The organism is Xylanibacter rarus (assembly GCF_001275135.1).
Taxonomy (GTDB): Bacteria; Bacteroidota; Bacteroidia; order Bacteroidales; family Bacteroidaceae; genus Prevotella; species Prevotella rara.
This window is the reverse complement of record NZ_LFQU01000013.1, coordinates 1-99,291: the sequence shown is the minus strand read 5'-3', so window position 1 is coordinate 99,291 and position 99,291 is coordinate 1. Positions and strand designations below refer to the sequence as shown.

General features: G+C 48.9%; 78 protein-coding genes and 2 pseudogenes. 35 read left to right on the top strand and 45 right to left on the bottom strand.

Features of this window, described 5'->3' with window-relative positions; all coding sequences use genetic code 11:
* Window positions 1–878 precede the first annotated feature (878 nt).
* Both ACU52_RS08140 and ACU52_RS15080 read right to left on the bottom strand, forming a co-directional pair.
* Window positions 879–2,051: a MalY/PatB family protein gene (locus tag ACU52_RS08140; protein WP_053398433.1), complete on the bottom strand. Its 1,173-nt coding sequence runs from the start codon at window positions 2,049–2,051 to the stop codon at window positions 879–881.
* A 44-nt stretch (window positions 2,052–2,095) separates the two neighbouring features.
* Window positions 2,096–2,338 carry a hypothetical protein gene (locus ACU52_RS15080; protein WP_147630817.1) on the bottom strand — a complete coding sequence of 81 codons (243 nt, stop codon included), beginning with the start codon at window positions 2,336–2,338 and terminating at the stop codon, window positions 2,096–2,098.
* Window positions 2,339–2,424: 86 nt separating this feature from the next.
* On the opposite strand from ACU52_RS15080, the gene ACU52_RS08135 reads away from it, so the two are divergent.
* The 3 genes from ACU52_RS08135 (at window position 2,425) to ACU52_RS08125 (ending at window position 5,952) form a co-directional block, all read left to right on the top strand.
* Window positions 2,425–3,726 carry an inositol-3-phosphate synthase gene (locus ACU52_RS08135; RefSeq protein WP_021854806.1) on the top strand — a complete coding sequence of 434 codons (1,302 nt, stop codon included), beginning with the start codon at window positions 2,425–2,427 and terminating at the stop codon, window positions 3,724–3,726.
* Window positions 3,727–3,832: 106 nt separating this feature from the next.
* On the top strand, window positions 3,833–4,756 hold the full coding sequence (locus ACU52_RS08130; RefSeq protein WP_147630816.1) for a hypothetical protein: 924 nt from the start codon (window positions 3,833–3,835) through the stop codon (window positions 4,754–4,756).
* On the top strand, window positions 4,753–5,952 hold the full coding sequence (locus ACU52_RS08125; protein WP_053398431.1) for a GH25 family lysozyme: 1,200 nt from the start codon (window positions 4,753–4,755) through the stop codon (window positions 5,950–5,952). The genes ACU52_RS08130 and ACU52_RS08125 overlap by 4 nt, the downstream gene beginning before the upstream one ends.
* A gap of 272 nt (window positions 5,953–6,224) precedes the next feature.
* Here the strand turns inward: ACU52_RS08125 and ACU52_RS08120 are convergent, their stop codons facing one another.
* The 11 genes from ACU52_RS08120 to rpmH all read right to left on the bottom strand — a co-directional run bounded on the left by ACU52_RS08120 (window position 6,225) and on the right by rpmH (window position 15,235).
* Complete coding sequence (locus ACU52_RS08120) at window positions 6,225–6,635, bottom strand: DUF5024 domain-containing protein (protein WP_082335216.1); 411 nt, start codon at window positions 6,633–6,635, stop codon at window positions 6,225–6,227.
* Between the two features lie 13 nt (window positions 6,636–6,648).
* Window positions 6,649–7,161 carry a hypothetical protein gene (locus ACU52_RS08115; protein ID WP_053398429.1) on the bottom strand — a complete coding sequence of 171 codons (513 nt, stop codon included), beginning with the start codon at window positions 7,159–7,161 and terminating at the stop codon, window positions 6,649–6,651.
* Window positions 7,162–7,184: 23 nt separating this feature from the next.
* Window positions 7,185–7,658: an RNA polymerase sigma factor gene (locus tag ACU52_RS08110; protein WP_021854811.1), complete on the bottom strand. Its 474-nt coding sequence runs from the start codon at window positions 7,656–7,658 to the stop codon at window positions 7,185–7,187.
* Window positions 7,659–7,720: 62 nt separating this feature from the next.
* Entirely contained in the window at window positions 7,721–8,683 is a 963-nt protein-coding gene (locus ACU52_RS08105; RefSeq protein ID WP_053398428.1) for a GIN domain-containing protein, read from the bottom strand.
* A gap of 160 nt (window positions 8,684–8,843) precedes the next feature.
* Window positions 8,844–9,809: a GIN domain-containing protein gene (locus ACU52_RS08100; RefSeq protein ID WP_053398427.1), complete on the bottom strand. Its 966-nt coding sequence runs from the start codon at window positions 9,807–9,809 to the stop codon at window positions 8,844–8,846.
* Between the two features lie 376 nt (window positions 9,810–10,185).
* Window positions 10,186–10,857, bottom strand: a complete 672-nt coding sequence (locus tag ACU52_RS08095; RefSeq protein WP_053398426.1) for a NigD1/NigD2 family lipoprotein — start codon at window positions 10,855–10,857, stop codon at window positions 10,186–10,188.
* Window positions 10,858–10,875: 18 nt separating this feature from the next.
* Window positions 10,876–12,030, bottom strand: coding sequence for a 1-acyl-sn-glycerol-3-phosphate acyltransferase (locus ACU52_RS08090; RefSeq protein WP_053398425.1), 1,155 nt, complete (start codon window positions 12,028–12,030; stop codon window positions 10,876–10,878).
* A gap of 93 nt (window positions 12,031–12,123) precedes the next feature.
* Complete coding sequence (locus tag ACU52_RS08085; RefSeq protein WP_021854816.1) at window positions 12,124–13,140, bottom strand: D-alanine--D-alanine ligase; 1,017 nt, start codon at window positions 13,138–13,140, stop codon at window positions 12,124–12,126.
* Between the two features lie 8 nt (window positions 13,141–13,148).
* Window positions 13,149–14,198 carry an RluA family pseudouridine synthase gene (locus ACU52_RS08080; protein ID WP_021854817.1) on the bottom strand — a complete coding sequence of 350 codons (1,050 nt, stop codon included), beginning with the start codon at window positions 14,196–14,198 and terminating at the stop codon, window positions 13,149–13,151.
* Window positions 14,199–14,261: 63 nt separating this feature from the next.
* Window positions 14,262–14,975 carry a PASTA domain-containing protein gene (locus ACU52_RS08075; RefSeq protein ID WP_053398424.1) on the bottom strand — a complete coding sequence of 238 codons (714 nt, stop codon included), beginning with the start codon at window positions 14,973–14,975 and terminating at the stop codon, window positions 14,262–14,264.
* A 104-nt stretch (window positions 14,976–15,079) separates the two neighbouring features.
* Window positions 15,080–15,235 carry a 50S ribosomal protein L34 gene (gene rpmH, locus ACU52_RS08070; RefSeq protein ID WP_021854819.1) on the bottom strand — a complete coding sequence of 52 codons (156 nt, stop codon included), beginning with the start codon at window positions 15,233–15,235 and terminating at the stop codon, window positions 15,080–15,082.
* Window positions 15,236–15,495: 260 nt separating this feature from the next.
* Between rpmH and efp the strand changes: the two genes are divergently transcribed.
* The 7 genes from efp (at window position 15,496) to ACU52_RS08030 (ending at window position 21,078) form a co-directional block, all read left to right on the top strand.
* A complete protein-coding gene (gene efp / locus ACU52_RS08065; RefSeq protein ID WP_053398423.1) occupies window positions 15,496–16,062 on the top strand; it encodes an elongation factor P in 567 nt (188 codons plus the stop codon).
* Between the two features lie 174 nt (window positions 16,063–16,236).
* Window positions 16,237–17,274 carry a glycosyltransferase gene (locus tag ACU52_RS08060; RefSeq protein WP_053398422.1) on the top strand — a complete coding sequence of 346 codons (1,038 nt, stop codon included), beginning with the start codon at window positions 16,237–16,239 and terminating at the stop codon, window positions 17,272–17,274.
* 205 nt (window positions 17,275–17,479) lie between these two features.
* Window positions 17,480–17,848 (top strand): four helix bundle protein, encoded by a 369-nt coding sequence (locus ACU52_RS08055; RefSeq protein ID WP_053398421.1) that lies wholly within the window; start codon window positions 17,480–17,482, stop codon window positions 17,846–17,848.
* Between the two features lie 163 nt (window positions 17,849–18,011).
* Window positions 18,012–18,704, top strand: coding sequence for a RadC family protein (radC, locus tag ACU52_RS08050; RefSeq protein WP_053398420.1), 693 nt, complete (start codon window positions 18,012–18,014; stop codon window positions 18,702–18,704).
* Window positions 18,705–19,106: 402 nt separating this feature from the next.
* Window positions 19,107–19,679 carry a hypothetical protein gene (locus tag ACU52_RS08040; RefSeq protein WP_021854824.1) on the top strand — a complete coding sequence of 191 codons (573 nt, stop codon included), beginning with the start codon at window positions 19,107–19,109 and terminating at the stop codon, window positions 19,677–19,679.
* Between the two features lie 278 nt (window positions 19,680–19,957).
* Entirely contained in the window at window positions 19,958–20,278 is a 321-nt protein-coding gene (locus tag ACU52_RS08035; protein ID WP_021854825.1) for a metal-sulfur cluster assembly factor, read from the top strand.
* A gap of 32 nt (window positions 20,279–20,310) precedes the next feature.
* Window positions 20,311–21,078 (top strand): UDP-2,3-diacylglucosamine diphosphatase, encoded by a 768-nt coding sequence (locus tag ACU52_RS08030; protein WP_021854826.1) that lies wholly within the window; start codon window positions 20,311–20,313, stop codon window positions 21,076–21,078.
* 182 nt (window positions 21,079–21,260) lie between these two features.
* On the opposite strand, the gene ACU52_RS08025 is transcribed toward ACU52_RS08030, so the two are convergent.
* From ACU52_RS08025 to ACU52_RS08005, 5 genes are all read right to left on the bottom strand, one after another.
* On the bottom strand, window positions 21,261–22,454 hold the full coding sequence (locus ACU52_RS08025) for an acetate/propionate family kinase (protein ID WP_053398417.1): 1,194 nt from the start codon (window positions 22,452–22,454) through the stop codon (window positions 21,261–21,263).
* A 65-nt stretch (window positions 22,455–22,519) separates the two neighbouring features.
* Window positions 22,520–22,897: a four helix bundle protein gene (locus ACU52_RS08020; protein WP_053398416.1), complete on the bottom strand. Its 378-nt coding sequence runs from the start codon at window positions 22,895–22,897 to the stop codon at window positions 22,520–22,522.
* 64 nt (window positions 22,898–22,961) lie between these two features.
* On the bottom strand, window positions 22,962–23,972 hold the full coding sequence (gene pta, locus ACU52_RS08015) for a phosphate acetyltransferase (RefSeq protein WP_053398439.1): 1,011 nt from the start codon (window positions 23,970–23,972) through the stop codon (window positions 22,962–22,964).
* Between the two features lie 667 nt (window positions 23,973–24,639).
* A complete protein-coding gene (locus ACU52_RS08010; RefSeq protein WP_053398415.1) occupies window positions 24,640–25,536 on the bottom strand; it encodes a ComEA family DNA-binding protein in 897 nt (298 codons plus the stop codon).
* Between the two features lie 44 nt (window positions 25,537–25,580).
* Window positions 25,581–26,939 (bottom strand): sodium-dependent transporter, encoded by a 1,359-nt coding sequence (locus ACU52_RS08005; protein WP_053398414.1) that lies wholly within the window; start codon window positions 26,937–26,939, stop codon window positions 25,581–25,583.
* 162 nt (window positions 26,940–27,101) lie between these two features.
* Between ACU52_RS08005 and ACU52_RS08000 the strand changes: the two genes are divergently transcribed.
* Window positions 27,102–27,494, top strand: coding sequence for a VanZ family protein (locus tag ACU52_RS08000; RefSeq protein ID WP_053398413.1), 393 nt, complete (start codon window positions 27,102–27,104; stop codon window positions 27,492–27,494).
* On the opposite strand, the gene ACU52_RS07995 is transcribed toward ACU52_RS08000, so the two are convergent.
* The 4 genes from ACU52_RS07995 to ACU52_RS07985 all read right to left on the bottom strand — a co-directional run bounded on the left by ACU52_RS07995 (window position 27,454) and on the right by ACU52_RS07985 (window position 31,264).
* Window positions 27,454–27,960, bottom strand: a complete 507-nt coding sequence (locus ACU52_RS07995; RefSeq protein WP_053398412.1) for a CYTH domain-containing protein — start codon at window positions 27,958–27,960, stop codon at window positions 27,454–27,456. The two genes, ACU52_RS08000 and ACU52_RS07995, sit on opposite strands and share 41 nt — an antisense overlap.
* A gap of 1 nt (window position 27,961) precedes the next feature.
* Window positions 27,962–28,105, bottom strand: a complete 144-nt coding sequence (locus ACU52_RS15375; RefSeq protein ID WP_021854834.1) for a hypothetical protein — start codon at window positions 28,103–28,105, stop codon at window positions 27,962–27,964.
* 172 nt (window positions 28,106–28,277) lie between these two features.
* Window positions 28,278–29,399 (bottom strand): peptide chain release factor 2, encoded by a 1,122-nt coding sequence (gene prfB, locus ACU52_RS07990; RefSeq protein WP_053398411.1) that lies wholly within the window; start codon window positions 29,397–29,399, stop codon window positions 28,278–28,280.
* Window positions 29,400–29,422: 23 nt separating this feature from the next.
* Window positions 29,423–31,264 carry an AMP-dependent synthetase/ligase gene (locus ACU52_RS07985; protein ID WP_053398410.1) on the bottom strand — a complete coding sequence of 614 codons (1,842 nt, stop codon included), beginning with the start codon at window positions 31,262–31,264 and terminating at the stop codon, window positions 29,423–29,425.
* Between the two features lie 309 nt (window positions 31,265–31,573).
* Here ACU52_RS07985 and ACU52_RS07980 point away from each other — a divergent pair, with 309 nt between their 5' ends.
* The 3 genes from ACU52_RS07980 to ACU52_RS07970 all read left to right on the top strand — a co-directional run bounded on the left by ACU52_RS07980 (window position 31,574) and on the right by ACU52_RS07970 (window position 35,908).
* Window positions 31,574–32,677: a M20 family metallo-hydrolase gene (locus tag ACU52_RS07980; protein ID WP_053398438.1), complete on the top strand. Its 1,104-nt coding sequence runs from the start codon at window positions 31,574–31,576 to the stop codon at window positions 32,675–32,677.
* A gap of 302 nt (window positions 32,678–32,979) precedes the next feature.
* On the top strand, window positions 32,980–35,058 hold the full coding sequence (locus ACU52_RS07975; protein ID WP_053398409.1) for a M6 family metalloprotease domain-containing protein: 2,079 nt from the start codon (window positions 32,980–32,982) through the stop codon (window positions 35,056–35,058).
* Between the two features lie 133 nt (window positions 35,059–35,191).
* Window positions 35,192–35,908, top strand: a complete 717-nt coding sequence (locus ACU52_RS07970) for an MBL fold metallo-hydrolase (RefSeq protein ID WP_053398408.1) — start codon at window positions 35,192–35,194, stop codon at window positions 35,906–35,908.
* Between the two features lie 92 nt (window positions 35,909–36,000).
* Here the strand turns inward: ACU52_RS07970 and ACU52_RS07965 are convergent, their stop codons facing one another.
* Window positions 36,001–38,382 (bottom strand): T9SS type A sorting domain-containing protein, encoded by a 2,382-nt coding sequence (locus tag ACU52_RS07965; RefSeq protein WP_053398407.1) that lies wholly within the window; start codon window positions 38,380–38,382, stop codon window positions 36,001–36,003.
* A 190-nt stretch (window positions 38,383–38,572) separates the two neighbouring features.
* Between ACU52_RS07965 and ACU52_RS15075 the strand changes: the two genes are divergently transcribed.
* On the top strand, window positions 38,573–38,716 hold the full coding sequence (locus tag ACU52_RS15075; protein WP_156316888.1) for a hypothetical protein: 144 nt from the start codon (window positions 38,573–38,575) through the stop codon (window positions 38,714–38,716).
* A gap of 267 nt (window positions 38,717–38,983) precedes the next feature.
* Here the strand turns inward: ACU52_RS15075 and gyrB are convergent, their stop codons facing one another.
* A complete protein-coding gene (gyrB, locus tag ACU52_RS07960) occupies window positions 38,984–40,957 on the bottom strand; it encodes a DNA topoisomerase (ATP-hydrolyzing) subunit B (protein WP_053398406.1) in 1,974 nt (657 codons plus the stop codon).
* Between the two features lie 302 nt (window positions 40,958–41,259).
* On the bottom strand, window positions 41,260–41,514 hold the full coding sequence (gene rpsT, locus ACU52_RS07950; RefSeq protein ID WP_021854845.1) for a 30S ribosomal protein S20: 255 nt from the start codon (window positions 41,512–41,514) through the stop codon (window positions 41,260–41,262).
* Between the two features lie 206 nt (window positions 41,515–41,720).
* Between rpsT and recO the strand changes: the two genes are divergently transcribed.
* Complete coding sequence (recO, locus tag ACU52_RS07945; RefSeq protein WP_053398405.1) at window positions 41,721–42,449, top strand: DNA repair protein RecO; 729 nt, start codon at window positions 41,721–41,723, stop codon at window positions 42,447–42,449.
* Window positions 42,450–42,646: 197 nt separating this feature from the next.
* Here the strand turns inward: recO and ACU52_RS07940 are convergent, their stop codons facing one another.
* Complete coding sequence (locus tag ACU52_RS07940; RefSeq protein ID WP_147630815.1) at window positions 42,647–44,761, bottom strand: outer membrane beta-barrel protein; 2,115 nt, start codon at window positions 44,759–44,761, stop codon at window positions 42,647–42,649.
* 1,056 nt (window positions 44,762–45,817) lie between these two features.
* On the opposite strand from ACU52_RS07940, the gene ACU52_RS07935 reads away from it, so the two are divergent.
* Complete coding sequence (locus ACU52_RS07935) at window positions 45,818–47,134, top strand: alpha-L-fucosidase (RefSeq protein WP_053398403.1); 1,317 nt, start codon at window positions 45,818–45,820, stop codon at window positions 47,132–47,134.
* Window positions 47,135–47,282: 148 nt separating this feature from the next.
* Here ACU52_RS07935 and ACU52_RS07930 read toward each other — a convergent pair whose 3' ends face one another.
* The 13 genes from ACU52_RS07930 to dut all read right to left on the bottom strand — a co-directional run bounded on the left by ACU52_RS07930 (window position 47,283) and on the right by dut (window position 61,563).
* Window positions 47,283–47,645 (bottom strand): hypothetical protein, encoded by a 363-nt coding sequence (locus ACU52_RS07930; protein ID WP_053398402.1) that lies wholly within the window; start codon window positions 47,643–47,645, stop codon window positions 47,283–47,285.
* Between the two features lie 408 nt (window positions 47,646–48,053).
* Window positions 48,054–48,299 (bottom strand): hypothetical protein, encoded by a 246-nt coding sequence (locus ACU52_RS15070; RefSeq protein ID WP_021854850.1) that lies wholly within the window; start codon window positions 48,297–48,299, stop codon window positions 48,054–48,056.
* 231 nt (window positions 48,300–48,530) lie between these two features.
* Window positions 48,531–48,899, bottom strand: a complete 369-nt coding sequence (locus ACU52_RS07925) for a hypothetical protein (protein ID WP_053398401.1) — start codon at window positions 48,897–48,899, stop codon at window positions 48,531–48,533.
* Between the two features lie 963 nt (window positions 48,900–49,862).
* A complete protein-coding gene (locus ACU52_RS07920) occupies window positions 49,863–50,309 on the bottom strand; it encodes a GatB/YqeY domain-containing protein (protein WP_021854856.1) in 447 nt (148 codons plus the stop codon).
* 40 nt (window positions 50,310–50,349) lie between these two features.
* On the bottom strand, window positions 50,350–51,666 hold the full coding sequence (ftsZ, locus tag ACU52_RS07915) for a cell division protein FtsZ (RefSeq protein ID WP_021854857.1): 1,317 nt from the start codon (window positions 51,664–51,666) through the stop codon (window positions 50,350–50,352).
* A 59-nt stretch (window positions 51,667–51,725) separates the two neighbouring features.
* Entirely contained in the window at window positions 51,726–53,165 is a 1,440-nt protein-coding gene (gene ftsA / locus ACU52_RS07910; RefSeq protein WP_021854858.1) for a cell division protein FtsA, read from the bottom strand.
* Between the two features lie 29 nt (window positions 53,166–53,194).
* Window positions 53,195–53,995: a cell division protein FtsQ/DivIB gene (locus ACU52_RS07905; protein WP_053398400.1), complete on the bottom strand. Its 801-nt coding sequence runs from the start codon at window positions 53,993–53,995 to the stop codon at window positions 53,195–53,197.
* On the bottom strand, window positions 53,996–55,378 hold the full coding sequence (gene murC, locus ACU52_RS07900; protein ID WP_021854860.1) for a UDP-N-acetylmuramate--L-alanine ligase: 1,383 nt from the start codon (window positions 55,376–55,378) through the stop codon (window positions 53,996–53,998).
* A 125-nt stretch (window positions 55,379–55,503) separates the two neighbouring features.
* Window positions 55,504–56,619, bottom strand: coding sequence for an undecaprenyldiphospho-muramoylpentapeptide beta-N-acetylglucosaminyltransferase (gene murG, locus ACU52_RS07895; protein WP_053398399.1), 1,116 nt, complete (start codon window positions 56,617–56,619; stop codon window positions 55,504–55,506).
* Between the two features lie 238 nt (window positions 56,620–56,857).
* The gene (locus tag ACU52_RS07890; RefSeq protein WP_053398398.1) at window positions 56,858–58,438 is read right to left on the bottom strand and encodes a murein hydrolase activator EnvC family protein; all 1,581 of its coding nucleotides are present in this window, start codon (window positions 58,436–58,438) and stop codon (window positions 56,858–56,860) included.
* Window positions 58,439–59,335, bottom strand: coding sequence for a lipoprotein insertase outer membrane protein LolB1 (locus ACU52_RS07885; protein WP_082335213.1), 897 nt, complete (start codon window positions 59,333–59,335; stop codon window positions 58,439–58,441).
* The gene (locus ACU52_RS07880) at window positions 59,322–61,097 is read right to left on the bottom strand and encodes a tetratricopeptide repeat protein (protein WP_082335212.1); all 1,776 of its coding nucleotides are present in this window, start codon (window positions 61,095–61,097) and stop codon (window positions 59,322–59,324) included. The genes ACU52_RS07885 and ACU52_RS07880 overlap by 14 nt, the downstream gene beginning before the upstream one ends.
* A gap of 28 nt (window positions 61,098–61,125) precedes the next feature.
* Window positions 61,126–61,563 (bottom strand): dUTP diphosphatase, encoded by a 438-nt coding sequence (dut, locus tag ACU52_RS07875; RefSeq protein WP_021854865.1) that lies wholly within the window; start codon window positions 61,561–61,563, stop codon window positions 61,126–61,128.
* Between the two features lie 243 nt (window positions 61,564–61,806).
* Between dut and dgt the strand changes: the two genes are divergently transcribed.
* Window positions 61,807–63,147, top strand: a complete 1,341-nt coding sequence (gene dgt / locus ACU52_RS07870; RefSeq protein WP_053398436.1) for a dGTP triphosphohydrolase — start codon at window positions 61,807–61,809, stop codon at window positions 63,145–63,147.
* Window positions 63,148–63,541: 394 nt separating this feature from the next.
* Here dgt and ACU52_RS07865 read toward each other — a convergent pair whose 3' ends face one another.
* Both ACU52_RS07865 and ACU52_RS07860 read right to left on the bottom strand, forming a co-directional pair.
* Complete coding sequence (locus ACU52_RS07865; protein ID WP_082335211.1) at window positions 63,542–66,055, bottom strand: carboxypeptidase-like regulatory domain-containing protein; 2,514 nt, start codon at window positions 66,053–66,055, stop codon at window positions 63,542–63,544.
* Between the two features lie 49 nt (window positions 66,056–66,104).
* A complete protein-coding gene (locus tag ACU52_RS07860; RefSeq protein WP_053398395.1) occupies window positions 66,105–66,947 on the bottom strand; it encodes a GLPGLI family protein in 843 nt (280 codons plus the stop codon).
* 224 nt (window positions 66,948–67,171) lie between these two features.
* Here ACU52_RS07860 and ACU52_RS15570 point away from each other — a divergent pair, with 224 nt between their 5' ends.
* A complete protein-coding gene (locus ACU52_RS15570; RefSeq protein ID WP_053398394.1) occupies window positions 67,172–68,266 on the top strand; it encodes a winged helix-turn-helix domain-containing protein in 1,095 nt (364 codons plus the stop codon).
* 212 nt (window positions 68,267–68,478) lie between these two features.
* On the opposite strand, the gene ACU52_RS07850 is transcribed toward ACU52_RS15570, so the two are convergent.
* The 3 genes from ACU52_RS07850 to ACU52_RS07840 form a co-directional block, all read right to left on the bottom strand.
* Entirely contained in the window at window positions 68,479–69,468 is a 990-nt protein-coding gene (locus ACU52_RS07850; RefSeq protein WP_021854873.1) for a glycine N(alpha)-acyltransferase GlsB, read from the bottom strand.
* 57 nt (window positions 69,469–69,525) lie between these two features.
* The gene (locus ACU52_RS07845; RefSeq protein WP_053398393.1) at window positions 69,526–70,353 is read right to left on the bottom strand and encodes a lyso-glycine lipid O-acyltransferase GlsA; all 828 of its coding nucleotides are present in this window, start codon (window positions 70,351–70,353) and stop codon (window positions 69,526–69,528) included.
* A gap of 1,112 nt (window positions 70,354–71,465) precedes the next feature.
* Entirely contained in the window at window positions 71,466–72,017 is a 552-nt protein-coding gene (locus ACU52_RS07840; protein ID WP_125105504.1) for a hypothetical protein, read from the bottom strand.
* A 626-nt stretch (window positions 72,018–72,643) separates the two neighbouring features.
* On the opposite strand from ACU52_RS07840, the gene ACU52_RS07835 reads away from it, so the two are divergent.
* The 15 genes and pseudogenes from ACU52_RS07835 to ACU52_RS07765 all read left to right on the top strand — a co-directional run bounded on the left by ACU52_RS07835 (window position 72,644) and on the right by ACU52_RS07765 (window position 95,719).
* Window positions 72,644–73,900, top strand: a complete 1,257-nt coding sequence (locus ACU52_RS07835) for a tetratricopeptide repeat protein (RefSeq protein ID WP_147630814.1) — start codon at window positions 72,644–72,646, stop codon at window positions 73,898–73,900.
* Between the two features lie 217 nt (window positions 73,901–74,117).
* On the top strand, window positions 74,118–74,585 hold the full coding sequence (gene mraZ / locus ACU52_RS07830) for a division/cell wall cluster transcriptional repressor MraZ (RefSeq protein ID WP_053398390.1): 468 nt from the start codon (window positions 74,118–74,120) through the stop codon (window positions 74,583–74,585).
* Between the two features lie 60 nt (window positions 74,586–74,645).
* Window positions 74,646–75,566 carry a 16S rRNA (cytosine(1402)-N(4))-methyltransferase RsmH gene (gene rsmH, locus ACU52_RS07825; protein ID WP_053398389.1) on the top strand — a complete coding sequence of 307 codons (921 nt, stop codon included), beginning with the start codon at window positions 74,646–74,648 and terminating at the stop codon, window positions 75,564–75,566.
* 22 nt (window positions 75,567–75,588) lie between these two features.
* Window positions 75,589–76,032 (top strand): FtsL-like putative cell division protein, encoded by a 444-nt coding sequence (locus ACU52_RS07820; RefSeq protein WP_394330580.1) that lies wholly within the window; start codon window positions 75,589–75,591, stop codon window positions 76,030–76,032.
* Window positions 76,022–78,178: a penicillin-binding protein gene (locus ACU52_RS07815; protein WP_053398388.1), complete on the top strand. Its 2,157-nt coding sequence runs from the start codon at window positions 76,022–76,024 to the stop codon at window positions 78,176–78,178. The genes ACU52_RS07820 and ACU52_RS07815 overlap by 11 nt, the downstream gene beginning before the upstream one ends.
* Before the next feature lie 13 nt (window positions 78,179–78,191).
* On the top strand, window positions 78,192–79,652 hold the full coding sequence (locus ACU52_RS07810) for a UDP-N-acetylmuramoyl-L-alanyl-D-glutamate--2,6-diaminopimelate ligase (protein WP_053398387.1): 1,461 nt from the start codon (window positions 78,192–78,194) through the stop codon (window positions 79,650–79,652).
* Window positions 79,653–79,670: 18 nt separating this feature from the next.
* Window positions 79,671–80,942, top strand: coding sequence for a phospho-N-acetylmuramoyl-pentapeptide-transferase (locus tag ACU52_RS07805; protein WP_021855909.1), 1,272 nt, complete (start codon window positions 79,671–79,673; stop codon window positions 80,940–80,942).
* 10 nt (window positions 80,943–80,952) lie between these two features.
* Entirely contained in the window at window positions 80,953–82,284 is a 1,332-nt protein-coding gene (gene murD / locus ACU52_RS07800; protein ID WP_053398386.1) for a UDP-N-acetylmuramoyl-L-alanine--D-glutamate ligase, read from the top strand.
* A 107-nt stretch (window positions 82,285–82,391) separates the two neighbouring features.
* A pseudogene (locus tag ACU52_RS15830) lies at window positions 82,392–83,733 on the top strand (FtsW/RodA/SpoVE family cell cycle protein).
* A 590-nt stretch (window positions 83,734–84,323) separates the two neighbouring features.
* A complete protein-coding gene (locus ACU52_RS07790) occupies window positions 84,324–84,608 on the top strand; it encodes a tetratricopeptide repeat protein (protein ID WP_147630813.1) in 285 nt (94 codons plus the stop codon).
* Entirely contained in the window at window positions 84,590–85,921 is a 1,332-nt protein-coding gene (locus tag ACU52_RS07785) for a tetratricopeptide repeat protein (protein WP_053398384.1), read from the top strand. The genes ACU52_RS07790 and ACU52_RS07785 overlap by 19 nt, the downstream gene beginning before the upstream one ends.
* A 776-nt stretch (window positions 85,922–86,697) precedes the next feature.
* Window positions 86,698–91,329 carry a DUF6383 domain-containing protein gene (locus tag ACU52_RS07780; RefSeq protein ID WP_162207759.1) on the top strand — a complete coding sequence of 1,544 codons (4,632 nt, stop codon included), beginning with the start codon at window positions 86,698–86,700 and terminating at the stop codon, window positions 91,327–91,329.
* Between the two features lie 78 nt (window positions 91,330–91,407).
* Window positions 91,408–92,883 carry a CARDB domain-containing protein gene (locus ACU52_RS07775; protein WP_162207758.1) on the top strand — a complete coding sequence of 492 codons (1,476 nt, stop codon included), beginning with the start codon at window positions 91,408–91,410 and terminating at the stop codon, window positions 92,881–92,883.
* 68 nt (window positions 92,884–92,951) lie between these two features.
* Window positions 92,952–93,239: a hypothetical protein gene (locus ACU52_RS07770; RefSeq protein WP_053398381.1), complete on the top strand. Its 288-nt coding sequence runs from the start codon at window positions 92,952–92,954 to the stop codon at window positions 93,237–93,239.
* 2 nt (window positions 93,240–93,241) lie between these two features.
* Window positions 93,242–95,719 carry a M6 family metalloprotease domain-containing protein gene (locus ACU52_RS07765; RefSeq protein WP_053398380.1) on the top strand — a complete coding sequence of 826 codons (2,478 nt, stop codon included), beginning with the start codon at window positions 93,242–93,244 and terminating at the stop codon, window positions 95,717–95,719.
* A gap of 234 nt (window positions 95,720–95,953) precedes the next feature.
* Here the strand turns inward: ACU52_RS07765 and ACU52_RS07760 are convergent.
* A pseudogene (locus ACU52_RS07760) lies at window positions 95,954–96,894 on the bottom strand (glycoside hydrolase family 43 protein).
* Window positions 96,895–97,421: 527 nt separating this feature from the next.
* On the opposite strand from ACU52_RS07760, the gene gpmI reads away from it, so the two are divergent.
* Window positions 97,422–98,945, top strand: a complete 1,524-nt coding sequence (gene gpmI, locus ACU52_RS07755; RefSeq protein ID WP_053398379.1) for a 2,3-bisphosphoglycerate-independent phosphoglycerate mutase — start codon at window positions 97,422–97,424, stop codon at window positions 98,943–98,945.
* The last annotated feature ends 346 nt before the right edge of the window (window positions 98,946–99,291 follow it).

Below are 99,291 nucleotides of genomic sequence, written 5' to 3'. Positions count from 1 at the left end.
GAAGCCCGAAGGCCGTGTCAGTTAGTCTGTCGCTCAGAACGCCATCCGGTAGTATTTGACCGCAGATACATATTATATATATCACGGCAGAAATTGAACGGTTTTCATTCTTTACCCTCCCTGCAGAACATGTCCGCAGGATGTTTCTTGTACTACTCTTGTCTCTGTATATTTCAGTATCTCAAAGATCTCTTTCTTCAGTGCTCAGGGAGCGTCAGCTCTCAAAAGCGGATGCAAAAGTACGGGGTTTTCACCAAACCGCCAAATGTTTTCTGAAAAAAGTTTTAATTTTAGATACATTTTAACAGTCGTTTACATATTGAGTGACAATCTTACACCATTCACATTATTATATTTTACAAAAGAAATAAGCAGACTTATGACACAGGAACGGGAAATAAAACCGGCAAAGATGGATGAGAATCATACGAGAATGGCAAAATTCAAAGACCGATGGCAGAATTTAAAGGTGTTTGAATTCCAAAGGAAGAAAACAGCCGGCCGGATGCCGGTTACGACAGCCAAAGCTATGGTCAAGCCTGTCATGAAGCAGATATATTCATAAACGGCAGGATTAATACAAGGCTGTGCGGCAAGCCATACGGGCAGTCAGCAACGCCATAAAACGCTGACAGAATGGACGTTATAGGCTTTTTAAGCCGGCTTTATGCCAAGTGCAAAACACACCAATCAGAGGGCTGTCTGCAAAAGGGCACCTTTTAGGGGACAAAAGCATACCTTTTACACGATAAAAGGATAACAAACGGAACGCAAAAGCATAACTTTTGAAAAAGGAAAGAAAAGCTACCCTTTCTGAAACTTACGCAAACAGGAAAATGAAACGCCAAAAGCCCATGAACATATACAAAAAGAGCGCATCATTTAACGATGCGCTCTACATAATGTAACAGGCGGTTAAGTCCGTCAACAAGCGTTGCTCTCGGGCAAGCTATGTTTATGCGGACAAACGGCCGGTCGGTTTCTCCATAAATATCTCCGCCGTTAAGCCACAGCTTTTCGCCGTCCTTCAGTTCGCTGATAATGTCTGAAGACGTGCGGCCAAGCGCCGTGCAGTCTACCCAAACGAGATAAGTGCCCTCAAGACGAAGCACCTTAAGCATAGGCATATGAGCAGCAAAGAAGTCGCAAAGGTAATCATAATTAGACTTGATATACGGCAAAAGCTCGTCGAGCCAGCCTTCGCTCTCATTATATGCAGCCTGAAGAGCCACCACGCCAAATGGACCGACATCGCACACCTCGTTGATATTTATCGCGCGGTCGATCTTCTTACGGACAGTGTCATCGGCGGCTATGATGTTGGCTATCTGCAGTCCGGCAATGTTAAACGTCTTAGTCGGGGCCGTACATGTGGCCGAATTTGCAAGAAACTCGTCAGACAGCGATGCAAAAGGCGTATACTTATAACCCGGCATCACTATGTCGCAATGTATCTCGTCGGCAATAACGAACACTCCGTGGCGCAGACATATTTCGCCCATGCGGCGCAGTTCGTCGGGCGTCCACACTCTTCCTGCCGGATTATGAGGGTTGCAAAGCAAGAAAGCCTTTACCGAAGGATCAGCCACGCGGCGCTCAAAGTCCTCAAAATCAACAGAATACGTTCCGTCGGAATAAACCAGCTTGTTCTCCTCTATTATGCATCCGTTGTTACGGATAGACGAGAAGAAGCAGTTGTAGACGGGCGTCTGAACCAGCACTTTGTCGCCCGGCACGGTAACGGCCTTGATGACAGCCGACACAGCCGGCACCACTCCCGTAGTGTAAATGATCCATTCGGGACGGAAAGTCCAGCCATGACGGCGGGCAAACCAGCCAACTACGGCCGCATAATAAGATTGGGGCACATGCTCATAACCGAACACACCATGAGCGGCACGGCGCTGCAGCGCCTCGATTATGGCAGGAGCCGTGCGGAAGTCCATATCCGCCACCCACATCGGCAGCATGCCGTCGACATCTGTCTCGTCCCATTTAACACAGTCGCTCCCTCTTCGGTCGACTATCTCGTCAAAATTAAATTTAGCCATAACATATAATATAATAAGGTGTAAACTATGCAGGGGCTTCATTGTCAGACGCCCGGAACGGGCCACTGACACCCCTTGCGGCATGGCACCGACTCCGCCTGCATGGCAGCACAAACAGCCGGTGCCCCAAGAAAGACATGCCATAAACGGCAAAGCCTTTTGTAAGCATTGTTCAATGCCGCCACAAAATTACAAAAGAAAAACCAAACCGCATATACCTTTTTTACGGCATAATAAGGCAAAATCAACGAAAAGTATACAAAAATATATAAAAACCAATAAATCATAAAAAGTTTTTATTACATTTGCACAATTCAAACGAAAGGAACTGATTATAAAAAACAATAATAAAAATTTTTAAAAAGAAACAGAAATGGCAAACGTAAAACCTGCAGAAGGTAAACTGGGTATTTTAGTGGTCGGTTGTGGAGCCGTTTCCACAACATTCATGACCGGTGTTTTGATGGCCCGCAAAGGACTTGCAAAGCCTGTAGGCTCAATGACACAGTATGACAAAATACGCGTCGGAAAAGGCGAAAACAAGAAATATCTCGCATACGGAGACATCGTTCCGCTTACTAACCTCAACGACATCGTATTCGGTACATGGGACGTTTATCCCCAAAACGCATATCAGGCAGCAATGTATGCCGAGGTGCTCAAGGAGAAAGACATCAACCCCGTGCGTGAAGAGCTTGAGCAGATAGTTCCGATGAAGGCTGCCTTCGACAAGAACTATGCCAAAAGACTCGACGGCGACAACGTGAAAGACGCTGCCACACGCTGGGAAATGGTTGAACAGCTGCGCGAGGACATACGCTCGTTCAAGGAGAAAAACGGCTGCGCAAGAATCGTTGTTATCTGGGCTGCATCTACCGAAATCTATGTACCTGTATATGAGCCGGTACACGGCACGCTCGCCGCTCTTGAAAAAGCAATGAAGGAAGACGACCGCGAGCACATCGCACCGTCTATGTGCTATGCCTACGCCGCACTCGCAGAGGGCGCTCCCTTCATAATGGGTGCTCCTAACACAACTGTGGACATACCTGCAATGTGGGAAATGGCCGAGAAGACCAAGATGCCTATCGCCGGCAAGGACTTCAAGACAGGACAGACACTGGTCAAGAGTGGATTTGCTCCTATCATCGGTACACGCTGCCTCGGAATGAGCGGTTGGTTCTCAACCAACATTCTCGGCAACCGCGACGGTCTTGTGCTCGACGAGCCCGAGAACTTCCGTACAAAGGAGGTGAGCAAGCTGTCTACACTCGAAACAATACTCAAAGCCGACAAACAGCCCGACCTGTATGGCGACATCTACCACAAGGTGCGCATCAACTACTATCCTCCACGCAACGACAACAAGGAAGGATGGGACAACATCGACATCTTCGGATGGATGGGCTACCCGATGCAGATAAAGATAAACTTCCTCTGCCGCGACTCTATCCTTGCAGCTCCGCTGCTGCTCGACCTCTGTCTGCTCAGCGACCTGGCAGCAAGAGCCGGACGCTACGGCATACAGCGCTTCCTCAGCTTCTACCTGAAGAGCCCTATGCACGACTATACAAAGGGCGAAGAGGCCGTAAACGACCTGTTCAAGCAGTACACAATGCTGAAGAATGCAATCCGCGAGATGGGAGGCTACGAGGCTGATGAAGAAATCGACTAACAGAAAGCGAACATCACGTATAATCTTACAATCGCTGCCGGCAGTGCCGGTGGCGATTGTAGTTGTTATATACGTCATGTCATTAATGCCGCGCTCAACAAAAAAGATGGAACGCGGGGCAGCGCTGATTGAGCACAAGTCTTACTACGAACTCACGGTTTCGGGCAAGCCCGTGGCATGGTTCGACGCGCTGACAGACAGCTGCATGTCTGACAACATCATGCTTTCGGCCGACTCGTCGGTAACCAAGCGGAGCATAATCAACGGCTGCTGGGTGAACAAGTATGCCTTCATGCCGTCGTGTCACGGCATGATTCTGACAACCGACCCAGACAGCATGGCCTACAAGACACTGGCAGCTGCAAACAAGAACATCGGAAACGTGATAAAGAACACGGCCGAAAGACTTGAAAGTGCTATAAAATCGCTAAGCAAAAAGGACGAGGAACTGAGATACTATCTGAGCGTCCACAACGTAAACGACGACGGATACAACACGATGGCCTATCTTGACGGACGGCTGAAACAGCAGAAAGAACAGGCCGAAAAAGCCCTGGAAATCATCAGGAAAGCCCAAACGGGCAAAAATGCAGCCATAAGACTGGTGAGCAAATACACCCTGCTGCATAAAGACACGGCAGGACACACCGTAAGAATAGCCTGCAACACGATAACTCCTGCAAGCGAAAAGCCATTCAGAATAATACAGACATCAGACAAGCAAACGCCCGACAATGTATCGCCGACGTATCTTCATCAGTGGTTTACGCCTGCGACAGATGCAGAAAGAGGCATCATCGTGGCATCATATCCGGGCTGCATGCTCAGCCGCTATGACGTCATTGGGGCAAAGGCGACCACATTCAGCGGCAAGGCAACGGGCAAAAGCCGACACGACATTCCGCCGATGCTGGCTCCAGACGGGGCTGCCATATATACGTCGGACGGCCGCATGATGGGCATAAGCTATAACGGAAGAATAACAGGCACGGGAAACTTCGGCCTCGCACTTAAAAACTTGCTGCCATGAAGAAACTTATTTATATAGCTGCAACCGCAGCAATGCTGCTCATGTCGGCATGCTCGGTAAAGACTCCCGATGGCACGGGCGTCGTGAAGAACGGCGACTACTGCTACCGCGGAGAACTTTCGGGCGGCAAATACAACGGCTATGGCGTGCTGACATTTAAGGACAGCATAGTCTACAGCGGACAATGGAAAGACGGAAAGCGCGACGGACTGGGCCTGACCACCGACTCGCTGGGACGCACAGTGACGAGTATGTGGAGAGCCGACTCGCTTGTCAGAGGCATCAGAAACGACTCGGCAGGCACATACATCGGCGAGTTTAACGGCAAACTGGTGGAAGAAGGCCACGGCATATACTTCGGCAAGGACGGCAGCTTCTACAACGGCAACTGGAAAGACGGACTCTACAGCGGCTTCGGATGCTCCATGAGCGCTGCCGGAAAAGCCCGTACAGGCGAATGGAAGGCAGGAAAATTCCGCGGCGAGCGCCTGACCTACACGGCCGAAAGGATTTACGGCATTGACATATCACGCTACCAGCACGGCAAGGGACGCAAGAAATATCCCATTCACTGGAACAAAGTGCGCATAACACACCTTGGGAAAATAAGCCGCAAGAAAGTGAGCGGAACCGTAGACTACCAAGTGTCGTTCGTATACATAAAGTCAACCGAAGGCACGAGCGTGCGCAATCCATACTATCTGTCCGACTATCAGCAGGCTCGGAAGTACGGCATACACTGCGGTGCCTACCACTTCTTCTCTCACACTTCGCAGGCATCGAAGCAGGCATACTTCTTCCTGAAGCACTCGCGCTTCAGCAAAGGCGACTTCCCGCCGGTGCTCGACGTAGAGCCAACGCCGTCGCAGGTAAAGGCGATGGGCGGTCCGACAGCCATGTTCAGCCGCATACGCACGTGGCTAAACATCGTAAGACAGCGCACGGGAGTGAAGCCCATACTGTATGTCAGCCAGCAGTTTGTGAACCAATATCTGCCCGAAGCGCCCGACCTTATGCGCGACTACATGGTGTGGATAGCGCGCTACGGCGAATATAAGCCCGAAGTGAGACTGGTGTTCTGGCAGCTGTGCCCCGACGGAAGGGTTAGCGGAATAACCGGCGAAGTGGACATCAACGTGTTCAACGGATACCGCGACCAGTTTAACCAGTTTCTTATTAACGAAAGAATAAAGTAAACTTGTGAAGCGGCGGCATGGAGATTCCTGCAGAAGACGCCGAAAGACAAACGCCAGACCGGCTCCGAGAGCATGATATGTCATGGCCATATGATGCCTCAACGACATAAACAGCTCCCGGAACCGGTCATAAAGAAATCAGAATCTCTGGTCGAGAGTAAGACTAATCAGACTGTAACAAAAGCATAATAAGCATGCCACGCCGGCATGCCTGCCGCAAGACAGCGGCCAAAGAAACATATTCGCCCGCAGCCATTGGCCACGGGCGTTTTTTATTTATACCTTATTATTATCGTAACCTTTGCGTGTCCGTAACTGCCGGCGTACGCACCGAAGCTGTAAGGCGAGTCGCATTTAAGCATATAGACACGGTTCTGACGCGGACGGCTTGTGGTAAGAATCATCGTGAGGCCCTTACTGTCGCGTTTTTCCGTGAAGTCGCCGTTGGACGATTCAGCCTTGAACGCATCAATGAGGGCCTTTACACCCTTGTCGTAAAGCTCGAGCACCTTAACCACCTTCTGCACCCTGCGTGTGCGCGGATCGCGCTCCACTGCCGACGTAAATCTGCTCTGCCCTATCGCCGAATAGCGTTCCACCTGCCTGTCGATGCTGTTCTGGGCCATGGCGGCAAGCAGCGTGCCTAAGGTAAAAAACAATATTAGAATCAGTCTGCGTATCATGGTTACATTATTTTTAATCGTTCAACATCTCGCTTATGCGCCTGCGCTCTGACGGATCGTCAATGCTGTTGAGCACCTCCTGCTCCGCATTATCCGCAACATTTGCCGAACTGATGCGGCGCTCTATGCGTCCGGCATCGTCGAGAGCCTTCTCTATGTCGTCCTTTATCTCGCTGAGATCGTCTATGCGGTGGCCGTTCTCTATGACATAACTGCCGCCGTAGAGCCTTGCCAGATGCCTGTCTTCACGATAGCCGGCATAAGCCACCACGGCAGACACCACTATAAGCGCCACGGCTGCCGCGGCTGCCACACGCATAAGCACGCGGCGCAACTTCAGACGGCGGGGCTCTCCGGCCTGCATAGAGGCAAAGCCGGCAAACACTTCGCGATAGCCTTGAAGACGGGCGGGCACGCTGCGGCGGGCAAAAAACTCGTACAGCCGCTGCTCCTCCCTGAGCGTCGTCTCTCCGTCGAAGAATTTTCCGATAAGCCTTTCTATCTCTTTTATCTTACGTTCGTTCATATCCGTAGTTATGTATAAAGTCGTTACATATTATGCAAATACTGCTCTTTCACGGCCATTCGGGCCCTGCTCAGTGCCTTGCGCACCGCAGCTTCGGTTCCGCCCGTAAGCCTTGCTATGTCGGCCATCGACATGCCGTCGATATGGCGCAGGCGCAATATAATCTGCTGCGCAGGCGGCAGCGTGCCCACTATGGCCATCATGCGCTCTATCCGTTCGATGTCGGCCGAGGCATTACTGAGGTCAGGCACATCGGTAGTGTCGATGCTCAGCGTGTAATGATGACGTCGCAGATAGTCGATGCAGAGGTTATGCACCAGCACACGAGCCAGCGGAGCCATAGGGCTGCGCAGCTCGGCACACATAGCCCAAAGCTTCAGCATGGCGTCCTGCACGAGGTCTTCGGCACAGTCGGTGCCACCGAGCCATCGCGCGGCCATTGCCGTAAGTGCTGGTCTGAGGCTTAGAGCCTCTTTTTCGAATTCGTCTGCTGTCATCTAAACACTATTTTTGCTCAAACATTGCATCTGCCGGCATTGCCGGACATGCAGTCGCCATGTCAGTCGAAGTTGTTAAGCCGGCTCGTGTCTATCCTAGAAATGCCGCTGCCGCCTATATCTATCTTGTCGGCCGTGCCCGAAAGCGCTATGTTTCCGTTGCCGTTTACGCTGGCGGTTACGCTAAGGCAGTCGACATCCATATTAATCTTTGCCGCGCCGTTGCATTTTATGTTCATGCCGTCACCCTTGAATTTTCCGTTAATTACTCCTGATCCGGAGATGTTGAAGTCAACATTCTTGGCCTTAATGGCAAGTTCACAATTGTCAGCGCCACGACAATTCCAGAATATTTTATTTGCCTCAATACTGCCGCAGAGATAAACCGAACCTTTGTTGCTTACGTTCATGTCGCCCAAAACCTTCAGGTCAGATCTGCAACTATATGCCGCATAATTCTGCACATCAAATTTGCCTACTTCAAATCTGCCGTTGTTAGTAATGAAGCCTTTATTAACAATGTTATATGAGTCTGCCTTCAAATTCTCAATATCCAAATTCAGCGCCCCCTTGTTGTTTACGGTCAGGCTGCCTGTCTTCATGCTTTTTGCATGAAAATAGAAGAAACCGGAGCAACTGAGTCTGTCGATATTAGGAGCAGTGACATACAACTTGTACAGACCGGATTTATTCCCGTCATCATGAGGTTTCTTTGAAGACTTCACGACAAGCGTCTGTTCCTGCACGTCGAAGCAAAGTGCCTTCCAGGCATTCTCACTTCCCTCAAACACCACTTTATATTCAGAGCCTTGCGTGTAATACACACCAACAGAGCTTTCAACGTTTATTCCGTGGAAGTCTTTCAGCGGCAAGGTCTTCTTTATAATTCCGGAATCAGAATCTTTAAAGTTGTCATGCAGCTTAATGCCGGTTTTTTCCACTGCCATATTCTTGTTTGAACAGCCGCAGGCGATGAGCGGAATTGAGGCGATAAATGCCAAGAACAAATATAACTTAAACTTCATAATAATCTTATTTTAATGTTTCTATTCTGACATATGTACGCAAAACTATGCCGTTTGTGACATGAAACAACAAACTTTTTCTATCTTTTCTGCCGCATGAGCAGGCTATACGCTGCGCATACCGGCATCTGCCTGAATGACAGACAAGCCAGTCGACACGTCATTCAAAGTTGTTCAGCCGGCTCGTGTCTATCCTCGAAATGCCGCTGCCGCCTATATCTATCTTGTCGGCCGTGCCCGAAAGTGCTATGTTTCCGGTGCCGTTTACGCTGGCGGTTACGCTAAGGCAGTCGACATCCATATTAACTTTTGCCGCGCCGTTGCATTTTATGCTCATCACGTCGCCCTTGAACTTTCCGTTAATTTTCCCTGAACCGTCAATATAGAAATCAACATTTTTGGCATTAATGCCTATTTCGCACTTGTCAGCGCCATAGCATCTCCAATACAGATTGCGCGCCTCGATGTCGCCGCTGATACTGTTAGAGCCGTTGTTGCTTACGCTCATATCGCCTGAAACCTTCATCTGCGCGCTGCTGTTGTAGGCTCCGCTGTTGCTCAAGTCGAACGAGCCGGCGTCTATAACTCCGTTGTTTGTCAGCGCGCCGCTGTTTGACATGCGGCACGAGCCGGTTTTAAGCTGGTTAACATACAGCCTGAGTGCGCCGCTGTTGCTTACGGTCAGACTGCCGGTCTTCAGAGTTTTTGCCCTGAATGAGAACGAGCCGCTGCATGCTATGCGGTCGATGCGCGGAGCCGTGATATAAAGTTTGCAGTTGAGCGAGCCGATGTCTTTCCAGTTGTTTTTCTTCGAGAAGCCAACAACAAGTATTCCGTCAGACACCTTGAAGCTCAGATTATTAAAGTCGCAGCTGCGCCCTTCGAACTCCACCTTATATTCAGAGCCTTGCGTATAGTACACCTGGGCAGCGCTCACAACGTTTATCCCGTGGAAGTTTTTCAGCGACAGGGTCTTTCTTACGGTCTTTGAATCATGGTTTGAGAACAGGCCTGACCACACGGTGCCGGCATCTTCGTATGACACATTCTTGTTGGAACATCCGCCGGAAATGAACGGCATTACGGCCAATATTGCCGAAAACAGATATAACTTAAACTTCATCATAATCTTATTTTTAATGTTTCTTCTGTTATCAGTACGCAGAACGTTGCCATTTGTGACATGAAAAACTAACTTTTTTTCATTCCGGCATGAATTAATTTGCATCCGTCTGTGATGCGCCTTGCAACGGGGTGTGCAACGATCTGACTGTCAACGCGTTGCAAAAGACCATCTTTCGCCCTGCAAAAGGGCACCTTTTAGATGGCAAAAGGCCACCTTTCGGAATCCAAAAGGTGGCCTTTCGTAAAACTTGATGCCATATGCCCGGCGTAAAAGCCGTGCCACAGGCAGCGGATACCGGCAAGCGGCAGCATGCCTGTGGGCGCTTTAGCGTGTTTATTGAGATGTTTCTTTATGCCGTAGCTATGCCTGTCACCGGTTAAAACCCAAAGGTCTTGACAACCTGACCGCCGTAAGTGGCAATGCTGACCTGCACCTCGTCGCCTGCCGACAGCTCTATGGGGATATACTCCACGGGGATGCTCATGTAGAGCTTGGCCGAATAGTATTCGGGCACTGATGCCTGGTCGTGATACAGCGTGAGGCGCACAAGGCGCGTGCCGTCGGTGCGCGTGTCAATGCCGTCACATGCCATGCCAACCGTCTGCTGGCCGTACTCGCCGTCAACGGTGCCGGTCTTCACGCTCAGGTCGAGGTTGATGTATTTGCCGTTGTGGCTTTTCCATGCACTCTCGAACACCACGGGGTCGGTCTTCATGCCTCCCTTTATGTCGGCGGTTGCCGTAACCGCAGGCGTAAGCACCTGCGTCGCGCCCACCGGCTCGGCCACATACTGCCCATTACCGTCCTTCACCTTATTATAATATATAAGCGAACGGTAAGCCGTGTCGGGCTTTTCTGCCCAGTCGAACTTCACGCTCCGCGTAAGCCAGAGCCTCTCGTCGCGGTCGGTTACGATGCTCACCACCTTTGCCGACGCGTCGGTCTCGGCCTCAACAAAGTCGGCCACCATATACGACAGGCTGCCGTCGCCCGTGTCATAGCTGTCGCTGCTGCACGCCATGAGCAGTGCAACGAGCGGCATCAGCATAAAAAAACCGTCTTATTCTCACTCTGAAGCCTTTATAAAGTTCCTGGCCGGATTGGCATACATCGTGAGCATCCGCTCGCGCAGATATGCCTCGTCCTTGTTCTCAATATTTATTTTGGCCATCTGTCCGTCAAGATATTTCTCAAAGGCAGCCCTGTCCTCGTCTGTATATTTGTCGGCATGAGCCGTGCCGCCGTCGAGCGTGTCGAGCGCCACATAGTTGAGCGGATAGAGCCTGTAGTTGCGGTGAATCTCGTGGTCGATGTGTGCCGCAATGACGTCAAACACCTCCGTCTTGGGCATTTCGGGGTCGAGCGTGTCGAGCCATTCGTCGATGCACGGCGCACAATGATAATGCACGCGGCCCTTGTTGCCTGTTATTCCGGTCTGCATGCTCACTACATCGTCCTGTGCCGACTTCTTCCAGCCTGCAATGTCGCGCTTAAGCTGAAACTCCTGAGCCTTCAGGAAGTCGCATGGGTCGAGCTCATACGATATTGCCATCGGCACAATGTGCAGCCTCTTCAGCTTTTCCACCACGCTGCCCTTGCCTCCGCCCATGGCCATCATCTTCAGTATGGCCGGCTGCGTGCGGTCGTCAGAGTCCTTGGCGCGGCCTTCGCGCTGTGCAATCCAGATGTTGTCGTGCTTCTGCTCCATCACGAAGTACATATAGTCAGACATCACCTTGCTTGCGGCAAGCGTCTCGCGGGGCGACAGTCCGCGCTTCACGATGAACGACTTTACCACCCTTACCAGGTCTTTCACCCACGGCAGCGACAGCAGGTTGTCGCCTATGGCTATCTCGCAGGTGGTCTTGAATCCGTTGTCGATAAGTCCCTTGCCGAGGAAGGCAGGGTCGATCACTATGTCGCGGTGGTTGCTCACAAAAGTATAACGCCTGTCGACGCTTATGCACGAAATGTCCATCGAAAAGCCCTTCGTGAACGAATCGACAAGTTTCTGCAAGAAAGCATAGCAAAAATTCAACTGGAACTCAAAATTAGTCTTGCACGAGTACATCTTCTTCTCGATCATCTCAAACGGCACTCCGGGCAAAACAAACTCAATAACCTTCCTGAACTGCGGATTGGCCAGCAGCCTTTCATAAGCCTGAGGAAGCTCTTCCGGCTCAAAAGGCCGTATCTCGTCAAACTCAACCGGAACTTTCATAGTACGAAAAAATTTTATTGTTATTCTGTAAAACGGTTAAAAGAGCCTTCAATCCCGGCTCTCTTAACCGTATATTTAAAAAGTTTCAGAATTTTATCTGAACTGGTTTTCCACGATGTCTGTCAGCACATCCGTCATGTTAAGGCCGGCAGCCTTAACCTGCTGCGGAATAAAGCTGGTGGCTGTCATGCCCGGAGTGGTGTTGATCTCTATCATGTTCACCTTGTCAACCTCCTGGCCGTCGCTGCCCTTTCCGCGGCTGATGATGTAGTCGATGCGGATTATTCCGTTGCAGTGGAGTATGTCATAAATCTGGCTTGTAATCTCGTTTACGCGCTTTGTGGTCTCCTCACTGAGGCGTGCCGGCGTAATCTCCTGCACCTGTCCGTTGTACTTGGCGTCGTAATCGAAAAACTCGCGCTGCGTAACCACCTCTGTTGCAGGCAGCACCACGGTCTTGTCGTGAGTCTTGTAGCAGCCTATCGATATCTCTGTTCCTTCCATGTAACGTTCCACCATCACATCCTCGCTCTCGAGCATGGCCTTGCGTATGGCCGGAGCAAGCTGGTCTTTGTTCTTCACCTTCGACACTCCGAAGCTGCTGCCGTCGGCCGCAGGCTTAACGAAGCAAGGCATGCCGATGCGCTCCTCTATCTCGTCGTCGCTTACAATCTCCTCATATCCCTTGCGTATCAGCAGGCTGTCGGCCACTCTTACGCCGTAGCCGCGCAGATACTGGTTAAGCACAAACTTGTTGAAAGTGAGCGCCTCAACAAGCACGCTGCTTGTTGAATAAGGCACATGCACAAGCTCAAAATATCCCTGCATGATGCCGTTCTCGCCCGGTGTGCCGTGTATGGTGATATAAGCATAGTCAAACTGCACCAGTTTACCATTCTCCATGAATGAGAAATCGTTGCGGTCAATGCGGGCTGTTGTGCCGTCAGGAAGGTTGACATGCCAGTCAAGGCTTCTCACAACAACAATATACACATTGTAACGCTCCTTGTCAAAAAAAGAGTAAAGGCCCTGTGCAGAGCGCAATGAAACCTCATACTCTGAGGAATCTCCACCGCACACGATGGCAATAGTTCTCTTTAAATTCTTCATACAATATTTTATTTAAATTCATTTCCGTTTATATAAGTCCTCCAACGCCCTATCAGCTGCTCCATGTCGGCAGGAAGCTGCGAGGTGAAGTCGAGCTGCTTGCCGGTCTTGGGATGCACGAAGCCGAGCGTGCGGGCATGAAGCGCCTGGCGCGGACATATCTTCAGGCAGTTCTCTATAAACTGCTTGTAGCTGCCGCTGCGGTTTCCGCGCAGTATGACGGTGCCTCCGTAGCGCTCGTCGCCGAAGAGCGGATGGCCGATATGCCGCATATGGGCACGTATCTGATGGGTGCGGCCGGTCTCAAGGATGCACTCAACCAGAGTGACATAGCCGAAGCGCTCTATCACGCGGTAGTGGGTTACGGCATGCTTGCCTATACCCGAGTCGGGCGAGAACACCGCCATGCGGAGCCTGTCCTTAGGATCGCGGCCGATGTTGCCCTCAATGCGCCCTTCATCTTCGGTGAAGTTGCCCCACACCATGGCGTTGTAGCTGCGGTGTGTAGTTTTGTTGAAGAACTGTGCGCCGAGCTTTGTCTTTGCGTCCGGCGTCTTGGCAATGACCAAAAGGCCGCTTGTGTCCTTGTCAATACGGTGAACAAGGCCCACTTCTGGGTCATTGGGGTTATACGAAGGCAGGTCGCGCAGATGCCATGCTATGGCATTGACCAATGTGCCGTGATAGTTGCCGCAGCCCGGATGGACAACAAGTCCGGCAGGCTTGTTTATCACTATCAGCTCCGAATCTTCATAGACCACATCCAGCGGAATGTCCTCGGGCTCTATTGTGTTGTCATACTGAGGGCGGTCGAGCATCAGGGTTATGACGTCGAGCGGGCGAACCTTATAGTTGCTCTTCACCGGAACGTCGTTGACATGCACGAATCCTGCGTCAGCCGCACGCTGAATGCGGTTGCGGCTTGTGTGCTGCAGCTTCTCGAACATGTACTTGTCGATGCGCAGGGGCATCTGTCCTTTGTCCACGACTATGCGCAGATGCTCATACAGCTGTTGCTGCTCGTCGTCCTCAAGTTCCTCTATATAATTGTCTGTCATATAAATATCTCGTTTTACAGAAAGCCTGCGGCATCATAACCCGCACGGCCATGGCAGCCATCATCATTCCGGACCGGTGACCACCTCAAACTCGTCGACATCGCCTCCCTGCGTCTGCACGCCCTGAACCGACGGGTCTGCCATGTCGTGATGCATGGTAGAGTCGGCACTGCCGTCATAATAGAAATCTGGATCAGCGTATATTATCGAGTCGTTCATGTCGCGCATACCGTCTCCCACCTGAAGCACGAGCACGTCGTTTACCGACACTTTCTGTCCGTTGCGCAGGCTCTTGCCCTTCGACTTCAGCCCGTACACCCAGTCTTTCTCGCCCGGGATAAACTCCGTCGGGCCGACCTTGAAGCCCATTGCCATCAGCTTGGCGCGCGCCTCGCGGTAAGAACAGTTGTCGATGATGTCGGGTATGGTCAGCATCGGCGAGCTCGAAGAGTTGATGACGACATAAACCACACGGCCAGACTTAACTTCCCTTCCTGCCTCGGGCGACTGTTCAAGGATACAGTCGGGCGGAAGCGTCTTGACGTATCCGGTGTCGCTGACAACAATCTGCAGGCCTCTGTCGTTGAGGATATGCTCGGCATCGGCAAAGAGCTTATGCCTCACGTCCGGTATCTTTATCTTCTCGCCATGATGGGTGTATATGTCGATGCCCATCTTCACGCCCCAGCACAGCAGGACAACGACCAGGAACATTGCAAGGAAGTTGGCCCAAAGCCTTAAACTAAAGATTTTTCCGAAGAAATCTTTTGTCTTCATCTATGTCGTAGGTTTTTCTGCAAAGGTATAAAAAAAAGAGAAAGAAGCAAAGATATTACTTTACTTCTTTCTCATTTCCCGTTTAATTTCTTTGGAACATTTGGTTATTTACCGTGGTTCTCGTCAGAAACTGTAAGCTTTTTACGCCCTTTTGCACGACGTGCTGCAAGCACGCGACGGCCGTTCTTTGTAGCCATTCTCTCACGGAAACCGTGCTTGTTCACTCTCTTTCTGTTGTGCGGCTGAAATGTTCTTTTCATCTTATTTAATTATTTATTGTTTATTTTATTCCTCGCTTTGGGCTGCAAAAGTACACATTTCTTTTTAAATAACCAAGAATTAAGCGTTTTTTAGGTCAAACTTTTATGTTTTTTTCTAAAAAAATCGTAACTTTGCGCCCTGAAAGCCAAACATTTACAACATAATGATGCTTTGGCACGGGGCAAAAGCCCGCAGCAAGAGACGAGGCGCCCGCCCGTCAGCAGTCAGGAATCAACAATAAATTCATATATTACGAACAATGATTAACTCACAGGAAATTAAAAAAGGAACATGCATCCGCATGGACAATCAGGTATGGATTTGCATCGACTTCCAGCACGTTAAGCCAGGTAAGGGTAACACCGTTATGCGTACAAAACTGAAGAACGTGACCGACGGCCGCGTTCTGGAGCGCACATTCCAGGTTGGCTTCAAGCTCGAAGACGTAAGAATAGAGCACCGTCCGTATCAGTATCTTTATGAGGATACAACAGGTCTTATCTTCATGAACCAGGAAACTTTCGAGCAGATTCCTATCGCCAAGGACGCTATCATCGGCGTTGACTTCATGAAGGAGAGCGACATCGTTGAGGTTGTAACCGACACTACAGACGGAACTATCCTCTATGCCGAAATGCCTGTAAAGACAAACTTGCGCGTAACACACAGCGAGCCGGGCATCAAGGGCGACACAGCTACCAATGCCACAAAGCCGGCTACACTCGAAACCGGTGTTGAGGTGAGAGTGCCGCTGTTCATCAACGAAGGCGACCTCATCCAGGTTGACACACGCGACGGAAGCTATCTGAACCGTGTAAAGGAATAAGCATGCTCAACCTGACGTTGAGAACATAAACAAACAAGGAGCCAGGGCTTCGGCACGGCGACCGCTGACACATCGCGATGCGGTTTCCTTACCGAAGGCTTGGCTCCTTCTCTTTTATAATCCTCCATGCAGAGGAGGTGCAAACATAAAGTAACCGTTAACCTTACAGGACAAATGAAATATTCTTTTATCATACCGGTGTTCAACCGCCCGGAGGAAGTTGACGAACTGCTGAAGAGCCTTACGGCACAGACCGTGAAGGACTTTGAGGTGATTATTGTTGAAGACGGCAGCACACGCACATGCAAGAGCGTATGCGAGGGATACAGCGGAGCGCTCGACATTCAGTATTTTATGAAGAAGAACAGCGGACCGGGACAGAGCCGCAACTATGGAGCGGAGCACTCTAAAGGAGAATATCTCATTGTGCTCGACTCTGACGTGGTGCTGCCCGAGGGCTATCTCGCGGCAGTAGACGCCGAACTGGCCAAGACCGGGGCCGACGCCTTCGGCGGTCCTGACCGCGCGCACGACTCGTTCACCGACACGCAGAAGGCCATAAGCTACTCCATGACAAGCTTTTTCACCACCGGAGGCATAAGGGGCGGAAAGAAGAAGCTCGACAAGTTTTATCCCCGTTCGTACAACATGGGCATACGCCGCAGCGTATATCTGAAGCTGGGAGGATTCTCAAAGATGCGCTTCGGCGAGGACATCGACTTCAGCATACGCATATTCAAGGCGGGCTGCAACTGCCGCCTGTTCCCCGACGCATGGGTTTGGCACAAGCGCCGCACCGACTTCCGCAAGTTCTACCGGCAGGTGTTCAACAGCGGAATAGCGCGAATAAACCTTTACAAGAAGTATCCCGAATCGCTCAAGATAGTGCACATGCTGCCGACGGTGTTCACCGTAGGCGTGACGGCCCTGGTGCTGACATCTGCCGTGGGGCGTGTGCTGATGGAATACGACAGCATCGACAAGTGGTACTGGCTGTGCGCCGGGCCCTGGCTTCCGATACTTCTCTACTGCCTGCTGATACTCATCGACTCGTCAATAAGCAACCGCAGCTTTAAGGTCGGGCTGCTCAGCATCCCGGCATCGTTCATCCAGCTGTTCGGCTACGGATGCGGATTCATCACTGCATGGTGGAAGCGCTGCGTGCTGAAGCACGACGAGTTTCATGCATTCGACAAAAACTTTTATAAGTGAGAATGGAGAATTGAGAATGGATAATTATGATTACCTTTGAAAGGTATAATTTTGATGTAATCTGATTATTCATTCTCAATTCTTCAATTAAAGCAATCTGCTGACAGCAATCTGCTGCATATTTAATTCATGCAATCGGCATACGCTTCATTCTTTTTACCTTTACAACCTTATTCTTTACCTTTATAACCTTAAAACAACACTAATGCTACAACGGAAAGAAAACATAATACAAACTAAGACCGAGGCCTTTTCTGCACGTATAGTCAATATGTACAGATACCTTGTTGAGGTGAAACACGAACACATTATAGCAAACCAGATACTTAGAAGCGGCACAAGTATCGGAGCCAATACAGCTGAAAGCAGAAACGCACAAAGCAAAATTGACTTTATACATAAGCTGAGCATTGCGCTAAAAGAAGCCGACGAAACGGAATATTGGCTGAAAATGCTTAACAGCGGCCATTATATTACGGACAGGCAACTGCAATCTATGATGAACGACAACGAGGAAATTATACGCATACTCACCAAAATTATAAAAACATCAAAAAGCAGTTTAGTGCCATAAGCAGAGATATTTACGTGCCCTACTATTACCCCATTTCTACATTTTGTAACAATCTAACTTGTTTTGTACACGTCCAATCTGCAAACAAAGCAACACAATAATAATCAAAAAAGGCAAATCATAATTTTCCATTCTCAACTCTCAATTCTCAATTTAGAACAATATGTCAAAACTAAGCATAAACCAATGGGCCGAGGACGACCGGCCACGCGAAAAGATGATGCGGCTCGGGGCACAAGCGCTGTCGAACGCCGAACTGCTGGCTATACTCATAGGCTCGGGCTCACCCGAAGAAAGTGCGGTAGACCTCATGAAGAGAGTGCTCAACGACTGCAACAACAACCTTAACTCTCTCGGCAAGATGAGCATCGGCCAGCTCACCTCCGGCAACTACAAGGGCCTGGGACCGGCCAAGGCCGTAACCATACTGGCAGCCTGCGAGCTGGGCAAGCGCCGGCAGGCCGAGAAGGCCGAAGAGCGCAAGCGGCTCGACTCGGCAGCTGCAATCTACGAGTTTATGCACCCAAAGATGCAGGACTTGAGCGAAGAGGAGGCATGGATCTTGCTGATGAACCAAAACTGCAAGCTGATAAAAGACATGCAGCTGTCGCACGGCGGCATAACCGAGACGGCGGTGGATATACGCGTGGTGATAAAGAACGCACTGCTGTGCAACGCCACCATCGTGGTGCTCTGCCACAACCATCCGAGCAACAACCCCATGCCGAGCGGCGACGACGACAGGCTGACGCAGCGCATGAAGAAGGCGTGCGAGATAATGCGCCTGCACTTTCTCGACCATCTGATAATCACCGACGGACGATATTACAGCTATTCTGAGGAGGGACGGCTGTAGGAAAAACGCCGCCCTGCAAAGGCAAAGCACGCAACCGCGCAACAGTCTGACATCCAACACGTTACAAAAGGCCATCTTTTAGCTTCTAAAAGGTGGCCTTTTAGCGTGCAATATGTGGCCTTTCAGAAGGCGAAAGGCGGTCTTTTAGAAATCAGTCTCAATGGCAATGCCATACAACAGCCTAAATCACCACAATCCAGGTCTATGCAACGCCGGTGAAAGGCAGCAAAAAAAGGCCGGCAGAAAAGCATTGACTACGGCAGATGATGACAGAGTTTTCAGTGTAGAAAATATATTTTTACAAGTTTTAACCATACCCCCATGCAAGTTTTCTGTCGCCGTAACATTTACAATTACGAGTACTCACAAACAAAATAACGTAAAATTAAAAACAAAAAAGCAATGAAATCTTTGAAATTAATATTTGGATTTATCATGGGCTTATGCCTCACAGCAACAATGACATCTTGCGACGACGATGAAGACAACGGCGTAAGCGTACCACAGGAAGTACTCAGCGCAATGCCCGGCACATATGTAAACAGCATGGAATACGGCGAAGCTACAGCCGACTCGGCAATGACCGTAACTCTCGGAACAGCCGACATGCAGTTCAACCTGCCCGTAAGCAACATCATAAAGGACGTTGTTGCAGCAGAAAACCTCGAGCAGGCGCTCAACACATACAAGGCCGACACATGCAGCGTAAGCTACAGAATAAGCGGATATGCCAACAACATTGTAAGCATGACAGCCGACAGCTGCATCTGCAACTTTGAATACCAGGCCGGCGAGAACACCGTAAAGGCTACTGCCGACGTGGCCGTTACGACAGCATCATACAACGGGGAGGACAACAAGCTGACGCTGACACTCAACATCAAGAACGTGAAAATCGACGGGAAACAAGTTGAAGACTACACAGCAACAACTGTCACTCTGCCTGCAACCGAAAAACAGCAAGACAATCAATAATTACTACAACTGAATCCGCCCGGACGCCTTCTGCCATACGCTTGCGTCCGGGCTTCTTTTTGCGCAAAGTCCAATCTCAGCCAACACCACTCCGCTGCACAGGCAGGGCAACAGCCGTGGCACAACAGAACGCCGCACGGCACAAAAAAACGGCATAAATTTTGTAATACGCTTTTTTTCACCTATCTTTGTATTGCCCTATTATGCAACAGGCAAACAGGCACGGCACAAGCAGCGGCCTGCACACAGATGATGCAACTAATCATAACATAAGAATCATGACTCAAGAAGAAAAAACAGCTATAGAAGAGAGAATAGTAGATGTGCTCAAGACTGTATACGACCCGGAAATACCCGTAAACATATACGACCTCGGACTGATTTACAAGATTGACGTGAAAGACGACGCCACCGTGGACATCGACATGACCTTCACCGCGCCCACATGTCCGGCGGCAGACTTCATCCTCGAGGACGTAAGGCAGAAGGTAGACAGCCTCGACGGCGTAAAGTCGGCCACGGTGAACCTCGTGTTCGAGCCCGCATGGGACCAGAGCATGCTCAGCGAGGAGGCACGCCTCGAGCTGGGATTCGAATAACAGCATATCTTAAATACTAAAACATCTGCACCATGAGAAAGAATGTCTACATACTGTCCGACGCACACCTGGGCTCGCTGGCCATAGCTCACGGCCGCACGCAGGAGCGCAGGCTGGTGCGGTTTCTTGACGAAATAAAGAACAAGGCCGCGGCAATATACCTGCTGGGCGACATGTTCGACTTCTGGTACGAATACAAATATGCCGTGCCCAAGGGATATACGCGCTTCCTGGGCAAGCTCTCCGAGCTGACCGACATGGGCGTCGAGGTGCACTTCTTCACCGGCAACCACGACATCTGGATGTACGGCTATCTCGAAGAAGAGTGCGGCGTAATCATACACACCAAGCCAACGACCGTAGACATATACGACAAGGTGTTCTACATGGCACACGGCGACGGCCTTGGCGACCACGACCCTAAGTTCAACTTCATACGCCGCGTGTTCCACAACCGCGTCTGCCAGCGCATGTTCAGCGCGCTGCATCCGCGCTGGGGCATCTGGTTCGGACTGACATGGGCCAAGCACAGCCGCATGAAGCGTGCCGACGGAAAGGAGCCGCCCTATCAGGGTGAGGACAAGGAAGCCTTGGTAAAATACACCAAGAAGTATATGAAGACCCATCCGGACATCGACTATTTCATCTACGGACACCGCCACATAGAGCTCGACCTCATGCTGTCGCGCAAGACGCGGATGATGATTATAGGCGACTGGATATGGCAGTTCACATACGTTGTGTTCGACGGCGAACATCTGTTCCTCGAAGAATACGCCGAGGGCGAGAGCAAGCCATAAGCCTTCAGCAGCCCCTACGGCACGACAACGGCGGCATTCTGCACTGCATCAGGCCGCAACAACAGCGACAACACGCACGGGGCGCAAGCCTCAACAAATAAAAAAAAGGTGAGAAAGACGGCGTCATGACATATCAGACGCACATGCTTTCTCACCTTTATTATATGCTATCCGTGTGAAGCTTACAGCAGATTCATTGTGTCTGTTGCAATCATCAGCTCCTCGTCGGTAGGAATTACGCATACCGTAACCTTAGAGTCGGGAGTAGAGATGATGGCTTCCTCACCGCGGATGGTCTTGTTCTTCTCAACGTCGAGCTTAACACCCATGTACTCCATGTTCTTGCATACATCCTCACGCATAGAAGCCTGGTTCTCGCCAACGCCTGCGGTGAACACGATGATGTCGCATCCGCCCATGGCTGCAGCATAGGCTCCAACGTATTTCTTTATTCTGTAGCTGTACATGTCGAGAGCCAGCTTGGCACGCTCGTTGCCCTCGTCGTTGGCAGACTCTATCTCACGCATGTCTGAAGAGATGCCTGTTATGCCGAGCACACCGCTCTTCTTGTTGAGCAGATTTGACATTCCGTCAGCGTCGAGACAGAGTTTCTTCTCGAGGAATGTGATGGCACCGCCGTCGATATCACCGCTTCGTGTGCCCATCATGAGGCCTTCGAGCGGTGTGAGACCCATTGATGTGTCAACACATTTGCCTCCATCAACGGCAGCTATACTGCCTCCGTTGCCTATGTGGCAGGTGATGACCTTCTTGTCGGCAGGATTTACGCCCAGGAAGTCGCACACTCTCTTTGACACATAGCGGTGGCTTGTTCCGTGGAATCCGTAGCGGCGCACGCCATATTTCTCATAAAGCTCATACGGTATGGCGTAGAGATATGAGTGTGCGGGCATTGTCTGATGGAAGGCTGTATCGAACACGCCTACCTGAGGCAGACCGGGCATAAGCTCGCTGACGGCCTTAACACCCTTGAGGTTGGCCGGATTGTGCAGCGGAGCCAGGTCGATGCACTCTTCAAAAGTCTTGAGCACCTCGTCGGTAAGCACCACGCTCTTGTTGAACTTCTCGCCTCCGTGCACCATACGATGGCCAACGGCGTCGATTTCATTGAGGTCTTTAATAACGCCGATTTCAGGATCGGTGAGCAGTGAGAAGATGAACTTCACTCCCTCTGTATGTTCGGGAATGTCGTGCATTACAGTTTTTTTCTCTCCGTTAGGCAGCTTCACTTTAACGAAAGCGCCGTCGAGACCAACGCGCTCTGCACCGCCTGATGTCATGACAGACTTGTCGTCCATGTTGTAAAGTGCATACTTGATAGACGAGCTGCCGCAGTTTAATACTAAAATTTTCATGGTTATAAGTTGTTTATCGGGAGTTAAAGTAGTTAAAGTAGTTAAAGTAGTTAAAGTCAATAGCCCTATTGGCCATCATCAGCATAGCCATTATTTATCACACCCTTGCAATATGCGTTAAGCAGCCTGCTTGCATCAGACAGAGCTTCCATCAGTTCGTTGAAAACCGGAGCATCAACATACCCAAGGTCTTTCGACAAATAAACATAGCATCTGCATTCTTCAATGCTTCCTTGCGCGATGTTATAGAAGCGCAGCTTGTCTGCCTTGCTGAGTTTTTTATATCCCTCAGCAATATTGGCCGGAACAGAAACCGCAGCTCTTTTAAACTGAGAGCAGAGTCCGAAGCGTTCACATTCGGGAAAGGTGTTGGCTACCTTATATGCCAGCAAGGTAAACTTGTAGGCCTTCTGCCATGCCACCACGCTCTCAAAGTTGTTCATCTGCAAGGCTATTGACTTTAACTTCTTTAACTACTATAACTCCTTTAACTACTTAAATTATTAATTATGCTTTTGCATCCATTGCCTGGCATGCCGTAATGGCTACCAGCTTGTAAATATCCTCTACTGAGCATCCGCGGCTGAGGTCGTTAACCGGACGGGCGATACCCTGAAGGATAGGACCTATGGCCTCGGCACCGCCAAGACGCTGAACCATCTTATAGCTGATGTTGCCTACCTCGAGGCATGGGAATACGAGAACGTTGGCCTTGCCGGCGATGTCGCTTCCGGGAGCCTTCTTCTCGCCTACTGAAGGCACGAGGGCTGCGTCGGCCTGCAGTTCGCCGTCAACCTTGAGAGACGGATCGAGCTCCTTAGCCAGTTTTGTAGCCTCAACCACCTTGTCAACCACCTCATGGCTTGCGCTGCCTTTTGTTGAGAAGCTGAGCATAGCAACGCGGGGATCAGCGAAGCCTGCAACAGATTTGGCTGTCTGAGCTGTGCAAACGGCAATCTGAGCCAGCTGCTGTGCGTCGGGCATAGGTGTAACGGCAACGTCGCCTACTACGAGCACGCCGTTCTCGCCATACTGAGGCTGCTTTGTGATGAGCAGCATTGCGCCGCTGACGCATGTGATTCCGGGGGTGCACTTGATGATCTGAAGAGCCGGACGCAGAGTGTCGGCCGTTGTGCTGAGCGCTCCAGATATCTGTCCGTCGGCTCCGCCAGTCTTTATAATCATACATCCGAGATAGAGAGGATTCTTAACCAGCTCGCGAGCCTGCTCGATGGTCATGCCCTTCTTCTTGCGGAGCTCTGCCAGCAGGGCTGCATATTCCTCGCTCTTGGGGTTGTTCTCCGGGTCAACGATAGTAGCCTTGTCGATATTTTTCAGGCCCCACTGCTCTGCCAGAGAGTTTATCTCACCGGGATTGCCGATAAGAATGATGTCAGCCACACCTTCGGCCAGCACCATGTCGGCTGCCCTTAAAGTGCGCTCCTCTGTGGCTTCGGGGAGCACGATGCGCTGCTTGTTGCTTTTAGCGCGCTCAATGATTTGCTGAACTAAATCCATAGTTTTGTAGTTTTTAAATATATATGTGTGTTTTGTAATTTCTACTTTGCAAAAGTAGAAAAAATAATTTGAATAACATTGGGCTATTCCTTTTTTTTGATTAATTAAACGATAATAATCAAAAAGCTCGCCATGCAGGCAGAAATCAAACTGCGGAGCCATGCCTAAAGGCCGCCGCAGGGCGTAACATGACGGCTGCAAGGGCTGGCTGAGGCAGCCTCATACGAGCACGGATTAAGGACCGAAAGGAGTCCACGGCACAGGGACAAGCCTTAACCGGGCATTATTCCGAATATAATTTTATCTACTTTGTTCATTCATGTTTTCAGCCGGCGTCTTGTTTTATGTCGCCGTGTTGATGTCAGCTTTTCTGTACACAGCCTGCTATGCAGATGAAAATTATAACGAAAATCTGCTCAACATAAGGCAAAAATACAGGCTGAACACTGATGCCGTATTTGAGATGAGAGCAGCGTCAGGCTGATGTCATGGCGCATGCTCTGTGCAGCCGTAATGCAAAAGGCCATGTTTCAGGCTCTAAAAGGTGGTCTTTTGCATGATAAAAGACGGTCTTTTGGAGCGCAAAACATGGCCTTTTGCAACGCGCTGGATATCAATATGTTACACATGCGTATTTTTCCTGCGTCACTGTATGCGAAGACGAGCGTCAGAATTCCACATAGGGGCGCAGGCGCTCAATGGCCTCGGGCGTGAAGTCCTTGCACAATTTCAGGTCGTCGAGCGAATTTATTCTTCCGTGCAGGCGGCGGTATTCTATTATGGTCTTGGCCTGATAGAAGCCTATGTAGGGATGTCTGCGCAGACTGCTGAGCGGCAGCCGGTTGAGGTTGAGCCGGCTAACCACAGGATGCTTCACCACAAAATAGGCTATGGCCGACTCGGGAAAGTTGTCAATCTCGCGCAGCTGCTCCACGCTGACATATCCGCCCAGCCGCCGGCCGTAGCTCACTATGGCGCGGGCAAAGCCGCTGCCTATGCCCGGCACGCGCTTCAGCTGCGACGTGTCGGCCGTGTTCAGCACGATATGTTCGCCGGGCTTTATCTTCACGGGGTGTCTCGTCGTGTCGCGTATGGTCAGGTCGGCAGTGCTGCCTCCATACACCTCAGATGCCGGACGATAGTCGCCCTCGATGCGTATGTATGGCTCCAGTTCCTTAAACTTCTGCGCCGTAAGTCCGTAAAGGCGTGCAAAGTCGGCCTTGGTGCGATATATTCCGCCCTTGGCCCTGTACTTATATATGTTTCTGACCTGCCACGGCGCCAGCCCGAGCCTCAGCAGCTGTGTGCTGTCTGCCGTGTTAGGGTCGAAGTATGACAGCTCAGTGCGCCGGCCGCCGGTATATTCCGCATATCCGTCCTTCTGACAGACAGAGCCTTTTCTGCCGCCAGACACCACGGCAGGAGCATCTCCTGCCACGCCTTCAGGCGACTCACCCGCGCCGTAGCCGGCACAGAGCAGCAGTCCCGCGGCTGCTACGGCCACAAGGAGCACGGCCACCACAACACGGCGGTCGGTGCGGTTAAGATAAAAGAACCCGCGCATTTTTCTGTGATGCTAAATGAAACCGAACGGCATAGCCTCACCAATCAGATTATGCCAAACTGCTGAAGGAATATAAGCAATATTCCTACAGGACACACATATCTCACACAGAACAGATAGATGCCGAACAGACGGCCGCGCAACGTGCCATGATTGGTAAACTCATCACGCACCAGCTTATGCGGCAAGAACCAGCCGAGGAAGATACATGTAAGGAATCCTCCCACGGGAAGCATTATTTGTCCTGTAAAGAAATCGAACACGTCGAACAGCGTACGGCCAAAAACAGTCAGCAGATCGTATCCGCCCAAAGACATCGAACATACAAGACCTATCACCGAGCAGGCCACGGTTACGATAGTGGCAGCACGCTTGCGGCTGAGCTTGCACTCCTCCTCGAAGAACACGGTGCTTGCCTCGTGCATGGAGATTATGGATGTAAGGGCTGCCAAAGCCAGCAACGCATAGAACGCGGCAGACACGACATAGCCCACAGCCGGCATGCTTGAGAATGCCTGCTGGAACACGTTAGGCAAGGTGATGAACACCAATGAAGGACCAGAATCGGGACTGATACCCACCGAAAACGCTGCGGGGAAAATCATGAGGCCCGCAAGCACGGCCACAACGGTGTCGATAAAGGCTATCTGGGCGGCCGACTTCATCAGGTCGGTATCCTTACTGAAGTATGACGCATACGTACACAGGCATCCCATACCAATACTGAGCGAGAAGAAAGCCTGGCCGAGAGCACCGAGAAACATGCTGCCGTCAACCTTGCTGAAGTCTGGTTCAAACAGAAACTTCACGCCCTCCATAGCTCCTGGAAGCATGCACGAAAGCACGACAATGACTATGAGAAGCACAAAAAGTATGGGCATCATCAGCTTTGAAGCCTTCTCAATGCCTCCGCGGATGCCGCGTATTATTATAAGGTGAGTAATAAGCATAAACAGAAGTGTCCAGAAGGCTGGCTTCCAGGGATTAGTCTCGAAAGACGAGAAATAACCTGCAAAGAAGTCGGGCGACCCGTGCAGATGGCCCGCAACCGAGGCATATATATAATGCAGGCACCAGCCTGACACCACGGCGTAATATCCCGAAATCAGAAAACCTGTAAGCACTCCGAGCAGGCCGACAAGCATCCACGGCTTGCCGCCGGACAAAATGCCGTAGGCCCGCGCCGTATTGGATGCGGCACGGCGTCCTATCACAAACTCGCTGACGATGCAGGGAATGCCGAGCAGAAGCACACAGGCAATGTAGACAATAATATACACTCCGCCGCCGTGCTCTCCCGCCATATAGGGGAAGCGCCAGACGTTACCTAATCCTACGGCAGAACCGGCCGTGGCAAGAATAATTCCAAGCTTACTTCCAAAACTTGCTCTCTCTGATTTCATAATAGTAAATTTTCACTTTAATGTCTTATGTTACCATTAACCACTTGCACCCGCCTGTTGCCAAAAGTCAAAGCCTGCATAAGAGACGCTTCTTGTTTTCACGGCAATCGATGTCAGGTTTTCACAGAAATATGCTACCTTTGCACAAAAAGACTGACATTGATGAGACTAAGACAACCGCAAGTAAAGAAATACCCGTTTTCATATCTGTTTCTGGCCACGATATGGATTCTGTGTTTCTGCTATCCGCCACGCACTCCGCTTGACAACGTGGCTTTCATAGACAAATGGGTACACATAGTTATGTATGCCGGAACATGCACAACAATATGGATTGAATACCTCAGACATCACAAGACACCTGAGACGATGAAGCTTTTTATATGGGCATGGCTCGCCCCTGTGATGATGAGCGGACTGATAGAGATACTGCAGGAAAACTGCACCGGCGGCAGGAGAAGCGGCGACTGGCTCGACTTTGCGGCCAATGCCACGGGCGTAACGCTGGCTGCCGTTATCGGAATTCTTCTGGCAAGGAGTCGCGCCAGGCACTGAACGGCGAGCGGCGCAGCGATGAGTTGTAGAAGCGGCGGTCGGCAGTTACCTCGTCGGCAATGAAGTCGGGCTTGGCGAAAGGCTCGTCCTCGCTCTGCAGCTCCACTTCTGCCATTACCAGACCTTCATTCTCTCCATAGAACTCATCTACCTCGAACACATGCTTTCCGCTGGCAACGAGATATCGGGTCTTGTCGATAATGCCCGGCTCGCACAGCTCCATAAGATGCGAGGCCTCGTCGAGCGTTATCTCCTTCTCAAACTCATAGCGGCTCATGCCTTTGCCGTCAGACGGTCCCTTGATTGTTATGAAGCCGCGGCCGTCGCGAATACGCACCCTGACAGTGCGCCCGCGCTCGCTGCAGATATAACCCTGGCGTATGCGGCTCGACGATGTAGCCTGAGCCGCATACGGCCGGCCGGCCTTGTGAACCAAGAACTTGCGCTCTATCTCCAGACCACTCATATTACATCTGGCCTATCATTAGAACAACAAGATATATCACGGCAAAGATAACCAGTGCCGCAAATATCCATGTAACGACTTTCTTGCCTTGCTGTTCTTGTTCTGCCTCACGCTTAGCGCGGCGTAATTTTCTGTTCTGACTCATAGTTATTATCTTTAAAATTAAGGTTCTTAAAATATTTTCATACGGCCTGACGCATGGCCGAATGCCGCTGACGAGGCAGCAAAAGAAGCTGCAACGCCTGACGGCGAGGCGCAAATGCGCATGCCTGAATAAAGCAACCGGACTGCATCCGGCAATATATGCCGACGAAGAATTACTCCTCGTCGGTAACCGGAAACTCCATAAGGTATGCCTTGATGAAGCCGTCGATCTTTCCGTCCATCACTCCGTCCACGTCAGACGTCTGATAGTTGGTGCGGTAATCCTTGACGCGGCGGTCGTCGAAGACATAACTTCTTATCTGACTTCCCCACTCTATCTTCTTCTTTCCTGCCTCAATCTTGGCCTGAGCCTCGAGGCGTTTCTTCATTGCGCGGTCGTAGAGCTGCGACTTGAGCAGGCGCATGGCGTTGTTGCGGTTCTCAAGCTGCTTGCGGCTCTCTGTGTTCTCAATGAGGATTTCCTCTTCTTCGCCGGTGTCGGGGTCGACATACTGGTAGCGCAGACGCACACCGGTTTCCACCTTGTTGACGTTCTGTCCGCCGGCACCTCCCGAACGGAACAAGTCCCAGCTGACCTTTGACGGGTCGACATAGACCTCGATCGTGTCGTCAACGAGAGGCGAAACGAACACGCTGGCGAAGCTGGTCATGCGCTTGCCCTGCGCATTGAACGGAGAGACACGCACCAGGCGGTGGACTCCGTTCTCGCTCTTAAGATATCCGTAGGCATACTCTCCGCCCTCAATCTCCATGGTAACGCTCTTTATTCCGGCCTCGTCGCCCTCCTGCAGGTTGCTGATTGTAACCTTGTGGCCGTGAGCCTCAGCCCAGCGCATATACATACGCATGAGCATCTGCGCCCAGTCCTGGCTCTCGGTGCCGCCGGCGCCGCTGTTTATCTTGAGCACACAGTCCATGGGGTCTTCCTTCTGGCGGAGCATATTCTTAAGTTCAAGGTCTTCGATGGCCTTTATAGCCTTGGCGTAGTCTTCGTCTACCTCCTCTTCGGTAACCATATCGTCATGATAGAAGTCGAAAGCCAGCTGAAGCTCGTCGGCACAGGTGCGCACCTCCTTATATCCGTCGATCCAGCGCTGTATGCCCTTCACCTTCTTCATCTGTTCCTGGGCGCGCTTAGGGTCGTCCCAGAAGTCGGGCGCCTGTGTGCGCAGCTGTTCTTCCTCAAATTCTATTTTCTTCTTGTCTATGTCAAGATAATGATGCAGTGCCTCGGCACGCTCCATCACATCTTTCAGTTGATCACTTGTTATCATCTGGGTTACTGTCGTTTTTTCTGTTATTTAACGGGTGTTTCAGGCTGCACGGCGTCAGCGTCTTCATACATCTTGTCTATTACGCCGGCGTAGTTCTTGTTGAGCACCTTTCGCCTTATCTTGAGCGTATTGGTAAGCTCTCCGCTCTCCATAGTGAAATGTTTTGGCAGTATGGTGAAGCGCTTTATCTTCTCATAGCTGGCAAACTGCTGCTGAAGCGTCTCTATGCGGTCGGCCATCATCTTGTTGATGCGCGGGTCGGCGCACAGGTCTTCGCGGCAGCCAAACTTTATGTTGTTGTCGCGGGCGTATTCCTCGAGCAGGGCATAGTCGGGTATAACCAGTGCAGACACAAACTTGCGCTGGTCGGCTATGACGGCTATCTGGTCGATAAACTTGTCAACAAGCAGCTTCGACTCTATCATCTGCGGCGCTATATATTTGCCGTTGGATGTCTTGAAGAGGTCTTTTATCCTGTCTTTCAGGAAGAGTTCACCTTTACTTATATAGCCTGAGTCGCCTGTATGGAAGTATCCGTCCTCGTCGAACACCTCGCGGTTGAGCGCGTCGCGCTTGTAATATCCCCTTGTGATGGTGGGGCCTTTGAGCAGAATCTCGTCGTTCTCGCCTATCTTAATGTCAAGACCGCTTATCGGGCGACCTACCGACCCTACGGTGAAAGGCTCATTCTTATGGTCGCACGACACGGTGGCGAGGCTCTCGGTGAGGCCGTAGCCAACGATCATGTCGATTCCGATAGAATGCACGAAGCACTCCACCTCCTCCGACACCGTGGCTCCTGCCGTGGGGAATATGTTGGGATGCTCTAGTCCCAGTTCATTACGCACGATGCTGAAGAGCGTCCTGTTCATGAGCGCATACTTCATCTTCAGCGACAGCGGCGGACGCTTGCCGCGGCTGAGATATTCGATATTGTGCTTGCGCCCTACGGCCAGGGCCTTCATGAAGAGCTTGCGTCTCACGGGGTTGGCCCTGTCTATCTTGTCCTTTACGCCGGCATACACTTTCTCCCAGAATCTTGGCACGGAGCTCATGCATGTAGGATGAGTCTCGCGCATAGACTGCTGTATCTCCTTCGGGTTGGTGTTGATCACAATCTCTGCACCCTCGCTAAGACAGAGGAACAGCCATCCGCGCTCAAAGATGTGCGTGATGGGCAGGAAGTTCATTATGCGGTCTTTATCAGTTACCGGCACAACCTCGTCGTTAGCCTTAAGCGCGGCATGAAACTGACCGTAAGAAAGCATCACGCCCTTGCTGTCGCCGGTGGTTCCGCTGGTGTAGAGTATGTTGCAGAGGTCGTCTTCATTGGCCTCGGCATACAGCTTTTCCACTTCCGACTGCCGCGGACTGTTCTCGCCGAGCGTCAGGAAATCGTCAAAATATATTGAGTTTTTATCGTTCGGACTGATGACAACACGCTTGTCGAAGACTATTACGCGCTCGAGCGAAGGACAGTGGGAGAACACCCTGAAGGCCTTGTCGTACTGCTCCTGCTCGCCGACAAAGAGCACGCGCACCTGTGCGTCGTCTATCATATACTGTATCTGCTGCTCGCTGCTGGTGGCATAGAAGGGCACGCTGACGGCTCTTATGCCGAACGCTCCGAAGTCGGTGTAGAGATACTGGAGGGAGTTCTGCGAGAACACGCCGATGTTCTCCTGTACCTTGACGCCGATGTTCAGCAGGGCGTTAGACACATGTCTCACCTTACGCGAGAATTCTTTCCACGACACCGACTTCCACTGCGTGTCGCCAAAGTCACGGTAAATAAGTACGCGCTTGTTTCCATACTTCTTTGCTTGTTCGTGGATTAGAACCGAAAGATGACATCTTGTCTGCATAAGCGTATTGTTTTTTGTTAGATGCAAAGTTATATTAAATTATAATAAAAACAAAATAAAAACGGCTTTTTTACTTTAAAAGGAAATCTAAAACACGCCACTTTAACTGACAAAACGGACAATGCGGCGCCGGCTACACGCAAACACGCCTCAGAGACCGCCCGGCGCAGCACCTGACACGGCATGACACTTGTGCCGGCATTATTTTGTTTTTACGTCATATTGAATTAACTTTGCAGCAAATAATTGCATTATGAACGGTCAGACGGTCTGTTGCAGGCCATCTGGCGACAACTTTTTTGAATGATTATGACACAGAAAGAATATCTCAACGACGCCATAGAACTGCTTAAGGAGCTGATAGCCACGCCGTCGGTGAGCCGCGACGAGAGCGCAGCGGCAGACGTAATGGCACGCGCGATAAGCGGATATGGCTACGAATACAGCCGCGAAGGCAACAACATATGGATTAAGAGCAGCGGATTTGACTGCTCGAAGCCAACGCTGCTGCTCAACGCACACATCGACACGGTGAAGCCGGTGAGCTCGTGGACGCGCAATCCCTTCAGCCCTGACGTATGCGGCGGAAGGCTGTACGGACTGGGCAGCAACGACTGCGGCGGCGGACTCGTTGCCCTGCTGCAGGCCTTCAGGCACATAACGTCGCGCCCGCAGAGCTACAACACCATATGGCTTGCATCGGCCGAGGAGGAAGTGTCGGGCGAGAACGGCATAAGGCGCGCCCTGCCGCTGCTGCCTGCCGCAGACGTGGCCATCGTGGGCGAGCCCACGGGCATGCAGCCGGCCATAGCCGAGAAAGGACTGATGGTGATAGACGCCACGGCCAGGGGCAAGTCGGGACATGCCGCCAGGGGCGAAGGCATCAACGCCATATATGAGGCTCTCGACGACATCTGCTGGCTGCGCGGCTACAAGTTCGAGAAGGTGAGCCCGCTGCTCGGCCCCACGGTGATGAACGTAACAATAATAAACGCCGGCACGCAGCACAACGTGATACCCGACGAATGCAGGTTTACGATAGACATAAGGACCAACGAATTCTACAGAAACGAAGACGTGTTCAGCTTTCTGTCATCCAAGATGAAGAGCGAACTGAAGGCGCGCTCGTTCCGCCTGTCGTCGTCGCACATAAGCGAGGACAACCCTCTGATACAGAGGTGCAAGGCCATGGGCATGACGCCGTTCGGCTCGCCCACGCTGTCAGACCAGGCACTGATGCCCTTCCCCTCGTTCAAACTCGGTCCGGGACAGTCGGCACGCTCACATTCTGCCGACGAATACATAGGCATCGGCGAGATAGAAGATGCCATAAACACATACATCAGCCTGCTCGACGGAGCCGACATTCTGCCCGCCGCAGCGCCTGCGGACGGTAGCCGCATAACGCTTTGACTTTCAGTAAGTTGCAAAAGGCCATCTTTTAGCGTGCGATTTGCCGTCTTTTACACGCCAAAAGGTGGCCTTTTGCAGCCCGAAAGCATACCTTTTGCACGGCAGCAATACAGCCGCGCCACAATCACCATGCAGAGCCTACATTCAGGCCATCTGACACAAAAAGACTACACAACAATATTCAGACATGTTAAATTAAACTACAAACCATAAATTTTATTTGGAAATAAAAACCAAATTCGTTACATTTGCAAGCTAAATAATCCCAATAAAAATATGAAAAAACTTTTTTTACCTTATCGATGGCACTGATGTCAACATTGGTGCTCGCCGTACCGGCCAAACGAGGCATGTGGAAAACGGTGAAAATGGCTGACGGCACTGAAGTCAGAGTAGAACTACGCGGTGACGAATTCTGCAGCTACTGGCAGGCAGCTGACGGCCGCAAACTAGTACAGAACAACACTACAGGCTTTTACGAGCTTGCCGACATGAAGGCAATGACAGCAAGAGCCGACCAGATGAGGCAATCGGCACGCCGCAATAAGAAGAACATACAGACAAGAGGCTCGCTCGGAGGCGACCACCAGCCATACGTTGGTATGAAAAAAGGTCTTATCATACTCGTGCAGTTTGCCGACACCAAATTCTGGGCCGACCATACTCCTGCACTCTATCAGCGCATTGCCAACGAGGAAGGCTTCAAAGAGCTCGACTTCAACGGTAGTGTGAAAGACTACTTCAAGGCACAGAGCTACGGACAGTTTGAGCTCGACTTCGACATCGCCGGCCCTGTAACTCTGCCTAACGGATATGCATACTACGGCAAGCCTACTAACGGACAGAACGACAACAACACTGCACTCGGCGAAATGGTTATGGACGCCTGCAAGGCTGTTGACGAAAGCATAGACTTCACTAACTACGACTGGGACGGCGACGGAGAGGTTGACCAGGTGTTCATCCTTTACGCAGGACACGGCGAGGCTTCTTGGGACGACAGAAACACTATCTGGCCTCACGAGTGGAACTTGCACTCAGCTCTCGGCAGAACACTCACACTCGACGGCGTAACCATCGACACTTATGCCTGCAGCTGCGAGCTCGGCGTCAAGACAAGCCAGGGTTATGCTGAATGTATTGACGGTATCGGTACTATCTGCCACGAATTCTCTCACTGTCTCGGACTTGCCGACATGTATGACACATCTTACAGCGGCAACTACGGCATGGGCGACTGGGACATTATGGACCAGGGAAGCTACAACGGCGACAGCTATCTGCCGGCTAACTACACCAGCTACGAGCGTATGTACGCAGGATGGATTGAGCCTACTGAACTTAAAGAAAACTGCCAGATAGACAACATGAAGGCTCTGGCTGAAACAGGTGAGGCTTACATCATATATAACGACAACGACAAAGACGAGTATTATCTGCTCGAGAACAGACAGTTGAGCGGATGGGATGCAGGTCTGCCTAACTCAGGACTGCTCATCCTGCACGTTGACTTCGACGCCAAAGTATGGCAGCAGAACCTCGTGAACAGCACATCACGTCAGCGCTGCACCATATTCATCGCCGACAATGACCCTGAAAACAACGACGCAGGCGACATCTATCCTTATCAATACAACAACAGCCTGACTAACACTTCTACACCGGCCGCTACACTTAACAACATGAACAAGGACGGTTCTAAGTACATGAACAAGTCGGTAAGAAACATCACAAAGAACAATGACGGCACAGTGTCATTCTCATTCGAGAACGAGAACAACTCTGACTCTGACTTCGATCTGCCGCAGTCATACATCTTCTATGAGTCATTCGACAAGTGCAACGGCAAGGGCGGTAACGACGGCAACTTCAGCGCAACGACATCAGGCTCTGTACAGTATGACAACACAGGATGGTCTTCAACAAGTTCTCGCAGCGCTTACCAGTGCGCACAGTACGGCTCAAGCATGATGGCAGGTAACGTTACAACACCTGAAATAACTGTAGACGGAACATACACACTGCAGTTCAAGGCTGCTCCTTACGCAAGCGAGGCTAACACTATCTACGTTGAGGTTAAGGAAGGCAACGGAACACTGTCTAAGCCTTCATTCGTACTGAAGAACAACAAGTGGTCTGCATTCAGCACAGAGCTGACAGCTAACGGACCGGTTAAACTCAGATTCTACGTTAACTCAGGCCGCTTCTATCTCGACAAGGTTTGTCTGAGCAACACATCTACAGGCATCAGCAACACCGTTACTGACAATGAGGTTAAGGACAACCGCATATTCAGCATCGACGGACGCTACATGGGCAAAGACCTTAACAGCCTGAAGAAGGGCATCTATATCATCAACGGAAAGAAGATTATCAAATAATCGTCATAACCTTCACCAAAAGGGCGGGCCAAGGCCTGCCCTTTTTTATTACCGCCACAGCCGCGGCCGGCAGCCACAAGACAGCCGGAAACGAGCTGAAAGCAACAGCATTCAACAACAAAACAAAGATATCATGAAGCTATATTACATCTTTCACAGCTGCTTTATGCTTGAGGCCGAGCAGTGTGTCATCATCTTCGACTACTGGAAAGACTCACCCGACAGCAACGTCAAACACATGCTTGAGCACACAGACAAGCGCGTCTACTTCATGGCAAGTCATTTTCACGAAGACCACTTCAACCCCGAAATCTTTAGTCTGAACGTGTCAAACGGACAGAAACGTATAATTCTGTCGCGCGACATAGTAAGGCGCCGCAGAGCGAAAGAAACAGACGCTGACGTGCTTCTGCGCAGAGGCGACACCTACAGCGACGACATGATAAGCGTAAAAGCCTTCGGATCTACCGACGCCGGAGTGTCGTTTATGGTAGAAACGGACGGAAAGAAGGTGTTTCACGCCGGCGACCTGAATAACTGGCACTGGGAAGATGAGTCTACTCCACAGGAAGTCAAAAAGATGGAGGGCGACTTCATGGCTGTGCTGCGCGACATAAAAGCAGAATATCCGGCAGTCGACCTTGCCATGTTCCCCGTCGACCCGCGGCTCGGCACCGACTTTGCACGCGGTGCACGGCAATGGATTCAGACGATAAAGACAACCTATATGGCACCTATGCACTTCCCGCCGGCAAGAGAGAAGGCCATGACCTTCGGCAAAGAGGCAGAATTCCGCGGCACTAAGTTTCTCTACATACACCGCGAAGGCGAAGAGATAGGAACACTGTAATATACACGCAAGAAAAATAAGCGCCTCAAACTGTATTATTGACAGTTTGAGGCGCAGTGATTATGAATAAAAAGGTTGGTTATAAAAACACATTAATGTTTCACCTGGAACTTCATTGTCTTACGTGCGTTTCCGGCCTGGACCTCCAGCACATAGATACCATTCTTAACCGAAGATATGTTTACAACATTGCTTGTGTCTGTCACCTTGCTGCTATAAACCTTACGGCCGGTAAGATCGTATAGATTAACATGGGCGTTGCCGTCACTAAGCATATCAATATGAAGTTCGTCCGTTGCGGGGTTAGGATATACGGTAACGTCAGCTATACCTGTACCCTGCTCACGATCCTCAAGCCACTGCTTAAGGTCAAGCATATAACCGAATACATTCTGGCCTTCCATACCATAACCTATCACAAAGCGTCCGTTAGGCGACATGTCGTAAGCCGAACACAACGTACCGGTATACTCTGCACCAAGCACATTTCTTGCAAAGTCATTGATATCCATGATACCGTCTTCCTTTGTCCATATCCAGCCGCTCTCGCCTGTGCCATACCAGCCAATAGCGATATCACCTTCATTATTAATGTCAGACACAGTTCCGCCGACACCATTGTCTGTAAGCTCTACAATACCGGTTTCAATACTATAAATATACGGATTCTTTATTATAGAAGCCTCGCCACCTTTACCGCCTAGCCATTTACCGTCTGAAGATACACATCTCAGTTCAAGGGCAAGATTCTCCATTAGACTTGTTTCATCTTTAAAATTTATATCCTCCTCTGATACACCTTCATGACTATATATAAATTCCTGAGTATACCCGTCTGCACCTTTGCGCCATACAGAAGCATACCAAGGTCCCAAAAAGTCCTGCCATCCTACAACGACACTTCCGTCATAACTTGCACCATTAGCGCGGGTTGCCCTGTATTCAACACGTGTTCCAAGGTCAACAGGCACACCTGTTTCTGTACTCCATACCGTAGCATGACTACGGAATCCTCCATCAGACTCTTTCCACGGCGCCAAACCTACTACATATTTACCATCTCCAGAAATATCATACGGTGAACCAAAAGAAATATCATTTACATAACCCGTACTCTTCAGCGGTGTCCATTCTTGTGTTTCCATGTCATAAAGAGAAGATATTGCGCCATTCTTTGTTTCTGCCACAGGCTTGCGCATAAGACATCCGTCAGTACCTCCTACCATTAAGGCTGTAGATGTTTGATTAATAGCATAAATGTCTGAACTGACACCAAGTTCTTCTCCTTCATTCACCCAAGTCTCTCCATAGTCTTCTGAAGAATATATTTGGCCATCGGCTCCTGCCACAACAAGTTTCTCTCCATCAAAAGCTACGGTATACCACTTATAATCTCCGCTTCCGTCGTCTACGTGCCTACGTTCCCAATAAGAGCTTCCGTCTGTACAAATATAGACATTGCCATTACCACACACAGCTGCAAGTTTGCCTTCACCTGAAACGGCTATTTTGGTAAACTTGGCATTACTTCCACCATAATAGATGCTTTCCCAAGTCTTGCCGTTGTCTGTAGACTTATAGACATTTCCGTCATTCGTTGCCATATAGAAATTTGTACCGTCATTGACTATGCTCGTTGGCATACCTGTGAGGCCTTTGACACCTTCTGTTACATCCGTAAACGAAATACCCGTAGTATAAATGCCCTCACCATTATCGCATTGCCATACGCCTGCCGTTCCGTCCTCATACTCAACGGCAATAACTCCGCAATAAGGTGCCGCATCAATAAAGTTGATAGCATGATAACTCTTCACGTTTTTAGTAAGACCTTCAGGACGCGGATCTGCTTCATTCAACCACTGGTTGCCCAGGTTGCCCTGATAGAACAATCCGTTATCACCACCCAAGAGAATACATCCTCTATAAAATACAGAGAAAGTATTTATTGCTCCCTGCTTCAGACCGTTCTGTATACAATTATTATCGTATATCTTCCAAACCTCACCTTCGTTAACGGTACGCAACACAACGCTGTTACCTGTCTCTGTGTCAACACCCACAGCAACACCATAGAACAAAACGTCCGGAGTAGTAAGATACATATCTTTTATTTGAACCGTAGGCATATCAATAGTATTGGTCCATCCTTTACTTACCAATACATCAGCAAGAGTCACAGCAGAAATAATCTTTCCGTCATCTGAAAAGCGGCCATGTCCTCCAATACCATCACCTGGTCCGATACCGCCAATAAGCTCAAGATCTTCAGCACTCTGGTTTGGTCCTTTCTCAACTGCTCTCCACAGATAATAAGGAGTATTAAGGTCTGGAAAACCAACGGCAACACCGTCATTGTTAACACCCGTAAGGTTCATTTGTGTGTTCACCTTATAAATTGTCTGACCGACAACAGGTACACAACATGCAGAAAGAGCTGCTGCAAGTGTAACAATAGTAATACTTTTTTTCATAATATAAATATTTAGTTTAACTTACGAATCTGTGCGTAAAATTACAAATCTAAATAATATCTTTATACTTTTTCTACAGGACAATACGCCGGACACGAATGTTAAAAAAATTAAGATATAATATAACATTCTGATTTACAACACAATAAAGGGACCGGACAAATTTCAAAAAAAGTAAAAACCAATCATTATGAATTCTGACAAAACATTGTTTTGCAAAAAAGATTGTCGCCGCTTTTATGTAAACATGACAACCATGGCAATAAAAAAAGAAACAAGAAAAAGAACAAATAAGAATCTATACAACAGCAGGAACCATAAATTTGCCGATTAAAATCTAATCAGTCATAGACCTGCCAAAATATGATTTTGCAAAACAAGTACGTTGATGTTTCTGTCTTCTTTATGTTTTCTATTTCCATCAACCCTTTCTTTACATATCCATCATGGCAGCGAAAAAGCATGCAGCGATTCTCTTTAAATTCTGTAGGATTCTAATTACAGTTTAGAAAGACAGATATAATGACAGATTAGGAATAAAAAAATCCGCACGTAAAATCTAATTACGTACGGATTATATCTGAATATTTATTATTACGCCTTAAGCATCGATGTTTGCGTATGTGGCGTTCTGCTCGATAAACTGGCGTCGCGGTTCAACGTCGTCGCCCATAAGCATTGAGAATATCTCGTCGGCCTCTGCGGCATTCTCTATCGTAACCTGTTTCAGCAGACGTGTCTCGGGATTCATTGTCGTCTCCCAAAGCTGCTCCGGGTTCATCTCACCCAAACCTTTATATCGCTGAGTGTGTATGCTCTTGCCGTCGTCAACGCCGTTACCATACTTGTCGAGGAATGCCTGGCGCTGCTGGTCGGTATAGCAATACTCCTTCACCTTGTTCTTATATGTGCAGAGATAAAGCGGCGGAGTGGCTATATAGAGATGTCCGTCCTGAATAACCTTAGGCATGAAGCGGTAGAACAGAGTCATTATAAGGGTGTCGATGTGTGAACCATCGACGTCGGCATCGGTCATTATGATAATCTTGTCATAGCGCAACTTTTCGATGTTTGCCTCCTTGTCGTCCTCGCCGTCAACGCCGAAGCGCACACCTATACTCTGTATGATGTTCATAACCGACTCGCTCTCGAACACCTTGTGCCACATAACCTTCTCCACGTTAAGAATCTTTCCGCGCAGCGGTAGTATGGCCTGTGTGTAGCGGTCGCGTCCCTGCTTGGCAGAACCGCCGGCCGAGTCTCCCTCGACGAGGAATATCTCGCATTCCTTCGGGTCTTTGTTTGAGCAGTCAGCAAGCTTTCCGGGCAGACCGCCTCCGGTCATAGGATTCTTGCGCTGAACGCTCTCGCGTGCCTTGCGTGCCGCGATACGTGCCGTTGCAGCCAGTATCACCTTGTCGCATATCTGCTTTGCCTCCTTCGGATGTTCCTCGAGATAATATGTCAGAGCCTCTGACACAGCCTGCTGAACGGCTCCGGTAACCTCGCTGTTGCCCAGTTTTGTCTTTGTCTGACCTTCAAACTGCGGCTCAGCCACCTTTATCGAGATAACGGCCGTAAGTCCTTCGCGGAAGTCCTCGCCTGCAATCTCTATCTTTGCCTTCTCGATCTGCTTTGATATAACAGGGTCGTTGTCGGCATATTTCTTCAAAGTACGTGTCAGCGCCATGCGGAAACCTACGAGATGCGTACCGCCTTCGATGGTGTTGATGTTGTTCACGTATGAATGGATGTTCTCGCTGTAGTCAGTGTTATACATCACAGCCACCTCGATAGGTATGCCCTGCTTCTCTGTCTTCAGATAGATAACGTCATCGAACAGATGTGTGCGGTGACGGTCGATATAGCGCACAAACTCTTTCAGTCCGTCCTTGGCATGGAACACTTCCTGCCTTGTCTTGCCTTCCTCGTCGGGACGAAGGTCTGTAAGCGTAATCTTTATGCCGGCGTTAAGATATGCCAGCTCGCGCATACGCTTGGCTATTATGTCGTATTTATACAGTGTCGTGGTGAATATTGTAGGGTCTGGCCAGAACTGCTGGCGTGTACCGCGCAGCTCAGTCTCGCCAACCACCTTTACAGGATACAGCGGCTTACCCTTCTCATACTCCTGCTGATATATCTTTCCGTCGCGGAACACCTGTGACAGCATGTGTGTAGAAAGCGCGTTGACGCACGACACACCCACACCGTGCAGACCTCCTGACACCTTGTATGAGCCTTTGTCGAACTTACCGCCCGCATGCAGCACGGTCATTACCACTTCAAGAGCCGACTTATGCAGTTTTTCGTGTTCATCCACAGGGATACCACGACCGTTGTCCTGCACGGTTATAGAGTTGTCTTCGTTTATCGTAACTTCAATATGGGTACAGTATCCGGCCATGGCCTCATCGATAGAGTTGTCCACTGTCTCGTTCACCAAGTGGTGAAGACCCTTCTCGCTGATGTCGCCTATGTACATTGCCGGACGCTTGCGCACGGCCTCAAGGCCTTCAAGCACCTGTATGTTACTGGCTGAATAATTATTCTCGTTGATTTGATTTTCTGCCATTTCGCTTCAATGTAAATTAACGTGCAAATATACAAAAAATCTGCGACACGGCGAAGGCTTTTAACTATAAAAAAGTGAAATGACGGTGTTTAACTACACCATAAGCACCTTTGCCCACAATATTACGGCAAAAGCCCGAAACGGCAGCCAAAGCGGTGCCACACGCTGTCATGCACCATGCTTCATGACGCTCATGACAACAATAAAAACACAAGAAAGGAAAGGAGCAAACCGGCAAACAACAAAAAAGGCTGCAATCTTTGTTGATCACAGCCCTTATTGTCTCTTATTTATAATTTAATTTATCCCAATTTGCTGATGTGGCACGCCAGCTTTGACTTAAGATTAGAAGCCTTGTTCTTGTGGATGATATTGGTCTTAGCCAGCTTATCAAGCATCTTCTGTACACTAGGATACAGCTTCAGAGCTTCTTCCTTGTCTGTTATAGCGCGCAGCTTACGCACTGCATTACGCATTGTCTTTGCATAATATCTATTGTGCAATGTTCTTTTCTTCTCCTGACGGATTCTCTTAACTGATGATTTGTGGTTTGCCATCTTTGTTATTATTCCTTTTTATTTTGTTAGTAGTCCCTAGGAGAGTCGAACTCCTCTTTAGAGAATGAAAATCTCTCGTCCTAGCCGATAGACGAAGGGACCATTTGATAAATTTGCGGTGCAAAGGTAGTGGTTTTATTTTAAACCTCCAAATTTTTCTGCAACTTTTTTATCAAAAACCATAAAATTCTTGTATTTTTGCAGATATGATAACAAAAACAAGGGCTTTAGTGCTGCATTCGTTCAAATATGGAGAGCAACAGATGATTGTTGACTTTCTCACCGAAACATGCGGCAGAACGTCGTGCATTATAAAGATTCCGACATCGGCAAGGGGCAAGCTCAAGAAGCAATACTTCCAGCCGCTGTTCATTCTCGACACCGACATCGACATAAGACAGAACGCCAGACTGCAGCGGCTGAAGGACGCACGCATAGCGGTGCCCTTCACGTCGATACCGTTTAACCCATACAAAACGGCCATCTCGCTCTTCATGGCCGAATTTCTGCGCTGCACCACACGCCGCGAGCAGACCGACCCAACCACATTCTCATATATAGAGAACAGCATCAGATGGCTCGACGGATGCGGCGAGGGCTTTGCCAACTTCCACATTGTGTTCATGATGCGCCTGTCGAGATTTCTCGGATTTTATCCCAATACAGACAACTACGAGCCGGGCGACTGGTTCGACATGAGGAGCAGCTGCTTCTGCCGTCAAAGGCCGATGCACGTCGACGTGCTCAGTCCTGACGACGCGCGCAAGATAGGACTGCTGCTGCGCATGAACTATGCCACGATGCACCTTTACCGCATGTCGCACTTTGACCGCAACAGGATGGTGGACACCATAATAAGCTATTACCGCATACACATGCCCGAACTGCCAGAGCTGAAGTCGCTGCAGGTGCTTAAGGAGCTGTTTGCCGATTGAGCATACACAGATGCCGTTACAGCATCATCTTCTATAAAATAATTATTAATGAAAAAAGAATGGCGTAGCCACGGCATAGACCGCAGTTGCGCCATAATTATAATACCATTCAACTTCTGACTCTACAGCACGCAGCTCATGCAAAACGTTTCATGTAGCGACATAACGCCACAATGGCATGGTGATTCATACTGAAATCAATAGTCGTGCTTCTGCTCCTCATACTGCTGTATGCTCTGTGCCTTCTTACGCTGACGTAGTTTTCCGCCTGATATTGTGTACGACAGCTTTAGTCCTATATAGGCCCCATGACTGAGTTTCTCGCGTCTGTAAGCCAGGTCGTTCTTGGTTACTTTTGTTACGCGCGGAGTGTACGGTGGCGTAACGGTGAGTCCTACTTGCAGCCTCTTTTTCATGAAGCTCTTGGCAACAGTCATACCTACATTCCATACAGTGTTCATATAAGTCTCGCCGTTAAAATATTTTTCCGGGTCGTATGCACCGTCTATGTTTATAATCCAGTTATGTTTCAGCCACATGGTGCAAGTAGCATACAGATACCATCTGAACTTGTTGCTGTATCCGTATTCAGGCTGCCGGAACGTATCCCATGCTGCATATCCCGAAACCTTGAAGTATAACCACTTTGTAGGATACTTGGCCCATTGTACGAGTATCATCTTCGTATCTGCGCCGTCGCTGTTGCGCAACACAGAGCGTGTACTTCCCGGATTGTCAGGATCAGCTTCTTCAGCATAGAATGTGCTTTTTTCCTCTTTCGTATACGAGAGTCTTACGTCAAACTGGTTGAACAGCGACAGCCTTAAGTCAACCATATGTCTCGACGGGACATCCAGATAAGGGTTTCCCATGCTGTAGTGGTTGGCTCCGTCGTACACTCTGTATGTGCTTATTCCGTCGTAAGGCAACCCGTAGACAGTGCGCTGATAGCTAAGACTGACGTTATGCCGGTGTTTGCGGCTCAGCTCATATCTCAGCACTGCCGAAGGACACAGACTCCAGTAGTCGCGTTTATCTGTCAGTCCGTTGGCAGTTACTTTCAGATTGTTATACTGCACCCTCAAGTTTGCGTTATACGACAGTTTGCCTGCCGCTCCGGAATATGATGCGAATATTGCCGGCTCATGGTCTGTAACGCTCTGACGCATACTCATCACATGCTCTGTCTCGCTAAAATCAGTCAGTTTATAGTCAAGTCCTGTCGTCAGTGTGTTTCCGTTCTGCTGTACGTTCTGCCATGTAGACTTTACACGCAGCAGTTTTGTATAATTGTCGGCATTTTGCGAATAGCCCGGCCTCAAACCAGCCGAGGCTATCACATTATAGTTGTCTTCACGGTTTCTCTTGTACCAAAGGTAGTCGGCCGTGACATTAAGGTTCGATCCTCTGTCGTTTATCTTCCAGTTGTAGAATGCCGTTCCGTTCAGCGTAAGGTTGGTCTGCGGCCTCCACGTAACGGTGCCGTAATCAGCCGTCTGCCCTTCAGCTGTCTCGTTTATGTCGGCCCCAAGCGTACCCTTGTTTCTGAGATATGACACGCCGGCCGTTATTCCCACCTGCCGGTTATGTCCAGCGTCGGCTGTGATGCTGAGCCAGTCGCCGAAGGTGTTAGAATTGTTCATATATTTTTCATCGCTCACAGACATGCCTGAACCCGACTGCGTATATGTTCTGTATTTTTCGCTTGACAAGCCCCTGTCGTACATAACGGCGTTATATATAGTAAACCGTCCTGTGCTTCCCATCTGATAACTCTTAAAGCCGTAGCCGTCATATCCGTTTTCTGTCTTTGCCGACGTCTCGCCTCCGATGCCTATCAGATAACCCTTTTCTCTGTGTTTCAGCCAGATTCTCATTATTCCGCCGGGATTGCCCGCACTCTCTGAGCCGTTGTTGAAATAGTCGACCTCTATGCGCTCTATCAGTTCCGGGCGCAGCATCTTGAGCTGTTCACGGTTAACAATCTTGACTCCATCTATATAAATGGCGCTTGCGGCCTGGTTGTATATAGATACAGAGCCGTCTGTCGAGCTAACATAAGGCAGCAGCGACAGCATCTGGTCCATGGTCAACATATCCGAGAGTTTACTGTTGGTCAGGTTCAATGAGAATCCGTTGGCCTTCTGCCTTATTCTCGATGTAACCACAGTTATGTTGTCGAGACTCATGTCGCGGTTTATGGAGTCTATGACAGCCGAATCAGACACAACGCCGTTATTTTCATTAGCCACGGCACAAACATCTATCGAAAACGGCAATAGCGTTGTTAGAAATAAAATGATGTTTTTCATAAGCAAATATCTCTTTTCGCCATGCACGCAGAATTGCCGGATTTGTGTCGGTGTCTTGTCTGCTGCACAGTGGCTTTATTTTACATTCAATTCAATAAAATTATTGCTAAAATCATGCCATGATATGTATCTCTCTGTTAATCAACGAGATAACCGTATTTCGTATTTTTGCATGTGTCTAAATATTTGACAGCGGTGTATAAATATTAGACACTCTGAGCCTTTACAGATGCTGATATGATGCTGTAGTGCCTGCCAGGATTTCCTTATATAATACATTTGAATTCTTCATTCTTCACTTTCGTAAGAGGTTTTGATCTTTATTTTTTAATTGCGCTCAGCGCCTGCCTGCTCTTCACTTAAGGAACATCACTTCGTGGTAAAAACTTAGGACAAAATATTTTTCCAATCTAGAAAAACAGAGTATAACGGATGTTAATTAATTCAGACAAAAGCGGCGGAGCATTAACATACGTTCACAGACAAGACTGAATAAAAGGCTTAAACATGAACTTTTTGAGACGTAAAAGCATGGTCTACGGATAAAAAACAGGCATGTCTTGCAACGGAAACGGGCCACTTTTGCACCGTAAACGGCAAAGTAATATTTTTTAACTGTTAAGCTTTTGTCTTTAAAACAGCATAAAGCACTGAACGACAACAGGTTAGTGAAAACGCGCATTTTTCGCCGTTTTTCGCGCCAAATCACGGATTCGTGACGAGCATCGCCATTCTGAGAGCGTTAAGTGGACTGAATCATGTAAGAAAAGCTGACAAAAGACCATAATGAAGCTGAGCGAAAAGAACCAAAGAACAATGTGCGGCATTGCACTAACAGGAATTATGAATTACGAAACAAAGTTAGGCGAAAGCCGATCGTGAATTATGAATTGTGAATTATGAATTATAAATTAAGATTCGTATATTTGCATGCTCCCCTGCCCTGCCTAGCCATACGGCACGAAGAAGACAGGCATGAGAAAGCCGACATGCAGACGGAAAGATGCTTGCGGACATAACGGCTGAAACATCACTATGCACAAATAATATAATATTATGGAAAAACATTTTAAAAGGACTTTTATGGCATTATGCCTGGCCGCATTGCTCATGCCGGGCATGGCGCATGCGCAAAAGGCAGGCTACGTGCCGGCGCCCGAAAACCTGAAGGCGCGCAAAGAGTTTAGCGACAACAAGTTCGGGATATTCCTCCATTGGGGCATCTACAGCCTTTTCGGACAGGGTGAGTGGTATCTCAACAGCGGCGGGCTCAACTGCCACGAGTATGCCAAGGCCGCATCGGCTTTCTACCCCTCGCGCTTCAACGCGAGCGAATGGGTTAAGGCCATCAAGGAGGCAGGAGCGCGGTATATATGCATCACAACACGCCACCACGACGGCTTCTCGATGTTCGACACAAAATATTCCGACTATAACATTGTTGACGCCACGCCCTTCGGACGCGACGTGATAAAGGAGCTGGCAGACGAGTGCCACAAGCAGGGCATAAAGCTTCATCTGTATTACTCTCACCTCGACTGGACGCGCGAAGACTACTATCCGCTGGGCAACACGGGCCACAGGACGGGCAGAAAGAACCACGGCAATTGGGAGAGCTACTATGAGTTTATGAACAACCAGCTGACCGAGCTGCTGACCAACTACGGCGAGATAGGCGCAATATGGTTTGACGGAGTGTGGGACAAGCCCGACTTCGACTGGCGACTTGGCGAGCAGTATGCCATGATACACCGCCTGCAGCCGGCATGCCTCATAGGCAACAACCACCACAGAGCGCCGGTTGAGGGCGAAGACTTCCAGATGTTTGAGCGCGACCTGCCGGGCGAGAACACTGCGGGCCTTTCTGACGAAAGCGAGATAGGCAGTCTGCCGCTGGAAACATGTCAGACGATGAACGGAATGTGGGGATATAAGGTGAGCGACCAGAACTACAAGTCGGACACAACGCTCGTAAGACTGCTCGTGAGGGCTGCCGGCAAGGGTGCCAACCTGCTTATGAACATAGGGCCGCAGCCTGACGGACAACTGCCGGCTGTGGCTCTTGAGCGCCTTAAGAGCATGGGCAAGTGGCTGTCTGAATATGGCGAAACGGTGTATGCCACCACGGCAGGCGACGTGATGACTGCCGAATGGGGCACCACGACGCGCAGCGGCAACAAGCTTTATGTGCACATCCTTGCCGACGACATGCCGAAGATGATATTGCTGCCGCTGAAAGGCAAAGTGAAGAGCGCCGTATTATTTGATACAGGCAAAAAGATAAGTCATGAAAACGTAAGCGGCGGCGTAGTGCTGCACACTGCCGACCTTACGCCGGCGATAGACCGAATAATAACACTGACGGTGAAATAAGTGAAGAGGAAAAAATTAAGTGAAGAGTGAAGAACGAAGAGTGAAGAATTCAATAGTCTGTTGTGTGTTATAGAATGTCGGCAATGCTATAATGCTATTCAGTTTTATATGCTATTGAATTCTTCACTCTTCGTTCTTCACTCTTCACTTATTTAGCTCCTTTGGGCGCCGGCAGGAAATATGCAATGACTGTAAGGACAAGCATTAAGATCCAGAAGCTGCTCATACCGGCATCTACCGCATAGCTCACAGCCACGCCTATCAGACAGATAACGATGTCTAAGACCGAAAGGACCGACCTTGACGTATAACGCGAAAGGAAGCCGCGCGCATCCTTAACCAAATCTTTTATCATCAGCACAACCATCAGGACAAGACACAGAACTATTAATCCCCAGACGGCATAATCTGCCGCAGGCATGCTGCCAAACAGCGGCTCAAGTGCAAACAGAAGAAGAAAGATGCTGAAAATAATTTCAAGCTTGCCGGTCTTTAAATCTACTTTTCTCATAGGCTTGTTGTTAAAAAAAATATTTATAGGTTTAAATCACAAAACATCAAACTTAAACAGCTTTTTCCGCATGGAGGAATATCTAACACTCGACACAAAGATTATCAGCGACAAAGCCGTCAGCACTATCATGCCGGCACAAACAGACATTCTGTAATGCCGCATTATAACGTGCTGATATGGTTCGGCAGCTCTTGTAGCCTTATGTTCACAAAGTTAGTAAAAATCCTGGACATTTTCAACTTTCCAGAAGTTTATTTCGGTTCATCACCGATATCCATTGAAATATAAGCGTTCAGAGCAGCACGACAGACACAACGCAATAACCCGGCCGAATAATAACCGGTCGGATTATCACATTAAATTATTAATACTGCTCAAATTTTTCACAACGCTTTTCCGTAACCGTCAAAAAGGAAGCAGCATGAAAACAGTAAAATACACCATGGCCAGCAGAGCCAACACCTCTAATGCCAGTTCCAGCTTGTCAAAGCGGGTGCTTTCATTGTTTTTCAATAAAGACGTCAGTGTTACAAGCACCAGCGGCAAAATCATAAAGGAATACCTAAGTTCTATTCCAAACAACACAAAGCCCCACCATACAAGACCTATAAGGAGTATGAGGGAAAGAATTATTACTTTTGCTTTTTTCATAAGGCACTAAAATTAAATTTAACCACCATAATCATTAAAAACTTCAACGAAGTTAAAGAGAGAGAGTAAAGCAACAAATGTAATTTTCTACAGATTTATACTCACAAAGAAGATGCGCAACAAACCATTATCATGCCTAAGCACGCAGGGACGTACCCCAGGTGCGTCCACACTTACATTATCAATCATATATAACGCTTTCGGACGCACCTGGGATACGCCCCTGCGATATCACGTTGTTTTCGTTCCCTTTGGTGTCGGCAGAAAATATACAGCAACAAAACAGATAAACAGAAAAATCCACCAGCTACCTGAATTTGAGCTGAACGCATAGCCTACAGCCAGGCCTATAAGACATATTACGGCATCAACAATCCAAAAGACCGACCTCGATGTATAACTCGAAATGAAGCCGCGCGCATCCTTAATCAGATCTTTCACCAAGAACACAAGCATCAACACAGCGCACACTGCCATCAACCCATAAATTAGATAATCTATCACAAGTATGTCTCCAAACACAGGCTCTACGGCATATAAAAGCAGAAGAGTACTGAAAAGGATATCTAACCTGTCTTTCCTAAAACTTATTCTACTCATAGCTTATGATTTAAAGATTATTGCTTAAACATTTTCACATCACGCAAGACAAATTATCAATGCAGTCAGGAATATTTTATCGTTATGCTAAATAGTCCGTGTATTTGTTTGCAAATGTAGGCAAAAACTAAAGTCGTTATTTATTTTAGTAAGTTCTTTTCGGTTCATTTCTAATAAATTACAGTTTACGTAGGATTTATTCAGAGCCATACAATAGGCCTAACGGCAATGCAAAAGGTATGCTTTTGCATGCTGAAACGTGGCCTTTCAGGGTGCAAAAGTATGCCTTTCGGAAAAATGAAAACGGCAATAATAAAGAATGTTGACTATTTACTGACTTAGGTTGACCGAAACATGGAGTATCGCTGATAAAAGTTGACTCTTCGTGATAAGCCATGCAGCATAACATAAGGATCAATTTTATTTTTATAAAAAACTCATCACTCGTCACAACCGTGCATAACAAGCTGTAAATCAAGATGTTAAAGTGTGACGAGTTGCCGGCTAAACTCATCACGACTGATGTGTGAGCCATGAGCGTGACGAGTTGAAAGCGCAACTCGTCACACTGTAACACCATGTGTATCAGCGCGTTATACGCCATTGTGACGAGTGACGAGTTTTTTTATAAAATAGTTAGAGGAGAATGTTCTGTTTTAGGAGTTAAAGTAGTTAAAGGAGTTAGAGGAGTTAAAGTCGTATGCTTTGTTTTTAGGAGTTAAAGTAGATAAAGGAGTTAGAGGAGTTAAAGTCATATGCTTTGTTTTTAGGAGTTAAAGTAGATAAAGGAGTTAGAAGAGTTAAAGTCGTATGCTTTGTTTTTAGGAGTTAATGACACTGTCCAAAATTTTGTGCAAATGGAAACAAAGTTCTGTTGCCGGTACATCAAAAAAACAAATCAGCCTGAGTAGACTGTTTAGTCCGTTCAGGCTGATTTATTATTTTATATCAGAAAGAAAATGCTTAGGCAAGCAGTTTCTTTACGATGCCGGAGATAATGCGGCCGTCGGCCTTGCCAGCCATCTGCTTTGAAGCCACGCCCATAACCTTGCCCATATCCTTCATGCCTGCGGCACCTGTCTGGGCTATAATTTCCTTTACGGCAGCCTCAATCTCTTCCTCTGTCATAGGCTTCGGCAGGTATGCCTCAATGACGCTGACCTGTGCCAGCTCGGCGTCTGCAAGGTCCTGACGGTTCTGCTGCACGAATGTGGCAGCCGACTCTTTGCCCTGCTTGGCAAGCTTGGCAAGAATCTTCATGGCGTCGGCATCCTCGAGAGTGTCGTTGGCTCCGGGAGCAGTCTTTGCCTCAAGAAAAACTTTCTTAATGTTGCGCAAGGTCTCAAGACGCACCTTGTCGCGGGCCTTCATGGCCTCCTTTATATCGTTGCTTATCTGATCGAATAACATTTTAATTATGAATTAAAAATTATGAATTATGAATTGTCAATCATCCAAACTTTATTGTTCCCTGTATCTTGCTGTCCTCGCTCTCGGCCTTCTTTACCTGTCCCATAGACTGGTTGCGTATTTCCTCAAGCTCCTGACGTGTGCGCTTGTATGTAGGCGTCGACTCAACAGAAGATATTACGTCGTCGTTGTCGAGGTCTTCCTGGCGGAAGATGTATATGTGCGGACGGCGCTTGTATTTAGAGCTTTTTCCGTCGGTGCCGTAGTAGTGTTCACGCTTTGCGCGGCGCTCGGCAGCCTTCTCCTCCTCCTCAGCACGGCGTTCGTTCTCCTCCTGAGAGTGCTTCTTGTAGTGCTCGTTCATGCCGTCGACATTCTCTATGCCGAATCCTGTGGCGAGGATGGTAACCTTCACTCTGTTGCCCAGTTCGGGGTCGGTGGCAAGTCCCCACTTTATCTCGAAGTCGTTGCCAAACTTGGCCATAAAGTCGTTCACGTCGTTCATCTCCTCCATCATGAGGCCGTTGTTGCTGTTCTTGTCGCTGCAGAACGATATGCTGAGCAATATCTTCTTTGCGTTGAACACGTCGTTGTCGTTGAGCAGAGGTGAGTTGAGCGCGTCCTCAATGGCACGCTTCACACGGCCCTCGCCTTCGCCGTAGCCTGTACTCATGATGGCCACGCCGCCGTCCTTAAGCACGGTCTTCACGTCGTTGAAGTCGAGGTTTATCAGTCCGTGAACGGTGATAATCTCGGCTATGCTCTTGGCAGCAATGCTCAGGGTGTCGTCGGCCTTGCCGAAGGCATCAAGGATAGACAGTTCCGGATAAATCTCGCGCAGGCGCTCGTTGTTGATTACGAGCAGGGCGTCGACGTGCTTCGACATCTCTTCAACGCCGTCGAGGGCCTGGTCGATCTTGCGTTCGCCCTCAAAGCGGAACGGTATGGTAACGATGCCGACGGTAAGTATGCCCAGATCCTTTGAAACGCTGGCAATGACAGGAGCCGCACCGGTGCCGGTGCCTCCGCCCATTCCGGCTGTGATGAATGCCATCTTGGTGCCGTCGTTGAGCATTGCCTTAATGTCCTCAAGGCTCTCCTCGGCTGCCTCGCGCGCCTTTGCAGGCTTGTTGCCGGCTCCGAGTCCTTCCTTGCCGAGCTGCAGGTGCACGGGTACGGGCGAGTCGTTGAGTGCCTGGTTGTCAGTGTTGCACAGAACGAACGACACGTCGTGTATGCCCTCGCGGTACATGTGGTTAACGGCGTTGCCTCCACCGCCGCCTACTCCGATCACTTTTATTATGCTCTTCTCTTTTTCGGGCTCACCGAAATCCACTATTCTATGTGTATCAGCCATATCTCTGTCTTTATTTTTTTTCGTAGTTATAAGTTTGTAGCAGCGCAGCCATGTCAATATTATTCGTCCTCAGAGACAAGGCTTCTGAACCAGTTCTTGAGCTTTGTAACATGAGGCTTCATGCCCTTCTTTTCCTTGTCGGCATCGTCCTTCGGCTTAACTTCGGGCTCGCTCTCCTTCCTGGCAGCCTCTTCGGCAGCCTTGCGGCGCATCTCCTCAATCTTCAGCTTCTCGGCTTCGGTGAGCACTACGCCCTCGTTGTTGCGCTGCTGTACGTGAGTTCCGCCCTGCATGCCGGCAGCCGGCTTAGGCTTGTCGGCACCGAAGAGGTCGCTGTGCTCACTGTACTCTTCGCCGGCGCAGTTCATGTCGCCCTTGGCCAGGATGCCCAGCACGGTGTTCATCATGCCGTTGTGGGCGTTGATGTCGTTGTTGTTAGAGTTGATGGTCTGCGTAACAAACTTCGCAATACGTATTTTCTCTATATGCGTGTGGTTTCTGAAGGCCATGTCGATGTTCTTCATGTTAGAGCCTCCACCGGTAAGGATGATACCGCCCAGCAGCCTGTCGGCATACTCGGCAGGAACCTGATACCACACGTTCTCGATAATCTCCTGAAGTCTGCCCTCTACGATCTCGATAAACTTGCGGCTCTCTATGCTGCGGTCGGCATCGATGGGGAACATCAGGGTGTTGTCTATCTCGTTGTTGTCAGTATAAGCATTTCCGTATTTCAGCTTCATCTTCTCGGCGTTCTCATCGTCCATCTGCAGCGAAGCGATATCCTTGGTGATGTTGTTGCCGCCGAGAGGTATGACAGCAAGATGGCGAAGAATATTCTTATAGTAAACAGAAACAGTGGTGGTATCGGCACCAAGGTCAACGAGCACGCATCCTGAACGCTTCTCAGAGTCGGACAGCACGCTGTCGGCCAGCGCCAGCGGCGCCAGATACATCTCGGCAATGGCAATGCCGGCAGTGTCGAAACACTTGTTGAGGTTGCGGTAGAAGGTCTTGCGCCACAATATGTTGAGGAAGTTGCCCTCAAGGCGGCTGCACTGTATGCCCACGGGATCGAGCTGCAGCTGGTTGTCGACCTTATACTCCTGTGTGGCCGCGTCAAGAATTTCCTGTTCAGGATAAGACATGTTACGGTTGGTGTCCATAAGCTCGTTTACCATCTCCTGCGTAACGATGGTGTCGCCCAATAAGTCTTTGCCTATCACGTTCTTCTCGCTTCTGATAGACTGGCCGCCCACGCCCACATACACCTGAGCTATCTCAGACTTGAGGGCGGCAGACAGTTTCTTGACGATGTTGGACACACACTGAACGGTCTGATTTATATTGTAGACGACGCCCTTGCGTATAAACGACGAAGAGTCTTCCTTCACAACGGCGAGCACAGAGATGCTGCCGTCAAGATTCTTCTTGCCCGCAATGCCCGTAACCTTTGATGAGCCTAATTCTATTGCTACTATAAAATCCTTTGCTGCCATACGTTATCAATTTGTTGTTTCTGTTTTATTTAAATATCTGCCTTTTTCTTCTTTTTGCATATTATCTGGTTGTCAAACTCCAGATCTATATAAGAATATTTGTTCCATCCGGCCTGACTGAGTCCGTATTTGTAAAACTTCTTCAGACGGTCCATCTTCTTCTGCACAAAACCTTGCACAAGAGCCTTGCGGCGGTTGACATATTTTGTCTGCGGGATGTTGCCCAGATAAACGATATGCTCGCCGACGCGCGGAACAAGCTCAACGCCAAGGTCGGGCAGTATGTTTATCTGCACTATCTGATTCTTCCAGAAATCATCCTTCATCAGCTCGATGGCCAGATAAGAGAGATAGTTGCGGGCATACCAGCGGCTTATGTTGCCTGTGGCTATTATCAGGTCTGACGTGTACTTTGAGTTGGGCATTATGCCGCCCTGATCGTCAAGATAATAGTCGTCGCCACGCGAGTTTTTCACCCTTACGATAGGCAGACGCTGCGTGATGCTTATAAAGACGTTGCCGTCCTTTGTCTTATAGCACTGTGCAGTGTTGACAAAGGGCGTGTCCTTCAGCTTGTCCTCGATGTCGCGAGGGTTGATGTCGGCAAGTTTCTTCTTAAACGGATAAAGGCGGCTCCGCTCAAGAATGTGCTTCACCTCCTTTGCACTTAGGAATCCGTTTGTACTTTCATCCTCAACATTAATGGTAACCTTAGTACACACGCTATGTGTCTCTGCCGGATGATTGAACGAGGTCATCGCCATCACCAGGTAAACCGCAAGAAACACGTCGAGCGTTATGAATATGGTTCTTTTAAGTTTCTGATGCATTTACTTATACTTGTCTTGAAGTATTTTCTCTATCTGTGGCACATAATTGTCGAGGTCGCCGGCACCGAGCACCACGAGCACCTCGAAATCATTGTCTTTTACGAACGAGAGGACATCCTCCTTGTGTATCATCTTCTTCTCCACGCCTTCCTTCAGGTTGTCGTAGATAAGCTGTGACGTAACGCCGGGGATAGGCTCCTCGCGTGCGGGATATATGTCGCAGAGCACAACCTCGTCGAGCATGCTCAGGCTGTCGGCAAAGTCCTTGTAGAAGTCGCGCGTGCGGGTGTAGAGATGGGGCTGGAAGATTACGGTTATCTTCTTGTCCCTGTAAAGCTCGCGTATGCTCCTTGCGCTCTGGTAGATTTCCTTTGGATGGTGTGCGTAGTCGCTGAGGAAGACAATCTTGTCGTTCTTTATCTTGAAGTCGAAGCGGCGGTCAACGCCACGGTATGTCTTCATGCCATACTTCAGTTCCTCGCTTGAGCATCCGTTGAGCTGTGCCATGGCCATGGCCGCAATGCCGTTCTCGATATTGATGGGCACGGGCTGACCGAGCTGCACTCCGCGTACGGTTTCTATGGGCGAGATGAAGTCGAACGAGATGTTGCCGTTCTCAATCACGATATTCTCGGCATGGAAGTCGCCGCTGTCAAGACTGTATTCATACACCTTAACACCGGGCTGCACCTGAGCTTTCATCTCGAGGCCCTTGTGTATGATGAGCGCTCCGCCGGGCTGAATCAGCGAAGAGTAATGGGCGAAGCTCTCAAGATAGGCCTCCTTGGTGCCGTATATGTCGAGATGATCGGGGTCGGTAGATGTTATGACGCTCATCCACGGACGGAGCCAGTGGAAGCTGCGGTCGAACTCATCGGCCTCGATAACCACGAAGTCGCTCTCCTTGCTCAGTATGTAGTTAGAGCTGTAATTCTTTGATATGCCGCCGAGAAAGGCGTTGCAGTCGACGTGGCTCTGATGCATGATGTGGGCGCACATGGTAGACGTGGTGGTCTTGCCGTGCGTGCCGGCAAAGCAAAGGCCCTTGTGTGAGCGTGTGAGCATGCCCAGCACCTGGGCGCGCTTCTCAACGTCGAAACCGTTCTCACGGAAGTAAACCAGCTCCTTGTGGTCTGCCGGTATGGCCGGGGTGTAGATCACGAGCGAAGACTTCTGGTTTCTGCAGGCATGCGGTATCTCGTCGATGTTTTCTTCATAATGAATAAGCATGCCTTCTTTCTCGAGCTGCGTTGTCAATGCAGAAGGAGTTTTGTCGTATCCGGCAACGACAACGCCTCTGTGCAGGAAGTAACGGGCTATGGCGCTCATGCCTATGCCGCCTGCTCCTACAAAATATACAGCTTTAATCTCTTTCAGTTCCATTATTTTATTATTCTCTACAGAAACGGACTTTTGTCCGCCAGGGCTGATTGCAGCCCTGCATCTGCTTTTGCAATTTATTTTAGTATTCTATATAATTATTGTCTGTGGCCTACTAACCCTCCGCATCAGTGTCCGCGGCGTGCGAGCTTAACCACTTCGTTGGCTATTATGTCGGCCGAGTCGGGAAGCGCGAGCTTCAGTATGTTCTCGCTAAGTTCTTTCAGTCTGGCATCGTCTTTCACTGTCTGCAGCGCCAGCTTAACCACCTCAGCAGGAGCGTCGGCGTCCTTAACATACAGAGCAGCGTTCTTATTGACCAGGGCCATGGCGTTCTTTGTCTGATGGTCTTCGGCCACATTGGGCGAAGGAACGAGGATAACCGGCTTGCCTATGAGGCAGAACTCTGATATGCTGCTTGCTCCGGCGCGGCTTATCACCAGGTCGGCGGCCTTGTATGCAGCGCCCATGTCAGAGATAAAGTCGGTTACGTGAAGCGACGGAACCGTTCCGCGCTGCTTCAGTTCAGCCATTATCGACGCGTTATAGTATTTTCCGGTCTGCCATATAAACTGCACACCTGACTCTTTTATCATGTCGAGATTCTGAAGTACGCTCTCGTTGACCGTTCTCGCGCCAAGGCTTCCGCCTACGATGAGGATGGTCTTCTTGTCTTCAGACAGCCCGAAGCTCTTAAGAGCCTCAGCCTTTGTCAGCTTTGTGTCGAGCAGGGCCTGACGCACGGGATTACCGGTCTTGACTATCTTGTCTGCCGGGAAGAATCTTTCCATGCCGTCGTAGGCCACGCAGATACGGTCTACCTTTTTCGACAGTATCTTGTTGGTGACGCCAGCATAGGAGTTCTGCTCCTGAATGAGGCACGGTATGCCCATCTTCGTACACTGGTTGAGCATCGGACCGCTGGCATATCCGCCCACTCCGACGGCTGCCATTGGATTGAACTTGCGTATAATCTTCTTCGCCATCTGCTGGCTCTTCCATATCCTGTAAAGAACCACCACATTCTTAAGCATGTTCTTTCTGTTGAAGCCGCTTATAGGAAGTCCTACAATCTCATAACCGGCAGCAGGCACGCGCTGCATCTCCATGCGTCTTAACGCTCCGACAAACAGTATTTTAGCTTCGGGATACTTTGCCCTGATTGCGTTAGCTATCGAAACAGCCGGAAATATATGGCCTCCGGTGCCGCCTCCGCTTATAATTATTCTAAGTTCATCTTCCATATGTCCTTACACCTTATTATTTCGCAAAAGTAATCAAAATTTTTCTTTTCAGATAATTTTAAATAATATTTTTCTGGCTTATTAAAAAAATATCCGGACACTGCGCACGGCGGCAAGACCGACAAGCCGACACACAAACGCCAGACAGAAAATTATCTGACAAAAATGTGTCTCGGCTTTGTTGGCAGACCGTCGCAGCGGCCGTGTCTTACTAAATATTATCGCATTAGTACGATGGCTATCTTCCGAGCCATGACTCAGGATTCAGCTTTGCCGTTCCGCGCCTGAGCTGGAACTGCAGTATGTTGTCCTCGCCTACCACGCCCAAGGCCTGACGGGCGCTGACGTGCTGTCCGCGGTGTACGCTTACGGAGCGCAGGTTGCAGTAGACTGAAATATAACTGCCGTGGCGCACCATGACAACCATCGTTCCGCCGAAGCCGAACACGGCACTGACTTCTCCGTCGAATATAGAGCGTGCCGACGCTCCGGGACTTCCGAGGATATTTATTCCCTTGTTGTCGAGCTTAACGTTCTTAAGTCCTTCAACATTATATTGTCCGAAATGACTCACAATGCGGTAAGAGCCCGTGATAGGCATCGGCAGGCGGCCGCGGTTGCGCTCAAAACTGCCGCTGAGCTTGCGGTCCTTCGAATCGAAGGCGACGGCCTCCTTGGCCTCCTTCTTGGCACGAGCCACCTCGTTCTCATGCCTCATCTCCTCCACCTTGGCCTTGCGTTCTGCCGCAACGCGGTCGGCCTCAGCCTCACGTGCGGCCTGTTCTGCCCTGGCTTTCTCCTCGGCGCTCTTGCGCTCGGCTGCTCTTGCTTCGGCTTTCAGGCGTTCCTCGCGTGCCTTAGCCTCAGCCACACGGCGTGCATTCTCGCGCGCTGCAGCCTCGGCGGCAGCCTTCTTGCGTGCCAGTTCCTCTGCCCTGCGCTTTGCGGCGGCGGCAGCGGCAGCGGCTTTTCTGCGGGCTTCAGCCTCAGCTCTTGCCTTGGCTTTAGCCACTTCTTCGGCTATGAGCTTGTCGATCTGCGCATTGAGGGCTGCATCCTTCTTGCGCTGGTCGGCAATGATAGTCTGTATCGTCTTCTGCTGCTTCTGCAGTGTGTTCACCACCTGCTGCTGCTCGGCCTGCTTGCCTTGCAGCGCAGCCTGTTCCTGCTGTCCCTTATAGAGCAGGTTGTTCTTCTGTCCTCTGACCTTCTTCAGCTCGTTGTTCTTTGCCTCTATCTGGTTTTGCTTGGCTTTCACCATCTCGCCCTGGGCACGCTGATAGGCGGCATACTCGCGGACGAACCTCAGACGGCGGTACATCTGGGCAAAGTTCTTGGCGCTGAAGATGAACATCAGCTTATCCTGTATGGTGCGGTTGCTGGCCATATACCGCATCGACTTTATGTATTTGGCCTTGCGGTCCTGCAGCTGCTGCTCGAGCGTAGAGAGCTGGTTCTTGAGCAGCTGTATGTTTCCGTCGATGTGGGTAATGTCTTTCTGTATTCCGTCGATAGACTTCTGCCGCTGGTCTATTTCGCTGTTTATCATCATCAGGTTGTTGAGCCGCTTCTTTACGTCGGCCTTATTGGCACGCAAGAGGCGCTCCTGCTCCTTTATCTTGCGCTGAACGCTCGCGCGCTGGTTGCGGAGCCCCCTGATAGAGGCGTTCGAATAGTTGGCTGTCTTGGCCGACTTCTTCGTGCTGCGCTTCTTCACCACGCGCTTCGTCGTGGTCTTTTTCTTGGCTGTCTGCTTTTTCTGAGCCAGCGAAGGTGCCACCAACGACAATGCCAGCAGAAATATTAGTATTCTTCTCATTTATAACTTTAAGATTCTGTTAATTACGTCCTGCGGATCCACCTTTTTATATTTATCCGACACAGAGGTGCGCGTCTCCCAGTCGGCCGACGTGTCGAGTCCGCTCATTGATATGTTCACGGCCACGCCGTTGGCTCTCTTCACCGCGCTGCTCTTCATCATCAGGGTGATGTCAGTAGGGAATTTCTTCGTACCGAGCGGCTTGAATGTTCCGTAAGTGCATTTCACTGATGTGCTGCCTGTAGACGGGCTGCTGTATGTTACGTCCACAGCCTTGATCTGTCCGCTCGTCTTGTCGGCCTGCCACACATAGCTCATGCTGCCGCGCTTCAGCGTAACGAGCGTGTTGGCCACGGCATCGTTGAACGTAACGCCGAAATTCTTGAGGGCCGAGTCGGTTATCTTCTGCTGTCCGGGCACGAAGAGCTGATTCCACAGCAGTGCCTGCAGGGCGTAGAAGTCGAGCCCGTTGCGCTGCAGGAAGTCGACATCGCTGTATGAAGCCTTGATATATTCCTTGTTGATGCGGTCTACCACGAGCACGTAATCCTTTGTAAACTCAATGCGTCCGGCCTCCATCAGTCCGAGCGGAGTGAGCTGTATGCGTATCACGTCGTCCTTCTTCATCTTCAGCGAGCCCGACACCGACAGATCTTTTGAACCGGTGTTGATGCTGAACTTTATCTTAGCCGATATGGCCTGGGCATACACTTCATTGTCGTAGACCTTGCGCAGGAAGTCTGTCTTGCGGGCCAGTATGCTTTCAACATCGTTATTGCCTGACGACGAAGACGAGCCGCCGGACATGGCGGCCTTCTTTGTGCCGCACGAAACCACGGCGAGGCACACAACCAAAAAGACGAGGCTGCGTAACAGCCTGCTGCTATTTCTCAACATATTTCTTCAGTTTTATTTTTCTTATAAGCACCTTATTCTCTTCGTCACTGTTCTCAAGCGCCTCGCGCCAGTATTCAAGGGCCTTGCCGGCGTCGCCGTTCATGTAGTAGATGTCGCCTGCATGCTCGAGAAGCACCGCACTGTTTGTGGTGTCGTTCTTGATGGCCATGTCGATATACGGCTGCGCGTCTTTATATTTTTTCTGCTTGAACAGTATCCATGCATAGGTGTCAAGGTATGTGCAGTTGTCAGGTTCGGCCTGCACCGTGCGATAGCTCATCTGCTCGGCCTTGTCGAGATTTTTGCCCGTTTCCGACAGATAGTAGGCATAGTTGTTCAGACAGCCGAAGTTGTCGTCCTTCCACTGCAGGCAACTGTCATAAGCGGCATAGGCTTCCTGCTCCTGCCCCTTGCTGTAAAGAATGTCGCCCATGATGGCATAAAAGTCAGACACGATGTCGGGGTTGCTCTCGTCGTCAATCTGGCTGACGCCCTTTCTGAACACTTCGAGGGCGTTGTCGTCATCGTCTTTCTGCACATAGGCAAGCCCGAGGAAATAATAGAAGGCCATCTCGTCGGGATTATAGTCGAGCGCCTGGCGCGACAGCTCTATAACCTTGTCGAAGTCTTTCTCGTTCCACACTGTCTGTATCAGCTGCAGACGGGCAGCCGCGTTGTCGGGCGAGATGGTCAGCACGGTCTCCAGCACCTTGGTGATAGAATCCTGCGGCATCTTCTTCAGCGTCATGTATGCTGCATACAGCTCGGCCATGTCGGATGTTTCCTGCGGCTGTTTCAGTATTCTCTTAAAGAGGTTGAGCACCTGTGTGCTGTCGCCTCCGTTCTTCTCGTTGTCTGCCACCACCTGCCTCATCAGTATCATCTTTGTGCTGACGGGCGTCTTGGGATTCACGAGCATTGTCTCCTGTATCGAGTCGGCCTGCGCCGTGCTGCCCGTAGTCCTGTAGTAGTCTATCATCGACATGCGTGCCATGGGGTTCTCGGGGTCTTGCTTCAGCACGTCCATATACTGGCTGTATGCCTCGTCGGGCTTGCCGTTCTGCAGAAGCCAGTTGCCCATCATCACCCTGTAGTTCATGTCGTTGGGATATTTCTCCGACATCGACTTCAGCTCATTGAACTCCTCCTCCTTCTTGCCCTGCAGCGAGTACACCTGCATCTTCGACAGGGCTGTCTGCTCACTGCTGCCTTCAAGGGCTTCGATGCGTTCAATGGTCTTTATCACATTGTCGTAGTCTTTCTTTCTGAGATACAGCTGGTTAAGGATGTCGAGCACGTCTGAGCGCTCCGGACTGTTGTGTGCCAACTTCTCGTATGCCTTTATGGCCTCGTCGAGGTTGCCTATGCGTATGTAGCCCGTGCCGAGACGCTCAAGATAGGTGTTGTTCTCGGGGTCGAGCTCGGCAGCCTTCTTAACGTCTTCAAGTGCGGCGGTGTCGCCATAGAGCACTCCGCTGTAAGACGACATCATAAAGTAGGCCTCTGCTGCATTGGGGTTTATGTCGAGACAGTGGCTCAGCAAGTCGTAAGCCGCGTCGTAGTTGCCGGCCACCTGCTGCTTGACAGCCTCAAAATAGAATATCTTGAAGCGCATGCTGTCGTTATGGCTTATGGGCGGAACCACGATGCCGCGCGACGCCGTGCCGCCTGCGCCTGTCTTTGTTGCCGTGCCGTGGCTGCAGCCTGTGATGACAGCCGCCGCCGAAAGCAGCACAAGGATGTATGATGTTAGTCTGTTCATCTGAATTGTTGAAATGCGAACCTTGCTGTTATTTCACTCCGGTGTGGCCGTAGCCGCCTGCGCCGCGCTCTGTCTCATCGAGCACGCTAACCTCGACAAACTCTGCCGTCTCATGGCGAGCAATGACCATCTGGGCTATGCGTTCGCCGTCGTTGATCACGAAGTCGGTGTCTGAAAAGTTTATCAGCAGCACCATCACCTCGCCCCTGTAGTCGGCGTCTATCGTTCCCGGCGTGTTAAGCACCGTAATGCCGTGCTTCAAGGCCAGTCCGCTGCGCGGGCGCACCTGTGCCTCGTAGCCTTCGGGCAGGGCTATGTAGAGGCCCGTGGGTATCAGCCTGCGCTCCATGGGGCGCAGCGTTATCGGGGCGTCGATGTTAGCCCTGAGATCCATACCTGCACTCTGTGCCGTGGCGTATGCCGGAAGCGGCTGGTGCCCTTTGTTGATTACTTTTACGGGTATCATAGTCTTATTCTGCTTTTTAGGTTTTAACGGCGCATGCCTAGGCCTGACGCCACATGCCGACATCAGCCAGCCCACAGCTGGCATGCTGCCGGTTACGTTATTTTAATTTGTGTGCAAAAATAGCTATTTATATTTACATAATTGTATTTTTAGCGCTAAAAAGAAAGAATTTAGCCATTTTTAGATTACTTTTGCGCAGCTAACCGCCGTATTGTGCATACGGCCTTATTTTGCAGAAAGATGATGAACTGGAAACAACTTATATCGAACAAAAGACTCGGACAGGAGTCGCGCCACGCCATAAGGCACGACGACCGCTCTGAGTTTAAGCGCGACTACGACCGGCTGATATTCTCTGCGCCGTTCCGCCGCATGCAGAACAAGACTCAGGTGTTCCCGCTGCCGGGCAGCATTTTCGTACATAACCGCCTCACTCACAGCCTGGAAGTGGCAAGCGTGGGCATGTCGCTCGGCAACGACGTGGCCCACTGCGTTATGAAGACAAGGCCCGAACTGGCCGACACGCTGTTCACGCAGATTGGCACCATAGTAAGCACGGCATGCCTGGCGCACGACATGGGCAACCCTCCGTTCGGACACTCCGGCGAGAAGGCCATTCAGACGTTCTTCACCGAGGGCAAGGGGGCTTATCTCAAAGACAGGCTGAGCCCCGAACTGTGGAACGACATCACTCACTTTGAGGGTAACGCCAACGCGTTCCGCCTGCTTGCTCACCGCTTCAAAGGGCGTCGCGACGGCGGATTCGTGATGACTTACACCACGCTTGCGTCTATCGTGAAATATCCTTTTGCGTCGGCTCTGGCGGAAAAGGGGCACGGTAAATTCGGATTTTTCAGCACCGAAGCCGACATATTCTGCCGCATTGCCGACGACCTCGGCATAATACGCAAGTCGGCCGACGGCTGTCCTGCCGAGTATGCGCGCCATCCGCTGGTGTATCTTGTAGAGGCTGCCGATGACATCTGCTACGAGATTATGGACATTGAGGATGCCCACAAGCTGAAGATTGTAACGTATGAGGAGACAAAGCGGCTTTTCTTGGATTTCTTCGATGAAATGGGACAAAATCATATCATGCAGAGGATTCACGACGAGGAGATAACCGACGACAACGAGAAGGTGATATACATGAGGGCCTGCGTTATCAACGCGCTCGAAAGGGCATGCGTTGACGCGTTCATGAGGCACGAAGACGAGATCATGAGGGGCGAGTTCAGCGGCAGTCTTATCGACAGCATCGACGACAGACTGGTTAAGGCTTACCGCAACTGCACAGAACTTTCGAAAAAGCGAATCTACAAGAGCAAGCCTGTGCTTGACGTCGAACTGAGCGGTTTTAAGATTATGGACAGCCTGATGGAGGTCATGACCGAGGCGGCCGTCAATCCGCAGCGGTTCTACTCGCGCCAGCTTATCAGCCGCGTGAGCAGCCAGTATGACATCAGCGCGCCCGACCTCGAAACGCGCATCATGGCTGTTATCGACTATATCAGCGGCATGACCGACGTGTATGCGCTCGACATCTATCAGAAAATCAACGGAATAAGTCTGCCGATTGTATAGGCATGACAACCGGTAAGGGTTATCTGACGCGATAAACACATTCTGCATCCATATCTTTTGCAACATTATTTGCAGCAGATATGGAGGTTTCTGTTTTAACATTCTGCAACAGTTAGATATCGTTTGGCACGCTTATATTTTTCCACTCTTCATCAACCGCATTGCAAAAGGATAGCTTTTGCTTCGTAAAAGGTATGCTTTTACAAGACAAAAGGCCACGTTTTGCAAGCCAAAAGACAGCCTTTTGCAACGCACTGAATATCAAGTTGTTACATAACATAATAAAGACAGACAAAAAGCTGCACTACATACGGCAGACAGCCGACGAGAAGTTAGGCAAATGTTAAGTTAACATAAATATCTGTATGCACGGCCTCACCATGTAGCCAAGCGGCTAAAGACTTATCTGCGCGCTCAATATTATCTCGCGAGGGCGCAGGTTGTAGTATGTGGTCGACGACGAAGCACTGCCGTAATATGTAACGGCATAGTTGCGCCTGTTAAAGATGTTGCGCAGCTCGGCTTGCAGCCTTACCTTCTTCAGGCGCCACACAACGCCGGCATCGGCAAGCAGCGTGTTTACGGTCTGAGCCGACTGCAGTTCGTTGCGGTAGTGAACAGCAGATAAGGTTATGTCTACGCTGCCTATCGTCTGTGTGTAAGAAAGGTTCTGACGCCAGCAGAACAGCATATTTTGTGCGGTTTCATCGGTATTCATGCCGTTCATTGCGAATTGTCCCGCGTAATAAAATGTGCCGAAAGACGGCGAGAAAGTTACTTCGGGCGACATGGTAAAGGTGTGTGCCCTGTAGCCTGTTATGGTCGACATCGACAGCTGTCCGCCTTCCGAATAGGCATACTGCAGGGCAAGGAGAGTCTTTAAGTGCAGACTGAAAAAGCCCTTTGACATCTGTGCTTTTACGAAGGCAGACTGACGGCTGTTGTCTCTTTCGGCAACATAATATCTGTATCGGCCGTCGGCTATGGTCATGTCGGTCATCAGGTTGCTGCGTGTATGGCTATAACTTGCCGTAAACGACCAGAAGAGTTCTTTCACGGGGCGCTTGTAGTCGTAAGTTATGTATGCGCTCAAGGTGCGGTCTACGGGCACAACGCCGCACGTTGCGTAAGTTGTGCGGTAGTCGAAGGCGTATTCATCGAGCACAAAATTGTTCCATTCTCCCGGTTTCATCGCATATCCGCCCCACGCTGTCAGTTCGCTGCGCATGCCGGTCTTGAGGCTGAGATAGAGCGACGGCGACGCATAAAGCAGGTTTCTGTTCTGCGCCGTAAGCCGCTGCCATCTTACGGGCACGCTTAAATTGAGTCGCATGCTGCCGCGTCTGTATTCGACTCCGGGCGTTGCGTAAACTTCCACTGAGGTGTTGCGTCCGCGCAGGTTGAGGTGTTCTATGGCGAAACCCACCTTATATTTCTGCGTGAAATATCTGCCGGGCAAAACTGTTTCAGCGCTGTTGTCGGTATGCCAAAGCAGATTTTTCAGTTCTTCCGTGATTCCGTCAACGTTCAACGAGAACGGAGCGTAATGAAAATCAGCCGTCGAGCGCACCGAAAGTGTATTGTCTCCAAGCGTAAAAAGGCGCGAAAAATCGTTCAAAAGGCGCATTTCGGGCGTTTTCACCGTCTGCGCTGTGGTGCCTTGTGCTGTTCCTTCAATGTGCGAAACGCCCTCACGCCTTGTGGCTTCTGCCAGGAAATACTCGTTGCCGTAGACTTTTTCGTTGTTCAGCGTACTTGTAAAATCCACGTAGACATTATCGCGTTTTATGCAAGAATAGTCGGTTTCATCGGTAGTTTCAACGGTGAAACCGCCTAAATAGTATGACGATGTGTTTGAGGTTGTCTGCTCCTCGTTGCTGTGTGCGTATCCCGCCGTGATGCGCCAGTCGCTTCCCTTGGCAGTCTTTGCCGTGTGCTTCACGTTCAGACTGTATGAACGGTTGAAGCGCAGGCGGTTGTCGTCGATGGGTGCGGCAAGCTCCGGCTGAGTCAACCACTGCGGAACATCTGCCCCTGAGCCATATCCTGTTGTGCCGCCAACGGCAAGCACGTCGTTGCTGTGGCTGAGGTCGTGGCCCGAACGGTCGTATTCGGCATCATAGAGGCTCTGCCGTTTCCGCCCAATCTGCAGCACATCGGCCCCGCCCATGGGTTCTGTGCCTTTCAGCGGAAATGCCACGTCTGCGGCAGGCCGTAGCGTTGCCATCCATTTGTCGCGTGCTCCGGGCTTGAGCTTTATGTTCATTGCCACGTCGTCGGTGAACACTTTATCGCGCAAAGCCTTCACGGGCTGGTCGTGCTGTATCACCTCCGCGCGGTCAACATCTTCAGGTTTCAGCGTCTCGTTCAGTCTGTCGTAGCGTCCGCCCGTCAGGTCTAAGTCTTCAACGGTGAAACGGCTGATGTCCTTTCCGTTGAAACTTATCTTGCCGTTTTTATCGACATCCACTCCGGGAAGTTTCTTCAGCACGTCCTTCAGCGTGTTGTCGCGCTTGTCGGCAAACTTCGACAGGTCGTAGCTTATGGTGTCTCTCAGTCCGGCTATGCGTCCGCTCTTCACCTGAACTTCTCTAAGTTCAAACGCTTCAGGCGTCATCTGTATGCTTACATGCCGCCCCGGACTCACCCTTACCATATGTTTGCGGTAACCGAGAAAGCTCACCGAAAGGCTGTCGCCGGCTTTTACGGCAATGGAGAACACTCCTTTGTCGTCTGCATTGGTAAATGCCACCGGCTTTCCGCCACGCATCAGCGTTACCGCAGCCATGGGCAGAGGCTCTTGTGTGGCTGAATCGGCAACAACACCCGTAACCGACTGCTGTGCCGAAACATACAGACTGAACGGCAGCAACAGCAATGTAATAAACATTCTGATTATTCCTTTCATAGCAAACAGCTTTACAACGGCTGACAGCAGATGTTCTTTGGCAACCTGACTATCGCTCTATCGGATTATACGGAACACCCTTTGGCGGAGCAACTGACTTGCCGCTACGGTCTTGCATCTTTACCGTCACCTTGCCGCCGGCAGTCATATATCCTACAGGATCAGAATAATAACGGCGATAAAGACCGTCCAAATCCTTACGGCTTATCTCCTCATAGCCTTCACCTTTATAGTATATGGGGCGCGGCTCATCGGCAGTCTTTATCCCTATAGCCTCAAACACATAATGGCGTTGGCTGTCGTAAGCGCGCAATATGAGTCCGGGTAGTCCGCAGAGTTTCCACGGCCCATGGTAGAGAGGTATGTCCTCAGCATACCATGCGCTCCACAGGCGCCCCTTATAGCTGGCTGTGGCAAGCCGGCAAGGATAGCCAAGAATGGTGGCGGAGCTGTCTGGACAAAGCTGCCACTGCGGTTTTTCCACGCTTTCAACGCAGACAAAGCGGTCGAGACCGAGCTTTTCGGTGAATGACGAGCGCCCCGTTTCGGGATAATTGGTATACAACCGCCACGGTATGCGGCCGAGAACGCTGTATTGTGTGGCGCCACGGCTTAGAAGTCCGGCATTGATCGAGTCGCTTCTGAAGGCGTCGTAGCTGTAGAAAGCCGTAACCTTGTGCCCCGTTTCGAGCAGCATCGTTTCGTGAGCCGCCTTCATCGGCACTTGCAGCGTGTCCTCAACATAAGCCATGTCATAAGTTATAACGTAGCGCAGAGTGTCGCACGGCTTTCCGGGCTGAAGGTCTTCAGGCGTAAACACATTGATGTTAGTCTGTGCGCTGCCCAACATTGCGCTGACGGCGAGAAGAGATATGGATATAATTCGCTTCATAGTAACAAAAGTTTTGGTTAATGCCGCAAAATTAACGAAGGCAGACCGATGAAAAGGCACATTTCTATTACTTGCGTATTACCGGGAATATTACTAAAATATTATCGCTGCCACGCAGTTCACCTTTATTTACTATATTTGCATACACATTGCCACGCCATGACACGGACGGCAATATGGCGCAAGGCTCGAAGGCAAATCCGTAAACAAAACATAACCGCAAGATGAACAGAAGGATAAAACATGTCTGGACTATAAGCATCGTGGCGATGACTGCAATATTCGCCATGCAGGCTTACTGGCTCTACAACCAATACGAATACAGCAGCACGGTTAAGGCCGAAGAGCTGAAGCAGGCTTGCACCAAGGCGCTTGAAGAAGAAAAGGATATAAGGATTGACAAACAAGAGGACGGCAAAGACGACAGCAGCTACGTAAGAATGCAGATTGTGCTGAAGATCGACCAGAGCACAAAGAAGACAAAAGAAAAAGACAGACAGGTGAAATCTACGATAAGATACACCCTGCCCGACACAAAAAAGCAGCTGAAGGTGAGGAACATTGACATGACTGAAGGTGTGGAACTGACATCGAGATACATGGCCTCTCAGGAAAAGCGGTTCGACCGCAACATATTCGACTCGCTGCTGTATGCTGCCGAAGGCATAAAAACAGACAGCTTCAGGTTTGTCAAGACAAACCGGTGCATGATAAAGCCGGCATTCAGCGTGAGCGGCGGACTAAGCAAGACGCTGCACGTGAGATATTCAACCAATCCGCTTGAAATGGAGGCCGTTGAAATGACCGTCCACGTACCGGCATCGCATATACTCATGCTGATGAGCCGGCAGCTTGCCGCAAGCATCGCATTGCTCATCATACTGGGCTTCTGCATGATGTATCAAATCAAGACGATAATGATTCAGCGCCGCATAAACGCCATAAGGCACGAGTTTATGAAGAACATGATCTACGAGATGAAGCAGCCGCCCGCCAAGACTGCCGACGACGCCACGGCAATAAAAATAGGCTCAACGCTGTTTTTCTACGAGCTCAACGAGCTTCGACACGGCAACGAGAAGGTGATTATCACCAGCCGGCAGGCAGAACTGCTGCGCATTCTTGCCGACAGCCCGAACAAGGTCGTGGGGCGCGAAGTGCTGCTGAAAGAAGTGTGGGGCGACGACTCCTACTCTAACTCCATGGCGCTCAACGTGCAGATAACATATCTGCGCAGGGCTCTGAAGAGCGACGCCGCACTAAGCATAGAGGCAATTATAAGAAAGGGATATGTGCTGAAGACTATGCAAAACCAATAATAAGACAAAGACGTAAGTCATTATTACAAGAACGAGCCGGCACGAAAAAATAGCTATACGCCCAACAGGCCAAAACACCAAACAGCCAACAAGCACAGCGACGCATGCAGGCTACATAAAACAAGACATAAAAAAAATTCCGCCGTCAGACTGCCTAAACACGGCTAAAGTCTCACGACAGGAATTTTAATGTGTATGTATAATATCAGATTTTATTTCTCCTTATATATTATCTTGTTGGCTCCCGAAGTAATGTTCAGAGCCTCAGGATGCTCCTTTATGAACGAGTCGATGTGGCGTATGCGCTTCTCCTCGAGTATCTCGTCGACGGCAATAAGTATGCCCGTCTCCTCAACATCGCCGAAACCATAGTTGATGGCCGTGCCAAACATCTTCATCGTAGGACTCAGACCCATGTATGCGTTCACCAGCGGCGGGATGTTATAGCCCATCTTGCGCACCTCGCGGTTGAGTATGCGGTAGTCGTCCTTGAACGATTCCTCACAGAACAGCTGCTCCAGCTCCTTCTCGTCAGTCTCTATTTTCAGCGGTTTCATCGGTATGATGAGATTGTCAGGATCGTTGAAATGCTTCTTAAGGAAGTACAAGATCATGTCGCGTCCCTTGCGCACGTATGATGGATACATGGTCATTTTGCCGAAGAAATACTTCACGTTGGGCATCACCACGGTGAGCGCTCCCAGTCCGTCCCACAGGTTGTCGAGCGCAAAGAGGCTCTTTGCACCCATCTTAGAGCTCTGATATTCGAGAGATACGAACGAACGTCCCAGCTCAATGGTCTGCGGCATATAGTCCTTCATGAACTTATCAGAGAAATGGAACATGTGTCCCGTAGCAAGTATGGGCTGCCCGTTTTCGTCAAGTTCAACGTCAGTTCCAAGCAGATAACGGTATCCGCCGATAATCTCCTCAGCCTCGGGGTTCCACACGATAAGCTGCTTGTAGCAGTTGTCCATCGTGTCAAACTCGTCGATGTCCATGCTCTTGCCTGTGCCGCCGCCTGCCTCGCGGAACGCAATCTCGCGCAGCCGTCCTATTTCCTTCATAACGTTGGGCGAGTTGTGAGCCGTTATAACATAAATCTCATTGTTACTCTTGTTAGTCATTCTGAGTTGACGCTCAGGCGTAAGCTCACTTTTAAGCAGTTCTTTGTCAATCGGCTGGATAATCTCTTGTTCCATCTTATAAAAAATTAAGAGGTTTATTTGTTGAAGTATCTCTGTTTTAAACCTGTTTCATTATAGTTTGTAGACCTCGTCCTGCACATACTGCGCCCACTGCGCCGGTGTTCTGGACTTGTCGAAAGTCTGCCAGGGAATAGGCTTTCCGATGGCTATGCGGAACGACTTGTGCACATTTTTGTACATCTCGTCGACCAGAAACAACATCGCTATGTTGAACTTTATGCCAAGGGCCTTGCAGACGTTGGCCAAAGTATAGAAGAAGTCTGAGTTGCGCCCGCCGAAATGTATGGGCACCACGTCGCGGTGGGTCTCCACACTCTTCGTTATGAACGTCTTCTTCCATGGCAAGTCGCGTATCTCTCCGTTGATCCTGCGCGAGCAAAGGCCCGCCGGGAACATCAGCATGTGGTTGTCGCTCCTGAAGCCGGCCTCGACCATGGCCGGGAAGCTGCGGCTCTGCGAGCCTGTCTTGTTTATAGGTATGCACAGCGGAGCAAGCCCCGGAAGGTTCATCAGCAGGTCGTTTACCAAATAGCAGAAACGTCCGTCATAATGGCGGCCGATAACGGCACCCAGCGCAACACCGTCTTCTCCGCCGAGAGGGTGATTGCTCACAAAGGTGTAAAGCTTTCCGTCATCCTTGTCGGGCAGGTTCTCCTTGCCGACAATCTCGAGCGTCATGTCAAGATAACGCATGCAGTCCTCGAGCCATTCTACTCCGGTGAGATGTCTGCTGTCCCAAAGATATTTGTTGACTTCGTCCTGATGTACGATATGCTTAAGCCATTTTACCAGCGGCGAGGGCACAAACTTAGCCTTGCTGCCCATTTTACCCCTAAGAATATCGCTGATGTCAATCGTTTTCTCTGTGATACTATTCATGCTTTCGATACTAACTCAATGCAAAAATAATTCAAGTTTTTCAAAAACATACTTATTTTATGGAAAAATATTGGTTTTTTCTCACTTTTGTAACAAAAAACGTATAAAAATCAAACAAAACAAAAACAGACATGCCAAACAATGTAATATATATGACACAAAAAACCGTGCGCCCCACCCTCACAACAGGCGCACATGCCTATTAAATAATGTGGCAGAAACAGACAAGAGCACACGCAAGCGCAACTATGCATGGCAACGCTACCTGCCATGACACATCAAAGCCAGCGCATCGAGCGTCTGCATTTTGTAAAGAAAAATTACAGAACGCATGACAGTTGACGCTCTCAGAACGGCGATGCTCTGCGCTGACACGTGATTTGGCGCAGAAAACAGCAAAAATCACGCTTCCACGATAATACACTGACACACAGAAACTTACATCATTTAAAAGAGAAAAGACGGAGAGTTAAAAAATATTACTCTGCCATTTACGGTGCAAAAGTGGGCCGTTTACGACTCAAAAGCAGTGCATCTACAACATAAAAGCGCTGTTTTTAGACACAAAAATCAGACTTTTCAGGCTATTCTAGCCGTCTAATTACAAACAAAAGTTAACGCACATACTTATTTAACGCCATAAATTTAACATCCGTTACACATTCGTTTTCTAGATTGAAAAAATATTTTGTCATAAGTTTTTACCTGCACCGACAATCTTACATCGCTAAAAATTAAACCCCAATCGATCATTAGACCGCACATAGCTTTATCAATTTTGTGTATTCATGCTTTCAGCCAGCCTTTTTGTTTCTATTGGCGTCTTTTTGTTCGCTTTTTCTTGACATAGTCCGCTATGCCTGCAAAAAACAACAAAAAGCCGCTCAATATAAAGCAAAAACACAGACCGAATCATAACAACCGATTGGGGGTAAAAGCGGAAATGAATAATTTGAGCATAATGTGCATATCCTTCTTTGCTATAAAAATATAAAGTGCGACAAGGGCTTAAGCCACAGACATCAACACAGATGCGGCCTTGCACCTGCTAATGCGCAAAGCCGCCTGAACGTTATAACCGTCCACGGTAAATCCCAACGCCTCTATCCATATCAGAAGCCGAAACCTATCGTCCCGAACACGCCGTTATAATTGTCGATGCCTGCCGTGCGCGAGTTGATGTGGCGATAGCCTATACTGACATTAACGTTAATCAGCTTGCATCTTTTTATCCTGAACATAAGCCGTGCGTCATAAGTTACGTTTTTCCAGTCTGTATGCCCCACAGAGGCGCCAACCTTTCCGTAAAGGTCGATATCAATATATCCTACGCGCCCGAGAGTATATCCTAAGCCGCCGCCTAAATTTGTTGTGCTCAGATATGAGTTTTCCGGATTGTCGTATAGAGCGAGCATTCTTTCCGCCGTTGCAAACATATAAAACTTTTTGGTTATTTTAAATCCCAAATCAGCCCCAAACGACATAACTTGTCTTTCCTTCTGCTTGTATAATGCCGTGCCAAAGTCAAGGTTAAGCATCATTCTGTCAATAAAGCTATTATTACTGTTATCCTTTACATTCTGCATTTCAGCTTTTACATCCTGTGCCCATACTGCCGGCGCAAAAATAATTGACAGCACCAAAATAAAAATTTTTTGTTTCATAATAAAAATAATTTAAGTTTAAAATTTAGATTCGTCAACGCAAATATAATCAAAGTGCACACAGCACGTTTAAATATTCCATTTAATCTTCATATCATGCGTTACATGTTTTTCGGGCGCTTGATATATCAGAAGCTACTGATTTTCAAAACATTACACCAACTCTAAAAATTCAGACAAAGCATAAAATGTAACGTTAGAAACCACAGCAAAGCAACAAACACAAGCAATAATAAAATGAAATAATCATATTTTATTTATCTTTGCAATGCTAGAAAAACAGAAACAGACAGATGAAGAAACTTATATTTATACTGATACTTTTGCCCCTTATGATTAGTTGCACAGACAACAACAATAAGGCAGAAAAGATATTGTCAAATGCCGATTCGCTTTTACAAGCAGGAAATACAGACAAGGCTATTATGTTATTGGAAAGAATAAACGGAAAAAGTCTAACAGGCGCTGATGCCAGAGCCAAATATTGCCTGCTGTTAACAAAGGCATATAACACATTAGGGAAAGTACTTTCTAACGATTCGTTAATAGATTTCAGTATAAAATATTTTGAAAAGACAAAAAATCATACCGATTTAGCCCGCTCGTATTACTATAAAGGGATGTGTATGTTAGACCGTGGAGACTTTGAGAACGGCGTGATTCTATTGAAAAAAGCGGAAAGCGAAGAAAAGCTCTCGTCCGACCCAAGCCTTAGACAGTATATTTATATCAACCTCTCACACGTAAATTTAGAATCCGGAAACTATAAAACAGCATTAAGATATTCACTAAAAGCACTTGAAAATGCAGAAAAGCGCAATAACACCATATGGATGTGCGTATCTTTAGACAAAACCGCTTCATGCTATTATTTCATGAACAAAAAAGACAGTGCCGAATTGTATATGTCAAGAATAATCCCGTTGCTTGAAAAAATCAACGACAAGGAAATGTCGTCAATGTTTTTGAATAACATTGGACTAATTTGGTACGAGAAAGGACTTTACGAAAAAGCAGAACCGATGTTTAGAGAGGCATTCAATCTGCTTGATGTGCCCACCACCCGCATCAATCTGGCAAAGGTTTGCTATGCTAGAGGAAAGACAGAAGTATGTGACACACTTTTAGCCAAGGCTTTAGAAGGAGCGAACTTCGACGAAAAGGCAGAAATCTACCAGTTTATGGCGGAAAAAGCGGAAAAAGAAAACCGCCCGGAAGAGGCCAACATATTTCATAAAAAAGAAAAAATCATGCAGGACAGCGCACTGGCAAGAAAAAAGACAGAAGAAATGCTTTCGCTGCAAAACGAATACGACAACATGAAAAAGGATGAGATGACAGGACAACGCATCGGAATGATTATCATCATCTCTGTATCTGTGTTGCTGTTTTTCGCCATTTCATCGGTGTTTTTGTTCCGCAGGCGTGCCAACAGAACGCGCCGTCTGATAACCGAAATACGCAGGGAGACTGACAAATATCAGCGCGAGCTTGAGGATGCTGAGCGCACGAGCCGGGGAGACAAAAAGGAGATTGAACGGCTGAGGAAGAAACTTGAGCAGGGCGAGGCACGCCTAAGCGCGATACTCGACCACGGAAAAGACCTGTATGAGAGCGTAAAACTCGATGGAAACGTGTCAAAATGGAGCAAAGACGACTTTGAAGCCGTTGTAGAATATCTTAGGGCTAAGATGCCCAACGAGGTGAGAATGATAGAGGAAACCCACACAAAGCTAACTGCCTATGCCACGTTTTTCCTGCTTCTATCAGCCATAGGTATGGACGCAGCAGACACGGCACGCATTATGGGCATATCGCAAGGAGCCGTCAGAACCATGCGCCACAGACTCAAGAAGAAGGAAAAAGGTGAAAATAACAATTAGGAATGCCACAGAAATGAAATGCCGAAACAGGCATCAGACATGCCCGAACGGCTATATCAGCTCATGCCCCTTAAGGTGCAAATAATGCCGTTATGGCAGTCGATGTGGAGGCATTATTGACTTTAACATATTAAATTTGCATTTTTGTGGTGAATTGTGGTGAATTGTGGAGGAAAATACTTACCTTTGGCACCGGATTCCTATTATAGATGTACGCATGCGATTTTTGGGAAGCATAGAAGCCAAGACCGACGTAAAGGGGCGCGCCTTTTTGCCGGCGATATTCCGCAAGGAGCTACAAGACTCTTATGAGGAATATCTCGTCATGCGCAAGGACGTGTTTCAGCTCTGCCTCGTGCTTTATCCCGCATCCGTATGGAACCGTCAGACCGAGGCCCTGCGTTCGCGTCTTAACCGCTGGGACAGCAGGCATCAGCAGATATTCCGCCAGTTTGTGGCCGACGCAGAAATCGTTTCGCTCGACGCCAACGGGCGTTTTCTTATCCCCAAGCGCTACCTTAAGATGGCAGGCATAAGCCAGGAGATAAAGTTTATTGGCATGGACGACACCATAGAGATATGGAGCCGCGACAACGCCGACAAGCCTTTCATGGAGCCGGAGGAGTTTGGCGCGTCGCTCGAAGAGATAATGAAACAGGACATCAACGGCGGACAGGCCGTATAATGCATGCTGCCAAGGGATCTTTTTTGTAACTCAACTAATCATCACTCAAATATAACGCAAATGGTGACCACCGCAAAGACATACCACATTCCTGTCTTGATGAAAGACAGCGTCGACGGTCTGAACATAGGTTCGGCCGGCATCTATGTTGACGTAACCTTCGGAGGCGGCGGACACAGCCGCGAAATTCTGTCGCGTCTCGACGCCGACGGACATCTGTACAGCTTCGACCAGGACGCCGACGCCGAAAAAAACATCATAAACGACAATCGTCTGACTTTCGTGAGGAGTAACTTCAGGTATCTGAAAAACTGGATGCGCTATTACGGCGTCGACCACATAGACGGCCTGCTGGCCGACCTCGGCGTGTCGAGCCACCACTTCGACGACGAGTCGCGCGGATTCTCGTTCCGCTTCGACGCCCCGCTCGACATGCGCATGAACAAGCGCGACGGCACAACGGCGGCCGACGTGGTGAACACATACGACGAGGAGCGCCTGGCAGACATATTCTACCTGTACGGCGAACTGAAAAACTCGAGAAAGATAGCTGCTGCGCTGGTGAAGGCGCGCGCTGCACACAAGATAGAGACCACACAAGACTTTATAGGCGCCGTGGAAAGCCTGTTCAGGCGTGAGCGCGAAAAGAAAGACATGGCAAAACTCTTTCAGGCCCTGCGCATAGAGGTAAACAACGAGATGACAGCCCTGAAGGAGATGCTAAGGTCGGCAACGGAGCTGCTGAGACCCGGCGGCAGACTGTCGGTGATAACATATCACAGTCTGGAAGACCGCATCGTGAAAAACGTGATGAAGACAGGCAACCCTGAGGGGAAGATAAAGCAAGACTTCTTCGGACGGATAGAGACGCCATTCACCCTCATAAACAACAAAGTGATAACGCCGGACGACGAGGAGCTGGCAAACAACCCGAGAAGCCGAAGTGCAAAACTTAGAATAGCTGAAAAGAAAGATGACTGAAAAAGAAGATTTGGAAAAGAAGATGAACGGAGTGGCCGGTGACGACGGCCCCGGAAAGAACGAGAATGAGGAGGAACCGTCACTGTTTAAACAAGTGATGAGAGAGCAGGCCATAGAGGAAGAAAGGCCTCAGTCGGCCAACTTTACGCTGCGCAAGATTCTCGGAGGCGACTTTCTGTCTACCGAGATGCTGAAAAAACAGATTTGGGTGATAGTGCTCATAGCAGCCTTCACGCTGGTATATGTGTCCAACAGATACAGCTGTCAGAAAGACATACTTGAAATCAACGAGCTTAACGAGAAACTGAAAGATGCCAAATATAAGGCACTGGCAAGCTCGAGCGAACTGACCGAAATGTGCCGCGAGAGCAACGTGCTGGAGATGCTGAAGAACAACAAAGACAGCATTCTGCACATAGCCAATCAACCACCTTACATAATAAACGTACCCGAAAATGAGCAATAAGTTCGACAGAAAAAAGATAATTCCGAGATATAAGATCATAGCCTACGTGATGGTTGTGGTAGGAATAATAATCATCGGCAAGGCCATGTGCATTGCCACCGTGGAGCGCGACTACTGGCTGAAAGTGGCTTCACGACTGAAGAAAGACAGCGTGGACATTAAGCCCGTAAGAGGAAACATCCTGAGCTGCGACGGTCAACTCATGGCCGGTTCGCTGCCAGAATTTCGTCTGTACATGGACTTCAGAGCAGGCGGAGAGGAGAAAGACTCTCTGTGGCAGGTTAAACTCGACAGCATATGCATGGGCCTGCACGAGATATTTCCCGAGAAATCGGCAGCCAAATTTAAGGAAGATCTTGAGAAAGGACGCAAGCAGAGAAGTCAGCACTGGCCTATATGGAATGGCCGTGTCAGCTATGCCGTCTATTCAGAAGTGAAAAAGCTTCCTGTGTTTAATCTGTCTAAATACAAGGGCGGATACCATGTTGATACGCTTGGTTCACGTCAGCGCCCGTTCGGTTCGCTTGCACAGAGGACTATCGGCGACATTTACGGCGAAAAAGACTCTGCCCGCTGCGGACTTGAGTTGTCTTTCGATTCAATTTTGAGAGGTAAGAAAGGAAAGCAAAATCGCCGAAAGGTGAGAAATAAGTATCTTGGCCTCACCACAATACCGCCCATCGACGGTGCCGACATAGTGACCACAATTGATGTGGGCATGCAGGACCTTGCCGAGCGCGCGCTTATCGACGAGCTGAAAGATATCAACGGCAACGTGGGCGTTGCCATTGTCATGGAGGTTAAGACGGGCGACGTGAAGGCCATAGTCAACATGGCAAAATGCGTAGACGGTGAATACCGCGAGATAAAGAACAGCGCCGTGTCAGACCTGCTCGAGCCTGGCTCGGTGTTCAAGACGGCATCAATAATGGTTGCGCTCGACGACGGAGTGGTTGACACTACATACAAGGTGGACACGGGCAACGGTATATGGGATATGTACGGAGCAAAGATGCGCGACCACAACTGGCACCGCGGAGGCTATCAGATGCTGACGCTGCCGCAGACGCTCGAATACAGCTCTAACATCGGCGTAAGCCGGATAATAGACAAGTTCTATCATGACAAACCGGAGAAGTTTGTTGAAGGCATCGACCGCCTCGGCCTGCGCACCGACCTGCATCTTCCGATCGTCGGATACGCAGCACCGAAAATCCGCATGCCGAAGAAGAACGGCAAGGGCCAGTATGTCAACTGGAGCAAGACGGCGCTGCCGTGGATGAGCATCGGCTACGAAACTCAGGTGCCGCCGATATCTACGCTCACATTCTATAACGCCATAGCCAACAACGGAACGATGATGCGCCCGCGCTTCGTAAAACAGATTGTAAAAGACGGCGAGGTGATAGCCGAGTTTCCGCCAGAAGTGATAAAGGCGCGCATCTGCAAGGAGAAGACGCTGCGCGAGATACAGACCATACTTGAGCACGTGGTAAGCCAGGGCCTCGGCAAGCGCGCCGGCTCTACATCGTTCAAGGTGGCAGGCAAGACTGGTACGGCACAGATATCTAAAGGCGCCGGAGGCTACAAGTCGGGCAAGGTAAACTATCTGCTCAGCTTTGCCGGCTACTTCCCCGCCGACGATCCTCGCTACAGCTGCATCGTATGCATACAGAAATCGGGACTCCCCGCATCGGGCGGCGGCATGAGCGGTCTGGTATTCCACAACATAGCCGAAGGCATCATGGCACAGAGCCTGAAGCTGAGCGTTGAAGACGCACGCGACTCGCTCTCTATACTCATGCCCGACGTAAAGAGCGGCAACATCCTTGCTGCCGACTATGTGCTCAGCCATCTCGGCATCAGCACCAACAAGAACTGGAGCGGAAGCTATGCCAACGGCAATCCTATATGGGGAAGCGCTAAGAGAGAGGCATCATCGGTGATGCTCACAAGAGGGCCTCACTATGAAACCAAGATAGTGCCCGACGTAATAGGCATGGGTGCACGCGACGCCGTGTATATCCTCGAGAGCCGAGGCGTAAAAGTAAGACTCAGCGGCCGCGGAAAGGTAACGCAGCAGAGTCTGCCTGCAGGACATATAATAAAGAAAGGTGAGGTATGCTCACTAAAACTCGAAATATAAAAACAATAAAGATATGACACTAAGTGAACTGATAAAGAACATTGACACGGTTAACATAACCGGAAGCACAGACATAGAAATAAAAGGCGTGGACATCGACTCGCGCCGCGTAGCCGAAGGCCATCTATTCGTAGCCATGAAGGGCACACAGGTAGACGGCCATACATTCATCGGCAAAGCCGTGGCTCAGGGAGCAGCCGCAATACTCTGCGAGGACATGCCGGCAGAGGTTGCCGAAGGCGTAACCTACGTTCAGGTAAGTTCTACTGAAGACACCGTCGGAAAGGTTGCCACACAATTCTACGGCGACCCGTCGAGAAAGCTCAAGCTGGTGGGCGTTACCGGCACCAACGGCAAGACAACCATTGCCACCCTGCTCTACAACATGTTCCGCAAGCTTGGCTACAAGTGCGGACTGCTGTCTACGGTGTGCAACTATATCGAGGAAGAGAAGATTCCTGCCGACCACACCACCCCCGACCCTATCGAGCTCAACGCGCTGCTCAGCCGTATGGTTGATGCAGGATGCGAGTATGCCTTCATGGAGTGCAGCTCTCACGCAATAGCCCAGAAGCGCATAGGCGGACTCAACTTCACAGGCGGTATATTCACCAACCTTACACGCGACCATCTCGACTATCACAAGACTTTCGAGAACTACCGCGACGCTAAGAAGGCCTTCTTCGACGGTCTGCCAAAGACTGCTTTCGCCATAACCAACGCCGACGACAAGAACGGCATGGTGATGGTGCAGAACACCAAGGCTAAGGTTAAGACATATTCTGTCAGAAGCATGGCCGACTTTAAGGCTAAGATACTTGAATGTCACTTCGGCGGAATGTATCTCGAGATTGACGGACGCGAGGTTGGAGTGCAGTTTATCGGCAAGTTCAACGTCAGCAACCTGCTCGCCGTTTACGGTGCAGCCGTAATGCTCGGACAGAGTCCGGAGAACATACTCATAGCCATGAGCACGCTGAAGAGCGTCAGCGGCCGTCTCGATCCGGTTCACTCACCTCTGGGATATACAGCAATAGTAGACTATGCCCACACACCCGACGCCCTTGAGAATGTATTAAAGGCAATACACGAGGTGCTCAACGGCAAGGGACACGTGATAACCGTGTGCGGAGCCGGCGGCAACCGCGACAAGGGCAAGCGCCCGATTATGGCTCAGGAGGCCGTAAAGCAGAGCGACAAGGTTATCATAACAAGCGACAATCCGCGCTTTGAGGACCCGCAGGACATCATCAACGACATGCTGGCCGGACTTACTCCGCAGCAGATGACCAAAGTGGTGAGCATCGTAGACCGCAAGGAGGCCATACGCACGGCCTGCATGCTGGCGCAGAAAGGCGACGTGATACTCGTTGCCGGCAAGGGACATGAGGACTATCAGGAGATTAAAGGTGTGAAACATCACTTCGACGACAAGGAGATAATCCGAGACATATTTGAAAATCAGAAAGCATAACCCCCAAACTTAAAGATAATGTTATACTATTTATTCCGTTTCCTTGAGCAGTTTGGCATTCCGGGAGCTCACGTGTGGGGCTACATCTCGTTCCGCGCGCTGCTGGCGCTCATCCTTGCGCTGGTAATATCAGCATGGTTCGGCGAAAAGTTTATCAAGTATCTGAAGAGCAAGCAGATAACCGAAACCCAGCGCGACGCCAAGATAGACCCCTTCGGCGTAAAGAAGATAGGTGTGCCGTCTATGGGCGGTATCATCATCATCGTGGCCATCCTCGTGCCCGTGCTGCTGCTAGGCCGCATGCGCAACATCTACATCATCCTGATGATAATAACCACGCTGTGGCTCGGATTCCTCGGCGGTCTCGACGACTACATCAAAATATTCCGCCACAACAAGGAAGGACTGCCCGGACGCTTCAAGATTATCGGACAGATAAGCATCGGCCTCATCGTGGGCCTGGTGCTGTGGTTCAGTCCTGACGCCAAGATAAACGAGAACCTGGCCATCGAGAAGCAGGATGGCAAGGAAGTCGTAGTGAAGCACAGGCCCGAGGCCACCAAGTCGCTGAAGACAACAATACCCTTCGTCAAAGGGCATAACCTCGACTACGCCAACATCATGAGCTTCTGCGGCAAGTACAAGACTGCTGCAGGATGGATACTGTTCGTGGTGATGACCATATTCGTTGTAACAGCCGTGTCAAACGGTGCCAACCTCAACGACGGAATGGACGGCATGTGTGCCGGCAACTCGGCCATAATAGGCGTGGTGCTGGGCATATTTGCCTATGTGAGCAGTCACATCGAATATGCCGCTTACCTCAACATCATGTACATCCCGGGCTCACAGGAACTTGTGGTGTTCCTATGTGCCTTCATCGGTGCGCTTATCGGTTTCCTGTGGTACAACGCCTATCCGGCGCAGATATTCATGGGCGACACCGGTTCGCTGACCATCGGCGGTATCATTGCCGTGTGTGCCATCATCATACACAAGGAGCTGATGCTGCCTATACTCTGTGGAATCTTCTTCGTCGAAAGCCTCAGCGTGATAATGCAGGTGTGGTATGCCAAGATGGGCACCCGCAAAGGCGTTAAGCAGCGCATGTTCAAGCGCGCGCCGCTGCACGACACCTTCCGCACGCAGCAGGAACAGCTCGACCCGGAGATTAAGTATCTATTCAAAAAGCCCAAAGGAGCGGTGCATGAATCGAAGATAACCATACGCTTCTGGATTGTCACCATCATCCTTGCGGCACTCACAATCATTACACTGAAAATAAGATAAACAGACGAGTATGAAAAGAATCGTTATATTAGGAGCCGGTGAGAGCGGTGCCGGAGCCGCCGTACTGGCAAAGAAAGAAGGCTTCGACGTCTTCGTTTCTGACATGTCGTCCATCAAGGACAAATACAAGGACATGCTCAACAGCCACGGCATAGAATGGGAAGAGGGACACCACACGGAGGAACTCATCCTGAACGCCGACGAGATTATCAAGAGTCCGGGCATCCCTTCAGACGCCCCGATGATAAAGAAATGCGTGGCTAAGGGCATCCACCTCATCAGCGAGATTGAGTTTGCTGGCCGCTACACCGACTCAAAGATGATCTGCATAACGGGAAGCAACGGCAAGACAACCACTACATCACTGATATATCATATCTTCAAGAGCGCAGGCTACGACGTGGGCCTGGCCGGAAACATAGGCAACAGCCTCGCACTGCAGGTGGCCGAGACGCCGCACGACTATTACGTCATCGAGCTCAGTTCATTCCAGCTCGACAACATGTACGACTTCCGCGCCAACATAGCCATCCTGCTGAACATCACGCCCGACCATCTCGACCGCTACGACAACTGCATGCAAAACTATGTAGACGCCAAGATGCGCATCTTGCAGAACCAGACAGACGAAGACTCGTTCATTTACTGGAACGACGACCCGATAGTAAGCCGCGAGCTCGAGAAATATGACATAAAGGCCATACGCTATCCGTTCTCGGAACTGAAGGAGAAAGGATCTATCGGATACATCGAGGAAGGCATGTACAAGATAGAGAAGCCCACACCCTTCAACATGGAGCAGGAGGCCCTGAGCCTTACAGGCAAGCACAACATATACAACTCTCTGGCAGCGGGCATTGCCTCTAACGTGGCTGGAATAAAGAAAGAATTTATACGCAAGAGCCTCAGCGACTTCCCCGGCGTTGAGCATCGCCTCGAAAAGGTAACTACAGTGGCAGGCGTGCTTTACGTAAACGACTCTAAGGCCACCAATGTGGACGCATGCTGGTATGCGCTCGAAAGCATGAAGACTCCCGTAATACTTATTCTCGGCGGAAAAGACAAGGGCAACGACTATAACGCAATAAAAGACCTTGTGAAGGAAAAGTGTGCCGGACTGGTTTATCTCGGTGCCGACAACACCAAACTTCACAACTTCTTCGACGGCATGGGCATACCCGTTCGCGACACCCACTCAATGCGCGACTGCGTAAACGCATGCTATGAGATGGCAAAGCCCGGACAGACAGTGCTGCTTAGTCCCTGCTGCGCCAGCTTCGACCTATTTAAGAACATGGAAGACCGCGGCGAACAGTTTAAGACACTCGTAAGAGCTCTCTGACACATCGCCGCTACATCAAGGCCGTCCGTCACAGCACCGCCTCACGCCAAGCACTGACGGACAGCCTCTTCATCAACAATAGCAAACAATAATATCAACAGACAAACATGGAAGAAAAAGCCGCAACCGGCAAATTTAAGGGTGACAGAGTGATATGGACAGTGTTCTTCTTCCTCTGCATCATCAGCATCATCGAAGTGTTCAGCGCATCGAGCAACCTCTCTTTCAAGAGCGGCAACTATCTCGGACCCGTACTGAAGCACGTTATGCTGCTCGTCGTCGGCGTCATGGCCATGATAGCCACCATGAACGTAAAGTGCAAATACTTCAAGATGGTTACGCCTGGGGCCCTGATTATCTCGTTCATCGGCCTTATAGCCGTATTGTGCTTCGGCGAGAGCACCAACGGCTCGCAGCGCTGGCTGTCGGTTATGGGCATACAGTTTCAGCCGTCAGAGCTTGCCAAAGGCGCCATAATACTTGCAACGGCACAGATACTCAGCGCCATGCAGACCCCCACCGGAGCCGACAAGCGTGCTTTTAAATACATCTGCATCGTATGCGCCTTCATCGTTCCTCTCATCATGGTAGAGAACCTCTCAACGGCCGTGCTGCTCTGCACGGTGGTGTTCCTGCTCATGTTCATCGGCAAGGTGCCAAAGGCTCAGCTTGGCAGGCTGCTGGGTATAGTGATGCTCTGTCTGATCTTCATCGTGTCTATGGTAATGATACTCGGACACGATAAGGAAAAGAAAATGCCGACGGACAGAAGATGGCCATGACCGAACAGGTGGAGAAAAAAGCGAAACTGTAGTAGAAAAAGTTTTCCACCGTTTCGACACATGGAAGGCACGTATAGACAAGTTCCTCGACAACAAGGAGATAGCTCCTGAAGAAGTAGACCTTGACAAGGACGGCCAGACAGCACACGCCAACATAGCCATTGCCTCGTCAAACGTAGTAGGCAAAGGCCCTGGCAACTCCGTAGAGCGCGACTTCCTGTCGCAGGCATTCTCTGACTTCATCTACGCCATCATCATCGAAGAGATGGGCATAGCCGGCGCAGCCTTCGTATGCCTGCTGTACATCATACTGCTCTTCCGCACGGCAACCATAGCCAACCGCTGTGTCAACACGTTTCCGGCGCTTCTCATCATGGGCTTTGCCCTGCTGCTCGTCATCCAGGCCATGTTCAACATGGCTGTGGCCGTCGGCCTTGTTCCCGTCACCGGACAGCCGTTGCCGCTGATAAGCAAGGGAGGAACGTCAACCATAGTAAACTGTGTCTACATAGGAATCATCTTGAGCGTAAGCTACTCGGCCAAGAAGAAAGACGAGGACGGCGACATGGACGAGACTAAAGCTGACAAAATAAAGCCAGCTGCAACGGACAAGAAAATAACTTCAACAACATCAGCATCAGCCGTGCCTCTCGCCAAGATAGGATAAGCCTGCCGCTAGGCCTGACAGAAAAAACAAATAACTAAATCCGAATGTCTTTTGTGTAAAAAAGACATTCGGATTTAATATTTTATAGTTACGCAAAATATATAATCCCCCCTGTATAGCATTAAATCAAATATATTTTTATCTCTAGTATGTATTCATTCTTTCAGGCACCTTTTTGTTTTTTACTGGTATATTTTCATCAGTTTTTACTTGAATAGCACACTACACTTACGATGAATCAAACTGAACCCAACTCAATATAAAACAAAATATAGACTGAATTTTAATGTCAGAATGAGGCTTAAAACATTATATCATATAAGAACCCAGTAAGCCAATAATATAGTCAATCCGAAAAATACAGACCTATAAGGGAAACAAAGCATCAAACATTAAATCTTTATCAAAATTTGGTAAAATAAACAAAAAGCCGTACCTTTACACTCTGTAATTCTTAATATAATTTACAAGCCTTGGCTACCAGAGACAAATCAGCAAGTCTTACGATGCTTTCATAACTCGATATTAACCATAAAATCATGCTATTCCAAAAAAGAAACCACATAATCATGCAATGCTTCATTATGCTTATGGCAATAATACCATACAGTAGTATTCTATACGCACAAAAAAGCATTGATAAAAAAATCGATCAAACTATAAAATCAGGAGAAGAGGCATACAATTCTGGCGATGCAGCAAAAGCCATAAAACTCTTCATGAAAGCTAAAGAACTGTCAACAAAGGCAAATAGTCCACAAGACATATGCCTCTCAACATACAACATCGGTGTCTGCTATTTTGTTATCTCAGAAAATGGAGAAGCACTGAAAAACTTTTACGAGGCTTACAGTATATGCAAAAAAACAAATTAGACTGGCACAAAGAAGCAAACATCCTCAATGGTATAGCAGGCGTATATTTTGAAGAAAGAAATTATAAAAAGGCAAGAGAAATAGCATATAAATGCTACACTACGGCTACAAGCAATAAAGACTCTTCCCTGTCATATACCTGCGCTTTGGACATGGCACTTATAGCCAACAAGGAGAAAAAATTCAATGAGGCAATAAAATATATAAAAGAAGCACAGACGTATGAAAAAAGAAACTACAAAAAAAGATCAAGGTCATTAGCTGTGGAGGCAGAAACTATGTTCTTGCAGAAAAAATATGATAACGTTATCAACATTGCCGAAGAGCTGCTCAACGATAAATATGCAGACAAAGATAATAAAAGTATTGTTCTTATATACCTTATAAACATATACACCGAACGGAAAGAATACTTAAAAGCATACAACTGCATTAAACAGGCTGAAGACCAGACTGGACTAAAGAACAAGCCATATTTATTTGAGTCTGTTGCAAAATTATATAAAGCAACTGGCAACTACAGGCATGCATTAAACTACATGGACTCAGTAATAGTCTATAACGACTCCATAACAACTGTGACTAACCGTCAGCTTACAGAAAACAGCAAGATTAAAATTGAGATAATGAAATTTAAGGCAGACATGGACAAACAACTTGCCCGCATGCAACAACGCCATTATACATTAATACTTGTGATGTGCATACTTGTACTGCTTATAACAATAGCCGTAATAATGATGCGCAACCAACGTATAAAAAGCAGAAATCAACATAAAATGATGGAACTACAGCTGGAAAAAGAGCAACATGAAAAGAGACTGGCTGAGGAACAGGCAAAATCGGTAGAAATGGAAGCACACTATCGTCAGGAGATAATGAAACATTCTTTGGAACAAAAACAAAAGGAACTGTCTATAACCAATATGTTCATATCATCACGCAATGAGCTCATAGGAGATCTTCTCAAACATCTCACCGACATAAAGGAGGTGCAAGGCATAACCGGCGTTCAGACACTAGTGCAACACCTTAAACAGCTGCTCAAGACAAGCAACGAGCGGGATAACTTTATCATAAACTTTGAATCTGCAAATCCAGACTTTATACGGACACTCAAGGAGATGCATCCAGACCTGTCATCATCAGACATACGCTTTCTGTCATACATACGCATGAACATGTCTACAAAAGACATAGCGTCACTGACAAATATCAATCCAGAATCATGCAAACGCAGAAAGATAAGAATAAGCAAAAAACTTGGAATTGAGAGTTCTGCAGAATTATATAACTATATCATCAAAATGTAAAATTTCATAGCAAGGAATATGTTCAGTGACAATATCTTATGACATGATTTATCGTCAGGACATGTCTGCACATACAAGGTCTAAAAAAACAGTAACATTTTAGACATATTTCAACTACATTCTAAATATTTCTATGTCATAGCAGAGTCAATTATTAAGATAAACATCAATTTCAGTTCCAGACTGTTAGTGGCCCGTTTACGTGTCGTAAACGGGCCACTTTTGCATGAAAAGTGGCCTATTTATTATACGCAAACAATAAGGATATTTTATAAAACATAATATTAATAAGTAATTAATCCACATTACAGCCATTTCAACCTTTTCATTCATGCCGTTGTTCGCTTAACGACACTCTGCAAAAGTCATTTCTCAAGTTTCTTTGCTGCCATGACCTTATGGTCTTGCAAGAAACGGACAAAGAACCAGCACATACAAAATAAAAAGATATATCAGTATTCTTATTATCTACATAATTTATAAGAGAAAGACATCACAAATTACTCACAAAAAAGAGAATGAAACAAACTTATGAACTTACAATAATGCTACAAAACAAAACAATGACATCACAGTGATTTAATAACAAAACTTCACCAGCAAAGACCTTAAACTATAAAAAAAGAACAGAATTAGGCCTAAATATCATAAAATGCAACGTTTTAACATATTTGTCACCCTTTTGTCACCTTCACAAAAAGCCCTTTCTAATATATGAATTTGTATTTTTGCAGTATGATGCATCACGAATATTAACCCATAAAATGGTAATGCTTATGAATGTGAAACTAATACAATTAATGTTGCTTAGTTCGCTGACGGCAAGCCCGACAATGGCGCAGTCGCTTAACAAGACTATGCAAAAACAAGTAGCACCAACCTCAGAAAAGGTGCAAGTAAGTAAGGCAAAAAGGGGAAGCACAACATTCAAGCTAAATCCTTCAAACAAATTCAACGTGGCACCAAATGATGTCTACAACCATCTAAAAAATGCCAGAAATATCACTACATCTATTAATAAAGCCCAAGCAAAAGAGAACAAGACAGAACGTATTGCAGCTCAGGCCAACGTGGCAGACAGTCTTATTCTCTATGGTCTGAATTATTCAGACGGAACTTGGCAAACGTTATCTCCATTAGCAAGCAAAGTATACTCTTTTCAGGCAGCACCTGTCATAAACTATACAGACGAATCTTCTATAGAGATACCAAGACCTATGGCAGCATTTTATGCCAAGGGCAAATTCTATGCTCTGAACAGCGCCATGGATGAAGATGGACTGACCAATACATCCATTACTACATACGATGCAGAGACATGGCAAGAATTAGGCACAAAAATGTTGGCAGAAAAAGATCCTACCATGGAGATGTATCTAAGACAGATTGGTGTCTATGATCCTACAACGGATAAAGCATACACCATGTCGTGGGGCGACGGCAAACCGCTCATCTCCATCGACCTGAACACCATGGAGACAAAGAACATAGGACAAGTCAACCTGTTTATCCAAACTCTTTTTGTCGACAATGCAGGACAGCTGTACGGAATAGCGTTCAACGACAAGAAACTGTATAAGATCAATAAGGAGAACGGTACACCAACAGAAGTCGGTGAACTGGATGTTCCACATGCACTGACAGCCGACCAGATGTCTGCCGTGTGTGACCCTGCAACAGGAAAAGTCTATTGGGTCGGAGTAAACAACAACAGCAAAGAGTCTGCACTTTACACTATAGACCTAAATACGGCACACACTACAAAAATCGCAGACCTGCCTGGAGACGAGCATTTCCTAGGACTATACATACCGTATATTGAAGCCAAAGCACCTGGCGCTCCAACAAAGATAAGCTATGCAGACGGAAAACTGTACTTCACAGCACCTACAAAGACATACACATCAGACGAAACGCTATCAGGAGAACTGACCGCCAAGATATCTGTTGACGGAAGCGATGCGACAGAAACCAAAGTGAATGCTGGAGGCAATGCAACTATCGACCTGAATCTTTCCGAAGGGAAACATACCGTAAGTATCATATTGTCAAATGCAGCCGGCGACTCACCCGAACGCCGCTTACAGACATTCGTAGGTCAGGATGTACCGAGTGCCGTAACCAATCTTTCGCTTTCAATAGATGACGGAAAAACAGTTGTTCTGACATGGAACGCACCGACGACATCTGTAAACGGCGGTCCAGTAGACGACAACTCTATAAACTACAAAGTTGTACGCTATCCTGACGAGACTGTTGTTGCCGAAGGCCTGAAAGAAACAACGTTCAGCGAAAGCGTACCTGAGGCACATGCCCGCTACTACTACACAGTAACAGCCTGCTCAGACAACCGTGAAGGAGAGACAGCCACATCTAACAAGGTGACAGCCGGTTCAACATGGTTCACGCCATACATAGAAACATTTGACACACAGGCAGACTTCGACTCATTCAAGGTCATCGATGCCAACAACGACACACATACATGGTCGTTCATGTTCCCCTCTGGCGTAGAAAGCGGATATGCATACCTGCAGGGCAACGGCACAGCAGATGTTGATACTGGCATATATGAAGGCAACGGAAATGACGACTACCTTATTTCTCCTTCTATCAGTCTGAAGAAGAACACAGATTACAGACTCACTTTCGAAACATATGACCAATGGCTGACAATGGAGCATATGACAATACTTTTGGGCAACAAGCAGGAAGTGACAGGAGATGAAAAAGAAATAGCATCGCTCGACATCATGTACGACAAGAATAAATACGAGATAATGTTCAACGTACCTGAAGACGGACTCTATAACCTGCTGTTCCACGGTGACTCTCCCGCACAAAGCGTAAACATCAGCATGGACAACATCTCGCTCGACGTTTACTCTACATTCGAAGGTCCAGACTGCGTTACAGATGTAAAAGTTACCGCAGGAGAAAAGGGTGCCCTGAACAACACTCTGACATTCGTTGCTCCTACCAAGACATACAAAGGCGAAACACTCAGCGACATAGCCTATATCAACGTATACCGCAACGGCAGCAGCAAGCCGGCACACGTGTTTGAAGCACCTAAGGCAGGCGAGAGTCTCACCTGGACAGACACTGATGTTGAGCAAGGCAACGTAACATACCGCATCGTTCCGTTCAACACATTAGGCCAGGGCAAAGAGGCTGTCATAACCAACTGGGTAGGACTCGACATGCCTGCTAATGTAGCCAACCTTAAAGTCAAGATGAACGAGAACAACAAGGCCGTTCTGACATGGGACAAGGTTACAGAAGAAGGACTCCACGGAGGCTACGTAAATCCTGACGACGTACAATATGTATTATGCCGCTATAATGAATACAACTGGACAAACCCATGGGAACCTGTTACAGACTATACATCTGACCTGACAGTTACAGACGAGACATTCTCACCGTTGTATGGTGCACAGCAGCAGTATGTTGACTACCTGCTCGTTGCAGTAAACAGCGCCGGAACATCAGAAGGCACAGGAGTCGGCATCGTGCTCGGTGAACCTTACGAACGTCCTTACGATGAATCTTTTGCATACGGATTTGCAAGCAAGGATCCGTGGACACTCTATGCAACATCATATAATTATGCATGGAATATGAGCACTGGCTCAGGCATCGCAGTTAAACCTTACGACGGAGACGAAGGTATGCTTCAGTTCTCATACGTCGCAGAAGATTCTAACGACCAGGTGATTACAGGTCCGCGTATTTCTCTTAATGGTTCAGAAAGTCCCGAACTGTCATTCTTTATGTATCACGGATTTGAGGCTGAGCCTGAAGACCTTACACTCAAGGTATATACAAACTATGATGACGAGGGTTGGGAGAACTCTGCAAACGTGGCTTATAACAATGGCGCAACAGGATGGGTACGCTATTCTGTTCCTCTTCGCACTGACGCCGACAACATCCAGATTGCTTTCGGTGCCAATGCAGCTGACGCGAGTGCCTCTATCTATGTAGACGCCATCAGCATTGACGAAAGCACAGAAAACGACCTTGCATTAACGTCGATATCAATAGACGAAAAGAGGATTGAGGCTGGAGAAAGCACAACTGTCAATGTGGGCGTAGCAAACTACGGCACAAACAAAGCTGAAGGATACAAAGTTGTATTGCTGCGTGACAACGAAGTTATAGATACAAAACAGGGCGAAACTATAACTCAGAACGCCATGGCACAAGTGGCATTCGAAATAAATACCACAAAGGCCGAGGCTACAAAGACATACATATACCGTGCAGCCATTGAATATGAACCTGACACATACACAGACAATGATTCTACATCTACAGTACGCCTGTATGTTCACGGCTCTAACCTGCCGGTAGCAGAGAATCTTACAGGTTCTACAAGCGGAAACAGCGTAACCCTTAACTGGGAGAAACCAGCAAAATCAGAAATTGCAGACAACGTAACTGACGACTTTGAAGGATACGAGTCATTCATCATTGAAGGAATAGGTGACTGGAAGACATACGACGGCGACGGAACACCTACTGTATACTTCGGAGGTCCGACCATATCACACGCATTCGAGGCTAAGGCATGGCAGGTATGGGCTCCTGTTGAGGCAGGATTCACGCTCGACAAGTTTGAGGTTCTCACTCCTCACTCTGGTGACAAGTATCTCACTTGCTGGGCTGCATCAGACGGAGTTTCGACAACATTGCCGAACGACGACTGGTTGATTTCTTCAGATATCATAGGCGGAACAGACGTGTCGTTCTACTATAAGATGCCCAACGAAGGTTCTGATCCTCAGGTATTCGAGATGATGTACTCAACAACAGACCAGGAGCCTGAAAACTTCATAGCATTCGACCGCGACTCTATCGTTTCAGGAACAGACTGGGTATTGTTCGAATACACATTACCGGCAGATGCAAAATACTTCGCCATCCGCAGCTGCAGCAAGGGTTCTTACACCGTGGCACTGCTTGACGACATCACATACACTCCGCTCTATGGTTCTACATCAGAAATAACTCTCACGGGATATAATGTATACCGCGACAACAAGCTGATAGCAAGCAATGTTACAGGACAGACTTACACCGACAGCAATCCTGGCGAAGGCACTCATGTCTACAATGTTACAGCCGTATGGAAAGAAGGTGAGTCTAACTATTCTAACAGCTATGAGAGCAGCATTGGCAGCGGCATCGATGCTTCTACTGCCGAACAGGGCATAAAGGTATATGCTATCGACAATGCCATCGTCATCAACGGAGCTAAAGGCAACACTGTAAACATCTATACACTTGCCGGACTCCAGATGCTCAGCTGCAAGGCTGAGGACAGCACTACCGTCAGCATACAGCAGGGTATTTACCTTGTTAAAGTCGGCAACAAGACATTCAAGATTGTCGTAAAATAACATAGCCATTATCATCAAGGACAACTTCCGTTTCATACGGAGGCTGTCCTTGTTTTGTTGAATCTTAAAAAGATGTCTATGATCAGAAACATTATTACTTCGTTATTAGCCATGCTGGCTGTCTGCAGCACATATGGTCAGGTGGTTATGCGCTATGGCCCGGAGATTGACAACGGATGGGGTAATGCCTCAGCCGTGGTAACGCCTTACGTAACGTTTCCGGCCACATTTGTAAGCCCATACAAAGGCAACAGTATAACCAAAATACGCATAGGCGTGTGCTCTGAAGGTACAAACGTATATCTCTATATCAAGCAGAAGCCACAAGAAAATACATACATATACAGGCAAAAGCTCGACAACCTGAAGGCCGGTTGGAATGAAATTACACTTGACACTCCGTTTGCAATCAACGGAACAGACGACATTGCCATCGGATATAAAGCATCTTTTGCCAAATCAGAAGGTGTGGGATACAGCTCAGAAAAGCATACTGATGCCGACGTTGTTTATTATAACAGCAAGAACAAATGGACGACAACCGGCGGATCTATATGCATACAGGCAGTTGTTGAAGGCGAAGGCATGCCGCAAAACGAAATGCTCATTGGAAAGATGAGCGACCAGACAGCCTCCTACGGCGCCTCAACCGCTACATTCAGCGTGGCGGTGCGCAACGTTGGAGCTAATGACATCAACTCATACACAGCAATATGCAGCTATGACGGAGAACCTGAAACCATCACCGTAAACAAAAGTTTGTCAACAAACGAAAGTGACACTATATCGTTCGAGGTTCCGGCCAATATTCCGGGTACACACGACATCCGTATCACCATTGACAAAGTGAACGGACAGGCGGATGCCTATTCTGCGAACAACACAGCCACTGCGATACTTACGGTACGCGACAAGGCATTCATGAAGCGTGTGGTATGCGAGGAATATACAGGTACATGGTGCGGATGGTGTCCTAGAGGTCTGGTTGGCCTGGAAATGATGAAGGAAAAATATCCCGAGCAATTCATTGCAGTCAGCGTACACGGAGGAGACCCTTTAGAGATTGACGAGAAGCAAGAATACAGCTACAAGCCATTCATCAGTTCTTGTACAGGTGCGCCATCATGCAGTCTAAACCGCAAATTGTCTGGCGACCCTTATTATGACATACAGAATCTTTTCAACATGGAGACTTCGTCGGACAGCCAGATAGCATATAACCTGACTGGCGAATGGAATGAGGACAGCACAGCCATAACCCTACACTCTGTTTACTATTCTGACATCGACATCAAATCACCGCAGTACAATATCGCCTACACAATAACAGAAGACTCCGTCACCGGATATCCGCAGACCAACTATTATGCCGACGGAAAAAACGGAGAGATGGCCGGATGGGAGAACAAGGAGGCAATAACCACGGACGTATGTTTCAACGACCTGGCACGTGCCATTTACAGCTGCTATTCAGGCGACCCATGCAGTTCTGAAGACATGGAAGCCGGTAAAGAATATGAAACAACAAGCACAATACCCGTCCCCCCACAGTAAAAAACAAGAAGAACATACATGTCATAGGCCAGATTATTGACAGAGCCTCAGGTTACATACAAAACGCCATGAGCATCGTTCCTATTGCTTCTGATGATACTGACGGCATATCTGTCACCACCGGTACAAACCACGTTATCGGCATATCACGCATCGGCAACACCATAGAGATTATTGCCGGCAATGCTGAAAGCAAGGACATGAAGGTATGTATATATAATGCATCCGGCATGTGTCTCATGTCAAAAGCACTAGTCAATGGCTCTGCACGCATAAGTTTGTCAGGCAAAGGACTATGCATAGTAAAGGTATACAACGACAGACAGGCTATTTACACAACAAAATTAATATATTGAATATGAAAATACCAAATATTTTTATAGCCATCGCATCATTTCTGTTTGCCGTGGCAACAGCAAACGCCGTACCAGCCTATCCCGGACTGCTGAAAATAACACAACCGGACGGAAGCGTGCTTACATACCGCATTGTCGGTGACGAACGTTTCCATGCATTCACAACAACAGACGGCCACATGATAAAGGCTGATGCCAATGGCGCAATGCGTTATGTAGAGTCAATATCTGAAGACGGCACACCCGTTATGGGCATGATAGCACATAATCCTGACATGCGACAGGCTGCAGAGGTAGAGCGGCTGAAAGCCATAGGCACAGCAGACTTCAACAAGGCTTACAATGAGAACGTAATGCGTAAAGCGCCCATGCAGAGACTGCCAGGACCGACATTCCCGACAACCGGCAATCTTAAAGGAGTGATTCTGCTTGTTGAATTTGCCGACAACTCTATGCAGGAGGGACATGACAGCAAACTGTTCCATTCTGTAATGAACGAGGAAGGCTTCAGCCTCAACGGGGCTACAGGAAGCGCACGCGACTACTTCATATCACAATCGATGGGCAAGTTTACTCCTGATTTCGACGTCTTTGGACCAATCAAGCTGAAGAAAAGCATGATGTACTATGGTGCCAACGACAGCTACGGACAAGACTCCAAACCCGGACTGATGGTAAAAGAAGCCTGTGAATATGCCAGCAACGAACTTGGAGTTGACTTCACAAAATACGACTATAATGACGACGGCATTGTCGACTTTGTCTATGTTATTTATGCCGGATATGCAGAAAGCTACGGAGCATCGAGCAATACTATATGGCCACATGCCTCAAACCTTGTATCACTAGGCATAAGCTGTAATGTCAACGGCAAGCAAGTTCAACGTTATGCATGCTCAAGCGAACTTAAATATGTATCGGGAACACAGCTTGAAGGCATCGGCACATTCTGCCACGAATTCAGCCACGTACTCGGTCTTCCTGACGCATATAACACACGAAACCAGCAGATGGTACAGCTCGGCGTATGGGATGTCATGGACACCGGCAACTATAACAATGAGTCACACACTCCCCCTGCCTATTCGGCTTTTGAACGTTTCACCGTAGGATGGCTCGACTTCGTTGAACTCGACACTCCTGCAGACCTTGTAACATTGGACGAACTTACTCAAAACAACGTGGCATACAAGATAAGCACGGCTGACGAAAACGAATTCTTCACATTAGAGAACAGACAGCAAAAAGGCTGGGATGCTTACCTTCCCGGACGCGGACTTATGATTTTCCATGTTGCATACGACCAGTCTGCATGGGACGGCAACTATGTCAACAGCGGAACAATACAGCGATATGACCTTGTTGAAGCGGACGGAACACAGGGTATCACAACGGAAAGCGACCTCTACCCCATTGCCACAAATAACATGTTTACAGACTACTCATCACCAAGTTCGCTGTCATGGGATGGAACGCCAACTGAAAAAGGAGTAACTAACATAACCGACAATAATGGCGTGATTTCATTCTCGTTCATGAAAGACCGTCTGAAACGCCCTGTTGCAGAAAAAGCCTCTGATATAACATCATCGTCCTTCGTGGCACACTGGCAGGAAGTTGAAGATGCTAAAAGCTACAGACTCAACCTGCGCGAGATACTGCCCGACTCCATCAATCCTGTCATCACCGATGAAGACTTCTCGCTTATGACCAGTGGCGAATACCCAAAATCTGACATAACAGACATAGGCGAAGACCTTGACAGCTACATGGCCCAGCAAGGGTGGTACGGATCAAAGATTTACCAGTCAGGCGGATATATGCAGGTGGGTTTCTATGGGCAAAATGGTATGCTCAGATCTCCCGTGTTCGAGTTTGCCGACTGTGACGGTTACGCAACGATGGCATTCAATGCCGTGTCGTATCCGGGCAAAACCGTAAGTTACACTATAAGCCTGACCGATCCTGACACACAGGCCACTATACAAAAGCATAGTCTGAAGGCCAATAAAACCGAAAGCGAGGTTGTCATTTACTTCAAAAATGTTCCGCAAAAAGCCTACTTTGTCATTGAGACCAACAAAGAACGCGCATATTTCAACGACCTGCGCATACTGAAAGATTCTATAGGAAAGGATAATGTATGGAATGCAGGTCCTCAGGAATGGTCTGTCGACAGCATCAGCGGAACCAGCTATATGGTAGATGGGCTTACCGCCAACCGTACTTATATTTACAACGTACAGGCATTATCCGCAGAGGAGCTAAAGAGTTCTCTGCCGTCTGCAGATATACAAGTTACCACGACAATAGGCACCGGCATCAAAAATTTTGAATCTTCAGCCACCAGAAAGATTGCATCCGTATCATTCTACGATCTGTCAGGCAGGAAGATATCTGGAACAGCCAAAGGCATTATCATACAGCGTATAACTTACGACGACGGATATGCTGAAGCAAGAAAGTTGATTATACCATAAATTTTAAAACCATACAATACATTCTTTTACACAATAGCAAGCCTCGAAATATCAATAATGAATTTCTTGAGCTTGCTATTGTTTTATTACAATTTCTAATAACCGGCTGGAATTATTTGTCAGGACAAGACCTGATAATAACCATAAGTCAAGCTGGCGTCCAGGCGCTCAAAAGCATATTATTTGATAAAACTGATATGTTCGCCACAAGGCACCAAGGGTGACATTAGCCCCCTACCTACCTGCGCAGACACCTGTCTTTGTCTGTTCAACATGCTTCATCGTTCCGTCGGAATTATAGTGCAGCTCGTCTACACAGACGCTGCGGCGGCCTATGGCACCGCGGTGGCCGTCTAATGTCAGTACGGCATTGTGATAGAACAAATACCAGCAGCCGTTGAACTCTATTATGCCGGGATGTATGGTGTAGCTGTTTTCTGCCGGACCGGTCAGTTCGCCGCGATATGTCCAAGGGCCGGCCACATCAGGCGCCGTGGCATACGAAATGGCTTCCTTACCGCCACCGTCAGAGGCGTAGGTCAAGTAATACATGTCGCCGCGCTTGTGCAGCCACGGACCTTCCATGTATTTCGGAAGATCAATCACCTGTATTTCGCCGTCAAGCTCTGTCATGCCGGGCTTCAGCTTTGCCATGAAGCACGTGCCGTTGCCCCAGCAGAGCCATGCCTGGCCCTTATCGTCTACAAGCACCGTTGGGTCGATGTCGTTCCACCAGCCGCGCTCGCCGTTTGACGTCATCGTGTCGCACACCAGCGGCTTGCCTATCGCATCCTTGAACGGACCTACAGGCGAGTCGCCAACAGCCACTCCAACAGCCTTGCCCGTATATGGCGCACCGGCCTGCACCGTGGTAAAGAATAAAACTTGCCGTCTTTCTCTATAACCTGTGACGCCCATGCCTCGCCTACAGCCCAGCTGAAGTCGGCAGGACAGAGCACAGCGCCATGGTCTGTCCATGTCTGCATGTCAGCAGTAGAATAACAGAGCCACTCGGTTATGTTAAACTCTTTTCCGCCTGAAGCCGTGTCCTGACCGTCGTAATACTCATCATGGCCTACATAGAGATACAGCCTGCCGTCATGAACCATAGGGGCAGGGTCGGCCGTAAACTTGTCTTTCACAAGCGGATTGCCTGTGTTCGTGAATGTTCTCACTACCCGGACGTTGTCCTTCGTGCCACGCCTACAGCATTCCGAACCGGCTACGTCTTGCGCACAGGCACACGTTGCGCCCATCAGACATGCCGTAATTAATGCTAAAAATGTTTTCATAATATTTGTATGTTTTTGTTTTTTTAATCTCTTCTTGTCAGCATCTGCTTCCATCATGGCAGGCACGCCCATGCCTCGCTGCACGTCTGCCAGATGCAAATATAAAATTTTGTTTTTGCTGACAGACATATAAAAGAATAAAATATACGCGCATGACAAGAAAAGGCATACATTTGAAACATAATAAAATGACTGGTACGGATACTGCCTTACGGACCGGTATGACAACAAACATACAGTAATTGTAATGAGGATGGACGGACAAAGTTACGCACAGTGAATTATGAAACAAAATTCAGCATTTGCCAATTGTAAATTGTGAATTTTCAAAAAACCTCTTTACGCATTTTGCTGTTAACGACAAACTTAGTAACTTTGCGCCGGAATTCTTACATTATATAATATAAACTATGGCAAAAAAAGCATTATTGATGATACTCGACGGATGGGGTATCGGAAAGCATGGCGCAGGAGACGTAATTTTCAACACACCGACGCCTTATTTGGATTATCTTTACGCCGTAAGCCCTCACTCACAGCTGCAGGCTTCAGGCGAGGATGTAGGTTTGCCTGACGGACAAATGGGTAACTCTGAGGTGGGACACCTCAACATCGGTGCAGGACGCATCGTTTATCAAGACTTGGTTAAGATTAACCGCGCATGCAAGGACGGCTCAATACTTAACAACCCCGAAATAGTTAACGCATACAGCTATGCCCGCGACAACGGCAAGAAGCTGCACCTGATGGGTCTGACCAGCAACGGCGGAGTGCACTCTTCACTCGACCACCTGTTCAAGCTCATCGAGATATCAAAAGAATACGGACTGAAGAATACATACGTTCATTGCTTCATGGACGGACGCGACACCGACCCGAAGAGCGGTGCCGGCTTCATCAAGGAGCTGACAGAGCAGTGCGAGAAGAACGACGCCCACATAGCAAGCATCGTAGGACGCTTCTACGCTATGGACCGCGACAAGCGCTGGAACCGCGTAAAGGAGGCTTACGACCTTATCGTTGAAGGTAAGGGCAAGAAGGCCACAGACATGGTTAAGGCCATGGAAGAGAGCTACGCTGAAGGCGTTACCGACGAGTTTATCAAGCCTATAAGCAACGCCAGTGTTGACGGCACGATACAGGAAGGCGACGTTGTTATCTTCATCAACTTCCGCAACGACCGCGCAAAGGAGCTTACACAGGTGCTCACACAGCAGGATATGCCCGAGGAAGGCATGCACACGATAAAGGATCTGCAGTATTACTGCATGACTCCGTATGACGCATCGTTCGAGGGCGTTCACATCCTCTTCCCAAAAGAGAACGTACAGGACACCCTGGGCGAATATCTGAGCAAGCAGGGCAAGAAACAGCTGCACACAGCCGAGACAGAGAAGTATGCTCACGTAACATTCTTCTTCAACGGCGGACGCGAGGCTGCATTCGAGGGCGAGGACCGCATCCTGGTTCCTTCTCCAAAGGTTGCAACATACGACCTGAAGCCTGAGATGAGCGCATACGAGGTTAAGGACAAGCTGGTAGGTGCTATCAACACTCAGGAGTATGACTTCATCGTTGTCAACTTTGCCAACGGCGACATGGTAGGCCACACCGGCGTTTACTACGCCATTGCCAAGGCTGTTCACGCCGTAGACAACTGCGTAAAGGACGTTATCGAGGCTGCCAAGGCCAACGGATATGAGGCAATCATCATAGCTGACCACGGAAATGCCGACAACGCCATCAACGAGGATGGCACACCTAACACAGCTCACTCGCTGAACCCAGTTCCGTTCATCTACGTTACAGACAACAACAGCGCAACCGTAAAGGACGGCCGTCTGGCCGACGTTGCTCCTTCAATCCTCCACATCATGGGTCTGGAGCAGCCGTCTGACATGACAGGCGAAAACCTTATCGAGGACAACAAGTAATAACATTCCGGCTGAACAGTCAGCAGGAAAATATAATGAAATAAAGGGACGAGCATTTTTTGCCCGTCCCTTTATTTTTATACAGACATCGTCAACTTGCACCTGAAGTTTCCTTAAGCGCAGCGAAAAAAGACAAATGCTTTTCTCTTGCCGTCGGATATGTAGCAGCAAGACTAATGTGCCGGCTGATTTGCAATTGTCGTGCAAGCGAGAGCAGAAGCAAATTATATTTGATTATGCCGAGCGCAGCCGACAATCAATAGAATTAATCTTTCGAACACTAGTGATTTGCAATCCGCTTGCTTCCTATTTTTGATTAATAGGTAGGAGCTTCGGATTACAGATC

Excerpts from the sequence above, each read along its gene's own strand:
- ACU52_RS08105 (WP_053398428.1), bottom strand. The coding sequence starts at position 8,683 with ATGAAGTTTAAGTTATATTTGTTCTTGGCATTTATCGCCTCAATTCCG.
- ACU52_RS07940 (WP_147630815.1), bottom strand. The coding sequence starts at position 44,761 with ATGAAAAACATCATTTTATTTCTAACAACGCTATTGCCGTTTTCGATA.
- ACU52_RS15070 (WP_021854850.1), bottom strand. The coding sequence starts at position 48,299 with ATGAAAAAAGCAAAAGTAATAATTCTTTCCCTCATACTCCTTATAGGT.
- ACU52_RS07765 (WP_053398380.1), top strand. The coding sequence starts at position 93,242 with ATGAAAATACCAAATATTTTTATAGCCATCGCATCATTTCTGTTTGCC.
- ACU52_RS07790 (WP_147630813.1), top strand. The coding sequence starts at position 84,324 with ATGGCAATAATACCATACAGTAGTATTCTATACGCACAAAAAAGCATT.
- recO (WP_053398405.1), top strand. The coding sequence starts at position 41,721 with ATGATAACAAAAACAAGGGCTTTAGTGCTGCATTCGTTCAAATATGGA.
- ACU52_RS08020 (WP_053398416.1), bottom strand. The coding sequence starts at position 22,897 with ATGAACAACTTTGAGAGCGTGGTGGCATGGCAGAAGGCCTACAAGTTT.
- ACU52_RS07815 (WP_053398388.1), top strand. The coding sequence starts at position 76,022 with ATGAGCAATAAGTTCGACAGAAAAAAGATAATTCCGAGATATAAGATC.
- mraZ (WP_053398390.1), top strand. The coding sequence starts at position 74,118 with ATGCGATTTTTGGGAAGCATAGAAGCCAAGACCGACGTAAAGGGGCGC.
- ftsZ (WP_021854857.1), bottom strand. The coding sequence starts at position 51,666 with ATGGCTGATACACATAGAATAGTGGATTTCGGTGAGCCCGAAAAAGAG.
- ACU52_RS08080 (WP_021854817.1), bottom strand. The coding sequence starts at position 14,198 with ATGACAGACAATTATATAGAGGAACTTGAGGACGACGAGCAGCAACAG.
- ACU52_RS07965 (WP_053398407.1), bottom strand. The coding sequence starts at position 38,382 with ATGAAAAAAAGTATTACTATTGTTACACTTGCAGCAGCTCTTTCTGCA.
- radC (WP_053398420.1), top strand. The coding sequence starts at position 18,012 with ATGTCAAAACTAAGCATAAACCAATGGGCCGAGGACGACCGGCCACGC.
- ACU52_RS07975 (WP_053398409.1), top strand. The coding sequence starts at position 32,980 with ATGGCACTGATGTCAACATTGGTGCTCGCCGTACCGGCCAAACGAGGC.
- gpmI (WP_053398379.1), top strand. The coding sequence starts at position 97,422 with ATGGCAAAAAAAGCATTATTGATGATACTCGACGGATGGGGTATCGGA.
- ACU52_RS07845 (WP_053398393.1), bottom strand. The coding sequence starts at position 70,353 with ATGAATAGTATCACAGAGAAAACGATTGACATCAGCGATATTCTTAGG.
- ACU52_RS07925 (WP_053398401.1), bottom strand. The coding sequence starts at position 48,899 with ATGAGTAGAATAAGTTTTAGGAAAGACAGGTTAGATATCCTTTTCAGT.
- ACU52_RS07890 (WP_053398398.1), bottom strand. The coding sequence starts at position 58,438 with ATGAGAAGAATACTAATATTTCTGCTGGCATTGTCGTTGGTGGCACCT.
- ACU52_RS07930 (WP_053398402.1), bottom strand. The coding sequence starts at position 47,645 with ATGAGAAAAGTAGATTTAAAGACCGGCAAGCTTGAAATTATTTTCAGC.
- rsmH (WP_053398389.1), top strand. The coding sequence starts at position 74,646 with ATGGTGACCACCGCAAAGACATACCACATTCCTGTCTTGATGAAAGAC.
- ACU52_RS08025 (WP_053398417.1), bottom strand. The coding sequence starts at position 22,454 with ATGAAAATTTTAGTATTAAACTGCGGCAGCTCGTCTATCAAGTATGCA.
- ACU52_RS07880 (WP_082335212.1), bottom strand. The coding sequence starts at position 61,097 with ATGAACAGACTAACATCATACATCCTTGTGCTGCTTTCGGCGGCGGCT.
- ACU52_RS15075 (WP_156316888.1), top strand. The coding sequence starts at position 38,573 with ATGAATTCTGACAAAACATTGTTTTGCAAAAAAGATTGTCGCCGCTTT.
- ACU52_RS07970 (WP_053398408.1), top strand. The coding sequence starts at position 35,192 with ATGAAGCTATATTACATCTTTCACAGCTGCTTTATGCTTGAGGCCGAG.
- ACU52_RS07980 (WP_053398438.1), top strand. The coding sequence starts at position 31,574 with ATGACACAGAAAGAATATCTCAACGACGCCATAGAACTGCTTAAGGAG.
- ACU52_RS08060 (WP_053398422.1), top strand. The coding sequence starts at position 16,237 with ATGAAATATTCTTTTATCATACCGGTGTTCAACCGCCCGGAGGAAGTT.
- ACU52_RS07985 (WP_053398410.1), bottom strand. The coding sequence starts at position 31,264 with ATGCAGACAAGATGTCATCTTTCGGTTCTAATCCACGAACAAGCAAAG.
- ACU52_RS15375 (WP_021854834.1), bottom strand. The coding sequence starts at position 28,105 with ATGAGTCAGAACAGAAAATTACGCCGCGCTAAGCGTGAGGCAGAACAA.
- ACU52_RS08055 (WP_053398421.1), top strand. The coding sequence starts at position 17,480 with ATGCTACAACGGAAAGAAAACATAATACAAACTAAGACCGAGGCCTTT.
- ACU52_RS15570 (WP_053398394.1), top strand. The coding sequence starts at position 67,172 with ATGAACAGAAGGATAAAACATGTCTGGACTATAAGCATCGTGGCGATG.
- ACU52_RS15080 (WP_147630817.1), bottom strand. The coding sequence starts at position 2,338 with ATGATTTATTGGTTTTTATATATTTTTGTATACTTTTCGTTGATTTTG.
- ACU52_RS08115 (WP_053398429.1), bottom strand. The coding sequence starts at position 7,161 with ATGAACGAACGTAAGATAAAAGAGATAGAAAGGCTTATCGGAAAATTC.
- pta (WP_053398439.1), bottom strand. The coding sequence starts at position 23,972 with ATGGATTTAGTTCAGCAAATCATTGAGCGCGCTAAAAGCAACAAGCAG.
- ACU52_RS07775 (WP_162207758.1), top strand. The coding sequence starts at position 91,408 with ATGATCAGAAACATTATTACTTCGTTATTAGCCATGCTGGCTGTCTGC.
- ACU52_RS07785 (WP_053398384.1), top strand. The coding sequence starts at position 84,590 with ATGCAAAAAAACAAATTAGACTGGCACAAAGAAGCAAACATCCTCAAT.
- prfB (WP_053398411.1), bottom strand. The coding sequence starts at position 29,399 with ATGATAACAAGTGATCAACTGAAAGATGTGATGGAGCGTGCCGAGGCA.
- dut (WP_021854865.1), bottom strand. The coding sequence starts at position 61,563 with ATGATACCCGTAAAAGTAATCAACAAAGGGCACCAGCCGCTTCCGGCA.
- murD (WP_053398386.1), top strand. The coding sequence starts at position 80,953 with ATGAAAAGAATCGTTATATTAGGAGCCGGTGAGAGCGGTGCCGGAGCC.
- ACU52_RS07780 (WP_162207759.1), top strand. The coding sequence starts at position 86,698 with ATGAATGTGAAACTAATACAATTAATGTTGCTTAGTTCGCTGACGGCA.
- murC (WP_021854860.1), bottom strand. The coding sequence starts at position 55,378 with ATGGAACTGAAAGAGATTAAAGCTGTATATTTTGTAGGAGCAGGCGGC.
- ACU52_RS07920 (WP_021854856.1), bottom strand. The coding sequence starts at position 50,309 with ATGTTATTCGATCAGATAAGCAACGATATAAAGGAGGCCATGAAGGCC.
- ACU52_RS08005 (WP_053398414.1), bottom strand. The coding sequence starts at position 26,939 with ATGAAATCAGAGAGAGCAAGTTTTGGAAGTAAGCTTGGAATTATTCTT.
- ACU52_RS07905 (WP_053398400.1), bottom strand. The coding sequence starts at position 53,995 with ATGCATCAGAAACTTAAAAGAACCATATTCATAACGCTCGACGTGTTT.
- ACU52_RS07770 (WP_053398381.1), top strand. The coding sequence starts at position 92,952 with ATGAGCATCGTTCCTATTGCTTCTGATGATACTGACGGCATATCTGTC.
- ACU52_RS08110 (WP_021854811.1), bottom strand. The coding sequence starts at position 7,658 with ATGACAGCAGACGAATTCGAAAAAGAGGCTCTAAGCCTCAGACCAGCA.
- gyrB (WP_053398406.1), bottom strand. The coding sequence starts at position 40,957 with ATGGCAGAAAATCAAATCAACGAGAATAATTATTCAGCCAGTAACATA.
- ACU52_RS08075 (WP_053398424.1), bottom strand. The coding sequence starts at position 14,975 with ATGAAGACAAAAGATTTCTTCGGAAAAATCTTTAGTTTAAGGCTTTGG.
- rpmH (WP_021854819.1), bottom strand. The coding sequence starts at position 15,235 with ATGAAAAGAACATTTCAGCCGCACAACAGAAAGAGAGTGAACAAGCAC.
- ACU52_RS07850 (WP_021854873.1), bottom strand. The coding sequence starts at position 69,468 with ATGGAACAAGAGATTATCCAGCCGATTGACAAAGAACTGCTTAAAAGT.
- murG (WP_053398399.1), bottom strand. The coding sequence starts at position 56,619 with ATGGAAGATGAACTTAGAATAATTATAAGCGGAGGCGGCACCGGAGGC.
- ACU52_RS08035 (WP_021854825.1), top strand. The coding sequence starts at position 19,958 with ATGACTCAAGAAGAAAAAACAGCTATAGAAGAGAGAATAGTAGATGTG.
- ACU52_RS07835 (WP_147630814.1), top strand. The coding sequence starts at position 72,644 with ATGTTAGACCGTGGAGACTTTGAGAACGGCGTGATTCTATTGAAAAAA.
- ACU52_RS07810 (WP_053398387.1), top strand. The coding sequence starts at position 78,192 with ATGACACTAAGTGAACTGATAAAGAACATTGACACGGTTAACATAACC.
- ACU52_RS07860 (WP_053398395.1), bottom strand. The coding sequence starts at position 66,947 with ATGAAGCGAATTATATCCATATCTCTTCTCGCCGTCAGCGCAATGTTG.
- ACU52_RS08010 (WP_053398415.1), bottom strand. The coding sequence starts at position 25,536 with ATGCGCGGGTTCTTTTATCTTAACCGCACCGACCGCCGTGTTGTGGTG.
- ACU52_RS08000 (WP_053398413.1), top strand. The coding sequence starts at position 27,102 with ATGAGACTAAGACAACCGCAAGTAAAGAAATACCCGTTTTCATATCTG.
- ACU52_RS08095 (WP_053398426.1), bottom strand. The coding sequence starts at position 10,857 with ATGCTGATGCCGCTCGTTGCACTGCTCATGGCGTGCAGCAGCGACAGC.
- ACU52_RS07805 (WP_021855909.1), top strand. The coding sequence starts at position 79,671 with ATGTTATACTATTTATTCCGTTTCCTTGAGCAGTTTGGCATTCCGGGA.
- ACU52_RS07840 (WP_125105504.1), bottom strand. The coding sequence starts at position 72,017 with ATGAAACAAAAAATTTTTATTTTGGTGCTGTCAATTATTTTTGCGCCG.
- rpsT (WP_021854845.1), bottom strand. The coding sequence starts at position 41,514 with ATGGCAAACCACAAATCATCAGTTAAGAGAATCCGTCAGGAGAAGAAA.
- ACU52_RS07995 (WP_053398412.1), bottom strand. The coding sequence starts at position 27,960 with ATGAGTGGTCTGGAGATAGAGCGCAAGTTCTTGGTTCACAAGGCCGGC.
- ACU52_RS07865 (WP_082335211.1), bottom strand. The coding sequence starts at position 66,055 with ATGAAAGGAATAATCAGAATGTTTATTACATTGCTGTTGCTGCCGTTC.
- efp (WP_053398423.1), top strand. The coding sequence starts at position 15,496 with ATGATTAACTCACAGGAAATTAAAAAAGGAACATGCATCCGCATGGAC.
- ACU52_RS07885 (WP_082335213.1), bottom strand. The coding sequence starts at position 59,335 with ATGTTGAGAAATAGCAGCAGGCTGTTACGCAGCCTCGTCTTTTTGGTT.
- ACU52_RS08090 (WP_053398425.1), bottom strand. The coding sequence starts at position 12,030 with ATGAAAGTTCCGGTTGAGTTTGACGAGATACGGCCTTTTGAGCCGGAA.
- ACU52_RS08100 (WP_053398427.1), bottom strand. The coding sequence starts at position 9,809 with ATGATGAAGTTTAAGTTATATCTGTTTTCGGCAATATTGGCCGTAATG.
- ACU52_RS08040 (WP_021854824.1), top strand. The coding sequence starts at position 19,107 with ATGAAATCTTTGAAATTAATATTTGGATTTATCATGGGCTTATGCCTC.
- ACU52_RS08140 (WP_053398433.1), bottom strand. The coding sequence starts at position 2,051 with ATGGCTAAATTTAATTTTGACGAGATAGTCGACCGAAGAGGGAGCGAC.
- ACU52_RS08135 (WP_021854806.1), top strand. The coding sequence starts at position 2,425 with ATGGCAAACGTAAAACCTGCAGAAGGTAAACTGGGTATTTTAGTGGTC.
- ACU52_RS07935 (WP_053398403.1), top strand. The coding sequence starts at position 45,818 with ATGGAAAAACATTTTAAAAGGACTTTTATGGCATTATGCCTGGCCGCA.
- ftsA (WP_021854858.1), bottom strand. The coding sequence starts at position 53,165 with ATGGCAGCAAAGGATTTTATAGTAGCAATAGAATTAGGCTCATCAAAG.
- ACU52_RS08030 (WP_021854826.1), top strand. The coding sequence starts at position 20,311 with ATGAGAAAGAATGTCTACATACTGTCCGACGCACACCTGGGCTCGCTG.
- ACU52_RS08130 (WP_147630816.1), top strand. The coding sequence starts at position 3,833 with ATGGAACGCGGGGCAGCGCTGATTGAGCACAAGTCTTACTACGAACTC.
- ACU52_RS07820 (WP_394330580.1), top strand. The coding sequence starts at position 75,589 with ATGAACGGAGTGGCCGGTGACGACGGCCCCGGAAAGAACGAGAATGAG.
- dgt (WP_053398436.1), top strand. The coding sequence starts at position 61,807 with ATGAACTGGAAACAACTTATATCGAACAAAAGACTCGGACAGGAGTCG.
- ACU52_RS08125 (WP_053398431.1), top strand. The coding sequence starts at position 4,753 with ATGAAGAAACTTATTTATATAGCTGCAACCGCAGCAATGCTGCTCATG.
- ACU52_RS08120 (WP_082335216.1), bottom strand. The coding sequence starts at position 6,635 with ATGATACGCAGACTGATTCTAATATTGTTTTTTACCTTAGGCACGCTG.
- ACU52_RS08085 (WP_021854816.1), bottom strand. The coding sequence starts at position 13,140 with ATGAAGAATTTAAAGAGAACTATTGCCATCGTGTGCGGTGGAGATTCC.